This window comes from Variovorax sp. GW821-FHT09B01 (genome assembly GCF_059418345.1).
Genome location: NZ_JBWKPQ010000026.1, coordinates 1 through 111331, shown reverse-complemented (window position 1 = coordinate 111331; position 111331 = coordinate 1). Strand labels below are relative to the sequence as shown.

The 111331-nt window shown below is 63.9% G+C and carries 113 protein-coding genes and 3 pseudogenes; 42 read left to right on the top strand and 74 right to left on the bottom strand.

Annotated elements, in window-relative coordinates:
- Positions 1 to 950 precede the first annotated feature (950 nt).
- From AC07RV_RS39305 to AC07RV_RS39285, 5 genes are all read right to left on the bottom strand, one after another.
- Complete coding sequence (locus tag AC07RV_RS39305) at positions 951 to 2165, bottom strand: bifunctional 3,4-dihydroxy-2-butanone-4-phosphate synthase/GTP cyclohydrolase II (RefSeq protein ID WP_431513483.1); 1215 nt, start codon at positions 2163 to 2165, stop codon at positions 951 to 953.
- A 26-nt stretch (positions 2166 to 2191) separates the two neighbouring features.
- Positions 2192 to 3670, bottom strand: a complete 1479-nt coding sequence (locus tag AC07RV_RS39300; protein WP_431513482.1) for an aldehyde dehydrogenase — start codon at positions 3668 to 3670, stop codon at positions 2192 to 2194.
- Positions 3671 to 3686: 16 nt separating this feature from the next.
- Positions 3687 to 4280 carry an NAD(P)H-dependent oxidoreductase gene (locus AC07RV_RS39295; RefSeq protein ID WP_431513481.1) on the bottom strand — a complete coding sequence of 198 codons (594 nt, stop codon included), beginning with the start codon at positions 4278 to 4280 and terminating at the stop codon, positions 3687 to 3689.
- Between the two features lie 5 nt (positions 4281 to 4285).
- Positions 4286 to 5452: an LLM class flavin-dependent oxidoreductase gene (locus tag AC07RV_RS39290; RefSeq protein ID WP_431513480.1), complete on the bottom strand. Its 1167-nt coding sequence runs from the start codon at positions 5450 to 5452 to the stop codon at positions 4286 to 4288.
- Between the two features lie 202 nt (positions 5453 to 5654).
- Positions 5655 to 6557, bottom strand: coding sequence for a LysR family transcriptional regulator (locus AC07RV_RS39285; protein WP_208509455.1), 903 nt, complete (start codon positions 6555 to 6557; stop codon positions 5655 to 5657).
- Between the two features lie 213 nt (positions 6558 to 6770).
- Between AC07RV_RS39285 and AC07RV_RS39280 the strand changes: the two genes are divergently transcribed.
- The 6 genes from AC07RV_RS39280 to AC07RV_RS39255 all read left to right on the top strand — a co-directional run bounded on the left by AC07RV_RS39280 (position 6771) and on the right by AC07RV_RS39255 (position 11285).
- Complete coding sequence (locus AC07RV_RS39280; protein ID WP_208509456.1) at positions 6771 to 7436, top strand: helix-turn-helix domain-containing protein; 666 nt, start codon at positions 6771 to 6773, stop codon at positions 7434 to 7436.
- A gap of 100 nt (positions 7437 to 7536) precedes the next feature.
- Positions 7537 to 8055, top strand: a complete 519-nt coding sequence (locus AC07RV_RS39275; RefSeq protein WP_431513479.1) for a flavin reductase family protein — start codon at positions 7537 to 7539, stop codon at positions 8053 to 8055.
- 181 nt (positions 8056 to 8236) lie between these two features.
- Positions 8237 to 9052 carry a Bug family tripartite tricarboxylate transporter substrate binding protein gene (locus tag AC07RV_RS39270; protein ID WP_431514667.1) on the top strand — a complete coding sequence of 272 codons (816 nt, stop codon included), beginning with the start codon at positions 8237 to 8239 and terminating at the stop codon, positions 9050 to 9052.
- A 10-nt stretch (positions 9053 to 9062) separates the two neighbouring features.
- Positions 9063 to 9947, top strand: a complete 885-nt coding sequence (locus tag AC07RV_RS39265; RefSeq protein WP_431513478.1) for an alpha/beta hydrolase — start codon at positions 9063 to 9065, stop codon at positions 9945 to 9947.
- Positions 9944 to 10534, top strand: a complete 591-nt coding sequence (locus tag AC07RV_RS39260) for a malonic semialdehyde reductase (protein WP_431513477.1) — start codon at positions 9944 to 9946, stop codon at positions 10532 to 10534. The genes AC07RV_RS39265 and AC07RV_RS39260 overlap by 4 nt, the downstream gene beginning before the upstream one ends.
- 10 nt (positions 10535 to 10544) lie before the next feature.
- On the top strand, positions 10545 to 11285 hold the full coding sequence (locus tag AC07RV_RS39255) for a sulfite exporter TauE/SafE family protein (protein WP_444689959.1): 741 nt from the start codon (positions 10545 to 10547) through the stop codon (positions 11283 to 11285).
- A 333-nt stretch (positions 11286 to 11618) separates the two neighbouring features.
- Here the strand turns inward: AC07RV_RS39255 and AC07RV_RS39250 are convergent, their stop codons facing one another.
- Together AC07RV_RS39250 and AC07RV_RS39245 are read right to left on the bottom strand one after the other, a co-directional pair.
- Positions 11619 to 12398, bottom strand: coding sequence for an SDR family oxidoreductase (locus AC07RV_RS39250; protein WP_431513475.1), 780 nt, complete (start codon positions 12396 to 12398; stop codon positions 11619 to 11621).
- Positions 12395 to 13588 (bottom strand): PrpF domain-containing protein, encoded by a 1194-nt coding sequence (locus tag AC07RV_RS39245; RefSeq protein WP_444689960.1) that lies wholly within the window; start codon positions 13586 to 13588, stop codon positions 12395 to 12397. The genes AC07RV_RS39250 and AC07RV_RS39245 overlap by 4 nt, the downstream gene beginning before the upstream one ends.
- A 189-nt stretch (positions 13589 to 13777) precedes the next feature.
- Between AC07RV_RS39245 and AC07RV_RS39240 the strand changes: the two genes are divergently transcribed.
- The 6 genes from AC07RV_RS39240 to AC07RV_RS39215 all read left to right on the top strand — a co-directional run bounded on the left by AC07RV_RS39240 (position 13778) and on the right by AC07RV_RS39215 (position 19181).
- The gene (locus tag AC07RV_RS39240) at positions 13778 to 14134 is read left to right on the top strand and encodes a Zn-ribbon domain-containing OB-fold protein (protein WP_431513473.1); all 357 of its coding nucleotides are present in this window, start codon (positions 13778 to 13780) and stop codon (positions 14132 to 14134) included.
- 6 nt (positions 14135 to 14140) lie between these two features.
- Positions 14141 to 15277 (top strand): thiolase family protein, encoded by a 1137-nt coding sequence (locus tag AC07RV_RS39235; RefSeq protein ID WP_431513472.1) that lies wholly within the window; start codon positions 14141 to 14143, stop codon positions 15275 to 15277.
- 11 nt (positions 15278 to 15288) lie between these two features.
- A complete protein-coding gene (locus AC07RV_RS39230; protein WP_444689961.1) occupies positions 15289 to 16068 on the top strand; it encodes an SDR family NAD(P)-dependent oxidoreductase in 780 nt (259 codons plus the stop codon).
- Between the two features lie 46 nt (positions 16069 to 16114).
- Positions 16115 to 17305 carry a CaiB/BaiF CoA transferase family protein gene (locus AC07RV_RS39225; RefSeq protein ID WP_431513470.1) on the top strand — a complete coding sequence of 397 codons (1191 nt, stop codon included), beginning with the start codon at positions 16115 to 16117 and terminating at the stop codon, positions 17303 to 17305.
- A gap of 8 nt (positions 17306 to 17313) precedes the next feature.
- Entirely contained in the window at positions 17314 to 18090 is a 777-nt protein-coding gene (locus AC07RV_RS39220) for an enoyl-CoA hydratase/isomerase family protein (protein ID WP_431513469.1), read from the top strand.
- 107 nt (positions 18091 to 18197) lie between these two features.
- Positions 18198 to 19181: a Bug family tripartite tricarboxylate transporter substrate binding protein gene (locus tag AC07RV_RS39215; RefSeq protein ID WP_431513468.1), complete on the top strand. Its 984-nt coding sequence runs from the start codon at positions 18198 to 18200 to the stop codon at positions 19179 to 19181.
- A gap of 26 nt (positions 19182 to 19207) precedes the next feature.
- On the opposite strand, the gene AC07RV_RS39210 is transcribed toward AC07RV_RS39215, so the two are convergent.
- From AC07RV_RS39210 to AC07RV_RS39150, 13 genes are all read right to left on the bottom strand, one after another.
- Positions 19208 to 20080: a LysR substrate-binding domain-containing protein gene (locus tag AC07RV_RS39210; RefSeq protein WP_431513467.1), complete on the bottom strand. Its 873-nt coding sequence runs from the start codon at positions 20078 to 20080 to the stop codon at positions 19208 to 19210.
- Positions 20081 to 20157: 77 nt separating this feature from the next.
- Complete coding sequence (locus AC07RV_RS39205) at positions 20158 to 20880, bottom strand: ABC transporter ATP-binding protein (protein ID WP_284454321.1); 723 nt, start codon at positions 20878 to 20880, stop codon at positions 20158 to 20160.
- Positions 20861 to 21625, bottom strand: coding sequence for an ABC transporter ATP-binding protein (locus tag AC07RV_RS39200; RefSeq protein WP_431513466.1), 765 nt, complete (start codon positions 21623 to 21625; stop codon positions 20861 to 20863). The genes AC07RV_RS39205 and AC07RV_RS39200 overlap by 20 nt, the downstream gene beginning before the upstream one ends.
- Positions 21622 to 22635: a branched-chain amino acid ABC transporter permease gene (locus AC07RV_RS39195; RefSeq protein WP_431513465.1), complete on the bottom strand. Its 1014-nt coding sequence runs from the start codon at positions 22633 to 22635 to the stop codon at positions 21622 to 21624. The genes AC07RV_RS39200 and AC07RV_RS39195 overlap by 4 nt, the downstream gene beginning before the upstream one ends.
- On the bottom strand, positions 22632 to 23501 hold the full coding sequence (locus tag AC07RV_RS39190; RefSeq protein WP_203208046.1) for a branched-chain amino acid ABC transporter permease: 870 nt from the start codon (positions 23499 to 23501) through the stop codon (positions 22632 to 22634). Before AC07RV_RS39190 ends, AC07RV_RS39195 begins: the two co-directional genes overlap by 4 nt.
- Before the next feature lie 15 nt (positions 23502 to 23516).
- Positions 23517 to 24695 carry an ABC transporter substrate-binding protein gene (locus AC07RV_RS39185; RefSeq protein ID WP_431513464.1) on the bottom strand — a complete coding sequence of 393 codons (1179 nt, stop codon included), beginning with the start codon at positions 24693 to 24695 and terminating at the stop codon, positions 23517 to 23519.
- 92 nt (positions 24696 to 24787) lie between these two features.
- Positions 24788 to 25432, bottom strand: coding sequence for an isochorismatase family protein (locus AC07RV_RS39180; protein ID WP_431513463.1), 645 nt, complete (start codon positions 25430 to 25432; stop codon positions 24788 to 24790).
- The gene (locus AC07RV_RS39175; RefSeq protein WP_203208049.1) at positions 25429 to 26472 is read right to left on the bottom strand and encodes a 2,5-dihydroxypyridine 5,6-dioxygenase NicX family protein; all 1044 of its coding nucleotides are present in this window, start codon (positions 26470 to 26472) and stop codon (positions 25429 to 25431) included. Before AC07RV_RS39175 ends, AC07RV_RS39180 begins: the two co-directional genes overlap by 4 nt.
- 23 nt (positions 26473 to 26495) lie before the next feature.
- The gene (locus tag AC07RV_RS39170) at positions 26496 to 27491 is read right to left on the bottom strand and encodes an amidohydrolase family protein (protein ID WP_431513462.1); all 996 of its coding nucleotides are present in this window, start codon (positions 27489 to 27491) and stop codon (positions 26496 to 26498) included.
- Positions 27492 to 27508: 17 nt separating this feature from the next.
- The gene (locus tag AC07RV_RS39165) at positions 27509 to 28024 is read right to left on the bottom strand and encodes an aromatic-ring-hydroxylating dioxygenase subunit beta (RefSeq protein ID WP_431513461.1); all 516 of its coding nucleotides are present in this window, start codon (positions 28022 to 28024) and stop codon (positions 27509 to 27511) included.
- Positions 28021 to 29331, bottom strand: coding sequence for an aromatic ring-hydroxylating oxygenase subunit alpha (locus AC07RV_RS39160; protein ID WP_431513460.1), 1311 nt, complete (start codon positions 29329 to 29331; stop codon positions 28021 to 28023). The genes AC07RV_RS39165 and AC07RV_RS39160 overlap by 4 nt, the downstream gene beginning before the upstream one ends.
- A 26-nt stretch (positions 29332 to 29357) precedes the next feature.
- Positions 29358 to 30611, bottom strand: coding sequence for an NAD(P)/FAD-dependent oxidoreductase (locus tag AC07RV_RS39155; protein WP_431513459.1), 1254 nt, complete (start codon positions 30609 to 30611; stop codon positions 29358 to 29360).
- The gene (locus AC07RV_RS39150) at positions 30608 to 30925 is read right to left on the bottom strand and encodes a non-heme iron oxygenase ferredoxin subunit (protein ID WP_431513458.1); all 318 of its coding nucleotides are present in this window, start codon (positions 30923 to 30925) and stop codon (positions 30608 to 30610) included. The genes AC07RV_RS39155 and AC07RV_RS39150 overlap by 4 nt, the downstream gene beginning before the upstream one ends.
- 499 nt (positions 30926 to 31424) lie before the next feature.
- Here AC07RV_RS39150 and AC07RV_RS39145 point away from each other — a divergent pair, with 499 nt between their 5' ends.
- The 6 genes from AC07RV_RS39145 (at position 31425) to AC07RV_RS39120 (ending at position 39343) form a co-directional block, all read left to right on the top strand.
- Complete coding sequence (locus AC07RV_RS39145) at positions 31425 to 33806, top strand: xanthine dehydrogenase family protein molybdopterin-binding subunit (RefSeq protein ID WP_431513457.1); 2382 nt, start codon at positions 31425 to 31427, stop codon at positions 33804 to 33806.
- The gene (locus tag AC07RV_RS39140) at positions 33803 to 34654 is read left to right on the top strand and encodes an FAD binding domain-containing protein (RefSeq protein WP_431513456.1); all 852 of its coding nucleotides are present in this window, start codon (positions 33803 to 33805) and stop codon (positions 34652 to 34654) included. The genes AC07RV_RS39145 and AC07RV_RS39140 overlap by 4 nt, the downstream gene beginning before the upstream one ends.
- A 5-nt stretch (positions 34655 to 34659) precedes the next feature.
- Positions 34660 to 35898, top strand: a complete 1239-nt coding sequence (locus AC07RV_RS39135) for a xanthine dehydrogenase family Fe-S subunit (RefSeq protein ID WP_444689962.1) — start codon at positions 34660 to 34662, stop codon at positions 35896 to 35898.
- Between the two features lie 117 nt (positions 35899 to 36015).
- Positions 36016 to 36822 carry an alpha/beta fold hydrolase gene (locus AC07RV_RS39130; protein WP_431513455.1) on the top strand — a complete coding sequence of 269 codons (807 nt, stop codon included), beginning with the start codon at positions 36016 to 36018 and terminating at the stop codon, positions 36820 to 36822.
- An 82-nt stretch (positions 36823 to 36904) separates the two neighbouring features.
- Positions 36905 to 37444, top strand: coding sequence for a MarR family winged helix-turn-helix transcriptional regulator (locus tag AC07RV_RS39125; protein WP_203208423.1), 540 nt, complete (start codon positions 36905 to 36907; stop codon positions 37442 to 37444).
- Between the two features lie 108 nt (positions 37445 to 37552).
- Complete coding sequence (locus AC07RV_RS39120) at positions 37553 to 39343, top strand: acyl-CoA dehydrogenase (RefSeq protein WP_431513454.1); 1791 nt, start codon at positions 37553 to 37555, stop codon at positions 39341 to 39343.
- Between the two features lie 153 nt (positions 39344 to 39496).
- On the opposite strand, the gene AC07RV_RS39115 is transcribed toward AC07RV_RS39120, so the two are convergent.
- Entirely contained in the window at positions 39497 to 40159 is a 663-nt protein-coding gene (locus AC07RV_RS39115; RefSeq protein ID WP_431513453.1) for a helix-turn-helix domain-containing protein, read from the bottom strand.
- A gap of 128 nt (positions 40160 to 40287) precedes the next feature.
- Here AC07RV_RS39115 and AC07RV_RS39110 point away from each other — a divergent pair, with 128 nt between their 5' ends.
- Both AC07RV_RS39110 and AC07RV_RS39105 read left to right on the top strand, forming a co-directional pair.
- A complete protein-coding gene (locus AC07RV_RS39110; protein WP_203208059.1) occupies positions 40288 to 41538 on the top strand; it encodes an NAD(P)/FAD-dependent oxidoreductase in 1251 nt (416 codons plus the stop codon).
- Between the two features lie 30 nt (positions 41539 to 41568).
- Positions 41569 to 43035 carry an N-acyl-D-amino-acid deacylase family protein gene (locus AC07RV_RS39105; protein WP_203208060.1) on the top strand — a complete coding sequence of 489 codons (1467 nt, stop codon included), beginning with the start codon at positions 41569 to 41571 and terminating at the stop codon, positions 43033 to 43035.
- Between the two features lie 204 nt (positions 43036 to 43239).
- Here the strand turns inward: AC07RV_RS39105 and AC07RV_RS39100 are convergent, their stop codons facing one another.
- The 6 genes from AC07RV_RS39100 to AC07RV_RS39075 all read right to left on the bottom strand — a co-directional run bounded on the left by AC07RV_RS39100 (position 43240) and on the right by AC07RV_RS39075 (position 49385).
- Positions 43240 to 43935 carry a DJ-1/PfpI family protein gene (locus AC07RV_RS39100; RefSeq protein ID WP_203208061.1) on the bottom strand — a complete coding sequence of 232 codons (696 nt, stop codon included), beginning with the start codon at positions 43933 to 43935 and terminating at the stop codon, positions 43240 to 43242.
- Between the two features lie 115 nt (positions 43936 to 44050).
- Positions 44051 to 45961 (bottom strand): ABC transporter permease, encoded by a 1911-nt coding sequence (locus AC07RV_RS39095; protein ID WP_209547521.1) that lies wholly within the window; start codon positions 45959 to 45961, stop codon positions 44051 to 44053.
- Positions 45954 to 46682: an ABC transporter ATP-binding protein gene (locus AC07RV_RS39090; RefSeq protein ID WP_203208063.1), complete on the bottom strand. Its 729-nt coding sequence runs from the start codon at positions 46680 to 46682 to the stop codon at positions 45954 to 45956. Before AC07RV_RS39090 ends, AC07RV_RS39095 begins: the two co-directional genes overlap by 8 nt.
- 2 nt (positions 46683 to 46684) lie before the next feature.
- Positions 46685 to 47443, bottom strand: a complete 759-nt coding sequence (locus tag AC07RV_RS39085) for an ABC transporter ATP-binding protein (RefSeq protein ID WP_209547520.1) — start codon at positions 47441 to 47443, stop codon at positions 46685 to 46687.
- Positions 47443 to 48657 (bottom strand): ABC transporter substrate-binding protein, encoded by a 1215-nt coding sequence (locus tag AC07RV_RS39080; protein WP_431513452.1) that lies wholly within the window; start codon positions 48655 to 48657, stop codon positions 47443 to 47445. The genes AC07RV_RS39085 and AC07RV_RS39080 overlap by 1 nt, the downstream gene beginning before the upstream one ends.
- 29 nt (positions 48658 to 48686) lie before the next feature.
- Complete coding sequence (locus AC07RV_RS39075) at positions 48687 to 49385, bottom strand: DJ-1/PfpI family protein (RefSeq protein WP_203208066.1); 699 nt, start codon at positions 49383 to 49385, stop codon at positions 48687 to 48689.
- A gap of 87 nt (positions 49386 to 49472) precedes the next feature.
- Here AC07RV_RS39075 and AC07RV_RS39070 point away from each other — a divergent pair, with 87 nt between their 5' ends.
- Positions 49473 to 50528 (top strand): GlxA family transcriptional regulator, encoded by a 1056-nt coding sequence (locus tag AC07RV_RS39070; RefSeq protein WP_203208067.1) that lies wholly within the window; start codon positions 49473 to 49475, stop codon positions 50526 to 50528.
- Between the two features lie 87 nt (positions 50529 to 50615).
- Here AC07RV_RS39070 and AC07RV_RS39065 read toward each other — a convergent pair whose 3' ends face one another.
- The 8 genes and pseudogenes from AC07RV_RS39065 to AC07RV_RS39030 all read right to left on the bottom strand — a co-directional run bounded on the left by AC07RV_RS39065 (position 50616) and on the right by AC07RV_RS39030 (position 59064).
- Positions 50616 to 50993 (bottom strand): type 2 periplasmic-binding domain-containing protein, encoded by a 378-nt coding sequence (locus AC07RV_RS39065; RefSeq protein WP_431513451.1) that lies wholly within the window; start codon positions 50991 to 50993, stop codon positions 50616 to 50618.
- Between the two features lie 451 nt (positions 50994 to 51444).
- Complete coding sequence (locus AC07RV_RS39060) at positions 51445 to 52875, bottom strand: aldehyde dehydrogenase family protein (protein WP_431513450.1); 1431 nt, start codon at positions 52873 to 52875, stop codon at positions 51445 to 51447.
- A 61-nt stretch (positions 52876 to 52936) separates the two neighbouring features.
- Positions 52937 to 54550 carry a GMC family oxidoreductase N-terminal domain-containing protein gene (locus AC07RV_RS39055; RefSeq protein ID WP_444689908.1) on the bottom strand — a complete coding sequence of 538 codons (1614 nt, stop codon included), beginning with the start codon at positions 54548 to 54550 and terminating at the stop codon, positions 52937 to 52939.
- Positions 54547 to 55417: pseudogene (locus AC07RV_RS39050) on the bottom strand (alpha/beta fold hydrolase). Before AC07RV_RS39050 ends, AC07RV_RS39055 begins: the two are co-directional and overlap by 4 nt.
- 102 nt (positions 55418 to 55519) lie before the next feature.
- Entirely contained in the window at positions 55520 to 56485 is a 966-nt protein-coding gene (locus AC07RV_RS39045) for a tripartite tricarboxylate transporter substrate-binding protein (RefSeq protein WP_444689909.1), read from the bottom strand.
- 19 nt (positions 56486 to 56504) lie between these two features.
- Complete coding sequence (locus AC07RV_RS39040; RefSeq protein WP_431513447.1) at positions 56505 to 57275, bottom strand: transporter substrate-binding domain-containing protein; 771 nt, start codon at positions 57273 to 57275, stop codon at positions 56505 to 56507.
- On the bottom strand, positions 57272 to 58036 hold the full coding sequence (locus AC07RV_RS39035; protein WP_431513446.1) for an alpha/beta fold hydrolase: 765 nt from the start codon (positions 58034 to 58036) through the stop codon (positions 57272 to 57274). The genes AC07RV_RS39040 and AC07RV_RS39035 overlap by 4 nt, the downstream gene beginning before the upstream one ends.
- Positions 58033 to 59064 carry a dipeptidase gene (locus AC07RV_RS39030; protein ID WP_431513445.1) on the bottom strand — a complete coding sequence of 344 codons (1032 nt, stop codon included), beginning with the start codon at positions 59062 to 59064 and terminating at the stop codon, positions 58033 to 58035. The genes AC07RV_RS39035 and AC07RV_RS39030 overlap by 4 nt, the downstream gene beginning before the upstream one ends.
- Positions 59065 to 59182: 118 nt before the next feature.
- Between AC07RV_RS39030 and AC07RV_RS39025 the strand changes: the two genes are divergently transcribed.
- A complete protein-coding gene (locus AC07RV_RS39025; RefSeq protein ID WP_431513444.1) occupies positions 59183 to 60124 on the top strand; it encodes a LysR family transcriptional regulator in 942 nt (313 codons plus the stop codon).
- Between the two features lie 243 nt (positions 60125 to 60367).
- Here AC07RV_RS39025 and AC07RV_RS39020 read toward each other — a convergent pair whose 3' ends face one another.
- Entirely contained in the window at positions 60368 to 60838 is a 471-nt protein-coding gene (locus AC07RV_RS39020) for an FCD domain-containing protein (protein ID WP_431514665.1), read from the bottom strand.
- Here AC07RV_RS39020 and AC07RV_RS39015 point away from each other — a divergent pair.
- Entirely contained in the window at positions 60728 to 61030 is a 303-nt protein-coding gene (locus AC07RV_RS39015) for a hypothetical protein (protein WP_431514678.1), read from the top strand. The genes AC07RV_RS39020 and AC07RV_RS39015 overlap by 111 nt on opposite strands.
- Before the next feature lie 225 nt (positions 61031 to 61255).
- Positions 61256 to 61732 carry a hypothetical protein gene (locus AC07RV_RS39010; protein WP_431513443.1) on the top strand — a complete coding sequence of 159 codons (477 nt, stop codon included), beginning with the start codon at positions 61256 to 61258 and terminating at the stop codon, positions 61730 to 61732.
- 276 nt (positions 61733 to 62008) lie between these two features.
- Here the strand turns inward: AC07RV_RS39010 and AC07RV_RS39005 are convergent, their stop codons facing one another.
- Positions 62009 to 63049 (bottom strand): polysaccharide deacetylase family protein, encoded by a 1041-nt coding sequence (locus AC07RV_RS39005; protein WP_444689910.1) that lies wholly within the window; start codon positions 63047 to 63049, stop codon positions 62009 to 62011.
- A gap of 18 nt (positions 63050 to 63067) precedes the next feature.
- Between AC07RV_RS39005 and tnpA the strand changes: the two genes are divergently transcribed.
- The 3 genes from tnpA to tnpC all read left to right on the top strand — a co-directional run bounded on the left by tnpA (position 63068) and on the right by tnpC (position 65374).
- Positions 63068 to 63415 (top strand): IS66-like element accessory protein TnpA, encoded by a 348-nt coding sequence (gene tnpA, locus AC07RV_RS39000; protein WP_125966278.1) that lies wholly within the window; start codon positions 63068 to 63070, stop codon positions 63413 to 63415.
- Positions 63358 to 63741, top strand: a complete 384-nt coding sequence (tnpB, locus tag AC07RV_RS38995) for an IS66 family insertion sequence element accessory protein TnpB (protein ID WP_132756102.1) — start codon at positions 63358 to 63360, stop codon at positions 63739 to 63741. The genes tnpA and tnpB overlap by 58 nt, the downstream gene beginning before the upstream one ends.
- A 64-nt stretch (positions 63742 to 63805) precedes the next feature.
- Positions 63806 to 65374 carry an IS66 family transposase gene (gene tnpC / locus AC07RV_RS38990; RefSeq protein ID WP_373423985.1) on the top strand — a complete coding sequence of 523 codons (1569 nt, stop codon included), beginning with the start codon at positions 63806 to 63808 and terminating at the stop codon, positions 65372 to 65374.
- Positions 65375 to 65511: 137 nt separating this feature from the next.
- Here tnpC and AC07RV_RS38985 read toward each other — a convergent pair whose 3' ends face one another.
- The 4 genes from AC07RV_RS38985 to AC07RV_RS38970 form a co-directional block, all read right to left on the bottom strand.
- Positions 65512 to 65961 (bottom strand): carboxymuconolactone decarboxylase family protein, encoded by a 450-nt coding sequence (locus AC07RV_RS38985; RefSeq protein WP_125966279.1) that lies wholly within the window; start codon positions 65959 to 65961, stop codon positions 65512 to 65514.
- Positions 65962 to 66110: 149 nt separating this feature from the next.
- Entirely contained in the window at positions 66111 to 67046 is a 936-nt protein-coding gene (locus AC07RV_RS38980; RefSeq protein ID WP_307651175.1) for a sigma-70 family RNA polymerase sigma factor, read from the bottom strand.
- A 104-nt stretch (positions 67047 to 67150) separates the two neighbouring features.
- The gene (locus tag AC07RV_RS38975) at positions 67151 to 67336 is read right to left on the bottom strand and encodes a hypothetical protein (RefSeq protein WP_444689911.1); all 186 of its coding nucleotides are present in this window, start codon (positions 67334 to 67336) and stop codon (positions 67151 to 67153) included.
- Between the two features lie 23 nt (positions 67337 to 67359).
- On the bottom strand, positions 67360 to 68133 hold the full coding sequence (locus AC07RV_RS38970; RefSeq protein WP_444689912.1) for an SDR family oxidoreductase: 774 nt from the start codon (positions 68131 to 68133) through the stop codon (positions 67360 to 67362).
- Positions 68134 to 68354: 221 nt separating this feature from the next.
- Here AC07RV_RS38970 and AC07RV_RS38965 point away from each other — a divergent pair, with 221 nt between their 5' ends.
- Positions 68355 to 69236 (top strand): LysR family transcriptional regulator, encoded by an 882-nt coding sequence (locus AC07RV_RS38965; protein ID WP_431513440.1) that lies wholly within the window; start codon positions 68355 to 68357, stop codon positions 69234 to 69236.
- Positions 69237 to 69852: 616 nt separating this feature from the next.
- On the opposite strand, the gene AC07RV_RS38960 is transcribed toward AC07RV_RS38965, so the two are convergent.
- The 5 genes from AC07RV_RS38960 to AC07RV_RS38940 all read right to left on the bottom strand — a co-directional run bounded on the left by AC07RV_RS38960 (position 69853) and on the right by AC07RV_RS38940 (position 72291).
- Positions 69853 to 70293, bottom strand: a complete 441-nt coding sequence (locus AC07RV_RS38960) for a hypothetical protein (protein WP_431513439.1) — start codon at positions 70291 to 70293, stop codon at positions 69853 to 69855.
- 124 nt (positions 70294 to 70417) lie between these two features.
- Positions 70418 to 70936: a hypothetical protein gene (locus tag AC07RV_RS38955; RefSeq protein ID WP_431513438.1), complete on the bottom strand. Its 519-nt coding sequence runs from the start codon at positions 70934 to 70936 to the stop codon at positions 70418 to 70420.
- Positions 70937 to 71066: 130 nt separating this feature from the next.
- Positions 71067 to 71483 carry a hypothetical protein gene (locus AC07RV_RS38950; protein ID WP_444689913.1) on the bottom strand — a complete coding sequence of 139 codons (417 nt, stop codon included), beginning with the start codon at positions 71481 to 71483 and terminating at the stop codon, positions 71067 to 71069.
- A 44-nt stretch (positions 71484 to 71527) separates the two neighbouring features.
- Positions 71528 to 71827: a hypothetical protein gene (locus AC07RV_RS38945; RefSeq protein ID WP_431513436.1), complete on the bottom strand. Its 300-nt coding sequence runs from the start codon at positions 71825 to 71827 to the stop codon at positions 71528 to 71530.
- Between the two features lie 131 nt (positions 71828 to 71958).
- Positions 71959 to 72291, bottom strand: a complete 333-nt coding sequence (locus AC07RV_RS38940) for a hypothetical protein (protein ID WP_281081750.1) — start codon at positions 72289 to 72291, stop codon at positions 71959 to 71961.
- A 618-nt stretch (positions 72292 to 72909) separates the two neighbouring features.
- Between AC07RV_RS38940 and AC07RV_RS38935 the strand changes: the two genes are divergently transcribed.
- On the top strand, positions 72910 to 73188 hold the full coding sequence (locus AC07RV_RS38935) for a hypothetical protein (RefSeq protein WP_431513435.1): 279 nt from the start codon (positions 72910 to 72912) through the stop codon (positions 73186 to 73188).
- Here the strand turns inward: AC07RV_RS38935 and AC07RV_RS38930 are convergent.
- From AC07RV_RS38930 to AC07RV_RS38885, 10 genes are read right to left on the bottom strand one after another with little or no spacing between them, the layout of a single operon-like run.
- On the bottom strand, positions 73148 to 74317 hold the full coding sequence (locus AC07RV_RS38930; RefSeq protein ID WP_431513434.1) for a CapA family protein: 1170 nt from the start codon (positions 74315 to 74317) through the stop codon (positions 73148 to 73150). The genes AC07RV_RS38935 and AC07RV_RS38930 overlap by 41 nt on opposite strands.
- Positions 74314 to 74940, bottom strand: coding sequence for a 3-isopropylmalate dehydratase small subunit (gene leuD / locus AC07RV_RS38925; RefSeq protein WP_431513433.1), 627 nt, complete (start codon positions 74938 to 74940; stop codon positions 74314 to 74316). Before leuD ends, AC07RV_RS38930 begins: the two co-directional genes overlap by 4 nt.
- A complete protein-coding gene (locus AC07RV_RS38920; protein WP_431513432.1) occupies positions 74937 to 76322 on the bottom strand; it encodes a 3-isopropylmalate dehydratase large subunit in 1386 nt (461 codons plus the stop codon). Before AC07RV_RS38920 ends, leuD begins: the two co-directional genes overlap by 4 nt.
- Positions 76323 to 76326: 4 nt before the next feature.
- Positions 76327 to 78012, bottom strand: a complete 1686-nt coding sequence (locus AC07RV_RS38915; protein WP_431513431.1) for a 3-(methylthio)propionyl-CoA ligase — start codon at positions 78010 to 78012, stop codon at positions 76327 to 76329.
- A complete protein-coding gene (locus AC07RV_RS38910; protein ID WP_203208084.1) occupies positions 78009 to 78743 on the bottom strand; it encodes a Sua5/YciO/YrdC/YwlC family protein in 735 nt (244 codons plus the stop codon). The genes AC07RV_RS38915 and AC07RV_RS38910 overlap by 4 nt, the downstream gene beginning before the upstream one ends.
- A gap of 13 nt (positions 78744 to 78756) precedes the next feature.
- Positions 78757 to 79503: a Sua5/YciO/YrdC/YwlC family protein gene (locus AC07RV_RS38905; RefSeq protein ID WP_203208085.1), complete on the bottom strand. Its 747-nt coding sequence runs from the start codon at positions 79501 to 79503 to the stop codon at positions 78757 to 78759.
- A 14-nt stretch (positions 79504 to 79517) separates the two neighbouring features.
- A complete protein-coding gene (locus AC07RV_RS38900) occupies positions 79518 to 80441 on the bottom strand; it encodes a Bug family tripartite tricarboxylate transporter substrate binding protein (protein ID WP_431513430.1) in 924 nt (307 codons plus the stop codon).
- A 49-nt stretch (positions 80442 to 80490) separates the two neighbouring features.
- Positions 80491 to 81360: an isocitrate lyase/phosphoenolpyruvate mutase family protein gene (locus AC07RV_RS38895; protein WP_444689914.1), complete on the bottom strand. Its 870-nt coding sequence runs from the start codon at positions 81358 to 81360 to the stop codon at positions 80491 to 80493.
- Positions 81361 to 81388: 28 nt separating this feature from the next.
- Positions 81389 to 82390, bottom strand: coding sequence for a Bug family tripartite tricarboxylate transporter substrate binding protein (locus tag AC07RV_RS38890; RefSeq protein WP_431513428.1), 1002 nt, complete (start codon positions 82388 to 82390; stop codon positions 81389 to 81391).
- Between the two features lie 22 nt (positions 82391 to 82412).
- On the bottom strand, positions 82413 to 83444 hold the full coding sequence (locus tag AC07RV_RS38885) for an alpha/beta hydrolase (protein WP_431513427.1): 1032 nt from the start codon (positions 83442 to 83444) through the stop codon (positions 82413 to 82415).
- A gap of 137 nt (positions 83445 to 83581) precedes the next feature.
- Between AC07RV_RS38885 and AC07RV_RS38880 the strand changes: the two genes are divergently transcribed.
- Entirely contained in the window at positions 83582 to 84400 is an 819-nt protein-coding gene (locus AC07RV_RS38880; protein ID WP_444689915.1) for a UTRA domain-containing protein, read from the top strand.
- A gap of 445 nt (positions 84401 to 84845) precedes the next feature.
- Here AC07RV_RS38880 and AC07RV_RS38875 read toward each other — a convergent pair whose 3' ends face one another.
- The 10 genes from AC07RV_RS38875 to AC07RV_RS38830 form a co-directional block, all read right to left on the bottom strand.
- Positions 84846 to 85265 carry a hypothetical protein gene (locus AC07RV_RS38875; protein ID WP_431513425.1) on the bottom strand — a complete coding sequence of 140 codons (420 nt, stop codon included), beginning with the start codon at positions 85263 to 85265 and terminating at the stop codon, positions 84846 to 84848.
- Between the two features lie 84 nt (positions 85266 to 85349).
- Positions 85350 to 85727 (bottom strand): hypothetical protein, encoded by a 378-nt coding sequence (locus tag AC07RV_RS38870; RefSeq protein ID WP_431513424.1) that lies wholly within the window; start codon positions 85725 to 85727, stop codon positions 85350 to 85352.
- 153 nt (positions 85728 to 85880) lie between these two features.
- Entirely contained in the window at positions 85881 to 86090 is a 210-nt protein-coding gene (locus AC07RV_RS38865) for a DUF3606 domain-containing protein (RefSeq protein ID WP_395345130.1), read from the bottom strand.
- Positions 86091 to 86190: 100 nt separating this feature from the next.
- Positions 86191 to 86376: a hypothetical protein gene (locus AC07RV_RS38860; RefSeq protein ID WP_431513423.1), complete on the bottom strand. Its 186-nt coding sequence runs from the start codon at positions 86374 to 86376 to the stop codon at positions 86191 to 86193.
- A gap of 34 nt (positions 86377 to 86410) precedes the next feature.
- Complete coding sequence (locus AC07RV_RS38855; RefSeq protein ID WP_492715897.1) at positions 86411 to 87232, bottom strand: SMP-30/gluconolactonase/LRE family protein; 822 nt, start codon at positions 87230 to 87232, stop codon at positions 86411 to 86413.
- Between the two features lie 15 nt (positions 87233 to 87247).
- Positions 87248 to 87625 (bottom strand): superoxide dismutase family protein, encoded by a 378-nt coding sequence (locus AC07RV_RS38850; protein ID WP_431513421.1) that lies wholly within the window; start codon positions 87623 to 87625, stop codon positions 87248 to 87250.
- Between the two features lie 363 nt (positions 87626 to 87988).
- Positions 87989 to 88750: a PQQ-dependent sugar dehydrogenase gene (locus tag AC07RV_RS38845; RefSeq protein WP_431513420.1), complete on the bottom strand. Its 762-nt coding sequence runs from the start codon at positions 88748 to 88750 to the stop codon at positions 87989 to 87991.
- A 323-nt stretch (positions 88751 to 89073) separates the two neighbouring features.
- Positions 89074 to 89949: a hypothetical protein gene (locus AC07RV_RS38840; RefSeq protein WP_444689918.1), complete on the bottom strand. Its 876-nt coding sequence runs from the start codon at positions 89947 to 89949 to the stop codon at positions 89074 to 89076.
- A gap of 158 nt (positions 89950 to 90107) precedes the next feature.
- Positions 90108 to 92720, bottom strand: a complete 2613-nt coding sequence (gene ligD / locus AC07RV_RS38835; protein ID WP_431513418.1) for a DNA ligase D — start codon at positions 92718 to 92720, stop codon at positions 90108 to 90110.
- 50 nt (positions 92721 to 92770) lie between these two features.
- Positions 92771 to 92950, bottom strand: coding sequence for a DUF3606 domain-containing protein (locus AC07RV_RS38830; protein WP_395345112.1), 180 nt, complete (start codon positions 92948 to 92950; stop codon positions 92771 to 92773).
- A 453-nt stretch (positions 92951 to 93403) separates the two neighbouring features.
- On the opposite strand from AC07RV_RS38830, the gene AC07RV_RS38825 reads away from it, so the two are divergent.
- Together AC07RV_RS38825 and AC07RV_RS38820 are read left to right on the top strand one after the other, a co-directional pair.
- On the top strand, positions 93404 to 93949 hold the full coding sequence (locus tag AC07RV_RS38825; protein WP_431513417.1) for an alpha/beta fold hydrolase: 546 nt from the start codon (positions 93404 to 93406) through the stop codon (positions 93947 to 93949).
- A 6-nt stretch (positions 93950 to 93955) separates the two neighbouring features.
- Complete coding sequence (locus AC07RV_RS38820; protein WP_431513416.1) at positions 93956 to 94168, top strand: alpha/beta fold hydrolase; 213 nt, start codon at positions 93956 to 93958, stop codon at positions 94166 to 94168.
- Between the two features lie 466 nt (positions 94169 to 94634).
- Here the strand turns inward: AC07RV_RS38820 and AC07RV_RS38815 are convergent, their stop codons facing one another.
- Positions 94635 to 95159: a DUF4142 domain-containing protein gene (locus AC07RV_RS38815; protein ID WP_431513415.1), complete on the bottom strand. Its 525-nt coding sequence runs from the start codon at positions 95157 to 95159 to the stop codon at positions 94635 to 94637.
- Between the two features lie 19 nt (positions 95160 to 95178).
- On the bottom strand, positions 95179 to 95676 hold the full coding sequence (locus AC07RV_RS38810) for a YciE/YciF ferroxidase family protein (protein ID WP_431514664.1): 498 nt from the start codon (positions 95674 to 95676) through the stop codon (positions 95179 to 95181).
- 450 nt (positions 95677 to 96126) lie between these two features.
- Here AC07RV_RS38810 and AC07RV_RS38805 point away from each other — a divergent pair, with 450 nt between their 5' ends.
- The 5 genes from AC07RV_RS38805 to AC07RV_RS38785 all read left to right on the top strand — a co-directional run bounded on the left by AC07RV_RS38805 (position 96127) and on the right by AC07RV_RS38785 (position 100000).
- Positions 96127 to 96942: a ZIP family metal transporter gene (locus AC07RV_RS38805; protein ID WP_395347455.1), complete on the top strand. Its 816-nt coding sequence runs from the start codon at positions 96127 to 96129 to the stop codon at positions 96940 to 96942.
- A gap of 4 nt (positions 96943 to 96946) precedes the next feature.
- Positions 96947 to 97477: a DUF421 domain-containing protein gene (locus tag AC07RV_RS38800; RefSeq protein WP_395345104.1), complete on the top strand. Its 531-nt coding sequence runs from the start codon at positions 96947 to 96949 to the stop codon at positions 97475 to 97477.
- Positions 97478 to 97547: 70 nt separating this feature from the next.
- Complete coding sequence (locus AC07RV_RS38795; protein WP_395345102.1) at positions 97548 to 98075, top strand: cysteine hydrolase family protein; 528 nt, start codon at positions 97548 to 97550, stop codon at positions 98073 to 98075.
- 157 nt (positions 98076 to 98232) lie between these two features.
- Entirely contained in the window at positions 98233 to 99150 is a 918-nt protein-coding gene (locus AC07RV_RS38790; protein WP_395345100.1) for a manganese catalase family protein, read from the top strand.
- Between the two features lie 544 nt (positions 99151 to 99694).
- Positions 99695 to 100000 carry a hypothetical protein gene (locus tag AC07RV_RS38785; protein ID WP_395345098.1) on the top strand — a complete coding sequence of 102 codons (306 nt, stop codon included), beginning with the start codon at positions 99695 to 99697 and terminating at the stop codon, positions 99998 to 100000.
- Positions 100001 to 100470: 470 nt separating this feature from the next.
- Here the strand turns inward: AC07RV_RS38785 and AC07RV_RS38780 are convergent, their stop codons facing one another.
- Together AC07RV_RS38780 and AC07RV_RS38775 are read right to left on the bottom strand one after the other, a co-directional pair.
- Positions 100471 to 100866 carry an SDR family NAD(P)-dependent oxidoreductase gene (locus tag AC07RV_RS38780; protein ID WP_431514663.1) on the bottom strand — a complete coding sequence of 132 codons (396 nt, stop codon included), beginning with the start codon at positions 100864 to 100866 and terminating at the stop codon, positions 100471 to 100473.
- Between the two features lie 55 nt (positions 100867 to 100921).
- Positions 100922 to 101452 (bottom strand): annotated as a pseudogene (locus tag AC07RV_RS38775) (SDR family oxidoreductase); the annotation flags it as partial.
- Positions 101453 to 101561: 109 nt separating this feature from the next.
- On the opposite strand from AC07RV_RS38775, the gene AC07RV_RS38770 reads away from it, so the two are divergent.
- The 3 genes from AC07RV_RS38770 (at position 101562) to AC07RV_RS38760 (ending at position 104518) form a co-directional block, all read left to right on the top strand.
- On the top strand, positions 101562 to 102881 hold the full coding sequence (locus tag AC07RV_RS38770; protein ID WP_492715887.1) for an Nramp family divalent metal transporter: 1320 nt from the start codon (positions 101562 to 101564) through the stop codon (positions 102879 to 102881).
- Positions 102882 to 103200: 319 nt separating this feature from the next.
- On the top strand, positions 103201 to 103896 hold the full coding sequence (gene gntA, locus AC07RV_RS38765) for a guanitoxin biosynthesis heme-dependent pre-guanitoxin N-hydroxylase GntA (RefSeq protein WP_431513414.1): 696 nt from the start codon (positions 103201 to 103203) through the stop codon (positions 103894 to 103896).
- Positions 103897 to 103906: 10 nt separating this feature from the next.
- Positions 103907 to 104518 (top strand): DUF1989 domain-containing protein, encoded by a 612-nt coding sequence (locus tag AC07RV_RS38760; RefSeq protein ID WP_395345090.1) that lies wholly within the window; start codon positions 103907 to 103909, stop codon positions 104516 to 104518.
- Here the strand turns inward: AC07RV_RS38760 and AC07RV_RS38755 are convergent.
- Positions 104490 to 105797 carry a YbdK family carboxylate-amine ligase gene (locus AC07RV_RS38755; RefSeq protein WP_395345088.1) on the bottom strand — a complete coding sequence of 436 codons (1308 nt, stop codon included), beginning with the start codon at positions 105795 to 105797 and terminating at the stop codon, positions 104490 to 104492. The genes AC07RV_RS38760 and AC07RV_RS38755 overlap by 29 nt on opposite strands.
- Before the next feature lie 263 nt (positions 105798 to 106060).
- Between AC07RV_RS38755 and AC07RV_RS38750 the strand changes: the two genes are divergently transcribed.
- Positions 106061 to 106252 carry a hypothetical protein gene (locus tag AC07RV_RS38750; RefSeq protein WP_492715890.1) on the top strand — a complete coding sequence of 64 codons (192 nt, stop codon included), beginning with the start codon at positions 106061 to 106063 and terminating at the stop codon, positions 106250 to 106252.
- Between the two features lie 529 nt (positions 106253 to 106781).
- On the opposite strand, the gene AC07RV_RS38745 is transcribed toward AC07RV_RS38750, so the two are convergent.
- On the bottom strand, positions 106782 to 107018 hold the full coding sequence (locus AC07RV_RS38745) for a hypothetical protein (RefSeq protein WP_395345084.1): 237 nt from the start codon (positions 107016 to 107018) through the stop codon (positions 106782 to 106784).
- A 163-nt stretch (positions 107019 to 107181) separates the two neighbouring features.
- Here AC07RV_RS38745 and AC07RV_RS38740 point away from each other — a divergent pair, with 163 nt between their 5' ends.
- Positions 107182 to 108249, top strand: coding sequence for an IS30 family transposase (locus AC07RV_RS38740; protein ID WP_492715892.1), 1068 nt, complete (start codon positions 107182 to 107184; stop codon positions 108247 to 108249).
- A 1543-nt stretch (positions 108250 to 109792) separates the two neighbouring features.
- Here the strand turns inward: AC07RV_RS38740 and AC07RV_RS38735 are convergent.
- Positions 109793 to 110928, bottom strand: a protein-coding gene (locus AC07RV_RS38735; protein WP_492715894.1) for an IS3 family transposase whose coding sequence is annotated in 2 segments (ribosomal slippage) — positions 109793 to 110676 and positions 110676 to 110928 — 1137 coding nt in all. Because the reading frame shifts where the segments join, the coding sequence is not laid out codon by codon here.
- Positions 110929 to 110967: 39 nt separating this feature from the next.
- A pseudogene (locus AC07RV_RS38730) lies at positions 110968 to 111255 on the bottom strand (IS3 family transposase); the annotation flags it as partial.
- Positions 111256 to 111331 lie beyond the last annotated feature (76 nt).

Here is a 111331-nt window from a genome sequence, read left to right as displayed (position 1 = left end):
CTGCCTGTTGGTTAGGGGCGAGTCCGTGCAGGGTTGAGGCGAAGGCCGGCGCAGATTGACACGCGCCTCGCTTATCCGAGAAGCGCAATGAGGCGAGTTCCCCCGGATCGGCGAGCAGCCTGTCATCAGTGGACGTGAGCGGTGAGCAGTCAAGCCGCGCAGGCTCTGGGATTGGATGTGATGCTCCGGCGCGGCACGCGGCTTTCAGCGTGCGGCGATCCCTGCGTCGCTACAGACCCACCCCGCCCGCCGATCGAAGTTGTTCGGCAAGCCTGCCATGGCCATCGCCGCCAGCATGGATAGCCAGCGACCGGGTAAGACCGAGGTGCACATCGGCCTCTCAGACAGCCGATATGGCAGAAAAATGTCTTCTGGCGCGCCTTCTTGCTGACAACGAAGAATTCGATCGGCACGACGGATCGGCCAACGTCTGTGGCGCGACATCGAAACTCTCACAATCGGGAGCGACAAATGCAGGCACGATGGCCACGCTATGGCCGGCCTCCTCCATCCCGATGATTGCCCGGCTATTCTGGAATGCCCCGCTACGACTCGGAGAGTGTTTGATGTTGCGCAACTGCGCATTGGCCAGGTTCTGAATCAAGTGGTTCGTGGTCAGTTTCAGCAGGTGCTGGCCGGCCAGCGATGATCAGGTCGTGCGCTGCGGCAATTTCGCCGCGATGTTCCGCGGGCACTTCAGCGCGCCGCCCGCTCGCCACAGGACGCCCGGATAGGGCAGACGCAACCGGGGCGCGGAATCAGGCATTCAAGAGCGCGTGGCCGTGGCGATGAACGAGGCAATCCTCTTTCCGCCGCCGATACGGCCCAAGGCGTACAAGTGGGCGTCACGATCGGATGCTGCTCCCGGAGTTGCTCGAAAGCGAACCATCGCATCCTATCGGCCAGGGGCGGACCGAACGTCGTGGAAGCACCCTGCCTCTCCTTACCCATCAGCGCGCTTCGTCGTGCGTGAGCAGATGCCCGAACAACCGTTGCTTGGTTCGAAGGTACTCGAGGTTCTCGGGCTGGGGCTGCGTGACGATCGCCACCCGCTCCACGATCTCCAGACCGAAGTCGCTGAGACCGTCGTACTTGCGTGGATTGTTGGTCATGAGCCGCATGCTCGTGACGCCGAGGTCCGCGAGGATCTGAGCGCCCGTCGAATAGTCGCGCGCGTCTACCGGCAACCCGAGCTGCGTGTTGGCCTGCGCGGTGTCCGCGCCCACATCCTGCAGCGCATAGGCCCGAATCTTGTGCAGCAGGCCGATGCCGCGTCCCTCATGGCCACGCATGTAGACCACCACACCGCGCCCCTCGGCCGCGATCCGCTCTAGCGCGATGTCAAGTTGCGGCCGGCAGTCGCAGCGCAGCGACCCCAGCACCTCGCCGGTCAGGCACTCCGAGTGCACCCGCACCAGCACGCCTGGCGCACCATCGACATCGCCCATGGTCAGCGCCACATGCTCCTGCTTCGACACCGTGTCGAGGTAGCCGTGCACCGTGAACAGGCCGTACTTGGTCGGAAGGCGCGCGGTCGATTGGCGCTGGACGATGCGTTCCTTGCGGCGCCGGTACGCGATCAGGTCCTTGATCGTGATCAGGCACAGGCCGTGCTCGTTCGCGAATTCCTGCAGCCGCGGCCGGCGCGCCATCGAGCCGTCGTCGTCGACGACCTCGGCGAGCACGCCACCGGGGCGCAATCCCGCGAGGCGCGTCAGGTCGACCGCGGCCTCGGTGTGGCCTGCGCGCCGCAGCACCCCGCCCTCCACTGCGCGCAGGGGAAAGACATGGCCGGGCCGGGTGAACGCGTCCGCCCCGAGCGCCGGGTCGACCAGCGCGCGGATCGTGGCAGCCCGGTCCGCGGCCGAGATGCCCGTGGAGATGCCCTGCCGAAGATCGGTGGACACGGTGAAGGCGGTGCGCATCGAATCGGTGTTCTCGGCCACCATCAGCGGCAGCGAGAGCTCGGCGAGACGCTGCGCCGGCAGCCCGACGCACAGCACCCCGCTGGTGTGGCGCACCACGAAGGCAATGGCTTCGGGCGTCGCGAACTCCGCCGCCATGATGAGGTCGCCCTCGTTCTCGCGGTCCTCGTCGTCCACGACGACCACCATCGCGCCGCGCGCGAGCGCCTCGAGCGCGTCTTCGATCGGATGCGGTTTCATCGCGGTGTTCCTTGCGTTCGAGGCCATCAGCCGAGCACGAACGGATTCGCGATCCGCGGCTTCGGATTGATGTAGACGCTCTTGGCCTCGAGGTACTCGTAGATCGCGCGCTGCCCGTTCTCGCGCCCGATGCCCGAGGACTTGAAGCCGCCGAACGGCGCCATGTAGCTGACGACGCGGTAGGCATTGACCCAGACGGTCCCGGCCTGGATGCGCTTCGGAAGCGTCAGCGCGCGTTCCATGTCGCCGGTCCACACGCCCGCGGCGAGGCCGTACTGCGTGTCGTTCGCCAGCGCCACGGCTTCGTCCTCGGTGTCGAACGGAATCACCACGAGCAGCGGTCCGAACACCTCTTCCTGCGCGATCCGCATGCGGTTGTTCACGCCGGTGAAGATGGTCGGCTCCACGAACAACCCCTTCTCGCAACCGGGCCGCGTGGAGCGGCCTCCGCCCAGCACGCAGCGCGCGCCCTCGCGCCGGGCGATGTCGATGTACTGCAGCACCTTCTCCAGCTGAGGCGGCGTCGAGACCGGGCCCACATGGGTCGACGGGTCCAGCGGATCGCCGAGCCGCGCATCGCCCATGAGTTCGAGGAGCCGCTGGACCAGGCGGTCGTGCACCGAGCGCTGCACCAGCAGCCGGGAGCCCGCCATGCAGGTCTGCCCGGTCGCCGCGAAGACGCCGGAGAGCACGCCCTTCGCGGCCTCCTCGAGATCCGCATCCTCGAACACGACATTGGCCGACTTGCCACCGAGTTCCAGCGACACGCGCTTGAAATCGGCAGCCGCATTTTGGTAGACCCGCCGCCCGCCGGCATCGCTGCCGGTGAACGCGACCCGCGCCACCAGCGGATGCTTGACCAGGGGTTCGCCCACGTCGAGGCCGAAGCCGGTCACCACGTTGAAGACGCCAGCCGGCACGCCGGCCTGCTCGACCAGTTCCGCCAGCAGCAGCGTCGATGCCGAGGAGAACTCCGACGGCTTCACCACGATCGTGTTGCCCGCGGCCAGCGCGGGCGCGATCTTCCAGGTGGCGAGCAGCAGCGGCGAGTTCCATGGCGCGATCGCGGCGACCACGCCCAGCGGCTCGTACGAGACGTAATGGAACATGCCGGGCTTGTCGATCGGCGTGACGGCTCCCTCGATCTTGTCGGCCATGCCGCCGAAGTAGTAGAACCACTGCGGCAGGTACTTCATCTGCCCGAGCATCTCGGCGCGCAGCTTGCCGTTGTCGCGCACCTCGAGATCGGCGAGGCGCTCGGCGTTCTGCGCGATCAGGTCGCCGAGGCGGTGCAGCAGCATGCCGCGCGCGCTGGCCGTCATCGCGGGCCATGGCCCCTCGGTGAAGGCACGGTGCGCCGCGCGCACCGCGATGTCGACATCGCGGCTGTCGCCCTTCGGGATGTCGGCCCAGTTCTCCCCGGTGGCCGGGTTCATGCTGGCGAAGGTCTCGCCACCGACGGCAGCGCACCATTCGCCACCGATGTACATGCGAAAGCGTTCCAAGATTCTTCCTTTCAGTTCAATTCAGGTTCGGCCGCGCGGCGGCCACGGCATGGGCGGCCTGCGCGATCGCGCCGCCGATGGCGGCCTCGAGCGCGGGCCCGGGCCGGTGTTGCTCGTCGATGTCGGCCTTGCCGGCGTAGACGCCCGTCGGCATGACAACGGCGCCGAAGAAGGCGAACAGCGGGCGCAGGGCGTGGTCGATCACGCCCGCATGCCGCTCGCTGTAGCCCGTGGCCGCCACGATCACCGGGCGGCCGGCCAGCGCCTTCATGTCGACGAGGTCGATCAGGTGCTTGAAGAGCCCCGCGTAGCTGCCCTTGTAGACGGGCGTCACGACCACCAGGGCCGTGCTGGCCTCGATGTCGTGCAGCACGCCCTCCAGCCGCGCCGATGCGTGCTCGCGCGCCAGGGTGGCGCCCAGGCCCGCCGGATCGTCGATCACCGCGTGCACCCGACCGCGCACGCCCGTCGCGGCGGCCAGCCGTGCCACCAGGTGCTCCGCGAGCCAGAGCGTGCGCGAGGGCATGGAGACATGGCCGCTGATGCCGACGATGCCGGTGGCTTCGCCGTCGTTCGCTCGCACGTCGGGCATGGTCGTCTGCGTGGGCACGGCGTTCAGGCGGTGACGATCTGCGGCCGATGCGCCTGCTCGCGCAGGCCCGCGCGCTCGAGCAGCGGCATCACCTCGGCGTTCCACTGCTTGATGCCCGCGTTGTAGTCGAGCCAGCTCAGGCACACGCCGTCGACGCCTGCTTCCGCGAGCAGGTCCATGTGCTCGACCATCATCTCGGGCGTTCCGACCAGCGGGAACCCGGCCCATCCGGCCTTGAAGTGATAGCGGAAGCGGTCGGCCTGCTCGGGCGTGAAGATGCCCGTCTGGATGCCGAGTTCCTTGACGATGTTCTCGCACGCGACGTCGTCGCCGTACTGCACCGCATAGCGGTCCACGTAGCGCTGCGCCTCGGCGAGCGTCTCGGCCACCGACACGTAGGAATAGCACCAGACCTTGAGGTCGCGCCCGAACTCCTCGCGGGCAAGCTTCTTGTAGCTCTGCACCTGCTTGCGCACGCCCTCGAGATCGTGCGAACCGAGGATCACGAACGCCGCGTCGCAATGCTGCGCGCAGTAGCGCATGCCGCGCGGCGATCCGCCCGCGTTGATCAGGAAGGGCCGGTTCAGGGGCTTAGGTTCCGCGAAGGCATTCACCAGGTTGAAGTGGCTCGACTGGTGATCGAAGTAGCCGTTCTGGGTCCAGGCCTTCTGCGCGATCTCGATCCATTCGTCGGCGAACTCGTAGCGCTTATCGTGCTCCATCATCGAGCCGCCGAACATGCGCATCTCGGGCCCGAACCAGCCGCAGATGATGTTGAGGCCGAAGCGGCCGCCGCTCACATGGTCGATCGTCGTCGCCTGCTTCGCCGCGAACAGCGGATGCACCGTGGGCACGTGCGAGGTCGTGATGCAGGCGATCTGGCTGGTGGACGCGGCGATGGCCGCGGCCCAGGTGTAGGTCTCCAGGCTGGTGCCGCCGAAATTGCTGTCGCCGCCGAAACCGCGCCAGCGTCCGATCGGGATGGCGGCCTCGAACCCGGCGCGGTCGGCGAGCTGGATCGTCTCCAGGTTCGTCTTCCAGTCGTCGGCGCGATGGACCTCCGGGGCCGTCGAGATCGCGCATCCTCCATGCGCATTGATGGCGAAGACGCCGAGCTTCATCTTGTTGGGCGAAGAGCGCATCGGATTGGCGGCGATGCTCAGGTTCTCGGGCTTGATTGCGGCGTTCATGTTGTCTCCGAAAGGTTGGTTTGAAAGGACCCGCCCGATGCGGCGCATCGTGTCGATGCATCTGCGGTCCAGGACTTCGACGGGAGTCGTTGCCACTCCCCGGCGCGAATGATTGCGATGCGGCCACGGGGCGTAAAGCGCTCGTTCGAGACGACGCCATCACCGTCGGCGATGGCAGGCTCGCAACGATGCGCGCGCGTTCTCATTGCGGCTGCCTGGCGCTCAGGTGGCTCACGAAAAGCTTCGCGGCCACCGAGAGGCTGTCGAACGAACGCACGCAGATGCGCAGCTCGCGGCGCGCCCATGCCTCGTCGAGCGCGAGCACCTTGATCCGCGCCAATGCGCTGTAGCGCAGGCCGATCGCCTTCGGCATGACCGCGATGCCCATGCCGGCCTCGACCATCAGGCTCAGCGCGTCGAAGCTCGTCACTTGCACCCGGCAGCGGAAGGGCTTCTCGCATTCGCTCGCCGCCTTCAGGATCTGCTGGTTGATATAGCTGCCGGTGTGGAGACCGACGTAGTCGTACGCGATCGTGTCGACGATCCGCACCGCATCGCGCGCCGCCAGCGCATGATCGACGGGCACCACGACGACGAGCTCGTCGCAGCGGAACGGCATCGTCACCAGGCCCTCCACGCCGCCGATGCCGTGCGCATAGATCCCCACGTCCGCGGCATTCGATGCCACGCCCTGCTGCACCGCGCTGCTGATGCGCTCCTGCAACTGCACCTGGACGTTGGGATAGTGCGTGCTGAACGAGTGCAGACACTGCGGCAGGAATTCGGTGATCGCCGAGAGGTTGCTCAGCACCCTGACGAGGCCCCGCGCGCCCGAGGCGTAGTCGCGCAGGCGCAGATGGATGTTGTCGAGGTCGTTGAGGACGTTGCGCGCCAGTCCCAGTAGCTCGAGCCCGGCCGCGGTCGGTTCGATGCCACGGTTGGTCCGCTGCACCAGGACCGTGTTGAGGCTGTCCTCGAGATCACTGAGCCGCTTGCTCACCGCAGAAGGCGCGATGTGCTCGCGCTCGGCCGCCTCCGCGATCGTGCCCGTGTCCATCACGGCCACGACGAGGCGCAGGGTTACTGGGTCGATTCTCGCGGCCATTCTTCGTCGTCCGGAACAGTTGCAGGGCTCGTTCAATCCTCTAAAGAAGATTGATTTCCACGATGGTGTACAAGCCTCGCTGCTGTCGCAATCGATGTCAAGCCGGCTCGACGGGCTGCACGGAGGGTGTTTTCCCTAGGGTTGCCCCTGGGCATTTGTGCAACATCGGGGCAGGCCGCTAAACTGGCCATCTTCTAAAGAAGAAATCTGCGAATGAGCAAACTCCAACGGCCCGCCACCCAGGCGGTGCCCCGGAAGCCGGCCGCCAAGTCCGCCGGCCGCACCGCCAAGGCGCCGGCGCCACGAAGCTCCGACGAAGCGATCAGCGTGGAACTCGGGCTGCGCATCAAGGCGCTGCGCGCGGAATCGGCACTGAGCCTCGAGCAGCTGTCGCAGCGCGCCGGCGTGAGCCGCGCGATGCTCTCGAGCATCGAGCGGGGCGAGAAGAGCCCGACGCTGCCGATCATCGTGCGCATCGCCGGCGGCTTCGGCCTCTCGCTGTCAGGCCTGCTGGGCGCGGCGCCCGACCTCGCCAGCGTCTCGGTGATCCGCTCCTCGGAGCGCTTGGCCTATCGCGATCCCGCGACGGGCTTCGAACGCTGGGTGCTCTCGCCCGCCCACCTGGACAACGGGCTCGAGTTCGTGCTGCACCGCCTGCCTCCGGGCCGCACGACCGGCATGCTGCCCGCGTACGCGGTGCCGACCGAGAAGTACGTGGTCGTGACCGAAGGGCAGCTGACGGTCTACGTCGACGGCAAGCCCTACGTGCTCAAGGCCGGCGACTCGATGTACTTCGAGGTCAAGTCGCCGTACCGCTTCGCCAACGACGATGGCCGCGCGGCCTGCGCCTACTACATGGTCATCGTGCGCAAGCGCTGACGCTCCTGGCCCTCGCCTGGCGCGATGGCGCGTTCGCCAAACGCGTCTTTCAGGCGGGCCGGATCGTTCGTACAGTCGCCCCGAACGACAAGGAGACGACATGACGACGGCAACGATGGCAACGGCATCCGATGTGGCGCGGGACTTTCGCCATGCGCTGAGACGGCTGGCGGCGACGGTCACCATCGTCACCACCGCGGATGCGAGCGGGCGCCGCCACGGGATGACCGCCACGGCGGTCAACCCGGTGACGATGGACCCGCCGACGCTGCTGATCTGCGTCAACCACGGCGCGAGCATCCACGCACCGCTGCTGGAGGCGCGGCGCTTCTGCGTCAACGTGCTGACGACCGGCCATGGCGACCTGGTCGCTGCGTTCAGCGGGCACAAGGCCGGCGAGGACCGATTCACGGTCGGTGCCTGGCATCGCAGCGATGCGGGCGGCACGCCGTTCCTGGAGGACGCGCAGAGCAACCTGTTCTGCGACATCGAATCGGTGACCGCCGTGGGCACGCACTCGGTCATCCTCGCGCGCGTGGTCGAAGCGCGCGCGGCCGAGGAGATCGCGCCGCTGATCTACACCGACGGGCGCCTGGGCGCGCTCGCGGCCCACGCTTGACCGGATCTCAACGGCACCCGCCGCAAAACTCGATTGCCGCCGCGTCCCCCTGTGATCAGCATGCGCCCTCCAGCAACAAGGAGACAGCATGGTTTTCGAATGGAGCCGCGACCACGAGCGGCAACCGGCGGCGCTGCGGCCCGCCATCCTGCGCGCGTGCCTCGCGCTGTTGGTGTGGCCGATGGCATGGCACCCCGGCGCGGCATCGGCCGCCGACTATCCCGCGAAGGCGGTCACGGTCGTCGTGCCTGCGCCGCCCGGCGGCATCATCGATGCGTCGGCGCGGTTGATCGGCACGCAACTCGCACGCGCGCTGGCACAGCCCTTCGTCATCGAGAACAAGGGCAGCGGCAACGTCGCCTACGCCCAGGTGGCGCGATCGCCGGCCGATGGCTACCTGCTGCTGGCCTCGTACTCGGGCTATCACATCGGCAACCCCTTGCTCACGCCCCGGCTGCCCTGGTCGCAGAAGGAGCTAGAACCCGTTGCGCTGATCGCGACCGCGGCCAACGTCATCACGGTCCATTCGTCCGTGCCGGCGCGCACGCTGGCCGAACTGATCGCCTACCTGAAGGCCCATCCGGGCGCGCTGAGCTACGCGTCGCAGGGCAACGGATCGGTCTCGCACATCGGCACCGAGATCTTCAAGCAGCAGACGGGCACGCAGATCCTGCACGTTCCCTACCGGGGCTCGGGACCCGCGTTGCAGGACGTGCTCGCGAACCAGGTGCAGATCTTCATCACGACGCCGCCCTCGGTGATCGGCCACATCAAGACCGGCAAGCTGCGCGCGCTGGCCGTGACCGCGAAGCAGCGCCGTCCCGAGCTGCCCGACGTGCCGACCACCGCGGAAGCGGGCCTGAAGGGCTACGAGCTCGAGACCTGGGTCGCGCTGTTCGCGCCCGCCGGACCGACGCGTCCGCCCATTGCGGCGTTGTCCGACAAGGTGCGCGCCGACCTCGCGGCCGTGGTGACGCGCATCGCGGCGGCCGCCTAGCCGTTACTCGATGACCACCCACGCCACGCCGCTGCCGGAAAGCGAGCGGCTGTACAACGCGCGCCTGGCTGTTCCGCACTACCCGCGCATCTTCGAGGGCTGGGCGCGCGCATCGGCCGCGGTGCGCGACAGCGCGCCCTGCCGGCTGGACATGGCCTACGGCCCGCACCCGATAGAACGGCTCGACCTGTTCCTGCCTGCGGGGCGTCCGCGCGGCACGCTGATGTACATCCATGGCGGCTACAGGCGCTCGCTCGGCAAGTCCGATGCATCGCATGTCGCGCCGGCCTTCACCGCGGCCGGCTACGCGGTGGCGGTGGTCGACTACGCGCTGTGCCCCGCGGTGGACGTGGAAACCATCGTCGCGCAGGTGCGGCGCGCAGCGAGGTGGCTGGCAGCGCGCCACGCCGAATGGGAGGCGCCGGCCGGGCGACTCTTCGCCTGCGGGCATTCGGCCGGCGGCCATCTGGCGGCGATGCTGCTGGCCACCGAGCGCTGCGTTGCCGCCGCGGTGTGCGTGAGCGCGCTGTACGACCTGCGCCCTTTGCTGCAGGTGCCGTCGGTGATGGAGGCCACGCGCTTTACGTCGCTCAACGTGCCGGCGCTGAGCCCCCGCCCTGCGCCAACCGCTCACTGCAGCGCCGCTGCTCACCGCGCTTGGCAGCGACGAAAACCCAGGCTTTCATGCGCAGTTCGACGCCATCCGCGCCAGCTGGCGTCATGTGCATGCGGGCCACGTCGCCTGTCCTGGCCTCGACCACTTCACCATCCTCGAGGCGCTGACGCAGCCCGACGGTGCCATCGCCGTGGCCGCGCTGCGCCTGATGCAGTCGTTCGAGCGATGAACGCCATGGCCACTTCCATCCCCACTCCCATTCCGCCTGCTGCCTCATGATTTCCGAAAGCGCTCTCGACTGCCTCTTCCGGCAAGCCCGGTCCCACAACGGCTGGCTGCCGCACGCCGTGAACAAAGACCAGCTGCGCCAGATCTACGAGCTCGTGAAGTGGGGCCCGACCTCGGCCAACTGCTCCCCGATGCGTGTGCTGTTCGTGCAAACCGACGAAGGGCGCGAGCGACTGCGGCCGCTGTTGTCGCCCGGCAATGTCGACAAGACGATGACGGCGCCTGTCACGGCCATCATCGGCTTCGACACGGCATTCCATCGCGAACTGCCCCGCCTGTTTCCGCACAACCGTTCCATGCAGGACAATTTCCGCGGGCCCGGCAAGGAAGCCCATGCGGCGGTCACCGCGTTTCGCAATGCGAGCCTGCAGGCCAGTTACTTCATCCTGGCCGCGCGGGCGATCGGGCTCGACTGTGGGCCGATGTCGGGCTTCGATGCCGAGGCACTCGACCAGGCCTTCTGGGCCGGAACGACGGTGAAGACCAACTTTCTGTGCAACCTGGGCCACGGCGACCCTGCAAAGCTGTTCGAGCGTCACCCGCGCCTGTCGTTCAACGAAGCCTGCGGTTTCGCCTGAAGGCCGCTTCATGCTCTTCGACACGACGCTGCTGATCGTTGCAGCCTTCGTCGCCGGTGCGCTGAACGCGGTGGCTGGTGGCGGCAGCTTCCTGACCTTGCCGGCGCTGGTGTTCACCGGCATACCGGCGGTCAGCGCCAACGCGACGGGCACGCTGGCGCTGCTGCCCGGCTACATCGCGGGCGCATGGGGTTTTCGTGCCGACACCCAGCCTCCGCCCGGGCTCTCGGCACTGCGGCTCGGGCTGCTCTGCCTGTTGGGCGGCAGCACGGGTGCCGTGCTGCTATTGCTGACCCCCGACGCCACCTTCCGCCGCGTGGCGCCATGGCTGCTGCTGCTGGCGACCTTTTTGTTCATGGCAAGTCCGCGCGTTCCGGCGGCGGAAAAGCCACAAGCTGCGCGGCCCGCTCCTGCGATGCTCGGTGTGTTCGCTGTCACGGCCTATGGGGGCTATATCAATGGAGGACTGGGCATCTTGCTGCTGGCCCTGTTCGGTTTGCTTGGCCAGAAGAACCTGCATGCGATGAATGGTCTGAAGAACCAGGTGTCGGCGCTGCTCACGCTGATCGCGGTATCGCTTTATGCCTGGGGCGGCCTCATCGCATGGCGGGAGGCCTTGGTCATGATGGGTGCGGCGATGCTTGGTGGTTATGCAGGGGCGGGGCTGGCACGGCGCTTGCCGGTCGTATGGCTGCGGCGCGGCATCGTGGCCACAGGCCTCACGATGACCGGGCTGTTCTTCATTCGCTAGCGAGACACATGCCGGCGCCAACGTGAACGACACACGCCAAGGCTCGGTTATCAGCCAAATTCTCTCTCAGCAAAGCGTCGGAGCCGGCCTGGAGCAATGTCGCTCGAGCAGGCGAGCTCCACTGGGCTGAGGGAGGATGTTTCGCATGGACCCCGTGCGAGCGATCAAACAGGTGAGCGATCTGATGAAGGGTTCAGCCAGTTCTCCGGCACTCCCGCATCAATGCCATCTAGCTGTCCGAGCAGCAGGTTCGTACCCGGAACTCCATCTACAACATTCCGTCTGCCTACGCAGTTCATAGCGTAGAGCATTGAACGGTTGAATCCACCGTCTTCACCGGTAGGGGCGCGCGTGGGTCACGCCGCCGTCCACCACCAGGGTGGCACCCATCACGTAGTCTCCTGCACGCGAGGCCAGGAATATGGCTGCGCCGGCAATGTCGTCCGGCGTGCCGATGCGCCGGGCAGGAATGTGCCCCGACAGCGCCTCCCCATGGTCACGGGCATTGCGGTTCATCTCGGAGGGAAATGCCCCGGGCGCAATGGCGCTGACTGCGATGTTGTCCTGCGCCAGGCGCATGGCCATGCGCCGCGTCAGGTGAATCAATCCCGCCTTGCTTGCAACGTAGGAGTAGTTCTCCTGCGGGTTGAGCCCGATGCCGTCGGTAGAAGCGATGTGAATGATCTTCCCGACCCGCGCCTTTGCCGCGGCGCGCAGCGGTGCGATGAGCGCCTTCGTCAGGAAGAAAGGCGATTTAAGGTTCAGGTCGACCACCTTGTCCCAGCCGCTCTCTGGAAAAGCATCGAAATCTTCACCCCATGCTGCGCCGGCGTTGTTGACCAGGATGTCCAACGTCGATTCATGACGGGCATAGGCATCGGCCATGGCCTGGCAGCCCCCCACCGTGGACACGTCATGCGGTAGCGAAATGCAGTGGCCCGTGCTCGAGAGCTCTCGCGCGGCCAGGTCGCAGGCTTCGGCCTTTCGCGCACTGATGTAGACGCGTGCGCCATGCGCAAGGAACCCCTCAGCGATCATGCGGCCTATGCCTCGTGAGCCACCGGTAATGAGCGCCGTGCGGCCCTGCAGCGAGAAAAGATTCTGGACGCTCATGGCGATGTCGCTACCGCACCGACACCCGTAGACGTGCTTTTTTCTGCGGAGGCCTCAAGGCGCGATCGCCGCACATAGGCGATTCCGTCGAACAGGCGCCGCGCCGTGCGCGTGAAATGCACTTCGCGCACCGACCATTCGTCCTCGCCCGCATGCTCGACATTTGCGAAGATTTTGAGCACCCCACTCGGATGGCCAATGCGAATGCGCGTCGGTCCGGCATGCGTGCCTCGCGCGTCGGCTGGTATTGTTCCAGCGATCTGCGCCGCAACAGAGAGGCAAACAGAGCCGCCGCCAGGGAACGCCTTGTGCATGGCACCACCGTTGAGCACCATGCGCGCGACGAAGTCGATCTCTGCAGCCTGCACGACGCGGTTTCCGGCAATGGTCCGGTAATCCTGCGCTTCGCTAATCAAGATCTGGTATGGCGTGAGGATCCCCGACGACGGAAGATTGCAACGTTCGACGACCCAGCGCCTCACCTCCTCGGCCATCTCGTAGATCTCGGAACCGAGCTGCCCCGGCAGTTCCGTGCCACTGATTCCCAGGTCCGCCGCGCGAATGAACACGCATGCCGTGCCTACATCGACCACCGACACAGGAATTTCGCGGCCGAGCTTCGATACATGTACCCAATCGCGCGCCTGCCCCGTGGGCAGGAGCTTTCCGGTCGTAGAGCCGCTTGTGTCGGAGTAATCCAGTGCCACCTCTGCGCCTGTTCCCGGCACACCATCCACTTCGCTATCGCCCTCCACACGCGGCTCGCCGTCGGCGCATTGCACGGACATCCGAAGGATCTTTCCGGTGTTCGTGTTGTGCACCCGAACAGTGGTGACGGGTTCTTGCACAGGAACCAGCTGCTCCTGCAGCGCATAGACCCCTGTGGCCGATGAAATGTTGCCGCAGACGATCTCGAAACTGACGGTTGGCTGGTCGATGCCGATCTGCACGAAGGTGTAGTCGATGTCTGCATCGGGGCGCGACGGCGGCCCGATGATGGCGCACTTGCTCGTCAGGATGTCGGCGCCGCCGAGCCCATCGATCTGACGCACATCCGGGCTACCGAACAAAGCCAGCAGGAATCGAAGGCGCGCATCCGCATCGGCGGGCACATCTTGCTGCGAGAGAAAAACAGCCTTGCTCGTGCCACCGCGCATCAAGGTGACCGGTACGTTGATTTGTTCTTTCATCGGCCCAGTATGCAGTTGCATTCGGCCCGCCGTCCTTTCAGTTTGGCTGGCCATTGTTTAGCCGGGCTGATTACTTCAAATGCTTTAGCGCCGCTAAAGAATGCCGAGCAGAAATCCAATGACCACGACGGTTTTCGTCTCGATACTTACTGTCGCTGTGGCCAGTTCCACACGAACAGGAGACACCTTTTGAAGATCATCAAGCGAACGGAATCCCCTTTCCGAGACACCCCCGGCGGCATGGTGCTTGTCGCCACACGCGTGGCGAGCCAGCCACCCCAGTTCCCGCCGATCGAATTCGTTCACGACGACCAGAAGGTCGAAGAGATCGAACTCGGCCCCACAGGCTCCCTCTACAGCTTCACGATCGTCCACCCCGGCAAGGAGAAGCAGCCCTATGGCCTGGCCATGGTCGACTTCGCGCCCGGCGTTCGTGCGTTCGGGCGACTGCTGTTCGGCAACCAGCCACCCGCCATCGCCAGCCGCCTGCGGGTGGTGCCCTTCACGTTGCCGGACGGCACCCCCGACTATGCCTTCCAGGAGTAATGCGAGATGAAGCAACCACTGATCACCGGGGTCGGTATCACGGACTTCGGGCGCTTTCCTGAATTGACCGAAGAGGCCATGGCCCAGGCAGCAATTCTCGATGCCCTGGCCGATGCCGGCACGCAGCTTTCGGAGGTGCAGGCGTTCTATTGCGGTAACGCGCTTGGAGCCATGCTGCCCGGCCAGCGTACATTGCGCGAGCTGCACGTCGACGGCGGCGCTGTCTACAACGTAGACAACGCTTGCTCCAGCGGCGCCACTGCATTGAATCTCGCGCTGCAGGCGCTCAAGGTCGGCCAGTACGACACCGTGGTGGTGTTCGGCATGGACCATCTGAGCAGCCTCGGCGGCGGGCCGCTGCAGCTCAGCCAGAAGGACTGGAACAACCGGCGCGGAATGATCATGCCGGCCCTGTACGCCATGCGCGCCAGGCGATACATGCACGACCACGGCCTCACATTGGAGACACTGGCGGACATCTCCGTCAAGAATCGAAAGCACGGCGTCCTGAATCCCATCGCCACGTTCGCCAAGCTGGCGAGCCGCGAGGAAATCTTGGCGTCCCGCCCTGTGGCCGAGCCGCTCACTCTGCTCCAGTGCTGCCCCGCAGTGGTCGATGGGGCGGCGGCGCTGGTGCTCAGCACCAAGCCTTCCAAGGGCGTCGCAACGCCGGTCCGAGTGCTGGCGTCGGTGGTGCAGTCTGGCTTGTTCGAAACCTCACCGGTCGACATGACTGAGGCCGAGATCACCGCGCGCGCCGCCAGGCTAGCCTATGAACAAGCCGGCATCGGACCGCAGGATCTCAGCCTGCTGGAGGTGCACGACGCGTTCACCATCTCCGAACTGCTCTACTACGAGGCCCTCGGACTTTGCAGCCGAGGCGATGCGGCGAGCCTCCTGCAAAGCGGTGCGACCACGCTTGGCGGACGCGTGCCGGTCAACCCCAGCGGCGGACTGATCGCCAAGGGGCATCCGCCCGGGGCGACAGGTGTCGCACAGGTCGTCGAAGTCTGCGAGCAACTGCAAGGCCGTGCCGGCGCAAGGCAGGTCCACGCAGCACGCATCGGCCTCACGCAGGTGACAGGCGGAGGCATCTGGGGCGTGGACCACGCCGCCTGCTCCATCAACATTCTTTCGCTTTGATCGCAAGTACCATGAACCTTACAAGCACAAGCGCGCCTGCATCGCTGCACGGCCTCGTTGCCGTCGTGACCGGTGGCGCCAAGGGCATCGGCCTCGGCATCGCCCGCGAGCTCGCACAGGCCGGATGCCGCATCGCGCTCTGGGACTTTGATGAGAAGGCGCTGGAGGGAGCAGAACAAGCCCTTTCGGGCGAAGGCTTCAATGTGCGGACCTTCAAGGTCGACGTCAGCTCGGTGGAGCAGGTAGAGGCGGCCGTGGCCCGGCTTCTCGCGTCTCATGGCCGCATCGACATCTTGGTCAACAACGCAGGCATCGGTGGCGACAAGCTCGTCTCCAAGATGGATCTCGCATTCTGGACCCGCGTGATCGAGGTCAACCTTCATTCGCAGTTCATCTGCTCCAAGGCGGTACTGGCGCAAATGGCGGAGAACCGGTTCGGCCGCATCATCAACATCGGCTCGCGCGCATGGCTGGGCAACCGCGGCCAGGCGGCCTACTCCGCCTCCAAGGGAGCGGTGGTAAGCCTGACACGCTCGCTAGCGCTCGAATATGCGCGCAAGGGCATCACCGTGAACGCCATCGCTCCCGGCATCGTGGAGACGCCGCTGTTCGAAACGCTGACCGAGGAAGTCCGACAGAGCCTTCACAAGACCGTACCGATGGAACGCATTGGCCAGCCCGAGGACATCGGCCGCGCCGTCCGGTTCTTCGCGGAACCCGGCTCGAGCTACGTCACCGGCCAGCTCCTGTACGTCTGCGGCGGGCGCAGCCTCGGCAGTCCCTCCGTATAGCGCGTCGACATCACGACATGAGCAATCCGACAAAACGGAAGGTCGCATGCTTGCCAATGCATTGAGCGGTTTGAAAGTGATCGACTTCACGCAGGTGATGGCTGGCCCGACCTGCACGCTGTGCATGGCCGACCTGGGCGCCGACGTCGTAAAGATCGAAGCGCCTGGCGGCGATCTTTCGCGAGCCCTTTCGCCCTGGGTCCATGGCGAGGGAGTTGCCTTCATGGCACTCAATCGCAACAAGCGCAGTGTGGTCCTCGATCTCAAGCACCCAACGCACTTGCAGGCGGCGCAGGCGCTGGTCGCGCAGGCGGATGTGCTGGTGGAGAGCTTTCGCCCGGGCGTCATGGCGCGCTTGGGGCTGGACTATGCTGCGGTGTCGGCGGACAACCCGCGCCTCATCTACTGCTCGGTCTCAGCGTATGGCCAGCACGGCGCCAGCAAGGATCTTCCCGGGGTCGACGGTGTGCTTCAGGCCGTGAGCGGCCTGATGAGCGTCACCGGCGCACGCGATGGGGAGCCGTGCAAGGTGCCGGTGCCGGTGGTCGACTTGGTCACAGGGTCACTGGCGGCCATCGCAGTCCTGGCCGCCCTCGCGGACCGGCAACGCACAGGACACGGGCAGCACGTCGAAGCCAGCATGTTCGCCAGCGCCATCGCGCTTCAGCACGTGAGTTTCGCGTCCTACTTCGCGGACGGCCTTGTGCCCGGACCGCAAGGGCATGCAGCGCCATATTCGACTCCGAATGAGGCCCTGCGCTGCGCTGACGGATGGATCATGGTGGCCGCCTATCACCCCGCACGGTGGCAGGCTTTGTGTTCAGCCATCGGGGCACCGGAACTGGCCTGCGATCCACGGTTCGCCGACAACAAGAGCCGACTCCAGCATCGCGAAACACTGCTGCGCCTGCTCGAAGGGCGCATGCTCGCGCAGCCCCGCGCCTTCTGGCTGGAGAGGTTCGCAGCCGTCGACATCATCTGCGGCCCCATCAACAACTACGCGGAGGTGGCGCAGTCAGCGCCTTTCCTCGAAGCGGCCCTCGCCGAGCAGCTGCAGCACCCGACCGCCGGGCCGATGACGCTGCCTCGCAGCGTCATCAGCGCCGTCGGCGAGCGGCCCCGGGCGAGACGTCCAGCCCCCACCCTGGGCCAGCACACCCGTGAGGTGCTGGCCGAACTCGGCATGCAAGCCGCAACCGTCGATGCGGTGATCCCCCTCAGCCCTTCCCAGAATTGAGCACAGCTATGCCCATCGTGAAGACCGTCCAGAACGGCGTCGCCGTCGTCACCCTGAATCGGCCCGAAGCCATGAACTCCATCGACCCGGAATCGAACGAGCAATTGCTCGAGATCTGGGACGAGGTGTCGAACAACGAGGACATCCGCGTGCTGGTCCTCACGGGTGCGGGCGAGCGCGCCTTCTGCACAGGCGCGGACCTCAAGAAGACCATGCCGCCCGCCGACAGCGCAGCCCGGCAGGTCTTTCGCTGCGGCACCGGGCATTTCAACTTCGGCACGCTGCAGACAGACAAGCCCGTCATCGCCGCCATCAATGGCTACGCCTTGGGCGGCGGGCTGGAGTTGGCCTTGCTGGCGGACATACGCATCTGCTCTGACAACGCCCAGTTCGGCTTGCCGGAAGTGCGGGTCGGCAGCATCCCGGGCGCCGGCGGCACGCAGCGTCTTATCCGCGCAATTGGCCAGTCAGACGCGATGTGGATGCTGCTCACCGGCGAACGCATCGATGCAGCGGAAGCGCTGCGCATCGGGTTGGTCAGCAAGGTGGTGCCCTTGTCTGAATTGCAGCACGCAGCCATGCAACTCGCAGGCGCGATGGCAGCCAATGCCCCGCTCGCGATGACCGCTGCGAAGCGCCTCGCGATGAATGGACGCGAGCTACCGTTGGCAGGCGGGCTGACCCTGGAGCGCCAGGCCTTCGGGCTGCTCAGGGATAGCGAGGACCGGCTGGAAGGGCGTCGCGCCTTTGCCGAGAAGCGCCACCCCGTGTTTCGCGGCCGTTGAAACTCCTTGCCCGGAAGACGAATGCGCCTCTGGGCAAGCCTTCGATTTGCTCGCACGCACGATTCGACACTCGAACAACCGATGTGAGCGTTCTCCTGGAGCAGCTCTTGAAGACACCGCGCACCGCTTGGCTCAACAACCTCGCACTTATCGTTGCCGCGTTCGTCGGCGCATCACCGGCCCTCGGGCAGCAAGCCGACCGTCCACCCGCCAGGATCCTGGTTGGCTTCTCGCCCGGCGGCACGCTCGACGTGGTGACGCGCGCGCTTGCAGATCAATTGCATGGCCCGCTTGGTCGCACCGTGGTGGTGGAAAACAAGCCGGGCGCGGGCGGTAAGATCGCGATCGATGCGATGCGGGCCGCAGCCACCGACGGGAGCGTGGCGATGCTGTGCCCCGACTTCTTCACATCGATCTACCCCTTCGTCTTCAACAAGCTCAACTACAACCCGCAGAGGGACATCCTGCCGGTATCGACGGTGGTCGAGTTCCCAATGGCGCTGGCCGTGCCCTCCTCTTCGCCCGTCAAGACCTTCGGCGAATATGCCCCATGGGTACGTGCGCACCCGGACGAAGCCAACTTCGGCCACGCCGCATCGGGCGGCCCGACGCATTTCCTGGGACTTCAGATCGCCAGGATCATCGAGACACCGCTGCAGGACATCCCTTTCCCTGGCGCGGCGCCCATGATCGTGAACCTGACTGGCGCCAATCTCGCGGCGGGCACGTCCACGGTCGGAGACTTTGCGCAGCACCACGACGCTGGCAAGCTTCGCGTGCTGGCCGTCACCTCCGCAGAGCGCTCGCCGCTGCTGCCAAACGTGCCGACCTTCGGCGAACTCGGCCGCAAGGAACTCACCGCGGTCGGGGTGCTTGCCATATGCTTGGCACCTGGCACGCCCGCCGGGGTGGTCTCCGAGTGGAGCGCCGCCGTGCGTACGGCGGCTGCCACCGGACAGTTCTCGAGCAAGGTTCGCAAGCTCGGCTTCATGAACACGGGAAGCTCGCCCGACGAAGCGCGCGCCCGGTTCGCCGAAATGCGCGGGTTCTGGGAACCGATCGTCAAGGCCTCGGGATTCAAAGCCGACTAGGCGATGGCGCGCTGCTCGCGGCGCGCCTAGCGCACCGAGCGGATCCAGTCCCGAAAGAGCCGAACCGGCGCCGTGGCCGCTTTCAACGGGTCGCAGACCAGGTAGTAGCCGAGCTCTGTCTTCGCGACATGGTCCACCGCAACCACGAGGCGCCCGGTGCGCAGGTCGTCTTGCACGTAGGCCCGCTGCGCCATCGCCACGCCCAGGCCGTCCGCTGCAGCCTGATAGCACAACGCGGCATTCGCCAACGCGATGCCCGGCAGACTTGGAGTGTCGACAAGGCCGGCCGAACCGAGCCACAGCGGCCAGGCTTGAGGGCGCAGCATGGAGTGCAGCAGGTCGGCTCGCAGCAGATCGCTAGGCTCCTGGAACTGTTCCGCCAGGCCGGGTGTACAGACCGGGACGAACTCATCGTCGAAAAGGTGGTCCAGCTCGACATCGGCCCACTCGCCCATCCCGTGGCGAATCGCGCAGTCCGCGCCTTCAAGCCGGACATCTTCCGCCAGTGCAATCGTTGCGATCTCCAGCGCGATGTCGGGGTGAAGCGCATGGAAGCCGTGCAGGCGGGGAACCAGCCAGCGAATGGCGATGCTCGGAGGCACCTTGAGGCGCAGCCGTTGCTCCCGCTGGCTGTCCGCCAGGTCGCCCAATGCTTCGTGCAGTCGATCGAACGCGTCGCAGACGCGGGTGGCGAGTCGCTCGCCCACCGCGGTGAGTTCGATCTCGCGGCCGGCCTTCTGGAAAAGTTGCACGCCCAGCCCCGTTTCAAGCTGCTTGATCTGCTGGCTAACGGCTCCTGGCGTGACGTGGAGCAACTGCGCGGCTCGCGACACGCCTTTGGCCCGATACACCGCATCGAACGCCCGCAGGGGGCTCAGGAGTGCGCGAAGGTTCTGCATGACAGGATGAGACTGCCGGCGCACTCAATGTGCGCCGAGGTGGCAGCTGCCTGCCACCGCACTCGCAGGGATTGGCTTCAGCACTTCTGGATACCGATGGTGCGGTTCAAAAGATCCTCTTCTTCGCGCAGGGCCGCTGCGGAGCCGGAATAAGCGGCAACGCCCCGCTCCAGCACGATGACGTTCGTGGAGAAGTCGAGAACGACGTCGACGTGCTGCTCCACGAGCACGCAGCCAACTCCGAGCCGGTCGCTCATCCGGACGATGGCATCCATCAGTTCCTCGCGCACCATGGGAGCAAGGCCCTCCAGCGGCTCGTCGAGCAGAAGGATGCGCGGCTGGCCGACAAGTGCCCGTGCCACGGACAGCATCTGCTGTTCACCGCCTGACAGTTGCGTGCCACCGTTGCGCCGGCGCTCCTTGAGTCGCGGAAACAGGGCGTAGATCGGTGGCAGAGCCACGCCGGCCGACCGCCCCTGCAGGCCCGACAGCAGGTTCTCCTCCACCGTCAGCGAAGGAAAGATGTCGCGGCTCTGCGGCACGTAGCCGAGCCCAGCCCGTGCGCGCGCATGCGTCGTGGCGCTGCCGATGTCGTTGCCGCCGAAGTGGATCCGGCCCTGCATCAGGTCGGCCAAGCCGATCGCGGTTGCCAGCGTAGTGGTCTTGCCGGCGCCGTTTCGCCCGATGAGGCCCAGACGTTCGCCTTCGCGCACGCTGAAGCTGAGATGCTCGACGACCGGCACACCGCCATAGCCGGTCGTGACATCGTCGAACCGGAGTTCAATGGGTTGCTTGGGCATGGCCGTCTCGTCCGAAATAGATTTGCTTGACTTGTTCGTTGGCGGCGACTTCTTGCGGCGTGCCTTCGACCATCACCGCACCGGCAACGAGCACGATGATGTGCGAGGCGAACCGGAACACCAGGTCCATGTCGTGTTCGATGAGCAGCACCGACAGTTCCTTCGGCAGGCCCTCGATGGCGTCCATGATGCGACCGCCTTCGCCTTGCGGCACACCCGCGCCGGGCTCGTCCAGCAGCAGAACCTGCGGCTTCATTGCGAGCGCCAGAGCGATTTCAGCAAGCCGCTGTTCGCCGAGCGCGAGGTGTCCTACGACCCGGTTAGCGTAGGGATGTAGGCCGAGCATGCCGAGCGTCTCGTGGACCTCGTCGCGAACGCGCGCGGAACGCGCCGACGAGGGCCACCACTGCATCGAGGCGCGCAGCCGCTGCAGCACTGCGACCCGCACGTTCTCCGCCACGGTCAGGTCCTTGAACAGTCGGCTGATCTGGAACGTGCGAACGATGCCGCTGCGCACGCGTGCGTACTGCGGTAGCTGGACGATCGAGCGGCCGTCCAGTTGGATGTCCCCAGACTGCGGGCGCATCGCCCCACTCAGCAGGTTGACCAGCGTCGTCTTGCCTGCCCCATTGGGACCGATCAGCGCCGTGCGCGCACCCTGCGGCAGCGAGAGCGTGACGTTCTGCGTGACGGCCAGGCCCCCGAAGGAATGGCAAAGGTTCTGGGTTTGCAGCCGATGGGTCATCGCGTTCCTCCGCTGCCGCCCAACCGCTTGGCGTACGCTACGGCCCGGTCCAGAAGTCCGATCAGGCCTTCCGGCAGGACAATGAGCACGACAATCAGCATCGACCCGATGACGAACAGCCAGTGATACGGATTCAAGGTCGACGCGATGTGATGGATCGTCATGTACGCGACGGTGCCGAGCACCGCACCCGCCAGGCGGCGCGTGCCGCCGAGGACGATCATGACCACCACACCTGCGGACGTCGTGAAGTCAAGCATGAAGAGATTAGCCACCTTGCTGGTCTGTGCCGTCAGGGCTCCTGCCAGCCCTGCCACGACGCCGCCGACGGTGTAGACGGCCAGCAGGTGCAGATACACGCGCCCGCCCAGCGCCTGGACGCGTCCCGGATCCTGTCGTATGGCTTTGGCCGTCAAGCCAAAAGGTGATTCAACCAGGTTGCGCACGAGGAAAAACATCAACACCAGCGCGCCCAGCGCGTAGAAATAGCCGGTGTGACCCATGAAGTTGAACTCCCAGATACCGAACAGCGGAGCGACCTCGAAGCCGGCAAGTCCGTCGTCGCCACCTGTGAGCCATCTGGCCCAATTGGCGAGCTCGAGCAGCAACTGCGCCACCGCGATGGTGAGCATGACGAGCGTGAGCTTGGTCGAGCGCAGCATGACTGCACCGCTCAGCAGCGCTATCAGTCCTCCGCCCAGCCCGCCGAGCAGCAGCCCGATGATGGGATCGGACGTCAGATACAACGCGGTCCAGCCCGCGACGTAGGCACCTACGCCGTACAACGCGGCCTGGCCCAGGGTCGCGATGCCCGCCTGTCCGAGCACGAGGCTCAGCGACAGCGCAAAGATCGACATCGTCGCCATGTTAGTCAGCAGTCCAAGGTCCTGCGGGAACACCACGAAAGCCAGCAACCCCGCGAGCGTCAGGACGATCTCGGCGCGCAATTGCCTCCACGGGCGCACGCGCGCTGGCGTCGCCATTGCCATGGGCGGAATCACTGCGCTCATGCCTGCCTCCCGAACAGCCCCTGTGGGCGAACCAGCAAGACGATAATCATCGTCAGGAAAAAGGCAGCCGATGCGAGCTGCGGAACCATGTATTTCATCGAGGTCTCCACGATGCCGAGCAGCAACGCTGCGAAGAAAGAGCCAAACAGATTTCCGTTGCCTCCCACGGCGACAACCGCCAGAAGGATCACGAGATATTTGGAGGCGTAAGTCGGCTCCATTGGCAGCATCTCTGCCCCGGCGATGCCGCCCAGAGCCGCGAGCGCGGCACCGATCGCGAAAGTCGCCGCATAGATCCTGGTCGTGTCGATGCCGATGGCCCGGGCAATCGGCGCGTTGTCGACCGCAGCGCGCACCCGGATGCCAAAGGATGACCGGTCCACGCTCAACCACAGGACACCGACGACCGCGAGCCCACAGGCAACGACGATGAGCCGATGGCGGGGAATGGAGCGGAACCCCAGGTCCACCGACCCGCCGAATGCCTCAGGAAGCGCGACGGATGTCACCGACGATCCGAACATCAGGTTGACCGCAGCCGTCGCGACGAACATCAGGCCGATGGTTACCAGCATCTGGTCGAGATCGTCGCGCCGGTAGAAGCGGCGCAGCAGGATGCGCTCGAAAAGCACCGCCACAAGCGCCACGATCGCGATCGCCAGTACGAAACCCAGCCCGATTGGCACACCCAGGCGTTGGGGAATGCTGGCCGCCAGAAACCCGCCGAGCATCGCGAAGGCGCCATGAGCCAGATTCACCACCCGCATCAGACCCATGGTCATCGACAGGCCCACCGTGATCATGAACAGGATCATGGCGTACGTGATCCCGTCGACCAGGATGCTGCTAAGAAGCGCAACAGACATGCTGCAGCCTCCGCACTACTTGGTCGCATTCTGGATGCGGCCGTAGTCGGGCTGCATCTCGAACGTGCGGAACTCGCGATTGACGAAGCGTCCGGCCGCATCCTTTTCCACCACTCGCATGTAGACGTTCTGCACAAACTCGCGGGAGGCCGGATCGATCTTCACCGGGCCACGTGGGCTCTCCCACGAAAATCCCTTGGCGGCGGCCATGGCCTTGGGCCCGTCGCGCTTGCCGTCCGTCGCTTTGACCATGTGATAGATCACATGCAGGCCGTCGAACGCGTTCGCGAGCTGGACGGTCGGAATGGCCTTGGGCGTAACCTCGGCCATGGCATTGACGGCGGCCTTGTTCAGCGGCGAGTTGTGCGTCGCCGAATAGAACATACCGGTCTCGATTCCCAGCAGCTCGGGGCCGATCGCGCGCAGCTGGTCCTCATCCGTCTCGCCCGTGCCCAGGAAGCGCACGCCCGCAGCTCTCAACCCCGCTTCGTTGTAGGCCTTGACCATCGCGTAGGTGGCCGGCCCACCCGGACCGAAGACATAGAGCGCATCAGGCTTGAGCGCTTTCACGCGCTGCATCAGGGGGCCGAAGTCCGTCGTCTTCAGCGGCGCACGGATTGCTTCAAGCATCTTGCCCCCGCCGGCGACGAAAGCGGTGTTAAAGGCTTTCTCGGCGTCGAGGCCCGGACCGAAGTCGCTGACCAGGGATACGACGTTCTTGACGTTCTTCTCGAGCGCGTACTTGGCCACCGGCACGGCCATCTGCGGCAGCGTGTACGAGGTGCGCAAGAGGTAGTCGGACTTTTCGAGAAGCGACGAGGTCGACGCATTGAAGATCACGACGGGCACCTTCGCCTCCTGCGCAAGCGCGGCGACAGCCAGCGTATCGGGCGTGAAATACAAGCCCGCGATGTACTGCGCGCCTTCCTTGATGATGAGCTCCTGCGCCAGTGCCTTGGCCTGCGCGGGATTGATCTCCGGCAGGTCGCGGTAGATCACCTCGATCGTGTGTCCGCCCGCAGTGGTGCCGTTGAGCTTTTGGTAGGCCTTGGTGGCTCCCTCCCAGGTCTGCCCGACCGCTGAGAACGGTCCGGACATGGGGGCGATCACACCCACCTTGATGACATCGGCGCGGCTTTGGAAGGCGAACGTCGCGAGTGAGACCGCCATCGCGGCCATGAGTTTGAGGGTCATGTTCTTCTCCAGGGTGGTGCGGGTCGCTGGCGAGCCATGCGCCCGGGTATTGACAAGAGGTGGGGACGGGAATCGTGGGGCGCGGGCCGGCTTCAGCGCGGCACGCCGTGCGGCTGCGCTGCTTCAGTCGCCTGCAGGGCGTCGTCGCGGGACATCAACGTTGCGTACTTCTGTTGCATGTCGAACAGATTGGCTTCGTGCGCCCGCAGTGACCGGTCGCCCACGCAGTCTGTGACGACGAGAGGACGAAAGCCGTGGCACATGGCATCGACCACGCTGGCACGGACACACCCGCTGGTTGTGCATCCCGCGATCAGCAAAGTCTGCACCCCGCGCTGGGAAAACCAGGAAGCCAGTGAAGTCCCGAAGAACGCCGACGGGTGGATCTTGCGCAGCACGAGTTCACCGTTGCAGGGCTGCAGTTGCGGAACGATCTGGCTTTGCGGCGCGTCCTCCCGCAGGGCGAGGATGGGCGGCACCTTGAGCGCGAAGATGTTGGCGTCGGCTCCATCGTCCTGGTACACGACGCGCGTGTGGGCGATCGGCCATCGACGCGCGCGTGCCACATCCAGCAGGCCCCGCGTGCATTCGATGGCTGGCTCGATGTTGCCGCCGCCGAACGTGAGCGGGTCGGCGAATCCGTTGACGAAGTCGATGATCAGCACGCCATACGGCGCCTTCGGCGTGACGACATGGCCGAAGCCCTGCTGCTTGTAGATGTCCGGAGCGGTGCTCATTGGAAAGCCTCGTCGATGACCTTGCCGTTGCGAACCACGACGACGTCGTCGAGCTCCACCGTGCAGTTGCGCAATGGGATGTCAAGGTGGCAAGGCGTGGTGCGAGTTCCCCCGGCCTCGTTGTTCGGGCCCAGCGAGAACAGGAAATTGCCTTCGAACGCACGCGCGTCCTGCCCGGAAGTTGCCTCGCGGTCCACCAGGGACAGCGTGTGCCAGAAGCAGCGCGGCTGCATCCCCCATCCGATGTGCGCGATGGCGTAGGCCTCGGGGTCCTTGTAGGCCTCCATGAACTCGCGCAGCAAGGCTGCATCGATGTCACCTTCGATGCTGCGCACGAAGCCTTCGCGCAGACGCATCGTGATCTTGTCGGAGACGTAGTTTTTCTGCGGTAGCAAGATGTCACCGCGGTCGATCACGATGGTGCCGTCGCTGCCGCCTTCGTTGGCGAAGGTGAAGAGGAAACCGCTCGGCCAGTGGTCCCAGCGCCCGGGCTCTTCGCAGAAACCGTATTCGGAGATGGTCGGGAAGTCGCCGAGCTTGAAAGTCACGTCCGTGCCGGCCGGCGAGGTCACGTGCATCTTTTTAGCGGCCTTGAGCAGCTTCGACGCGGCGAGCACGCGTTCGCGGTCGGCCTCGGTTGGCACCGCCCGAACCAGCACCTCGGGCGGCTCGACGGCAAGAAGGATCTTCGTTCCCGATTCGAGGATCTCCATCTGCTCTGGCGAGAACAGCAGCAGCATCAAGTCCAGGACGATGTCGCTGTTCTTCATGGCCGCGAGAGCGACGGGGTTGTTGGTGAGCGGCGTTTCCCCCAGGTAGTTCATGAGGTCGCGGCTCGGGGCCTTCTCCGCGTTGATAGGCTGCAGCTCGATCCTGGTCACGACTGCGCCCGCGGCTTGAGCTGCAATGGTGGCGGTTTGAAGCGTTTGCGGATGGGTGTGGGGACCGCACAGGATCGAGACCTTCTGTCCGCGCTCCACCTTGCTGAGCTTCAGAACCTGGTCCCAGGCCTTGACCATTTGATAGTCGCTGACTGGCATTTTTTTTCCTTTGTTTGAAAGTGTCAGATCTGTAGGAGCGCCAGATCCTGCGGGCTGCCCAGCTTGAAGAGCCGGCGGGCATTGCCGTAGCAGACCAGCGCACGAGTTCGCTCATCGAGCGGCGCCCCTTCGATGAAGGTGCAGGCCTCGGCGGTGGACTCGTAGGGATAGTCCACGGAGAAGAGCACGGCTTGCGCACCGAGCTCGCCGATAGCGCCAAGCAGTGCTGGCGCGGAGCACACGCCGGACGTCGTGATCAGGATGTTGCTGCCGATGTACTCGCTGGGCTTACGTGCCAACTTGATGCCCGAGGGATAAGCAGCGAAGCGGCTGTCGATGCGCCAGCGTTGATACGGCAGGGCCTCGCCCATGTGACCCAGCAGCAGATTCAATCGCGGGAAGCGGTCGAACACCCCGCCGAACAGCAGGCGCAAGGCATGCCCCGCCGTTTCCACGCCCCATCCCCAGGCGGCTCCCTGGAGCACCGGCATGCCTTCCAGCAGCGCCGGTGGCTGGCTGAACGCGTTGGGGTGCAGGTAGATGGGCACGCCGAGCGCCTGCGCGCGCTCCCAGAACACATCGAATTCGCTGCCCTCGTAGTAGCGGCCCAGGGTGTGGCCATTGATCAGCGCACCCTTGAAACCGTGCTCTACGACCGTGCGCTCCAGCTCTCGCGCAGCCTCGTTCGGGTCCTGCAATGCCACGTGGGCAAAGGCGCCGAATCGTTTCGGATGGCGCGCTACGCGCTCGGCGAGGAACTCGTTGTTCTCGCGTGCGCGCCGGACGGCGGAAGCAACATCCGTCTCGGCCTGCACGCCGGGCATCGTCTGCGACAGCACGGCGAACTCGATGTTTCCGGCGTCCATCTCGGCCAGGCGCTGGTCGTCGAAGTCGCTCAGCCTGGCGTCGAGCCGGGCCACGAAGTCGGCTGGCAATGCGCGTGTGTACTTGGCGGAGTACGCATCGAAGCCGGGGGCGGAGAAGTGCTCCTCGAGCGCGATCTTGGGAGTTCGATTCATCATTGTCTTCATCGGGTTCAGACCGGGTAGGCCAGGGCTGTGTCAAGAATCTCGGTGTCGTGCACCACTTCGCGGCTGGCGATAAGCAGCCGTTCGCCTTCGCGCACAAAACGGTCGTGATAGATGCCGGCGAGATGCACGGTGGAAGGTCCCTCGACGAGGGTCTGCATCAGGATGAAGGGTGTCTGCGAGCTGATCGTGTCGCTCGTCTCTTGCAGCACCCGTGTGATGCCCAGGACATGCAGCATGTGGCGGGGCGCAAACATCTGCGAGTGCGCCACGGCGAGCGCGCGATCAGTGATCATGTCCAGGCCCTCGCAATAGACGAGGCCAACGGGCATGTTCAGCAGCGCGTTCTGACGCGAGGTGATCCGGTACTTCGCTTCCTTGCTGAAGAACTCGGGCCAGCGCTCGACATCGTTAGCATCGAGGACGGCGCAGTACTCGACATGGAAGGAGTCGATCTCCGCGCGCAGTTCGGCGGCGCGACGGGGCGACATTACAGAGCGGGCGTAGGCGAGTTGCTCCTTCATGCTGCCATCTCCGCGACACGGATGCCCATGACGCCTCGGTAGTACTCGTAGAGCGAGCGGATGCACGACTCCGAGATCAGGTTGCGTGCCGTGCCCTGGTGGCCAGCATCGAGCTTGACGACGTTGTTGTCTGTGGACGAATTGCGGATGCCCTCCTGCACGAACTTCAACGCCTCGTTGTCCTCAAGGCCGAGAAAGCCCGACGGCCCCATCAGGTTGCCTTGGCGGAGGCGGTGCCGCGTCATCTCCGGCGTGTCGTCTTCGTAGCCGAACATCGTCCACTGCATCACCATGCTGTTGGGGCCGTTCGGGATGATCTGGCGCACACCCATCGTGTTCATCTGGCGCTGCACGATCAGGTTCGGCCACATGGTCATCATGTTGGCGGACCAGGGCGAGTCGAACTCGCGCACATAGTCCAAAAACCGCTCGTCGCGCAGCCGAAGGTTGTCGCTGAACGAACGCATCTCCGCCTTGTCGTCGGCGGCGACGGTGGCATAGACCTGGTCGGGCTTGGACGATGCCATGTAGCCGTGACGGCCATGTTCCTTGTCTGCGAAGACGATCGACTTGATACCCGGCACGAGAAGGCCGAACACGACGAGGAACGAGTGCAGCAACGTCGCGTGATAGGGATCCTTGAGGTTCTCGTGATACATCTTCCAGTTGCACGGAAGCTCGTTGCGGCAGTAACCCAGGATCCTGAGCTTCTTGCCCGAAAACGGAACGTCGAATTCATCGACGATCTCCTTGGTCATGTACTCCTCCAGCGGCGGAGTCTTGTCGGAGTAGGTGGCGAACACCACGCCGTTGCGCGTCGCCACGCGCAGCTGGCGAGTACCGTGCTCCGCGTTCTTGAAGTCCGGTGGCATGCCGCCGATCTTGTTGATTCCGCGCTTGAACGGAACGCCTTGCAGATTGCCCTTGAGGTCGTAGGACCACTGGTGGTAGGGGCAGACGAACTCCTTGGCGTTGCCGTGGCTGGAGCGGCAGAATTCGGCGCCGCGGTGAGCGCAGCGGTTCTCAAAGACGGAGATCGTGTTGTCTTCCGCGCGAACGATCACTACGGCCGTGGCGCCTACATAACCGCGCTTGTAATCGCCAGGGTTTGGAATTTCCGCTTCCAGGGCCACGAAGTTCCAGGTGTCCCCACGGAAGATGCGCTCGATCTCCTGGTCATAGATGGCCTGGCTGGTGTACACCCAGTCGGGGATGTTGTTGAGCGCGTCGGCGGGCCAGACGCACTGCTCCAGGGGCGGGTTCTTTCTGGCATTGGTGATGCCGATGACCGCCTGCGATTGATACATGAAAGCTCCTTGACTCTGAGAGGTGGTTAAACGATGGCAGCGGCGCCGGCCTGGATCTGCCTGGCCCAGGCGCGCAGGTTGGTGGCGTCCAGCAGGAAGTCGTCGAACTGCACGGACAGCCCTTTTTCGAAGAGGGGACGAATGGCGCGCAGATCGGCGCCCGCATTCAGGGCGACGCCATGGAGCGGAACGCCGCCCCGATGGCCGATCCATAGCGCCTTGCCGGAGGCCGGATCGCCTCGGCGCAGGTAGTCGAGACCCAGAGCCGGCAATCCAAGCATCTGGATGTTGTGTTTTCCCTGGTCGGTCCAGAACCAGGGCACTGCCGGCACGGGAATGGACAGGCCAAGCATGGCGGCTGCGGCGGTGCGTGCCTGGTCGTTGGCGTTCTGCCAAGATTCCAGTCGCATGGGCGCCCCCTGTCCGGGCCGTTGCTGGCTTGTGCAATCGCCGCATGCGAAGACTCGCTCGTCGCTGGTGCGGCACAGCGCGTCGACCAAGACGCCACCTCCAGCCGCAGTCGCCAGCCCTGCGTCGCGGGCTAGCGAATCGTTGGGCGAGAGGCCGATGGCGACGACGACCTCATCGACTTCCAGCTCGCCCGTATCCGTGGCGAGGCGGATTCGACCATCGGGCAGTGAGTGGATGCCGCCAACGGAGGCTCCGAGCAGCAACCGTGTGCCGGCCTCGCGCATCCCGGATTCGAGCCACATCGACGCCTCCGGAGGCAGGAAGCGATCAAGCAGGGACCTCGCTCGCTCAAACACGGTCACCGATGCGCCCGTGGACATCGCGGCGTGAGCGATTTCGAGGCCGAGGAAACCGCCTCCCAGAATAGCGACCTGCGGTTTGCCATGAAGGGCAACGCGCAGCCTGCGTGCATCGTCGAGGGTGCGCATGTAGTGCACATGCGGATGACCAGCTGGAGCCCATGCCAGCGCGTTCGGCTCCCCGCCCGTAGCAAGAAGGCACATCTCGTATGCGAGCACCTGGCCTGTGGCAAGGCGGACCTGTCGCTTTGAGACATCCAGGTCAACTGCATCGCTGCCGCTCAGCAAGTTGATGTCGCCGAGTGCCCAGACCTCCTGCGATAGAACGTCGAGACGCGGCTCTTCCGCCGCCACCAGAACAGCCTTCGACAACGGCGGACGCTCATACGGCTTGTGGCGTTCCCGCCCCACCATCGTGATGCCGCCGCGAAAGCCCGCCTCGCGCAACGCACGGGCCGCAACTGCCGCCGCCTGGCCCGCGCCGACGATGAGAACACCTGGCGACGTCATTGGGCCTGGGGCGACAACACATAGATGTCGTCGCCTACCCGCTTGACGGGATGGGTGCGCAGATCCACGGTGACCGGCGCACACATCGCCTTGCCTGTGCGAATGTCGAAGCGGCCCTGGTGCAGCGGACATTCGACGCAACCATCCTCCACATAGCCTTCCGAGAGCAGCGCCGTGGCATGCGTGCACATGCCGTCCGTGGCAAAGAACTCGTCATCGATACGAAAAAGCGCGACGCCTTGGCCCGCGACGTTGACGGTCTTCGCTTCGTCGTTACTCAGCTCCTGCGCTGAAGCAACCTTGATCCATTCCATCGTTCGATCCTGTCGATCTTGAGCATCAAAAGTAGTCAGTGTACTGACATAAATGGCGATTTGTCCCAAGTTTTTTGTTCGGGTTTCTACGGAATTCCGACGCCCCAAGATGGACTTGCACAACCTAGGATTTCGCATCGATATGGCGCGTTTTCATAGGAAAGATGCACCATTTATGGAAGATCTCCTCACTGTCTTCCGCGCTTCAACGAAACATCTTTCCACGCGATCCAATGCCGCATACACTTATGACAGTTAACTGACTTAATCGGAACGCCAGCGGGCTGACCAACACTTTGGATCGAGGTGCTACGCGTGCGAGCCGGCGTCTCGGTCCAAGCGCTGAACCGGGTGCGAAGAAGCTTCGATGCCGTCCCTTTACGGGGAACGTGGCTGGGAGGCATGGGCGCGATCGATTTGGCTGGTTCGTATCTCGCGTGTCAGACGCTGCACATCCGGTGCAGCTCGGCACATGGAAATCGGAAGGAGAAGAAAACTGATGGACCACGCAGACATTCCCGCGCGTCTGTTAAAGCGCGAAGGCATCGGTGCCAGAGTGCCGCGCAAGGAAGACGCGCGTCATCTGGTGGGCAAGGGCAACTTCGTCGGCGACTTCGTGCTGCCGGGCCTACAGGAGGTTGCCTTCCTGCGGAGCTCACTGGCCCATGCCGTCGTCACCGGCGTCGAGATTCCCGAGACGCTGGCCGGGAAGGTGTTCCTGCGGGAAATGATGTCCGACGCGGCAGACATAGGCTCGCCGTCTTCGCTGCCCACCTACCAGTACTCGGCATTGCCGCCACTGGCCTCCGGCAAGGTTCGCCATGTCGGCGAGGCCATCGCGATGGCGGTTGCCCCGACGCGCGCCATGGCGGAAGACCTGCTGGAGGAGGTGGAGGTCTCGTATGACGAACTGCCCGTCTACCACAGCGCTGAGTCCGCCCTCGCCGCCACGAAAGAGTTCATGCATCCCGAATGGAAGGACAACGTGTTTCTCACGCTGCGGGCCAATCGCGACTTCGAGGAGCTTGCCGCGAAGGCCGAGGTGAAGGTCAGCCGCACGGTCGAGCTGTCGCGTCAGTGCATCGTCCCGCTGGAGGGCAAGTCGGTGCTCGCCTACTGGGACTTCCAGACTGATCAACTCGTGGTCGTCAGTGCGACCCAGGTTCCGCATCTGCTGCGTGTGGGGATCGCCCAGCACCTCTCGATGAACGAAGAGGCCGTACGCGTCGTGTCACCGGACGTCGGGGGCGCCTTCGGCTACAAGGGTCAGCTCTACCCCGAAGACCTGTGCGTTGCCTGGCTCGCCAAGACGTACCGCACACCGTTTCGCTACCTCGAAGATCGACGCGAGCACCTGATCGTCGGCGCCAACACGCGGCAGCATCACTATCAGCTCACCGCCTATGCGGACCGCACCGGCAAGCTCCTGGCGCTGGACGCAGTCATCACCATCGACGGCGGCGCATATTCCTACTATCCCTTCTTCGTCGGCCTGGAACCAGGGCAGGCGATCGGCAACCTGCCCGGCCCCTACACCTTTCGAGGCTATCGATGCGAGACCCTCTGCGTCGCGACCAACAAGCCCGGGTTCATGGCCTATCGCGGCGTCGCGCGCACGGGTGTCTGCTTTGCCATCGAACTCCTCATGGATGCGGTGGCGCGTGAAGTGGGGCGCGAGCCATGGGAAGTGCGGATGGAGAATCTCGTGCCGGCCGCTGCCATGCCCTATGTCAACGTCGCCAACAAGCACTTCGACAGCGGCGACTTCCCTGCAAGCCTGCGCCGCGCCGTGGAGATGATCGGACTGGACGCGGTACGCGAGCGCCAGGCGCGCGGTGAGCCGGACGGCCGTCTCATCGGCTTCGGCACGGCCACCTATACCGAGCAGTCTGCCCACGGCACGACGGTGTTCGCCAACTGGGGGCTGCCAGTGGTACCCGGCTTCGACCAGGCAGTCGTCAGAATGACCGCTGACGGCGGACTCGAAGTGCGTGTCGGCGTGCACTCGCATGGCCAGGGCATGGAGACCAGCTTCGCGCAGATCGCCAACGACGTGCTCGGCATCCCGGTGGCCAGAATCCGGGTGGTGCATGGAGACACCGCGCTGACCCCGTTCTCCTCGGGCACCTACGCCTCGCGCGCCACGGTCATGTCAGGAGGGGCCATCTCGGTCGCGTGCAAGGAACTCCTGCCCCGCATCCAGTCGATCGCGGGCTACCTCATGGGGGTGGATGCGCCGACCGTCGCATTGATCGAAGGTCGCGCCGTGGCCGGCGACAAGTCGATCCCGCTGTCGGACGTCGGTGGCGCGTGGTACCTCACGCCGCAGGATCTGCCTGCCAACGTTCATCTCGGTGGTCTGGAGGTGTCGCGGGCGTACAAACCCAACGTTGATACCGGCACCTTCACCTATGCGACGCACGCAGTGGTGGTGGCCGTCGACACCGAAACCGGCGAAGTCGAGATCCTCGACTACGTCGTCGTCGAAGACTGCGGAACCATGGTCAATCCGATGATCGTGGAAGGGCAGACCATCGGCGGCATCGCGCAGGGCATCGGCACCGCCATGTACGAGGAGAGCCCGTACGACGACCAAGGCCAGCCGCTTGCTTCCACCTTGGCTGACTACATCCTGCCGGGCGCCACGGAAGTGCCGCGCATCCGGATAGAACACTTCGAGACACCTTCACCGCACACCGAATTCGGTGCCAAGGGCGTGGGCGAAGGCGGCGCGATCGCACCGCCGGCCGTGATCTTCAATGCCGTGAACGATGCCCTGCGGGGCACAGGTGCCGCCGAGGTGCTGATGACGCCGTTGACACCACGCCGCCTGCTCACGGCACTCGAAGGTGCGAGGCGCGAGCAGGAGCACGCACGATGAAGGCGCCGAAATTCGCGTACGCGCGCGTCCTCGAGGTGGATGAGGCAATCGCGACGCTGGCCGCCGGCGCCGGCGCCGCAAAGGCAATGAGCGGAAGCCAGTCGCTCGGACCGATGCTCAACCTGAGGCTGGCGCGGCCCGCACAGGTGGTCGACGTCGCACACATTCCCGGCTTGCGCGCGGTAACCCGCAAAGCCGACTGGGTCGAGATCGGTGCTGCCGTCACCCATGCCGAGATCGAGGACGGCGTGCACGCGCCGCTGGCTGAACATCCCATGCGCCAGGTCGCGCGCGGAATCGCCTATCGCGCGATCCGCACTCGAGGTACCGTCGGCGGCAGTCTGGCGCATGCCGATCCTGCGGCCGACTGGGTCGTGACCCTCGCGGCACTCGGCGCGCGCGTAGCAATCAGATCGCCGCGAGGCGGGCGCACAGCCGAGGCCGACGCGTTCATGCTCGGCGCCTACACGACCGTGCTCGAGCCCGATGAACTCATCGTCTCCGTCGCGGTGCCCTCGCAGACCCCAACCACGCATTGGGGATACCACAAGGTCTGCCGCAAGCCGGGCGAGTTCGCAGAGGCCAGTGCGGCGGTCTATTTCGATGCCTCGCGAAAGCGTGCCCGGATCGTGCTGGGAGCCGTCGATGGCCCTCCCCTGCTGCTGCACACGTTGGCCGCGGAGATCGCGCTCAAGGGCACGGTCGTGGCGGGACGCGAGGCATTGCGCGCGGCCGTGCATGCGGCACTCCCCGAACGCGACGCCATCGACCGGAAACTCTTCACGGCCTGCCTGGAGCGCGCACTCGATCAGTCCGGCATCTTTGCCGGCCCAAAACAAGCGGAGTAAGAGACTTGGACCCCATTTCCATTCAAGTGAACGGCCGCAGCTTCAGCCGGCAGGCCGAGCCGAGAATGCACCTTGGCGACTTCCTGCGTGACGAACTACACCTGACAGGAACGCACCTCGGCTGCGAACACGGCGTCTGCGGCGCCTGCACGGTGCTCGTTGACGGCCAGCCCACGCGCTCGTGCATCACCTTCGCCGTGGCCTGCGAAGGCCGTGAAATCACCACCATCGAAGGCTATGAAGATGACGCGGTCATGCGACGGCTGCGGCAGGCGTTCACGCACCACCACGCACTGCAGTGCGGCTTTTGCACGCCGGGAATGCTTACCACGGCGCGCGACATCGTGCTTCGCCTGCCCGAGGCCGATGAGGCGTGCGTGCGTCTTGAGCTCTCCGGGAACCTGTGCCGTTGCACGGGCTACCAAGGCATTGTGGACGCCATCCTGGACGTCTTGCAGCAGCAGCGGGCCAGCCCCGACGCACAGTTCGAGCAACTGCGGCAACGATTGACCGCCCCGCGATCGGTCGCGATGACGCGTGTCGCCGCGGTGGCGCCAGTCGGATCGGCCTCCCCGTCCACTTCGAACTCCGCTCCATCGAGCAGCAAGTCGGCCGCGTCCGCATCGAGCGCTGCTGCGGATATGGCGGAAGTCGATCCGGTGGCGATGGCCAAGGCCAAGGCGAAGGGCAACGCGATTGACGTCCATTTCGACGTGCCGTATCCGGTCGATCGGGTGTGGGAATTCATGGGCGACTTGCCCGCCGTGGCTTCATGCCTGCCGGGCGCAACCATCGACTCGCATGAGGGCGAAAGAGTCAAGGGCACCATCGCCATCAAGTTCGGCCCGATGTCGGCGGCTTTCGCGGGTGCTGCTCGGCTGGAGCGTGACGACGCAGCCAAGCGTGCCGTCCTCCGGGGCGCGGGCCAGGACAGCTTGAGCAAATCGCGTACCCAGGGCGACATCAGCTATCGGCTCGAGGCGCTGTCGGTCGACAACACCCGGGTGCACGTGGACATGATCTACGCGCTGCAGGGGCCGCTCGCGCAATTTTCCCGCTCTGGCCTTGTGAAGGATTTCGTGCGCCGCATGGTGGCGGACTTTGGAAAACAGATCACCCGCAGACTGGGCGGGCAGGCGGTGTCGACCAACGAGCCGCAGCCCACCGTGTCCATGGCGGCAATGATGTGGAGCGTGCTCTGGAACCGCATCCGCGGCTGGTTGGGAAAACCGCCGCGGCCTTGATACGCGCCACGCCGGGTTTCACAAGCCCGGCGCAACGGACAGGTTTTTTTCATCGATGCAATCTTCAACACCAGCCGGGAGCGAGAGCGACTGTGTATGGAACAGCTCGGAGTCGCAATGAGTTCCCTTCTTCATGGCTATCACGTACGTGCGAACGGGGTGCGGCTGCACCTGCTGCGCTATGGTGGGCAGGGCCCGCGCATGCTCCTGCTGCCGGGCATCACGAGCCCCGCGATCACCTGGGGCTTCGTCGCCGAGCGACTGGCTCGCCACTTCGACGTCCATGTCCTGGACTTTCGGGGACGCGGCTTGTCCTCGAGCGCGCCCGGCATGGACGCGAGTCTCGATGCCATGGTGACCGACGTGCTCGAGCTGTTGGGGGTTCAAGCATGGTCTTCCGTGACGCTGCTGGGCCATTCGATGGGCGCGCGCGTTGCGATTCGGGCGGCTGCGCGCGACGCCCGACGTATCGACAGGCTGCTGCTGGTGGACCCCCCAGTCTCCGGTCCCGGCCGCCGCCCGTATCCCGTGCCACTGCCTTGGTATCTGGAATCGATTCGGATGGCCATCAAGGGCGTCACGGCAGAAGAACTTCGGCCCTATGCGCCGACCTGGACGGACGAACAGCTGCAACTGCGAGCTGAGTGGCTGCATACCTGCAGCGAGGAAGCCATCGTGCAGGCGCATGCCGGTTTTCATAGCGACGACATCCACACCGACCTTGCCAAGTTGCGGACGCCCGGACTTCTCATGACGGCAGGTCGAGGTGGTGTGGTACTTGCGGAAGACTTGGCAGAGCTTGAAGCACTCGCGCCTGGCTTGTCCCATTGCACGGTGCCTGGCGCCGGCCACATGATCCCCTGGGAAGACGAGGCAGACTTTCATCGCCAGCTGGGCGAGTTTCTGAAGGTCGACCTGCTGTAGCGGGCCCGGAGGCAGATTGGCATTCTATTCGCACAGGGAGGAGCCGATACACTCGTCGGCTGACACTATTGGCGATCTCGAGATGATGACGAAGCGTTCTCCGGCCCGAAAGAAGAACACAGGCAGCGTGACGGAGGTGCAAGCGGCCAAGCCCCCTGGCCCCGAGCCTTTCAATCCGCTGCGCGAAGTGATGTGGCGGCGTCCGGGCTTCCTGATTCGTCGCTTGACCCAGATCGGCCAAGCACTCTTCTTCGACCTGTGCAAGTCAGAAAGCATCACGCCGCTGCAGGTCGGCATGTTGACGGCGCTGTCGATGAATCCCTGGCTTGATCAGAAGGCCATCGGCAGGGAGCTTTCCCTGGACCGGACGACGACGGCGGAAGTGCTCAAACGCCTGGGCGACAAGGGACTCGTCGAAACGCGCGTCAACCCCGACGACCGGCGCTCGAGGCTTTCGGTGATCACCAAGGACGGCCTGAAACTGATCAACGACCTACAGGAAAGCATCCACCGATCTCAGGAGCTGTTGATCCAGCCGCTGTCCCCAGAAGATCGCGCTGTCTTCATGAAACTGCTGGTCCAACTCGTGGATGCACACGAAAAGATGGACAAGCAAGGCTAGTCCTTCAGGTTCATACCGAGTGGCCTCCTGCCGCCCGGCCGGTGCCTTCTGTTGGGCCCAGCCGTATTTCCCGACTACTTTGGAATTGCTGCAAGAAGCAAGATCGAGATGAGCTACACCGCCCCCTTCAAGGACATGCTGTTCGACATCGAGCACCTGGCCAACATCGGCGAGATTGCCAGGCTGCCCGGCTTCGAGGACGCCGGCCTCGAGACCGCGCAGGCCGTGCTCGAGGAATGCGCGCGCTTCAACCAGGACGTGATCGCGCCGCTCAACGTCGCGGGCGACCGCAATCCCTCGTCGTTCAAGGACGGCGAGGTCACGACCACGGCCGGCTTCAAGGACGCCTTCGCGCAGTACGTGTCGGGCGGCTGGCAGGGCCTGCAGCATCCGGCCGACTTCGGCGGCCAGGGCCTGCCCAAGACCATCGGCGCGGCCTGCGGCGAGATGCTCAATTCGGCCAACATGAGCTTCGCGCTGTGCCCGCTGCTCAGCGACGGCGCCATCGAGGCGCTGCTGACCGCGGGCTCCGACGAGCTCAAGGCCACCTACCTCGAGAAGCTCGTGAGCGGCCAGTGGACCGGCACGATGAACCTCACCGAGCCGCAGGCCGGCAGCGACCTCGCGCTGGTGCGCAGCCGCGCCGAGCCGCAGCCCGACGGTACCTACAAGGTCTTCGGCACCAAGATCTTCATCACCTACGGTGAGCACGACATGGCCGAGAACATCGTGCACCTCGTGCTCGCGCGCGTGAGCGGCGCGCCCGAGGGCGTGAAGGGCATCAGCCTGTTCGTGGTGCCGAAGTTCCTGCTGAACGCCGACGGTTCGCCGGGCGCGCGCAACGACGTGCACTGCGTGAGCATCGAGCACAAGATGGGCATCAAGGCCTCGCCGACCGCGGTGCTGCAGTACGGCGACCACGGCGGTGCCGTCGGCTATCTCGTGGGCCAGGAGAACCGCGGCCTCGAGTACATGTTCATCATGATGAATTCGGCCCGCTACGCGGTGGGCATGCAGGGCATCGCGATCGCCGAGCGCGCCTACCAGCATGCCGTGGCCTATGCCCGGGAGCGCGTGCAGAGCCGCCCGGTCGACGGCTCGATCAATGCGAGCGCGGCGATCATCCATCACCCCGACGTGAAGCGCATGCTGATGACCATGCGTGCCTACACCGAAGGCTGCCGCGCGATGGCCAGCGTGGCCGCCGCGGCCTACGACGCCGCGCACCACCATCCCGATGCCGACGCGCGCAAGCAGAACCAGGCCTTCTACGAATTCATGGTGCCGCTGGTCAAGGGCTACAGCACCGAGATGAGCCTCGAGGTGACCTCGCTGGGCGTGCAGGTTCATGGCGGCATGGGCTTCATCGAAGAGACCGGCGCGGCGCAGTACTACCGCGACGCGAAGATCCTCACGATCTACGAAGGCACGACCGCGATCCAGGCCAACGACCTCGTGGGCCGCAAGACCGCGCGCGACGGCGGCCAGACCGCCAAGGCCATCGCCGCGCAGATCGAGAAGACCGAGGCCGAGCTCGCGAAGAGCGACAGCGCCGCCGCCAAGGCCGTGCTCAAGCGCCTGAAGGCCGCGCGCGAGGCTTTCGTCGAGGTGGTGGATTTCGTCGCGGGCCAGACCAAGGCCTCGCCCAATGCGGTGTTCGCGGGCAGCGTGCCCTACCTGATGCTCGCGGGCAACCTGGTGGCCGGCTGGCAGCTCGCGCGTTCGCTGATCGTGGCGCAGGACCAGGCCTCGCACAACGTCGACGTCGACTTCATGCAGGCCAAGATCACCACGGCGCGGTTCTATGCCGAGCACATCCTCGCGAAGGCGCCGGGCCTGCGCGACAGCATCGTCGACGGGGCCGAGAGCGTGAACGCGCTGGCGCTCGAGGCCTACTGATGACTTGCAGACAGCTTCGTTCGAGGCAGCGTCTATGAAGACGGCGCTGTATGGGGCTGTATCGAGGCTTGTGGTGGCATGTCACCCACCCCACCATCCGCTTTGCTATGGCACTGCGCCGCCGGCGCCGCTGTTCGCCGGCGCGAGACGGGCTCAGCGCTCAATGGCTGGGTAGTTTTCGGTCATGACCACGATCAACCGAGCCAAGTGACGGCCCGTACTGACATAGGTATGCCCGATTCGACTGTCAAAGTAGAGCGAATCACCTCGGGCGAGTTGGATGCAACGACCGTTTTCGAAATGAACGTCGACCTCTCCGCGCAGTGCATAGACGAATTCTTCGCCATCGTGTCGAGCGAAATCGTCCGGCCCGTCGATGCTGCGGGCATGGATGGTGGCCAAAACTGGTCGCATAGTCTTCCCTAGTGCTGTGGCACCCAGAAACTCGTAGGACACGTTTAGACCTTTGTAGCTCACGCCTTCGCTTGCACGCGTGAGCACCGGTTCGGCCAGCGGGCCCTGCTGTTTGCCGTCCTCCGCGAAGAGCGTGCCCATGTCTATGTTCAGCGCCTGCGCCAACGCCGAGATGTTGTCGTAACCCAAGGCCAGTTGACCGCGTTCAGCGCGCGAGATAGTGGGGATGGAGACGCCAGACAGATCAGACACCTTTTGCAGGGTCCACCCGAACTGCTGGCGCGCCAAGCGCAGACGCTTGCCGAATGTCACGCGGTCCAGCGTGACCGTCGTGGGCGCCGCCGATGGACGCGTTTCGAGATGCGGTTTCAAGTAGTGCTCGAGGGGGCTGGGCAGCGTCAAGTTTAAATCGGATCGCTGGCTATAAAAATTTGCATATATGAAAAAAGAGCCTTAGCATTCGCGCACCGCCCAGCAGCCGCCGGGCGACCCTCTCTGTATCGAAGCACGCTGGGACGTGTTCATATCCAATGCACAAATCGGAGTTCATGGTGCTTGGCGCGGGTATCGTTGGTGTCAGCACCGCCCTTGCCCTGCAGGAACGCGGCCATGCGGTCGTGCTGGTGGATCCCCATGGGCCCGGCACCCGAGCTTCGTACGGCAATGCGGGACTGATCCAGCGAGAGGCGGTAGAGCCCTATGGTTTTCCGCAAGACCTCGCCACGCTGCTGCTCGCGGCGGTTGGCCGCTCCAACGCCATCTACTATCACTTCAAAGCCTTGCCAAGCCTGGTGGCACCACTGCTGCGCTACTGGCGCCATTCGCGACCTGGTCCCTATGCACGCGCAGTGGCGGCTCACAGCAGCCTCATTGCCCACTCCACTGAGGCACATGCACCCCTGATCGCAGCGGCCGGCGCCGACGCGCTGATCGGCAAGCAAGGCTGGCACCAAGCCTTTCGCAGTGTCAACCGCCTTGCCAAGGCGGTTGCCGATGTCCAGCGAATACGCGCGAACTACGGATTGAACTGCCAGGTAATGGACGGCGAAGAATTGGCGGCCGCAGCGCCTGCGCTCAAACAAAGGATGGCCGGCGCCGTCCTCTGGGAGGACGCATGGAGCGTGTCCAACCCCGGTGAATTGGTGCGGCGCTACGCCCGTCTGTTCGAGCGTCGCGGCGGGACCATCCTCCGCGAGGACGCGAATTCGCTGCGCAGCGATGGCGCCGGATGGGCCGTGGGTGCGACGGACGTGGGATCGTCGTTGACCTCTGCTCAGGTGGTCGTGGCCATGGGCGCTTGGTCGGACGCGCTGGTACGGCGCTTGGGGTACCGCTTCCCAATGTTCGTCAAGCGCGGCTATCACCTTCATTACCGGATCAAGACCACTTTAGCGAAGCCAATGCTCGACACCGAGAACGGCATCATGCTGTCGCCCATGTCACAGGGCTTACGCGTGGCCACAGGCGCCGAGTTCGCGCGGCTCGGGGCGTCCCCCACACCAGTGCAGATGCATCGTTCGAACAGCATCGTGCGCGAGCTTTTGGACCTTGGGGAGACGGTGGAGTCGCAACCGTGGATGGGCGCCCGCCCATGTACGCCAGACATGTTGCCTGTCATTGGCAAAGGCCATCTACACCAGGGCCTGTGGTTCAATTTTGGTCATGCGCACCAGGGACTGACGCTAGGGCCCGCCACTGCGCGACTTCTGGCTGAGCAGATAGAAGGCGGCGCGACCTATATCGACCACCAGCCCTTCGTCCCGCAGCGCTTCGCGCGCTGACGGTCGGTTCACCAGTCCTCGAGAGAATCTATGCCGAAATATCCACACTACGACCTTTTGGTGCGCGGAGGCACCGTCATTGACGGATCAAAAGCGCCTCGCTTCGTCAGCGACGTGGGGGTGCGACAGGGCCGTATCGCTGCGGTGGGCGATCTGCGATCACACACGGCCGACGAGGTCCTGGACGCGACGGGCATGATCGTGGCTCCCGGCTTCATCGACTCGCACACGCACGATGACCAAGCGGTGCTGTCCCAGGCGGAGATGATTTTTAAGGTTTCGCAAGGCGTTACCACGGTCGTCACCGGGAATTGCGGACTCAGCGCGGCGCCGCTGAAGACCGACATGCATTTGCCCTCGCCCATCGACATCCTGCAGACTCCGCCGAGCCAGCGTTACAGCACCTTCGCAGCCTATCTGGCAGCATTGCGCGCCACGCCATCGTCCGTGAACGTGGTCCCGTTGGTCGGCCATACCACCTTGCGCGCCGTCGTGATGGATTCGCTGGACCGTGCCGCCACGCCGGACGAGGTGGCCCAGATGCGGCTGCTGCTGGAGGAGGCACTTGCAGCCGGCGCGTTGGGAATTTCAACCGGAACCTGGTATCCACCAGCCCGGCATGCAACCACCGAGGAGGTGCTCGGCGTTTGCGCTCCGCTTGCCAGCCACGGCGCCATGTATGTGACCCACATGCGACATGAGGACCATCGCGTCATGGACGCGCTGGAGGAGACGTTCCACATCGGCCGCACGCTGGGCGTGACAGTCCTTGTCTCGCACCACAAGGTCATGCACAGCGCCAACTTCGGCCTGACGCGCGAAACGCTGCCCTTCATCCTCGAGACCATGAAGAAGCAGCCGGTCTGCCTGGATTGCTATCCCTACACCGCCGGTTCCACCATGATCCTGACTGACCCGGACATGCTGAAGAACCGGGTCACCATCGCTTCTAGCGAGCCGCATCCAGAGTGTGCCGGGCGTGACCTCGACAACATCGCGCAGGAATGGGGTGTGTCCGTCGTCCAGGCTGCAGAACGCCTGCGACCCGGTACAGCGATCTACCACTTCATCGACGAGACCGAAATGCAGAAGATCATGGCTTTTGATGAAACCATGATCGGCTCGGACGGCATCCCCGTCGGCAACAAACCCCATCCTCGGTTGTGGGGTACCTTTCCAAGGGTGCTGGGACGTTACTCGCGCGATCTGTCCCTCTTCCCCCTGGAGACGGCAGTCTGGAAGATGACCGGTCTGACAGCTCGCAACTTCGGGCTCCTCGATCGGGGCGAGATCAAGCAGGGTCACCATGCCGACTTGGTCGTTTTCGACGCCGACACGGTCAAGGACCGCGCGACTTATGAAAACCCGACTCTGGCGGCGGAGGGCATCGCGCACGTCGTCGTCAATGGGTCGCTGACCTGGAGCGCGGGAGCTCACACCGGCGCACGACGCGGCGCAGTGCTGTGCCGAGCATCGGCAACGGTCGAAGGCCCGTAGCCGAATCGCGCGCGGGGTCGCGGACTGCCAGGGCCAGGCGCGTGTGCCTGCGGCAACGCGGGCACTGGATACAGTGCTCAGCGGCCGCGGAAAAACCTCAGGGTTTCGACGTATGCCAGTTTGCTGCCGTTGTCTTCAGATTCGGCCAGTGTCATACCGACCTCTCGCGAGACAAGTTCGTAATTTGCAGACCTGTCGAATCTGCTAGTCGGCTTTGCGCTGCACGGCCTCTACACACGCGGCTTCCCGTCGTGCCAGCATCGCCCCTGCCATCACCTTCACCGCGGCCTGCGTGTCCGCATCCGCTACGCTCGGGTGCCCACTGTTGAAGGGCGGCGCCGGGTCGTATTCCAACATCAGTTGCAGCCTCTTGGCCACATCCTCACCGCGCAGCAGATCCAGCAATACGAAAGCAAAGTCAAGCCCCGAGGTCACGCCGGCGCCGGTGACGCGATTGCGATCAATCACCACGCGTTGCGGCGTGACAAGCACAGGAAACATCCGCAGGAAGTCGAGCGACAGCCAATGGCAGGTGGCCTTGTAGCCATCGAGCAACCCGGCCGCCGCCAGGAGCAACGAGCCAGTGCAGACCGAGGTGACCCATTGCGCGCCAGGTGCCTGCCGGCGCAAGAAGTCCAGAAGTTCGTCGTCGCCCATCAGATCGTTTTGACCTGGCCCCCCAGGCACAACGATCACGTCCAACTGCGGCGCCTCGGAGAACGACATGGTTGGCGTGACGAGCAGGCCGGTGTCGCATTTCACTGGCTGGCGGCTTTTCCAGACCAAGTGGCAGACGCTGTCGGGCGTACGCGCCAGCACCTCAAAGGGTCCGAGCGCATCCAGCGAGGTCATGCCCTCGAACACGAGCACGCCGATCTGTAGGGAAGTTTTGGAGTTCATAGCATGGAGCCTGCACTCAGGCGTTGGTGAGAAGTCGTTGCGGTATGCCCACTGTGCACGTGAAACCCCTACCGCGCTCTACATGGCCAGACATGGTGGCCGTTGTTGTTGGTGTTTATCGGATCGTCGGTTCCGCCGCAGGCGTCAGCACCTGACGTGCAGACGGCTGCGAAGGCCGACGCCACGATCCCGCCAGGCTGCCCACGATACCGCCGCGGAAAGCCAGCACCACCACGCAGAACACCAGGCCCTGCGCAACGGTCACCCAATCCTGTAGCTCAGACATATAGGTCTGCATACTGATGAGCGCAAGCGCGCCAACGATGGGGCCAACGATGGTCCCGAGGCCACCTACGAGAGTCATCAACAGCAATTCGCCCGACATATGCCAGCCCACGTCGGTCAACGTGGCGATCTGTACCGCAATGGCCTTAGTGGCGCCGGCCAAACCGGTGATGGCAGCGGAGAACACAAACACCGAGAGCTTGATGCGGTTGGCGTTGTAGCCCAGCGAGACAGCGCGCGGTTCGCTGTCGCGCACGGCGGCCACGATGCGGCCGTAAGGTGAATGCACCAGTCGCGCGACCATGAGCAAGGCCGCACCGCATACCAGCAGCACGAAGAAATAGACCGACAGATCGCTCTTCAAGTCCCAGACGCCGAAAGCCATGCCGCGCGGGATATCTTGGATGCCATCTTCGCCATGCGTGAAAGGCGCCTGCAAGCAAAAAAAGTAGACCATTTGCGCCAGGGCCAGCGTCGACATCGCGAAGTAAATGCCCTGCAGACGAATGGCAAGCAGCCCCACCACGGCCCCCAGAGCCGTGGCCACCAGTGTGGCCCCTAGGATGGCCAGTTCTGGCGTAACGCCCCAGACCTTGGCCAGGTATCCGGCCACGTAAGCCGCGAAGCCGAAGAACATGGCGTGGCCGAACGACAGCACGCCCATGTAACCCAGCAGCAGGTTGACTGCACTGGCGGCCACCGCGAAGCACAGCACCTTGACCAGAAACACTGGGTACAGCACGAACGGCACCGTGGCCAGCGCCGCCAGCGCCAATGCCAGGAACGCCCAGCGGAACGGGGCTCTCCATTGAGGCATCCGGCGCGGCTTGCTGTCGAGCGCGGTGCTGGCGTGCTGCGCGATAGCGCCCTTGCCGAACAGACCCGCCGGCTTGATGAGCAGCACCGCCGCCATGATGATGAAAACCACGGTGTCCGAAAGCGGTGGGTAGTAGTAGCGCACCAAGCCCTCTGTCAGGCCCAGCAAGTAACCAGTGACAATGGCACCCTTGATCGAGCCCATGCCGCCGATTACTACCACTGCAAAGATAACTACGATGAGGTTGGAGCCCATGGTCGGGCTGACGTTGTAGATAGGCGCGGCAAACACGCCGGCCAGCCCCGCCAAGCCCACGCCGAACCCGTAAACCAGCGTGACCATGCGCGGCACGTTGATGCCGAAGCTGCGCACAAGATCGGGCCGCTCAATGGCGGCGCGCAGGTAAGCCCCGAGCCGGGTCTTCTCGATGAGATACCAGGTGGCCAGACAGATCAACAGCGAAGCAAACAGCGCCCAGAGCCGGTAGTAGGGCAGGTAGCCCAGACCTGTGCGCAAGCCACCCGGCATGGGGTTGGCGTAAGGCAGCCCGGCGGACCCGAAAGCCTTGCGATACAGACCCTCCACGATGAGCGTGATGCCAAAGGTCAGCAGCAGCCCATAGACATGGTCCAGGTGGTAGAGCCGGCGCACGAACAAGCGCTCCAACACGACACCCGAAAGGCCCACGATCAAAGGCGCAAGCAATAGCGCCCACCCGTACGGAATACCTGCCCACTGCAGCAGCATCCAGGCCGTGAACGCGCCCATCATGTACTGCGCGCCATGCGCAAAGTTCACCACGTTGAGCAAGCCGAAGATGATGGCAAGGCCCAGGCTCATCATGGCATAGAAGGAGCCGTTGATCAGGCCCAGCAACAGCTGACCGAACAGCGCGGGAGAAAGCAGTCCCAACGATTCAAGCATGTCCCATCCCCAAATAAGCCTCGACGCGGCCAGTGTCGCGCTGCATGTCTTCACGCGTCAGCATGTCGACCACGCGGCCGGTTTCCATGACGTAGTGCCGGTCGGCCAGTTCTGCGGCGAAGCGCAGGTTCTGCTCCACCAGCAAGATGGTGAAGCCGCGGCGCTTGAGTTCCAGCACGGTGCGCGCTATGAGTTTGACGATTACGGGTGCCAAGCCCTCGCTAGGTTCATCCAAAAGAAGGGTCTTCGCCCCGGTCCGCAGAATGCGGCCTATAGCCAGCATTTGCTGCTCGCCGCCCGAGAGCTTGGTGCCCTGACTGGCGCTGCGCTCGCGAAGGTTGGGGAAAAGCGCGTACACCTCGTCCAGCGAGAGCCCGCCATCGCGCAGCACGGGCGGCAGCAGGAGGTTTTCGCGCACGCTCAGCTGCGAAAAGATGCCGCGCTCCTCGGGGCAGTAAGCCATGCCGAGTTTGGCGATCTGCTCGGGAGGGCAACGCACGATGGGCTGGCCTTCGAAAGTGATGCTGCCTGTCTTCTCGGCGATGAAACCCATCAGGCACTTGAGCGTGGTCGATTTGCCTGCGCCGTTGCGGCCCAACAGCGTCACGACCTCGCCGCGCAGTAAATGGAACTGCACGTCGTCGAGCACTTGGTTGCCCGCGTAGCCTGCGCTGAGCTTGCGCACGTCGAGGAGGGCCTGTGTGTCGTGGATGTCGTGCATATTCAGTGTCCGATGTAGGCCTCGAGCACGCGCGGGTCGGCAGCCACCTCCGCATAGCTTCCCTCTGCCAGCACCTCTCCGCGACATAACACGGTGACGGTATCGGACAGCCGCTCGACCACCTTGAGGTTGTGCTCCACCATCACGATGGTCCGCGCGCCGGCTTGCGCGGCGATGAGGTCAGTGACGCGCGCCACGTCTTCCGTGCCCAGGCCGGCCATCGGTTCGTCCAACAGCGCGAGCTCCGGCTCCAGCGCGAAGGTCGTCGCCAGCTCAAGCGCGCGCTTGCGGCCGTACGGCAGTTCGCCCGCGAGGGTATCGGCCCAATCGCTGAGGCCGAACTGGTGCAGCAGCCCATGGACTTTGTCGTCCAAGGCGCTCAGGCATGAGGTAGAGCGCCAGAACACCTTTTGCAAGCCCGATAGCCGCTGCAGCGGCACGCAGACGTTCTGCGCCACCGTGAGATGCGGAAACACCGCGGAAATCTGGAACGAGCGCACCACGCCGAGGCGCGCCAACATCGCGGGCGGCATTCGCGTGACGTCCGCGCCGCGGTAGACGATGCTGCCCGCATCTGGCTCCAGGAAGCGTGTGAGCAGATTGAACAGCGTACTCTTGCCAGCGCCGTTGGGGCCGATCACGGAATGCACAGTGTTGTGCTTCACGGTAAGGTCCACGTTCTTGACAGCCGTGAAGCCCGAAAAGCTACGCGTGAGGCCGCGCGCAACGAGAACGGTCGATCCACCGATGGCGGACTGCATCACTTCGCCTTGGCGGCCACGACCAGCGGGCAGTCGCTCTGGGCCAGAGGGATGTAGGCCTCGCTCGCAGGAATGACGGCGGAGATCTTGTAGTAGTCCCATGCGGCTTTGGATTCAGTCTTGGACTTCACCGTGACCAGGAGGAAGTCGTGCGCCAATTTGCCATCGTCACGCAATGTGGCGTTTTTCGCGTACATGTCGTTCACCGGCGTCTTGCGCATCTGCGCGGCCACCGCATCGGTCGCATCGGTCTTGATGGCGAGCACGGACTTGAGGTAGTGCGTAGTGGCGGAGTACATGCCAGCTTGCGACTCGGTGGGCATGGCCTTGTGCCGCTCGAAGAATCGGCGCGCGAACGCGCGCGTGTCGTCGTTGCGATCCCAGTACCAAGCGGAGGTGCCGGACAGGCCCTGCATCACATCGATACCGGCCGCGTGAACATCGGTGATCGACAGCAACAGCGAGACGGGGCGCTGCTTGCCGTCCTGCATGCCGAACTCCTTCCATTGCTTCATCGAGTTCACCAACTGCGCGCCGGCATTGGCAAAGGCGACGACCTTCGCACTGGATGCCTGGGCCTGCAGTAGAAAGGAGCTGTAGTCCGAGGTGCCCATGGGATGGAAGACCTCGCCCACGACCTTACCGCCGCTGGCGTTAACGAAATTCTTGGCTTCCTGCACCATGTTCTTGCCGAATGCGAAATCGGCCGCCACGAAGTACCAGCTGTCGTGCCCGGCCTTGGTCAGGGTGCGGGCGGGACCGGAAACCAGCGCGTAGGAGTCGTGCACCCATGAGAAGCCTGTCTTGGCACACTGCTTGCCGGTCAGTTCGGTCGTGCCAACGATGCCGTACAGCGCAATCTTGTTCTTTTCCTTGATGACGGACTGTACGCCCAGCGCCACTGCAGAATTGGCGATGTCGAGCACGGCATCCACCTTGTCCACGTCAAACCAGCGCTTGACGATGGTCAGCCCTACGTCGGGCTTGTTTTGGTGGTCGGCGACCAGCACTTCGACCTTCGTGTCGCCAAGCTGTGCCTTCATGTCCTCCACGGCCATGCGCACCGCAAGCGCGGAACCCGGGCCAGTCAGCGCGGCGTAGGGACCGGACTGGTCGTTGATGACCCCCAAGCGGACGACGCCGTCCGAGATCTGTGCAAAGGATGGCAGCGCTGTGAGCAATGCGGCCGCGAGGGTGCAGGTACGGAGTGTCATGGGGCTTCCTTCGAGATGTGGGTTCGAGATCAGGGAATAGTGGCGAGCCGGCGCGCGGCCTGTGCAATCTGCGGTTCAGCCACGTCCCGCAGCCATGCCGCCGGCACCGCACGCGCCCGTGCGACGCGATCGGCCCCGGCCTTTTCCGGTGAGCCGCTGTCCAGCGGTGGCTGAGGGTCGTACTCGAGGCCCAACTGAATCATTCGCGCTGCTTCTTCCCCGGCCAGTTCGGTGGCCAAGGTAAAAGCGAAATCGATGCCAGAGGTCACCCCGGCGCCTGAAAGGCGGTTACGGTCACGCACCACGCGCGCAGCCACAGGCTCGGCGCCGAACTGCGTCAGGTAATGCCGCCACATCCAGTGGCAGGTTGACCGGTAACCCTGCAGCAGCCCCGCCGCGCCCAGCAGCAGTGAGCCGTTGCAGACAGATGTGACGTAGCGCGCGCTGGCGCCCTGCTGGCGCAGGAAGGCCAGCGTCTCTGCATCATTGATCTGCCCGACAACGCCCATACCACCAGGCACGCACAGCACGTCCAGGGGCGGGCAATCCGCAAAGCTGGTGGTCGGGTTGAGGCTGAAGCCCACGTCTGTCTTCAGGGGTTCGAGCGTCTTCCACGCCAGGTGGACCCGGGCACCCGGCACGCGGCTGAGCACCTGCGCAGGGCCGGTGAGGTCGAGCTGCGTGACATCGGGGAAGACCAGAAATCCAATTTGCAGAGGGTTTGTCATGAATCTGTTGTAGGCGTCGTGTTGATGGCGAATTGTTGGAGCCGTCAGCTTTGGCGTAAATGACAAACGCAGGCTAATATCCGCCAAATGTCTGACCCGCTGAACGTTGCGATCCTGACCTTTCCGGGCTGCCAAGTGCTGGACGTGACGGGTCCGGCGATGGTGTTCGAGGCGGGCAACGACGCGCTGGGCAAGGCCCACTACAAGGTGCACATCCTTTCGGCCGACGGCGGAACCGTGCAGACCAGCAGCGCCGTGGCCATGGTGACCCGGCCGGTCCAGGAGCTGCCCGCCAGTGAGGTCGACACCTTGCTGATCGCCGGCGGCGATGATTCGGGCCTGCAGCAGTTAGTGGCCATCGATGCCGTGCGCAGATGGGCCGTCAAGGCAAGCAGGAGCGCGCGCCGCTACGGTTCCATCTGCACCGGCACTTTCGCGCTGGCACATTTCGGCCTGCTAGAGGGAAAGCGCGTGGCCACCCATTGGTCGGCCTGTGGCAACCTTGCCGAGCGCTGCCCTGGGGTATCCGTTGACACCAACGCGCTGTTCGTCAACGATGGGCGCCTGTGGACCTCCGCTGGCGTTACCACGGGCATCGACATGAGCCTGGAAATGGTGGCCGCAGACCTGGGCAATGCCGTCGCCCACGTGATCGCCAAGCGCTTGGTGCTTTATGCGCGCCGGCCCGGCTACCAATCGCAGTTCAGTCCGGTGCTGACAGCGCAGTCGCATGCCGATGCACCCTTCGCAGCTCTGATCGACTGGATGCGCGAGAACCTCACGCAGCAGCTCGACGTGCCGCGCCTGGCCGAGAGAGTGGCGATGTCCGAGCGGACCTTTTTACGCCGCTTCACCAAAAGTACGGGCGAGACGCCCGCGCATTTCGTCGAGACGCTGCGGCTGGACCAGACACGCAACCTGCTCGCGGCCGGCATGTCACTGAAAGAGATCGCGGCGCGCACAGGCTACCTCACGGGCGCACAGCTGTCCAAAGCCTTCGAGCGGCGCTTCGGCATGACACCGCTGCTGTTCCGCGAACTGCATTGCCGCACGCAAGCGGCGTCGCGGCCGGATGGCAAAAGTACGAACTACGCGCAGGATCCCGCGGCACAAGGAGTGCTGGCAAGCCAGCGTGTTGTTTGAAGGTGTCCACCAGCAGTGCCGTTCTGAGTTGGGTAGGCGGAGGGCCCCTGATGCTTCGTCGAGGGAGGCTGGTGACCAGGAGCTTGCTTAAGAAGGCTGCTCGCTAGCCTGAAAAGCTTGTCCAAAGTCGCAAGATTCGCGGGCTGTTTCAACGAGCATGTGGATGACGGTAGCGTGGCAATCAGCCTTGCGAGCCGCCGCGAACCCTGCATCAGGCACAGGTGGCAAGACCTGCAGACCCTCCAGCATCCGTAGATCGAGCATTGACTGCAGGCAGGCTTGCGGAAGATACGCGACGCCGAGGCCAGAGACCGTACTTCCAACAACGGGTGTCAGGCTGTTGCTCACGATGCGGTTGGTGGAGCTGATGCTTGCATCGCGAAACCACTCTTCGTAGAGCGATCCGGTGGCAGAACGTCCGCCCGGATTAAGGACGCGCTGGACTGAAATGTCATGCACACCCATCAGCGTATCTTCGCTGCGTCAGCGCGATACCCCGATTGAAATCCACCCAAGTTGTCGGGTAGCGTAGGAGGCTTGGGACGACGGACTTGTTGTCGGTAGGAGCGGTTTCTTAAGCGTTTTGCCTCCGGCCTCAAACGCGGCGATTTCGGCGTTCACCTATGCATCCAACAACGCTTTCGGGTGCGAGTTTTGACTGCCCGCTGCCAGCATGGACATTGTGCGCAGCAGGTGGTTGAATGTTTGGGAGCAGTCCTTTGGTCTTCGCCTCCGGCGACCATGATCGTCCCGTCATACAAGTTCGGGAGACACAAGGGGAAGACACGAGAAACAGCAGTGCATCAGGCTAGATCTCCCCCGGCAAGGCCGCAATCTCATTGGCAGGCAACTCGACGTCATGATCAGCGGGCTTTCGCATTGACATCACGCGCTATGTCACTCGCCAGCCTCCTCGTCACACGGTCAACTGACCAAGTACCGCCTTCACCTCCAAAAAGGTCTCTAAGCCGAACACTCCCCATTCACGCCCGTTTCCGGACTGCTTGTATCCGCCGAAGGGCGCCCTGGGGTTCGTCGGCGACCCGTTCAAGAAAATGCGCCCGGCTTTAAGCCGCGTTGCTACCCGCGCGGCAGAGCGTAGATCCGCCGAGAAAACATAGCCCGCCAAACCGTAGGTCGTTCCATTGGCAATGCAGATCGCGTCATCTTCGTCGCGATAGCTCATTATGGAGAGAACCGGTCCGAAAATTTCCTGCTGTGCGATGCGCATGCGAGGCGTGACATCGCTGAAGACAGTAGGCCGCACGAAGTAACCGCGTTCAATACCCTGCGGCCGACCAAGTCCACCGCACACGAGCGTCGCGCCGTCATCGATACCGGCTTGGATCATTGTCTGGACGCGTTCGTACTGAGCTGCGTTCGCTACCGGTCCCAAGCGCGTCTTGGGGTCGAATGGGTCACCCACCGTCACGTTCATGGCCGTTTCACGCGCGATCCCAACCGCGTCGGCCATTCTGCTCTCATGCACGAGCATACGCGTCGGAGCGATACAGCTTTGACCTGAATTGATGAAGGATCGGTGGACGCCATCTGCAACGGCCGCCGCAAGATCCGCATCTGGCAAGATGATGTTGGCCGACTTGCCACCAAGCTCCAGATGCACGGCTTTGACGGTCTCAGCGGCCGCACGCGTAATCGCCACTCCTGCCGGTTTTGAACCCGTGAAAGAGATCAGGTCAATGCGCGGATGCGCGGAAATTGCCGCGCCGACGCCGGGCCCGTCGCCAAGCACCAGATTGAACACGCCCCTCGGCACACCTGCCGCATGCAGAATTTCGGCCAGCAACACGGCTGTGTTCGGAGCGAACTCGCTCGGTTTGAGCACGATGCAGCAGCCAGCGGCAAGGGCTGGCGCGACCTTGGACGTGATGAGCTGGCCAGGCCAGTTCCAGGCCGTGATAAGCCCGCACACGCCGAAGGCTTCGCGACGGATGACGTTACCGTCGAGATGGAACTCAAAGGGGTAGGTCTCAAGCAGTCGACGTGCTTCGATGAAATGGTCCAGCGACATGCTTGTCTGGTAGCCACTGGCAAACCAGGTGGGCGTTCCAAGGTCGCGCGTTACCGCCCGGCCTACATCTTCCTGTCTGGCGCGAAACGCCGTGATGATGCGATCGAACAGGGCCAAGCGCTCTTCGCGCGAAGTGTTCTGAAAGGACTCAAACGCTGCCGTGGCAGCATCGACCGCACGATCCACATCCTGGGCCGACCCGAGAGCTACTCGGCCCTTAAGCTTTTCCGTCGCCGGATCCAAAAGGTCCATCACGCGCGGGACCGCCGGCGCGACCCATTCACCATCAATATAGAACTTGAGGCAGTGTTCCATTGCATTTCTTTCAAACAGGGGATATGTGTTTCTTGGTACGCAGCCGCTCGCGCGGTGCGCTTCAGCCGGACAGGATGTCAGCTGCGGCCTTCTCAGCCATCATGATCACGGGTCCGTTGATAGGCCCACGCGTAATCTCTGGCATGCCCGATGCGTCGATCACGCGCAGTCCGTCGATGCCGCGCACGCGCATTCGTGCGTCCAGCACTGCGCCTTCATCGCCCTCGCTTCCCATGCGACAGGTGCCCACGGGGTGGTGCAAAGTCGAGACGGTCGATCGGAGATAGGCCTCCATTGAGTCGGCTGAGATCACGCTCGGACCTGGTGCGAGTTCTCTCGCGATGTGACGCTGCAGTGCAGGTTGCGATCCCAGTGCGCGAATCATTTCGAGCAAAACCCGGGAGCTCCGCAGATCCGGCGCGGCGCTGAGCAGACGCTGCTCGATCATGGGCGCCTGCGTTGGATCGGCGCTGCGCAGCCGTACGCGGCCGCGGCTTTCGGGCTTCACGAGCATGCCTTTCACAGTGAAGGCATTTACGTAAGGTCGCACGAACGGGTTTAGGTAGGGCTTCGCAGTCAACGGTGCCGTCCCCAGTAGCAGTTGTGCATCGGGGTGCTCCAGTTCGGGGCGGCTGCGCACCAGCCCGATCGCCCCAAGAGGCATGGTGCTTGCGATGCCGTTGCCAAAGAAGTAGGCCTGCAACACGGCGCGGGCGGCGCGGTCGATACGCAGCGCGCGCCGCAACGGGCTCTCATCGCGTCGCTCCCATCGCACCTCGAGCGCCAGATGATCGTGAAGGTTCTGGCCCACACCCGAGAGAGCGGCGTGGACGGGGATGCTATGCCGTGCCAACTCGTCGGCCGGGCCGACGCCGGACAGCATGAGCAGTTGAGGCGAATTGAAAACACCCGCACTGAGGATCACTTCCTTGCGCGCCCGCAGCAATTGACGCTTTCCCCGAACAATGCACTCGACGCCCACCGCACGTCCTCTTTCGATGACGACTCGCATCGCAAGCGCGCGGGTCCTCAGACGCAAATTGGGTCGGCAAAGCGCCGGTCTCAAATAGGCCGCTGCAGTGCTCCAGCGCCGCCCTTGATAGATGGTGGCTTGGATGGCCCCAAATCCCACGGCGTCGCTGCCGTTGTAGTCATCCGTACGACCGAACCCGGCTTCACGCACGGCCTCGAGGAAGGATGGAACGAGCGGATCGGTAGGCTGTAGCTCCGTAAGGTGCAAGGGACCGTGGTTGCCCCGCCCGCCATGTCCGGCCTTCGGCCAGCTTTCGGATTTCTGGAAGTACGGCAGCACGCCATTGAAGTCCCAGCCTTCCAGCCCCCATCGCTCCCGCCACCCGTCGTAGTCCTGCGCGATGCCACGCGCATAGACCATGCCGTTGACCGATGAGCTGCCGCCGATCACTCGGCCTCGCGCACACTCGATGCGTCGTCCGTTCAAAGCCTGTTCGGGCTCGGTCCAGTAGTCCCAATCGAATAGACGGTGTCGAAACACCAGGCCCCATGCGAGCGGGATGGAAATCAGTGGGTTTCTGTCCGATCCTCCGGCTTCGACGACCAGCACCGACGCGTGCCCATCTTCGGCCAGGCGGGCAGCCACCGTGCAGCCGGCCGAGCCGGAGCCGACGACAATGTAGTCGTACTCTTCGAGTTTCATGGGCAGGTGTGCTCGCGCTCGGTCAGGCTGCCGAAGGGGGGTCGGGGCGATGCTTGCACATCACGGCCAACAGCAAAGTCGGCCTTTTCGATGAACCGGAGCAATGCATCGTTGAACAATGCAGGGGTCTCCAGCGGCGGGAAGTGACCCGCGCCTGGGATCACGGTCAGGGCCGAGCCTGAAATGCGCGACGAGATCAGCTGGCCCGCTGCCAGCGGTGCATTCGCGTCTTCGGCCCCCACGATGACGTGGGTCGGCCGGTCGATGACAGTGATCGCGTTCTCCAAATCCAGACCAGCGATGATTTCCCAGATGGAGGCGTAGAACTCAGGGTCCTGCCGCTGCAAGGTCTGGGTTGTGCGGTCCATCACGTCGGGTCGTGCCTGGCGAAAAGCCGTTGGAAACCATCGTTCGTTCGAAAGACGCGCGATGGTGCTCATGCCGTCCTCGCGTGCGACGCGTGCCCGCTCCAGCAGCAATTGGCGAACCGGGCCCGCGAAGGTACACAGGGTCGCGACGAGGGTCAGCCAGCGCAGGAGGTCGGGACGTCGCACCGCGAAGGTCTGGGCGATCATGCCCCCCGAACGAAATCCCGACCAGATGGACCGGACCGACGCCGAGATGGACAACCAGACGCTCGACCACATCGGCGAGGACCTCAAACGACAACGGACGGTCGAGATTGGCGGACAGACCATGACCAGGCAGGTCCATGGCGATAAGGTCGTAGTCGGCACCAAGGGCGGCGAATTGATCACTCCACCACGTCAGATCCAGGGACACGCCGTGGAGCAGCAAAACCGGGGAGCCGCCACCGCCGATGCGTACGTAATTGATGTCGCAGAGATCGTTCTTCAGCAAGGGCATTCAGGGCTTTCGGGTCTTGGCTGCCAACGTTGGTTCTGGCGTGCGGCGGCGCGTATCGGACCACCGCGAAGGATCGACGTCTCTAACGTCGACGTGCCAGCGTCAATCGAGCGAGATGTCGAGTTCCTTGACCAGCGAAGACCAAAGCGCAGTCTCCTTTTCGATGGTCTTGAGCATCGGGGCCGGCCCTGTGTTGACTGGCTCTATGCTGAGGCTGCGAAACCTGTCCTTGACTTCGGGCATTGCCATGACCTTGCCGAGCGCTTCCAGGTATCTTTGCCGGATCGCTGTCGGTGTCTTGGCGGGAAGCCAGATCCCTAAGGCGCCGAGCACGTCGTAGCCAGGCGCCACCTCGGACATCGAAGGTACGTTCGGCCATTCGGGGGAGCGTTGCCGGGGGGTGACGCCCAGCGCCTTGAGCTTGCCAGCCTTGACGACCTCTAGCGCCTGCCCTCCGTACGGCTCGAGCATCAGTTGGACCTGTGCGGACATCACATCTGTCGTGGGCGTGGACTTGTAGGGGATGTGCTCCATCTGCAAGCCTGCCTGTTTGGCGAACAGCTCCATCGAAAGATGCGTGCCGGATCCGATCCCATAGGATGCGTAGCGCACACCCTTGGGATGGGCACGCACGTAGTCGACGAACTCCTTGAGGTTGGCGGCCGGAAAATCGTTGTTCACCACGAGCAAGTAGCCCAGGTAGCCGATGAATGAGACCGGCTGCAGATCAGCATTGCTGTACGGCAGCTTCTTGTACATGAGCGGCGTCATCGTCAACAACGCACTGGGCGCATAGAGCATCGTGTAGCCATCCGCCGGGGCCTTCGCCACGACGGCCGCGCCGATCGTTCCGCCAGCGCCCAGGCGGTTGTCAACGATCACTGCCTGACCCAGCACGTCGCCCAGCTTTGCCGCAAGCACACGAGCAGTGATGTCCGGAGTGACGCCCGGCGGATACGGAACCACCAGCTTGATGGTCTGGGTAGGGAACGTCTGCGCGCTGGCGCTGGCGAGCTGCACGCTGCCCAACAGCGTGCATATCAATGCTCTAAGGATTGGCCGTTTCATGAATGTCTCCATTGATTTATTAGACTTGACCGATCGGCTCACCGTCGCGAGTCTTCGTGGACCCGTCCAATGCACGCAGTCCCTTGGCCCGGTGCCTTCGGACCCATTCCGCCACCATGCCTTTGCTCCTTGCGTCGTCGATGAACCCGGAAAGGAACGCGACCGACTCGAGGCTGGCGGCCGTGCATGCGACGGCTTGCTGTACCGTCATGAACGGGCCATCCAGCACATGGCACCCGGGCCAGGCCAGGAGATCTTCCTGCAGCTTCGGCACCAGACTGGCAAGCACATCAACCTCCGCAGATCTCAACCGCATGAAGGCTTCATCGAAGCTCGCGCAGCCGATAAAGTCGGCGTGAAGCAGGTTGCGCTCCAGCCAGATGCCATAGGCGCTGCCCTGAAAGGCCGCGACGCGATGCCCCGGTTGGTCGACATCCTCCATTCGCTGTATGGGCGAGCCGGGTGCGACCATGTACGCCGCCTCGATCTGTGCATAAGGCGGGCTGAACGCGATGCGGCCGCTGCGTGCCGGGTCTGACGCGATCAAGGCAATAGTCCATTCACCTCGCCCGAATGCGTCCACCACCATTGAAGGCGTTGGGTAGGGAGCGAAGTTCACGCGAACGCCCAACGCATTGGCGATCGCACGTGCGAGATCAGGCGCCACTCCTTGCCACTCCCCCGCGTTGTCCTGGCCTCTATTCAAGAGGCTGTTGCTGAGATTCAGCGCCGCAGTGATCGCTCCGCCAGGAGCCAGCGTCGCCGTGACTGCATCGAGTTCTTGCGTCATGCGTGCGTACCGCTCACATGTGCACGAGCGAAGCCCGCGACCAATTCGACATAGCGCTCTGGCTGGTCCGATTCGACGTGATGCGCTGCATCGTCGACCGTCTCAAGCCGCGCTGATTGCACCGAGCCTTCAATCCACTCCATGCCGGAACGTCGGACCAAACCATCATTGCCGCCATACACCACGAGAACCGGCAACTCGACCGCAGTCATTCTTTGCATCAGTTCCGCATCCTCGGTGACAGCACGCCCAACGCGCGCGGCCAGCGCGCGGTTGCGCGACAACAGCGCTTCCGATTTCGTTTCCTTCACGCATTTCTCCGGATGGGTGTACGTGCGGGCCAGAAGCTCGGCGGGCGTAGCGTTCGGCGCGGGCGCGAGCAGCGGCCCGAAGCCCAGGGGACATTGGAGGACAAGGTGCCGCACCAACTCCGGGTGTTCCACCGCCAGCCAACAAGCCACCCATCCTCCGAAAGAGTGGCCAGCCACCATCGCTGGTGCGCCCACCACCGTATCGATGAACTCCGCCATCCACCGCGCAAGATCCACGACGCCAATCTCGTTCGGTGGAAGTGGGGTGTCATCGAAGCCGGGAAACGTTGGCTGGAACACTTCGAAGCTCGCCTCGAGTGCCCTCACGGCGCGGGTCACCCGCACACCGCTCGACGGGTGAAGAAGGACTAACGGCTCGCCATGCCCCGCCTGGCGGTAGCGCACCGTGGTGTCACTCAACTGCGCAGATTGGAAGTCAACGCCGGTCATGGCAGTACAGCGTCGAACACGCGCTGCAGGTTGCCGCCAAGCAGCTTCGCCGTTGCGACTTCGTCAAAGCGCGCGCGCAAAGCGACGTCGAGGTTGCCGGGAGCTAGCACCTTGGGACCCAGCTGGTCCTCCATGCGATAGATCCGGTAATCGTTGCCCAGCTCGCGCTTGTTCTTTCCGGCGACCGAATCGTAGCCCGGCAGGTAAGGTTGGATGCGGTGCACATCTTTGCTGGAACGGTGCCAGTCGTCCTGTGCACAGACCGCCACGTGATCGATGCCAACGAGTTCCACCATGTACTCGATATGCGCGAGCAGGTTCTCGACGCTGCCGGCGATACGTGCATCGGGGCAAATCACGCCGCCCTTTCTGGCCGCCGCCTCAATCAGTTCGTTCGGCGCTGCGCGCAGCACGGCATTGTTCTTGATGCCCGCCCATTCGACTTTGGGTCCGCGCTTCATGAGCTCCCGCGACATGGAGTGCGAAAAGATGACCGGGTGATCCGACGCCGCAATGGCGTCCGCCGCCGTCCGGTCGCCGGCGTGGGAGAGGTCGATCACCACGCCGCGACGATCGAGGGTCCGCACCGCCAATGCGCCAATTGCACTCAATCCTGAATCGTTCGGCGATGAGAAGCCGCATCCGTAATAGCTGTTGTCGCGGAACGCGAGCGAACAGCAGCGCAGCCCCATGTCGATGAATGCTTCCAGGAAGTTCAGGCTGTCGCTCAAGGGCTTGGGGTTTTGTAAGCCTAGGAACACGCCAACCTCGCCGTTCCCACAGCGCTGTAAGTCCCCGCGGCACGTGACGATGAAAGCCTTGCCGTGCGACTCGACCACCCGCTTCACCGTCTGCAAGTGCTCCATCGACTCGAGCGTGTCGTCCCAAGTGTCGTTGCTGGTGCAACCCACTAGGCCCGCGCCCATGGCAACGGCTTCATCGAGGAAATCGGCAGAAAGGTCCTCGAACCAGGAGGCACCGACCGGATTGACGATCGTCGGCCTTGATTGCTCACGTACAGCTTGCATGTTGTTTCCGTGTCTCTGTCTTAAATGGCAGTGAAGCGTACGGCTAGCCCTAGTTTTCTGGTAGACAATACTTTTCTTGATCGATTAGTTTTTCCTTTCACTCACCTGCCGCTTAAGAATGAAACTGCAGCAGCTTTCTGCTCTCATTGCGCTCGTCGACGCGGGCAGCCTTCGCGGCGCAGCGCGGGAGCTGGGCGTCACTCAACCAGCACTCGGCGCTCGCATCGCCGAACTCGAGCGGGTGGTCGGTGCTTCGCTTGTGCAACGCAACGCGCGCGGCACCACATTGACGAACGTCGGGCACGCCTTGCTGGGTCATGCACGAATCATCTTCAATCAGATGGACAAGGCGCAGGCCGATATCGCTCAAATCACGAACAGTGGCGCACCGACGGTTGCATTGGGTGCCTCTCCCGTGGCCGCACGAGAGCTGATCGCCCCGCTATTCCACGCATTTCAATCGAAGGCCGCCGGTGCCCTTTTGAGGATCAAGGAAGGACAGTTCCACGATCTGGCCACCGAGCTGCGTGAAGGTGGCCTGGAAATGATCCTGGCGCCGATCCCTCCGGGCGCGAAGGACTCCAAGGCGTTCCGTTTCGAGCAGCTTGTGACCTATCCCATGCATGTAGTTGCGCGTGCTGGTCACCCGTTGGCGGATTGCCGCCGGCTGGCCGATCTCTTTGATGCCGCGTGGGTGGTTGGCGCCGCGACGAGCGCGCGCCGCTCCACGATCGAAGAGGTGTACGCGTCGCATGGATTGCCGCGTCCGACGATCGAGCTGCACAGCGACGCGATAACGGTGGTCCAAGCTTGCTTGCTCCAGACCGACCTTCTGGGCTTGCTACCTGCCCCGCTGTTTGCACCCTTGGGCGACGGCGTGGTCGCTCTGCCGATTGAGGACCCTATACGACCTCTTCAGTTCGGCGTGATCACACTGGCTGGCGTCCCGCTTTCACCAGCAGCGAAGCTTTTCACCGGTCTCGTTCGTCAGCGATCGGAGGAAATTGCTGCGAGATTGGCAAAAAAGAGACGCACGGCGACCGTCAGCTCGAACATCTAGTCTGAAGTGACGTACCAATGAGCGGGAGGCGTCGAAAGCTTTCATTTCGACAGCTAGTCATATCCCGGGAATGCACGCCCATGCTCGCCAGAGGTGCGTTGCCTGAAATCAACGTGCCCAGGCTCGCCGCGCGCGGCAGCTTAGAGGCTCATACGTAACAAGAAACAAACACCGGCTTGAAGACCTGTTGCGTAGCAGAAAAGGTCGATTTCGACACTAAGCGTCCGGTACTGGGACCTCTATCTACACACCCCGCTTGCCAGCCACCAGACGCATTCCGGGCATGAGCTCCGCCGCCAGTTCGGGTCTAGCCAGGGCGTAGTCCAGGTTCATTCGCGCGATTTCCACGTGTTCCTCTCCCAAGGCCTGCGCTCGAGAACCCTGTCCTCGCTCGATGGCTTGCACCATCGCATGGTGCGACAGATGGGCGATCCTCATCCATTGATGGCCCTCCTCCATCGAAGATTGCATGGGGAGCATCGCACTAGGAGATGCAAAGGGTTGACGGTCCAGCATCTCCATCACGCGCTGCAACGCGATGTTCGAGCAGCCTCGCATGATGACGGAGTGGAAGCGGTCGTTCATCTGCACGTAGGCGGCGTAGTGATCGAGCTCCATCACTGGCTTGTTGACGGCACGATCTCCTTCTTCGAGACACTCGTGGAGCTCGCGCAGAAGCTGCCGAGGCGCCCCGTCCTCCGCCTCGACAACCACGATGCCGTGGACCTCACGATCGCCATGGGCCTGTTGCCTGAGTACCTGCACCTGCTGACGCCTTCGGAGCCGGACACGGCCGCGTCTGAGGTGCAGCGAGAGCACACCGTGCACCCAGTGGGCCGACTCCACTTCTGCGAGAACGGCGATGCGATCGTCCTGAAGCGGGTGCACACAAACGCAGAATCATGAACAATCGGCGGAGTGGAAGACAAACAACATCCGCCAAGAATGACATCAAGTACTACTCGACGATTCTTCACTCGATTTGCCCTTCTAGCCTCAGTATTGCTTCTAGCTGGTTGCGCAACTTCGCACTCAGACTTGGTGGCTAAGGATGGCCCGCTGGTAAATGAGAGCACCGGCCTAGTAATTGCCTCTTTTGGTTCCGACTCTTCGGTACAAGGGGTGCCGGCCATGGACTTTGAAGCATTGCCAATCAATGGCGGGACACGACAGCAACGCCGATTCACAACCCTTGCCCATATGCAGGACTTCGGCGCTTGGCAGGTCGAAAAGGCAGTAAGGTCCTCCGAAACCGGCCAGCGGGTGCTGGTGGGCTATGCATTAAAGCCAGGCACCTACGAGGTGTCGCAGATCGGCGTTCTGTTTCGGGGAAAGTTTGGTATCTATCACGGTGGTGTGCGTTTGCCTTTCGTCTATCGCTTCGACGTGGTGGCCGGCGAGGTCCTCTACCTCGGAACATTTGAGGCGAGCGTGACCACTCGGCCAAATGCTGCATCAGCTCTAGGGATCGCGGCGCTGAGTGATTCAGTGCCTGTTGCAGCGCGCGTTCGCATCCTCAACGAGATTGAACAGGACAGAAAGATCTTGGTGCGGCTACGCCCCGAACTCGCTTCCACTACAGTGAATGCCGCTTCCCCGCTTAGATGAGCCGGGGGCGAAATTCGTTCTCTGAGGTCGTACTCGGGCTGTATCGCATCGGGACAAGTCAAAAGCAAGTCGCCCCGAAGGCCCCACAGGACGCGTCGAAGCTCGACTCCTGAGCGACTGCTTTCGAGTTTCGCATACGACGGCTTTGGGCCCGTATGCGACACTCGAGCCACCGATCGTAATGCCCGAAGCCGGACACTCGTGACAGTCAGCTGCTGCCGACTGAGGATACCGCTCAAGAACTCCGCAGTGTTGCGTTTGGAATTGGCGCGTGCATCAATCTGGCCCGGGCAGGCCCGAGATGGCGGCCGGGCCGCGCTGCACGATAGGCGTGTTCTCGCGATGCGCCAGCACCCAGCGGGCGATCTCGTCCTTGCGCGCGAACCACACGTCCGGCTTGGAACGCGCGTAGGTGAAGAACCGATCCAGCACTCGGATGCGGTTGGCGTGTCCGTTAATGCGGTCGTGGAATCCCACAAGCATCATGCGCCGCCCATTCGCGCCTTCTTCGTAGAGCTGGTCGAATTCGTCCTTTAACGCCTGCTCGTAAGCGATCGGGTTGTAGCCCTCGAACGGGTAGGCCGAGATGTCGTTCAGGTGGAACGTATACGGCACCGTCACGAAGTCCTTGCCGTTGACCGGAATGATGAACGGCTCATCACGGCTCGGCTCGTCGATGTGATACACGAAGCCGAGTTCCTGCAGCGTCTCGAGGATGTGCACCGAGTTGCGCAAGAAGAACGCGTTCCAGCCTACCGGCTGCTGGCCCGTGACCTTGTGGATGATCTCGGCCGATTCCGCGATGAAGCGCCTCTCGTCGCTGCGCGAAAGGTTGTACGAATTGCTCCAGGTGGGCCCGTGAGCGGCCGCCTCGTGGCCGCGGCGCACGATCTCCTGGGCCAAGTCGGGGGCGTTCTTTATGGCCTCGCCGATCATGAACGACGACACCTTGATGCGGTGCTTGTCGAACAGGTCCAGCGCGCGCGGGATGCCTTCATAGCGGCCATAGGCGAAGAAGGCGTTGGTCGGCAGGTCGGGCACGCCTTTGTCGATCGGAATCGGGATCGGCCCCGCGGCACCCGAGATGGGCTGGCCGCCGCCCTCGAACATCATCGAGACGCTCACCGCCAGGCGAGCACCGTTCGGCCAGAGGCCCTTACCGCCGCGGGAGGCGGCCGGTGTCGCGCCGTCGGGCGCGCGGCCCGTGGGCGTGCCGGCGGACTGCGCGTGCGCATCGCCCAACAGCGCGCCCGTGGCGTATGCGTCCGGCCAAGTCATCTTGAACTGAAGAGAAACGGCGGCAACGATCGCGTCCACGTAACTTAGGTGGACGCGATGACAAGCGAGAAGACACAGTCCCGGCGACACTACAGCGCTGCGGCAAAGGCCCAGGTGGTAGCCGAATGCAATGAACCCGGCGCGTCGGTGGCCAAGGTAGCGATGGCGCACGGCATCAACGCCAACGTCGTGCACCGCTGGCGGCAATTGGCCCGCGAAGGCCAAGTGAGACCCGTCAAGGCTGGCGAGTTCATCGCACTGCCGCTGATGGCGTCACCCGAGGCTGCTGCCTCGTCGGCAGACATCCGCGTCGAACTGCGCCGCGGCCCGATCACGATGATCATCACATGGCCGGCCAGTGCCGCAACGAACTTCGCGATCTGGACACGCGAGTTGCTGCGGTGATCCGTGTGGAGGCGGTGTGGCTGGCCTGCGAGCCGCTGGATATGCGCTCTGGCACCGAGTCGGCGTTGGCCCGCGTGGTCAAGGTCTTCGGCGAGGCCAGGCCCCACCACGCCTACCTGTTTGCCAACCGACGGGCCAACCGCATGAAGCTGCTGGTACACGACGGCATCGGTGTGTGGCTGGCAGCGCGGCGGCTGAACAGCGGCCGCTTTGTCTGGCCCAGGGATGGCAGCACGCTGTCGCTGACCCACTCGCAGCTGAACGCCTTGGTGCTCGGACTGCCCTGGCAGCGTGTTGGCGAGGCCGGCGTGATCAAGGTGGTGTGAGCCCGTCCATTGCGGAATGTGCCGATGGCGGCCGGCTAAGCCTGCTGGCACCATCACCGCCCTGATGGACAGCAGCAGCGCCAACGCCCTTGATGCAATCCCTGATCCGGCGTTCTCGGGCATGAGCTTCGCACAGGTGTGCGCCTTGGCCAGCCGGCTGCAGAGCGAGGTACGGCACGCTCAGGCGCTGAACGCCAAGATGGCCCATGAGATGGCCGTGCTCAAGCGGCTGAAGTTCGCCGCCAGCGCCGAACGCTTCAGTCCCGAGCAGAGGAGCCTGCTGCAAGAGGTCATCGACGAGGACCTGCAAGCCCTGGAACGCGAGGTAGGGAAGCTGCAGTCGCCAGCCAAGGCCGCAGGGGAGAAGCAGACCCCGAAGCGCCAGGCGCTGCCGGCCCACCTGCCGCGCCACGACATCCACCACGAACCCGACGACACCATCTGCACCACACCGGGCTGCGGCTGCCAGATGAAGCGCATCGGCCAGGACGTGGCCGAGAAGCTCGACTATGAGCCTGGACGCTTCAGCGTGCAGCGCCATGTGCGTGGCAAGTGGGCCTGCACCCAATGCCAGACGCTGATCCAGGCACCGGTGCCTGCCTGCGTGATCGACAAGGGCATCGCCACCGCCGGCCTGATGGCGCATGTGGCGGTGGCCAAGTACATCGACCACCAACCGCTGTACCGCCAGGAGGCTAGCCTGGGCCGCGCAGGCTTCGCAGTGCCGCGCTCCACCCAGGCCGAATGGATCGGCGCCATCGGCGTGGAACTGGCGCCGTTGGTGCAGGCCATGCGCGAGGACCTGCTTGGGCGCCACGTGCTGCACGCCGACGAGACCCCGGTGGCGATGCTCAAGCCAGGTCATGGCAAGACGCACAGAGCCTACTTGTGGAGCTACTGCACCACGGTCTGGGACGAGGTCAACGCCGTGGTCTTCGACTTCGCCGAAAGCCGTGCCGGGCACAACGCACGGCGCTTCCTGGGCATCGCCGAAGACGGCAGCGGCGGCTGGCGAGGTACGCTGATCTGCGACGACTACGCGGGCTACAAGCAGGTGATGAGCGCCGGCGTGACCGAGGCCGGCTGCCTGGCGCACGCACGGCGCAAGTTCCATGAGCTGTGGGCCAACCACAGCAGCATGCTTGCCGAGGGCGCGCTCAAGCTGTTCGCCAACCTCTACGACATCGAACGCGAGGCCAAGGACCTCGGGCCGAGCGAGCGATTGCACTTGCGGCAAGCCAAGTCCAGGCCGGCGGCCGACTTGCTGCACGCCTGGTTGATGGCCAACCGTCAGAAAGTGCCAGACGGCAGTGCGACGGCCAAGGCCATCGACTACAGCCTCAAGCGCTGGGCTGCGCTGACGCGCTTCATCGACGACGCCGACCTTACCGCGGACAACAACCGCATCGAGAACCTGATCCGTCCCATCGCGTTGGGCAGGAAGAACTGGCTGTTCGCCGGTAGCCTGCGCGCGGGCCAGCGCGCCGCCGCCATCATGAGCCTGCTGCACACCGCCAGGCTCAATGGCCATGAGCCCTACGCTTACCTCAAGGACGTACTGCAGCGGCTGCCGACCCAGCCAGCATCTGCACTGCGCGATCTCCTGCCGTACCGCTGGACGCCGCTGACCTGAGCTGCGGCATCTCCGGCGTCAAGATGACTTCGCCTGGCGCATACGTCGCAGTAGCCGGCCAGCAAGATCGGGAAGTTGATGCCGCACTACTGAATTGAACCCACGAGCTCAGCCAATAGAGCGGCGCGCCGCAGCCGTTAAGCTTTCGCCCGCGGCTTCATGCGGAAGCTGATGCCCATGCGGTTAATGGCGTTCATCGCGGCGATGGTGAGGGTCAGGTTGACCAAGTCCTTCTCGCCGAACACTGCCAACGCCGCCTCGTAGGCTTCATCGGAAGCGTGTGTTTCGCTGACGCGGGTGACTTCCTCGGACCAGGCGAGGGCCGCACGCTCTTGCTCCGAGAACAGGTACTCCGCTTCGTGCCACACCGGCACGAGGACTACTTTCTCAACCGACATTCCGCCAGTCATCAGGTCACGGGTATGGATGTCGATGCAGTGGGCACAGCCATTGATCTGCGAGACTCGCAGGAACACCAGATGGATAAGCTGGCTGGGCAAGGACGTGCCAGAGGTGACGAAGTGATGCAGGCCACCGATGGCCTTGGCGCCCTCCGGGGATACTTGGAACCAAACTGCGCGGGTCATGAAACGCTTTCTTCAAGTTGAGACTGGATGCGGCTGCAGGAGCAACCTGGTCTCAAGACGTTTGACGTGATCGCGTTGTGACAGTCGCAGGGGAAAGAAATGTCGCCCCAGGCCTCAGGTTCCTGGTGGCAGCGGGTTTGGCCGGGAGCTCAGGAGACGAGTGGCTTATCCTTCAACGTTGCCAACTTCACCGGATTCCGCTGGATGCGAACCCGAGAGACCTGGACATTGGTGAACTCAAATGTCTGTACGGAGTCAAGCGCACCATCGATGTAGCGCAGGAGGGACCATTCGCCATTCAGTATGGCCAGCTCAAGTCGCATAGCGTCACCGTGGCGAAGGTGCATCGCGTAGTAAAGCTGAGCGATGCGTTGAGCGCCAAACAAAGGCCTCGCCAAGCTTGGCCTGACGTCGCCAAAGTCGCCCAGCATCTCCGCTTCCTCTGCGAGCAGCCTCTTAATGCCCTCAAGGTGACCGCTCGAAATTGCTTGAACGAGTCGTCGCAACAGTTCCAGCTGAGCCACTGCTGGCATTGGCGGCGCCTTCATGCCCGCTGATTCGCGTGCGTTCTCCAGCCTTCGCTTGGCTCTATGGACAATCTGCCGGGCGGAGGCTTTGCTTCGGCCAATGGCCTCGGCTACTTGCTCGTACTCAGCGTCAAACACCTCACGCAGCAAAAACGCGGCCCGCGCTTCCGGCGACAGGCAGTCCAGAAGTAGCAAGAAGGCGATGGACACATTGTCGGCGGTCTCACACGCTTGCTCAGGCGTGGTCGGCGCCTGTTCCAGTAGCGGCTCGGGGAACCACGCGCCCGCGTACGTCGCTCTCCGCAGTTTGGCCGCCCGAAGACGGTCAATCGCCATCCGCGTGGTCACGGTCACGAGCCAAGCTTCAGCATTCAAGACTTGGGCCTGGGACGACTTCGTCTCCTCATGCCAGCGCAACCATGCGTCCTGCACCAAGTCCTCCGCCTCCTGTACGGAGGAAAGCATGCGATAGCCAATAGCCATCAACCTGGGACGCACGTTCGAGAACAGTTCGGTAGACGCGGACGACATGGCGAGCAAGTCTAGTACGAAGGTCAAGCTCCTTGGTGGGCGTGGCCATCTCTTCGGCGCGGGCTAGTTTCGGCCATCGGTCTACGACGTAGGGGGTGATGCCATACTTCATCGCTACCCTGCTCCTGTAATCAAGTCCACCTAAGTTGGGTGGACGCGATCCTTTCTGCCGTCAGCCCCGATTTCAAGATGACTTGGCCGGACGGATACCCCGTGGCGATCGCGCCGGCCACGGCGCCGCCGGCCTGGGCCAGGAAGGAGCGGCGGCCCGTTCGCCACCCGTCGGCGCCGCGTAAGGAAAGATCGAATTCAGTCATGTCGTGCCTCTCGTCGGTGAGATTCAGGAAACGCTGGCGACCAAGTTCTCCCCGCCGGCCACCTCGAGCACGGTGCCGGTCACATACGGATTGGTCATGAGGAAGACTGCGGCATGGCCCACGTCCTCAGGCTTTCCCGCGCGCCGCGCGGGGAAGGTCTCTTCCACCTTCTTGCGCAGGCCGTCGCGATGTTCGGCCGGCAGGAAGGCCCACATGTCGGTGTCGATGAAGCCGGGGCGAATCGTGTTCACGCGGGTGGGTGCGAGCTCGATCGCGAGCGAGCCCGACAGCGCCTCCACCGCGGCGAACGCCGATGTGACGGCGGTGAAGCCGACCTTCGGCCGCACGGCCATGCCGCCGGTCAGGAATGTGATCGTGCCGCCGGCATTCAGGTGCGGCGAGCCATGGCGGGCGCAGGCCCAGCTGCCCAGGTACTTGCCCTCCATGTAGCTGCGCGCGCCGCTCATTTCCGCGTCCATGAACGCGCCCCAGGTGCCGAGATCGGGCGCGGCGGTGACGACCAGGTGGTCGAACACGCCGATGGCGTCGAACGCCGCTCGCACGCTCGACTCGTCGCGGATATCCAGGCTCACCTGCTGGAAGCCGGCGAGATCCGGACGCTCCTGCGGCGACGAGAGGCGGCGGCTGGCGACGACTGCCGTCGCGCCCGCTGCCCGCGCGGCCTGCGCCACGCCGAAGCCGATGCCGGACTTGCCGCCGACGACGACGACCGTCTTACCTGCCAGGGAGGTGGATGCGGCGGGTGCCGCGGCTTGCGGGTGGGTTGTTGAAGTCATGTTGGATTCCTTGGTTCGCTGATCACGGGGTAAGCCGGCGCTGCGGCGTCGGCCTTTACGGTTGCAATGCCATCCAGAGGCATTGCAGTCATGCTAATTAGCTTCCAAGTCGGTGATAATCTGGCTCGTCGTGATTACACTTAGTCCGGTTCGGAATAAATCCGTCGCGCAGCGTCGGTCACGGCTGCCACCTCCCGGCCGCACGCAACAGAGCACACCCCATGGATCGATTCCAGGAGCTGACCGCCTTCGCGGCGGTTGTCGAGGCCGGCGGTTTCTCGGCCGCCGCCCGCCGCATCGGCGAATCCCAGTCGGCGGTCAGCAAGTCCGTCGGCGCGCTGGAGCGGCGGCTGGGCGCGCAGCTGCTCAACCGCACCACGCGCAGCGTGACCCCGACGGAGGCCGGGAGGCGGTACCACGAGCGCATCAAGCCGCTGCTGGACGAGATGTCGCAGGTGGACGGCGAGCTCATGAGCAGCATGGGGGAGCTTTCGGGACTGGTGCGGATCGCGGCGTCGACCACCTTCGGCCGCCTCCACGTGCTGCCCATCGTGCCGCGACTGCTGGCGCTGCATCCGAAGCTCCGCTTGGAGCTCAAGCTCACGGATGGCGTGCAGGACCTGCTGACCGAGGGCATCGACCTAGCCATCCGCATCAGCCCGCTGCGCAGCCCTGACGCCGTGGTCAAGCGCGTGGCCACCACGTCGCTGGTCTGTGTGGGGTCGCGCCACTACTTCGAGCGGCACGGGGTGCCGAGGACGCCCGAGGACCTCGTGCACCACAACTGCATCGTCTATAACGGCATCGACCAGTGGACGTTCAGCCGGCCCGAGGGGCCGTTCAGCGTGCGCGTAGGCGGAAACCTCGCCTCCAACACCGTCGACACGATCCTGTCGGCGGTGCAGGCCGGCGTGGGCATCGGGATGTTCTACCGGGCTTCGTTGACCGACGAGCTGCGCGCGGCGGGCGTCGTGACAGTGCTAGATCAGTTCATCGGCGAAACCCGAGATGTCAGCCTCATCTGGCCCAACCGAAAGTTCATTCCGGCACGCGTGCGCCAGGTGACCGACTACTTCGCGGCCGGCCTAGCGGAACGCGTCTGAAAAGCGCTCGACAGTCGACTTCCGGTCGTAAGCGCTACAGCCCAATGACTGGGTCAACCCACGGCGCGGCCGGAAGCTTGGCGACTCGATCGCTGTTCGACGTCAGTCACGCAGCGCGCGCGGGGTGGCCTCTAACGCGTCGAGCGCGATCGCCCGGCTCACCGCGTCCGTATGCCCGGGGGCCAGAGGATGTTCAACGTGGCCGGTGGCCGACAGCGGCGCAATCGATTGTCTCGAACGTCACGCCGTGGCTGGCCGGCGCCGCTTGGAACGCGTGCCACCGCACGGCGTCCCGTAGGCGCAGCACGAGATGGACGGCGCCGTCGCCGCCCTGCAAGATCAGGGCATCTTGGAAGTGCGCCAGACGCCGGCGGATCTCGGACGCTAGCGCCCGGCCGTGGTCGCGTGCGCGGCGATCAAGCACTCACACATGTGGCCTCCGAGCTCTAGAACCATTGATTTTGGATCGAGGCGCCAAATTTCACTGCCCTGAAGCGGCCGTTGCCGGGAGTCTGCTCCTGGCCGAATGCCGTCAACGTATCTGAGGCTCCATCGGTACAAAGCCGAAGTTCAATACCCCGCAAAGTCGTCGTCGGTCAGATGATCCGAGAGGCGTTCATAAGCTACCCCATAGATACAGCGACTTCTGTTCAGCAATCGCCTGTTTAGCGAGTCTTTGAAGATCCAGCACCACAGGTCGCAGTTCCGCCACATCCACTTGAAGCTCCTCGGTGTCGGCCCATCGGGGGAGTGCAGCATCAAGCGCCGAGTGTTCGACGTGAGCAAGAAGTTGGACTAGCCGATCTGGGAACCGGAAGAGCCAGGAGTCCCCTTCATCGCCGCCCTCGTCACTTTCCAACGCGTGCAGGTCAGCATCCCATTCCTTCCCTTCTAGGATTGCCCACAAAGTGCCTACTTCAAGGTCGGTGAAGCCTTTGTACTCAGCCGGGCGCAATTGCAATGCAATGGCCTTGCCCTGGTCATCTTCGCTCATCCGGTCCGCGTAGCGCGCGGCTTCTCCTTCATTCGCGACGAAGAAGTCGGAAAGTAATCCCATTGCATTCCTCCTATGTTTCTATGCTGCCACTGAGCTGCGTAACGCGGATTTAGATGACTAGACCGCTTCCGAGGGTGTCTGGCTCCGACGCCAAGTGACCGGTCCTGGCCGTATGCCGCCTCGTTCAGCGAATTTCGATGCGGCCATCTGCACAACGTACTACCTCAGCACGCCATTCGGGCTTGTCTATTCCATCGTTGCTCTGGATACCAAAGGTCTCGACTTCGCCAGTTTCCGAAAGTGGGTCGCAGGTCCACCAAGCCGACTCATAGGGCGTGTCGCCACGTTCGTGCTCGTATTCGATCGCGACCGGTTCGGAAACTGCGACGGCAATTTGTCGAAGCCATGTAAGGAAATCCAGATTCCACTTTCCGAGGTAGCCCTCCTTTTCGTCATCGCGGAGGTCGGCTTCGTGCAATACAGGACGAGCGTTCTCCGTACGCCAAAGTAGTTCATCAGAATCCGGTGGTTTATGTGTATGCCCGTAGACGTCTTCGAGCAACAAGGCGGACTTCGCGTCGATGAGCAGAAGTTGCTCACTCACCTTCGCAACGCTCAAGGCGTCGCGAAGCGATGCGCAAAGCAAGAGATACTGCGCGGTCTTTCCGCCGGCGGGAACCGAGAGCAGAACGTCAATTGGCATGAAGTAGATGCATGGGAGGAACGACCGCCTTGGAGCAAATTTGAGGGCCCGAATGACTGGTCTTGGCCGACTGTAGCCGGTCGCGCGGCCGCCGCAGTGGGGCCCGAAGCGGCGATTGGGCCGAGACCTGTCAGGCTGTCGCATCACGCCAGAGCAGTTGAAGATCTTCAGGCATACCTGAATACGGCGTTGTCATATCCAGATCGTTAAGAGCCGACGGCGGCTCGCCAGCCACGATGCTGCTATGCATTCGCAACAAATGCAGGAGGTTTTCCGCCGCCCACGCGTTATTCGGCATCGCGTCGCCACCGTATTTCGCTCGGATGATCACGCCAGCACGAGCGGCGGCAGTCCAAAACGTCTGTCGATGTTCGTCCGACAGCCCGCGTATGTCGAACTCACAGAAGGGTGCAGTTCGGTCGGAGAGGTCCTCCAACCATGTGCGTAGCCTCTTGTGCTGTTCGGGAATTTCGCGAGCGATTAGGACCAGCATGCCGCAGTAGCCTAGATTGGAACGGTTCAGTGCCCGCCCATCTTCGAGATACATCAAGGATGACAAATTGCCCCTCCAAACTTCTGCTCTTGGCCGATTCAAGACTTGAAGATCATCGCTTCAAAGTCGTGAAGTCTTTGGGCCGCCCGAACTATCTCTCCGTTTCGATACAGGCCGAGCGCCTCGTCGAGCACGCTCTCCAAATCGTTGATGCGCGGCAAGTCGGGAGCGTCAGCCATGACCAACTTGACTCCGTGGCGCAGTTCAGCAAACGCCCGATCCAGCGTCATTTGCTGATCGGCCGTAAGGTAGTCCCTGACCGGAAAATTGTCCGGTGCGCAAAGCACGACATAGCCGATGAAGTTGTAGAGACCGTTGATGTCTCGAATCCAAGCCATCGATTTCCTTCAAGCCGTGAGTGTGAATGTCCGGTTCTGGCCGGATTCAGACTCACGCCGACAGGCCCCGACAGGCCCCGGCAGGCCCCGGCAGGCCCCGGCAGGCCCAAATCCGATCCGCGAAAATTGATTCAGAAGTCAAGGCGATCCTCGGCCCTCCTTGAGGGCGCAAAGCGCTCCTTGTGCGTTCGCATAAGCGTCGCACAGGGTAGCACTACCGCCAGATAGGCTCTCTCCTTTTCAACCTGCGGACTCAGCAACGATGCAACATCGTAGAGGGAGCAGAAGTCGACCCCATCGCAGGAGAAGTGGTGGCAGATCATCTCGCGCAAGGCGAACTCACGCAGCGATCGAGGCTGGCGGTGCGAATCGATCACCGTGCCTTCGGCAAGTGCCGGCAGTTGCAAGCCGTGTGATTGGTAGTAGTAGTCGATGATGTGCGTCACCGCCCTGAGCTTGGCCACGACGACAGCCTTCGCCTGTTCAAACTGTGGGGTACCTAGCTCTAGGTACTCGTTCCAAGGGGAATAGCACGGCATGTGGGTGATTGGTGTGGTGAAGAACTTCTGAAGGCATTCGCCGAATTCCTTCGATGTCCTCTTGTGGCCGAAAGTGGCTTGTGGCTGTATTTTGCCGCTCTAGCGGCGAAGCAGGCGAGAGAGGCCACGGCCGCGTCGGCGGGGATCCTTGCGTTTAGTTCGACGATCGATCGCAAGCTGCGCATTCTGCGTGGCCGCGTTCTCGAATGTTCCATGGCGTTCCGCACAGGCAGCCGGACATGACCCTTTAAGGAGCGCAGCTGTTTCGATAAGTCGTCTTATCGCAACAGCAGCTTGGACGCGCTCGATCTTTCAATCTGGAGACGAGCCGCGAAGTCGGCGGCTGAAAATGGTTTCCACTGGAAATCCTTCAGCAAATCAACAATTTAGAACAGCTTTTCGCCCATCAGCTTGAGCTCACGTGAAGTCGGGAACACATTCCTGAACTTTCCGGGACAGTTCTGCGCATAGACGGCGGGGGCTGCTCGACACCGCCATGATCGATGCCGGCACGCGACTCAGATCGTACTGAAGGCCGATGCCGTGCGCATCCGCACTCAGGCCGCCGCGGATGGCGTGGGCCACAGCGTACTGCCGTGTTCGGCGCCGTCGAAAATGATTGACGCCGGAACGATCGACGTGCGCAAGGTGCAGGACCTGACGGTCACCTGGTCACTGCTGCACGTGCGCAACGTCGCACCGCCCCCCAGCGTCGTCGCGCCCGTCGACATCACTGCCGGCGCCGCAAGATGCGCACCGGATGACGGCCGCTGGCCCTGCGTCACCGTCCTGCATGGCCGGGGCCGGGTCGAATCGAAATGAGGTCACCGTTCTGCCGGATGTCGCTGTCCAGATCCGCCAGCCAGTGAATCCGCTTCACATAGGCCAGGAAGCGGGCAAACGCAGCTTCATCTGACGCGGGAATCGGCACCGGCTGGCCCTTCGTGTTGATCATGCACGGCGTCAGTTCGACGACCGGGTCGTGACCCGCCCGAAGCCCGACATGGGCCACCACCGTCATCCGCGACTCCTCATGGAAGGGCACGGTCGGGTAACCCTCGCGCGAGAAAATGCCGTACTCGCCGTAAATCTCGATGGTCTCGCGCACCGCGGCGGGCGACGCGATCTTCTCGATGTCTACGAGGTCGAATGCGAAGTTGCCGAGCCCGTGCAGGATGGGCTTGCCCTTGTGGAAGTCCACGCCCTTGAGAATGTGCTGGTGGTGCCCCAACACGACGTCCGCCCCATGGTCGATGGCGAGCCGCGCCAGAATCCCTTCGTACTCCGCCAAGCTGGCGGGAAAGCAGTGCACGCCCCAGTGAAAACTTGCCACAACGAAGTCCGCGTCCATCTTCGCGGCCTCGAAGCTGCGGGCTACACGCGCAGCGGCCGCTTCGGTCGGCCGTGACCGCACATGCGGCGGGCTGCCGGGTTGCCGGTGCAGGTCGTGGTACTCCGTCGCGATCTCCAGCATGGCAACGCCGTCGCCATCGGCCGTGGCCGCGGCGTTCCACGAACCGATCATTGATGCGGCGACGAACGCCACCCGCTTGCCGTCGGATGTCACATGGACCGGGGCAAAGGCTTTGTCCAGGTTGCGTCCATAACCGACGGGCTGGATGCCCTCGCGGCGCAGCCTTTCGACGCTGGACTGCATGCCCGCGCGGCCCCAGTCGTTGATGTGGTTGTTAGCTACCGACATGACGTCGAACCCGGTCTGCGCCAGCGCGTTGATGTTGTCGGGCGACGCGATGATCGCGGCCATCATGTGCGCGTCAGGTGTCTCGTTGACCGCGTAGGTGCCTTCCGAATTGCCGAAGGTGATGTCTCCTGCCTTCAGGAGCTCGCCGACGTGGACGAACGACTCCGCCGGGTTGTCGCGGTTCAGGAAGACATCGCCGACGGCAACGAGGCAAACCAGCCCCGGGGTCTGCTGCGGGCCGTCCGTCATGCGTCCGCCCGTTGCGCCCAAGGGCGGGCCATCCGGTCACCCTGCTCGAAGCGGCGGATGTCATCTTCGGCCTGTAGTGTGAGCGCCACCTCGTCCGTCCCGTCGATCAGCCGCTGCCTGTGCGCCGGGTCGATCTCGAAGGGAAACCACAGGCCCGTGCTGAGGGCAATCCGCTGCGCCTGCAGGTCGATGGCGGCGTCAACCGGCTCCTGAGAGCCTGCGATGGCCTCGTGGACACTGTCCAGGTCGGCTTGGGAAAGCATGATGGGCAGGATGCCGTTCTTCAAACAGTTGCTGTAGAAGATGTCGCCATATGAACTTGCGACCATGACGCGCACACCGAGGCCGGCCAGCGCATAGACCGCACCTTCGCGCGAGCTGCCGCAGCCGAAGTTGCGGCCGGCCACGATCACGCTGGCGCCGCGCCCTTTGGTGGTGTTCAGCGGGAAATCCCCGCGCTGATTGCCTTGTTCGTCGTAGCGCAGCGCATTGAAGGCGCAGCGCCCGAGCTCGCTGCGCGGCACGCTGAGCAACTGCTGCATCGGGATGATCACGTCGGTGTCGATGTTGTCCAGCGGCAGGCTGGCCGCGCGGCCGAAATGGCGAAGGAATGGGACGGTCATGGCAGTGCATCCATCAGGGGTCGGGGATCGGCGATCTTCCCGGCCAGCGCCGAGGCGGCGGCCGTCGCCGGGCTGGCCAAGTGGGTCCGCGCGCCGGGGCCCTGTCGGCCCACGAAGTTGCGGTTGGAGGTGGACACGCAGCGCTCGCCCGCAGGCACGGTGTCGCCGTTGGTGCCCACGCACATGGAACAGCCGGGCTTGCGCCACTGGAACCCGGCCTCGCGAAAGATCGCGTCGAGCCCCTCCGCCTCGGCCTGCCGCTGCACCGCCTGCGATCCCGGCACCACCCAGGCCCTCACACCGCTGGCCACCTTGCCCTTGCGGGCAATGCCGGCGGCGATGCGCAGGTCCTCGATGCGGCTGTTCGTGCATGAGCCGATGAAGACGTGCTGGATCGGCGTGGCCTCCAGCTTCTGGCCCGGCTTGACGTCCATGTAAGCGCGCGACGCCTCCAGTTCGCTGCCGCCGGGGACGGCTGCGTCGATCGCCATCCCATGCTGGACGCTGGTTCCCCACGTGATCTGCGGCAGCAGGCCGGACACGTCGAACTCGACTTCCTTGTTGTAGACCGCGCCCTCGTCGGGCCGCAGCGCGCGCCATGCCTCGACGGCGGCGTCCCACATGTCGCCCACTGGCGCCGACCTCGCCCCCGCGAGGTAGCTGAAGGTGGTCTCGTCGGGCACGACGTAGCCGATGCGGGCGCCAAGTTCAACCGCCATGTTGCAAAGCGTCGCGCGCTCCTCGATGGACATGCGGTCCACAGCCTCGCCCTCGAAGGCCAGCGCATGCTCGCGGCCGAAGTCTGCCTGTAGGCTGGCGATCAGAGCCAGCGCGATGTCCTTTGCAAATACGCCCGCGCCGGTTCGCCCGATCAGGCGGACCCTGGCCTGGTGCGGCTTTTTCACCCAGATCGCCTGCGTGGCCAGCACGTGCGCCACCTCGGTGGAGCCGATGCCCAACGCCAGCGCGCCGACCGCGCCGTGGGTCGTCGTGTGGCTGTCACCGCAGACCACCAGCAGCCCGGGCAAGGTCAGGCCGTCTTCCAGCGCGGTGACATGGACGATGCCCTGCCGTCCCGACTCGCGGCCGAGATGCTGGATCGAGGCCTGCGCGGACAGCTGCTTCAGCGGTTCCACGAACCGGCGGTTGGCCGGCAGCGTTGCCGCCTCGCCGTTGGGCTCGGTCTCAATCATGTGATCGGGAATGGCCACGCTCAGGTCGGGTCGCCGGATGGGGCGGCGCGCCGCCTGCAGGTCCTCCAGGCCGAGCGTGCCGCTCAGGTCTGTCAGATAGTGGCGGTCCACGAAGAGCAGGTCCAGGCCATCGGCCGAGGACTTGATTCTGTGCGCGTTCCAAATCTTGTCCAGTGTGGTGGATGGCATGTGGCTATCCATTGGTTGTGGTGGCCGCCGTCACATCCGGCAACCGGTAGTCCCTGAGCTGCTCGCGCAGCCTCGTCTTGAGCATCTTCCCGGTCGCGCCGAGCGGGATCGACTCGACGAACACCACGTCGTCGGGCACCTGCCACTTCGCCACCGTCTTGCCGCGGTAGAAGTCCAGCAGTTCCTCCTTTGCGAGCTGCGCGCCGGGGCGCACCACGACCGCGATGATCGGCCGCTCGTCCCACTTGGGGTGGGACACGCCGATGCAGGCGGCCATGGCCACGGCAGGGTGCGCCACGGCGATGTTCTCGATGTCGATGGAGCTGATCCATTCGCCGCCGGACTTGATCACGTCCTTGCTGCGATCGGTGATCTGAAGGTAGCCGTCGGCGTCGATGGCGGCCACGTCACCCGTGGGAAACCAGCCGGCGCCGTCCGCGTCCCTGACCAGCGGGTTACCGCCCTCACCCTTGAAGTATTCGCGCACGATCCACGGGCCGCGCACCAGCAGGTCGCCGCAGGCCTTGCCGTCCCAGGGCAAGTCCTCGCCCTGTTCGCCGACGATCTTCATCTGCACGCCGAACAGCGCACGCCCCTGCTTTTGCAGGACCGCCAGTTGTTGCTCGGCCGGCCACGCGAGGTGCTTCTTCTTCAGCGTGCACACCGTGCCCAGCGGGCTCATCTCGGTCATCCCCCAGCCGTGCAACACCTCGACGCCGTAGCGCTCCCTGAAGGCGCGCAGCATGCTCGGCGGGCAGGCCGCGCCGCCGATCACGGTGCGGTTCAGCGCGGTGAAGCGCAGTCCGCCGGCCTCCATGTGGGCCAGCAGCATCTGCCACACGGTCGGCACGCCGGCGGCAAAGGTAACGCCTTCGCCCTCGATCAGGTCATGGACGGACTTGCCGTCCAGCGCCGGGCCCGGAAACACGAGCTTGCAGCCGGTCAGCGCGCCCGCATAGGGAATGCCCCAGGCGTTGACATGGAACATCGGAACGACCGGCAGGACCGAGTCGCACGACGAGATGCCCATGGCGTCAGGCAGCGCCGCGGCGTACGCGTGCAGCACGGTGGAGCGGTGGCTGTACAGCGCCGCCTTCGGGTTGCCGGTGGTGCCGCTGGTGTAACACATGCTCGACGCCGTGTTCTCGTCGAACACGGGCCAGTCATAGCGGTCGCTGCATGCGTCGATCCAGGCTTCATAGCTGAGGAGGCCGGGTATGCCGCTGTCCTGGGGCAGCCTGTCCGCATCGCACAGAGCGATCCACTGCCGCACCGAGGGGCAACGCGCATGCACCGCCTGTACCAGCGGCAGGAAGCTCAGATCGAAGCACAGCACGTCGTCTTCGGCATGGTTGATGATCCAGGCCACCTGGTCGGGATGCAGCCTTGGGTTGAGCGTGTGCAGCACCCGGCCCGCGCCGCTGACGCCGTAATACAGCTCCAGGTGGCGGTAGCCGTTCCAGGCGATGGTGCCGACGCGGCCGGAGGGCGCGACACCGGCCGCGTCCAGCGCGTTGGCGACCTGCCGCGAGCGGCGGGCGATTTCGGCCCAGCTGGTCCTGTGGATGTCGCCCTCCACCCGTCGCGAGACGATCTCGCCGTCTCCGTGATGCCGCTCGGCAAACACGATCAGGCTTGATATCAGCAGGGGCTGTTCCTGCATCAGCCCAAGAAGCGCCGGCCCGCTCATTCCACGCCTTTCAGGCCAAACTCGTTCAGGTGCCCCGAGGGCAGCTGCTCGAAGCCAGGATCAGGTGGCAGCTCGAGGCCGAACCAGCGCCTGAGCACGCCGGAGATCAGCTCGTAGCAGGCGCCGATGCGCACGACCTGCAGGGTGTCGAAGTTGATCAGCGTCCCGGCGCGCCGGTAGGTGTGGTAGCGGCGCAGGCCGTAGTCGATCGTGATGTCGGCAATGGCCTTGATCTCCGGCGGAATTTCGTCGACCGAAAAGCGCGGCCCGGTGCCGGTCAGGTTGGCGGACGAGCCGAACAACGGCACCACCTCCTCGCGGCTCAGGCGCGACAGTTCCTTGTGGAACGGGCCCGCATTCAGCAGGATGCCGATGGTGCCGACGGCCGAGCTGGCGCGCATGCCTTCGTCGCCGAGCTTCTGCAGCAGCGGATGGCCGGCGCGGAAGCTGCCGATCACGCCCACGGGCAGGTCGTGGTCGGCCACCAGCGCCTCGACCATCTGCTGCGCGCGCGGGCTCAGCCGCTGCAGCTCACGCTGGGTCTCGAGGTCCGCGCCCATGGCATTGCGCTTGTGGCTGCCGCGCTGCTTGGTGTCGTAGATCCTCTGCAGCGGGTCCATCGACGAGCCGCAGCAGGCATAGCCGGTGTCGTTCGGCACAATGGCGATGCCGCCGGCCTTGATGATGTCCATGGTGCGCCGGGCGTCTCCGGCGATATCGATGCTGTTCATGTCGCCTGCCCTTTCAGCTGTAGCTGACTTCCTTGAATGCGAACTCCTGCAGGTGGCCCGACGCATTGACCTCGCGCCCCGGGTCCTTTGCCAGGGTGACGTTGAAATGCCGCTGCAGCACGTCGCAGATCAGCTCGTAGCAGGAGCCGATGCGCAGGCACTCGACCTCGCCGGTCGCAAAGCTGAGCGTGGTGGCCGAGCGCTGGTAGTGGTGGTACTTGCGCAGGCCGTAGTCGATGATGACGTCGGCAATCGCGCGCAACTCGGGCTGGATGTCTTCCACCCGGAACTTCGGGCCGGTGCCGGTCAGATTGGCCGACGAGCCGAACACGGGCAGCTCGGCTTCGCGGCAGAGCCGGCAGACTTCCTCGAACAGCGGCCCGGCATTGAGCAGCAGGCCCACCGTGCCGTGGCCGGTGCTGGCCTCGATGAGGCGCGGATCGACCTTGGCCATGAGCGGATGGTCCTTGCGGTAAGGCGCGGCCACGCCGACGGTCAGGTTGTAGTCCTGCGTCAGCATCTCGACCATGTCCTGCGAGCGCTGGTCGAGCACGTGCAGTTCGCGCTGCGTTGCCATGGAAGCCAGCATCGCGTTGCGCTTATGCCCGCCGCGCTTCTTAGCAAGGAAGATGCGGTGCACGGCGTCATACGTTCCGCCCATCAGCGCATAGCCCGCGTCGTTGGGGATGATGGCGATGCCGCCACTCCTGAGGGTGTCGAAGATGCGACGGGCATCGCCCTTGATGTCAAGTCTGGTCATGGTGATTCCTTGGGTTATTCGAGGGGGTGGCGTTTGACGAGCGCGCCGAGGCGGTCGCCCTCGGCCTTGACTTGGGCGGCGAATTCGTCGGACGTGCTGACCAGCGGCTCGGCGCCCGCGGCAACGATGGCGGTGCGCACGTCCGGCGCCTTTACCGCCTCGCGAAGGGCCGCCACCAGGCCCTGCGCCGCGTCGGGCGGCAGGCCCCGCGGCGCGAACAGGCCGAACCAGTTGACGGACCGGTACTGGGCAAAGCCCGCCTCAGCCGTGGTGGCGACGTCGGGCAAAGCACTCGCGCGCCTGTCCCCTGTCGTGGCGATGAAGCGCAAGGCACCCGTCTTGTGGTGGGGCAGCGCCGCGGTAATGCCGGTGAACGCCATGTCGACGTTGTTGGCGATCATGTCGGTCACGATGGCGGCCGTGCCCCGGTAGTTGACGATGACCGTGCTGTCCAGCTTCTCTTCCGAGACGAACTGGCGCGACATGATGCGCGACTGGTTGTCGGTCGTGGCGACCGAGCAGCGCTGGCCGGGTCGGCGGCAGTACTCGACGAATTCAGCGAGCGATTTCGCCGGCAGCTTGCCGCTGATCACCACCGCATTGGAAGCCTGCGCCACCGCCGTGATGGGCTGCAGCTGGCTGACAGGGTCGACGCCCTTCAGGCCCGGCGTGTACCGGGTCAGCACGATGGCCGGCACCTGCATCAGCAGCGTGGTGCCATCGGGCTTCGCGTCGATGACCTTGCGGGTGCCGATGAGGCCGTCCGCGCCCGGCAAGTTCTCGATGACCACCGGCTGGCCCCAGATCACCGAAAGCTGTTTGGAGACGGCACGCGCCACGCTGTCGGTGCCGCCTCCCGGCGTGTAGGGCACGACCAGGGTGACGGGGCGAGTTGGCTTCCAGGGCGTGGGCGTCGCCGCCACTGCGGCCAGGGACATGCACAGGAGCGCCAGTGCTGCCGAAGTCCGGAGGGTTCTGCGTGTCATCTCAGCGCCCCATCGTTTCGCCGGCGTTGAAGCGGGTGCGCAGCGCGTCCCACTCGTCGGCACCGAACCGCCGGAACGTCTCGGCGACGCCGCGGGTGATGGTGGGCGGCATCTGGGTCGCCTTGAGCTGGGCGAGCGCGGCGTCGGCCGCTTCCATGGCCGCGACGAGCACCAGCCCCGGCAGGATGGCCAGCTTGTAGCCCATGGCCCCGGCCTCGCGCAGGTCGATGTTGGGCGTGCGGCCGCCCGGCACCACATTCAGCAGACAGGGCCCCTGCACCCGCCTGGGCACCTCGGCCATTTCCTCCAGCGACTGCGTGGCTTCGACGAAGGCGATGTCGGCGCCGGCCTGCAGCGCGGCATTGGCCCGCCAGATCGCCTCGTCCAGATCCATCATGGCGCGTGCGTCGGTGCGGGCAATGATCACGAAGTCGGGCGTGCGCCGCGCCTCGACCGCGGCGCGAATCTTGGAGACGAATTCCTCGCGCGAAATGACCTGCTTGCCGTCCAGGTGGCCGCAGCGCTTGGGGCTGACCTGGTCCTCGATGTGGATCGCCGCCACGCCGCGCGACTCGTACTCGCGCACCGTGCGGGTCACGTTCAGCTCGTTGCCGTAGCCGGTGTCGGCATCGGCGATCAGCGGGATGTTGATCGAGCGAGCCATCACGGCCGCGTTCTCCACCATCTCGCTCATCGTGAGCAGGCCGAAATCAGGGTAACCGCGGGCCGCAGACGTGCCGGCGCCGGTCATGTAGACGGCGCCGAAGCCGGCCTGTTCGATCTGCCGCGCGCCGATGCCGTCGTAGGCGCCGGGGGCGATGACGAGGCCGGGCGCGGCAAGCTGCTGGCGCAATGTTGGGTTGGTCTTCAAAGGTTTTCTCCGTTTGGCGGTACGCCGGTTATTCGCTCAGGTGCAGGCCATTGGCCACGATCAGCGCCTTCCACTTCTGCAGCTCGTTTTTGAAGACCAACTTCGTCGCGGCGGGCGGCTGGTACGCCACGTTGAAGCCGCCGGTCTCCAGCAGCGTGATGGTTGCGGGGTCCTGCGTGACCTGCTGCAGGGCGGCGGTCAGCTGCGCCTCGATGGCAGCCGGCAGGCCGGGCGGCGCGACAATGGCCGAGCGGTAGATCGAGTTGATCTGCGGGTAGCCCGCTTCCGCCATGGTGGGCACGTTGGGCATCAGCGCGATCCGCTTGGGCGACGTGATCGCCAGCGCGCGGACACTGCCGGCCTTGACGTGGCTCAGCACGCCCGTGGTCGCGGGGAAAGCGAAGGCCACGCGGCCCGACATGAGGTCGGGCAGCAGCGCGCCGGTGCCCTTGTACGGAACGTCGGTCAGGTCCGCGGCGATGAGGCTCTTGAACTGCTCGCCGAGCAGGTGGGGCAGGCTGCCCACGCCGCTGGTGGCATAGCTCACCGTGCCCGGATGGGCCTTGATGTGGCTGACCAGTTCGGCGACCGTGTTGATTGGAAGGCTGGGCGGCGTGCACAGCACCAGCGGCAGGCCGCCCGGGCTTCCGATGAAAGTGAATGCCTGCGGGTCGTAGTTGATCTTGCGGGTGGCCGGCCCGATGGACAACGCACCGTCGTCGGTCAGGTGGAGGGTGTACCCGTCGGCAGGCGACTTCGCCACCAAGTCGGCCGCGAGCATGCCGCTGGCGCCGGGCCTGTAGTCCATGATCACCGGCTGCTTGAGCAGTTTCTGCATGCCCTCGGCCAGCAGCCGCGCCGTGGTGTCGCCGGCGCCGCCGGGGCCGTAGCCGATCAACAGCTTGATGGGCCTGCTGGGCCAGGCGGCCGGTTGTGCGAAGGCCGGCAGGGCCAGCGCTGACAGCGCCGCCTGGGCCAGGAAGTCACGGCGGCCCGCCGATGCGGGGCGTTGGGTCAGGTTCTTCGACATGTCATGCTCCTTGTGCGGTCGGTTACTTCATCAGGCGGTTGGCGCTCATCCACGCCTGGATGCGGGCGGCGACCTGGTCGGAGTTGCGGTCCATCATCACCATGTGCGAGTTGCCCTTGATGCCGTTGGCCGGCAGGTCCAGCAGGTCGGCCACGCCGCCCTGGGCCAGCAATGCGGCGCGGTAGCGATCGGGCGCGGCGCGCAGCCTGGCCCAGCCCTCGTTGCCGGCCAGGTTGTCTCCCCACACGAACAGGTGCGGTACACCCTTGACGGTGGTGAGGTTCACGGCGGCCGGGTCGGGCGCGCCACCCGGCTCCACCGCGACGATGCCCTTGACCTTGCCCGGCGCGTTCAGCGAAGCCTGCATGGCAAAGGCCGAGCCCTGGCTGTGCACAACGATCACGCATGGGCAGACCTTGGCCACCAGCGCGTCGTAGGCGGCTTGGGTCGCGGCGTTGTTGGTGGCCCAGCGCGGCACGGCCTGCTTGGCAAACTGGTCGAAGGCCTCCACCGGGAACTGCCCACCTGGGTACGCCACCCGCTGCGCCGGATCCTTGCTGTAGCCGGCGCCGATGCGGAAGCCTTCCCAGGCTTCCTGCTTGGGCCGGAAAAACGGTTCGCTGGTGTAGATCTCGGGGTAGCGTGACCAGGATGCGCGCCCGCGCTCGACCGCGTCGGACACGTAGACGTCGTGCCCCGCCTGGAGGAAGTACTGCTGCCAGCCGGGTGCGCCGTCCGGCTTGGTCTCCCAGGTCACGCCCGTGAGGCCGCCGCCATGCCACATCAGCAGCGGATAGCGGGCGCGCGGCGCGGCCAGCCTCACGTACTGCACGTAGAGCTGGCCGGTTTCGAACTCGCCGTTGGGGTTGACCTTCATCACCGGCGCGCTGGGCGTCAGGCGGAGCTCGCGCTCGGCGAGGCCCGACAGCGCGACCTGCGTCCCGCCGGCATGGAAGCTGCCGACTTCGCTGACCTGAAAGCCGCCCGTCGTGGCGCAGCCGCCAACGAGGGCCGCCGCTGCCAGCAGCATGACGCTTGTGAACGACCTTTCCATCTACTGCTCCTTGTCTCCGACGACGGGCGGTGAATTCGCCCGCCCGAATCTGTTGTTGTCATATTGTTATTACAACATAAACTTGAGTCAAGGGGCGAAGCACATGCCTTATGCTGTTTCTTTCAACAGCACCGGCCATGACCCCTTCCCCACTCGAGCACAACGCCACGCCCGCCCCGTTCTCCAAGGGGACTTCGCTGCACAGGCAACTCTTCCTCGTACTGAGGGAGGAAATTTCGCGGGGCGTTTTCAGTGACACCGGCGCCCTGCCCAAGGAAGAGGCACTGTGCGAACGCTTCGGCGTGTCGCGCATCACTGTGCGGCGTGCGCTCGCCGACCTGGCCGCGCTCGGGCTGGTGGAGCGCCGCCATGGGCGCGGCACTTTCGTGCGTCAGGACCGCGTGCCGGTGGCACGCCCCAACCCCAGCCTGGGGCTGATCGACAGCCTGCGCCAGACGGCCAGCGGTACCGACGTCCAGGTTCTGCTGGTGGAACGCGCTGAGGCGCCGGCCGATGTCGCCGCCATGCTGCAGCTGGCCGCGGGCGAGAAGGCCGTGCATGCCCTGCGGTTGCGCAGCGTCAGCGGCATGCCCGTCATGCTGAGCGACGCCTGGGTGCCCGCGCAACTGGGCAAACAGGTCACGATGGCGTCACTGCGCAAACATGCGCTCTACGAGATCCTGCTGGCGCAAGGTGTGAAGTTCGGCCGGGTGATCCAAGAAATCTCGGCCGACATCAGCGACCCCACGCGAAGCAGGCTGCTGCAGACCGAAGTGGGCGTGCCGCTGCTAAAGGTAGTGCGCGTGATCCACGACCCTAAGGGCCGGCCGATTCAGTTCATCACCGTCAGCATGACGCCCGAGCGCAGCCGGATCCTCATGGACTTTGCTGGCGATGCCGTCAACACGCTAAGCGCCGGGTACTTCATGCACGACATCCGGCTTCCACGCCAGTAGGCCGCAAGCTCGAGCGCCTCTCGAGCAAACGCACCGCCGCCGGCGGCGAGGGTTCGTCGCCGCTGCCCCAGGCGCGCATGCGAAGTAAGCGCAAGGATGTCGAGAGTACAAAGCACGATGACTCGGCGCCCTTCGGACTGCATGAGCACCTGGAGCAGCAACCCAATCCCGATCCAGGAAATTCGCAGGCGCCAAGCGGAAAGCCACGATGAGTTTCCCTGCCTTCGCGCGGCAGCGACTGCGCAGGGCGCACTGCCACCTTTCCCCCCATCACGATGACTGGGCAAGCAGCGGTCAATCGCCTGCGCGTGACCGCCTGAGCTGCTGAGATCCGTCCGCGCAACGGTTCGAGCGAGCTTTCTCGATCCTCAAGCGATAGCACGAACGCGGCCGAGCTGTTGCACACGCTGCGCATCCTTTCGACGACGCCGAACGATTCGCCCGTTCACCCCTGAAGCCGATCGAGCGACTGCACGTAGATCGCCGCCTCCGCGGGACTCATCGCATCCTCGAGCTGGGCGAGTTCGAGTTTTTCGCAATCGTGCGAGACCCATTCGAAAAGATGCGACGCCGGCATTCGGTCCATGCTCGACGCATCGCTCCACGAACTCAGCCTCGCATCAGCGCTCTCCAGGAGCATTTGCAGATCGAGCGCTCTTGAAACACGCAATGCCGCCATGTCGGCGGCGGCCAGGCCCTCGCGGCATCGAGCCCAGCGCCGCTCGCACTCCTTCACTCGCCGACAGATTCCCGCGAGTTCGCTGCTCGATGGCGACGCGCGACCGCAGCGCTCGCGCAGGCGCTGGAATTCGCAAAGGGTGTGCGCATAGCTTAGCTGCTGCAAGAGCAGCAAGGCATGGGTCAAGCGGCGCTCCGTGGGCACAACGATCAAGCCGGGCCTGCACGATGCGGCCGCACCGCATGCAGTTGCGTGGCCCGCCCGGTCCCCTTACCGATTGCGCTCGCGTTCCTTCGATTCCGAGGACGGCACCGGCCGCGCCGACGATCCCTGGGCGCTGCGCCCATTGTCCGAAAGAGCGGTGTCCTGAGGATTGGTGCGCGTCAACCCGCCGTTCGGACCGCCGCCGGGTGGACGGTTCTGGCCGGTGCGCGCCTCGGCGGGACCGTGCTCGCTGCTCAATGGCTCGGTGCCGCGTCCCGTGTCGACGCGCGGGCCCGAGGCGCCCTGGGCCTTGGGCGTGGAATTTCCCGCGGCAGGAGCGACCGATCCCTTGGGATTTCCGGTGGACGATTGCTGTGCTCCTGCGAAAGGAGTCACAAGAACCAGCGAGAGTGAAAGAAGCGCAAGCGGCTTTCGAATGTACATGGCGGGCCTCCAGAAAGAGATCGATTCTTGAAGCTTGCGATGGCATGGACGTAGGACAAGCGCGTTCCTGCTCGCGAATAAGAAAGCCAAGAAAGCCGAGGGGACCTCGATGCACGGCAATATATTCAGTCTCGCATCGCCAGCTTCACGAGTTCAGCCCTTGCCGGCCTCGTCCGTCCGCTCGGCATTGGTGGTGCCGCGCGATCCCTTGAGATGGAGTTCGATGTCCGAGGCGTTCGAGCCGACGGCGCGGATGGCTTCCTCGACCTGCCCGTGCGTGGCGTCGAGCTTGCGGGCCAGTTGATCGATGTCCGAGGCGCTCTTCGGGTTGGTGGTCTGGGATTGCGGATTCGTTGATGGCATGGTGTCTCCTGTGGGTAAAGATGGATGAAAAGTCCTGCCGAGCAGCCTTCTAGGCCTGTCCCTGACCGTCGCCCGTGCGGTCATGAACCCACCGCATGGCTTACTGCTGGCCGTGCCGTAGCGCTTCTTCGGGGGTCGCGTAGGGATCGGCGTCCTGGGGCAGCCGCGTTGCCTGGTCGGGCTGCGCCATCCAGTCCACCGCGACCTGGTATTGCCCGCGCGGGTCCGGCTCGAGCACCAGCCGGAACGCGTGGCCGCTGTAGACAAAAGCATGTTCGTTGGTCATTCGGATCTCCAGGAAGTCGGGACTTGCAGCCGTGCTACCGCGGCATCGCGACGGTCACCACGTCGAAGGGAAGCACGGCCGGCGGGCTTTTCTGGCGATCGAGCTGCCCGTTGACCACCATCAGGCCGGACGGGACCACGGCCGCCGTGGTCGGATAGCGCAGGCGCGTGTCGGTGATGCGTTGCGTGACGCGACCCGCACTCCAGTCGGGCGCAAGTTCCACGCGCACGAGCTCATGGTGCGCATTGCGGACCACGTAGAGATCGTTGCCACCGGCGAGCACGAGCCCATCGCCGTCCGTGAGTTCGCCGCCGTCCACGCGCAGCTGCGAGACCGCGCGCGAGCGGGTATCGATGCGCCAGAGCTGGCCGGTCGCGAGCTGGATCGACAGCAGGTAGCGACCATCGGGCGACGCGACGATGCCGTTGATGTTGATCTTGTTCGGCAGGTAGCGCAGCGGCGTGGACGACAGATCGAGCCACGGCTCCAGCGTCGCGCGCGCACCGGCGCCGGTGCGCACCCGGTAGATCACCGGGCGGAACGAGTCGGTGATGTAGGCCGAGCCATCGCGTGCGATGACGAGGTCGTTGAGGAAGCTCGGCATGTCCTGCGGTGCCTTGGCCACGGCCAGCGTGCTCCCGTCGGTCACGTTGACCGCGGCCAGCGTGCCGCCGGGTCCGCCCGCGATCCACAGGCGTCCGCTGCCATCGAACTTCATGCCGAATGCGCCCTGCCGCCCCACGGCACCACCGGCCTGCACCAGCTCGGCCTTCGCGCCGCTTTGCCTGATGCGGAACAGGTCGCCATTGGTACTCGATCCAACGAAGGCGTCGCCGGTGCGCGGATCGATCGCGATGCCTTCCGGGAAGACCTACGCGCCTTCGAGGGTGGCACGCGCGTGAACGGCGGTCGGCGCCGTGGCCTCGATCACGCCGCACAGCACCCGCGCGCCGGAGTTGCCCGCGGGGTCGCTGGTGTAGTCGTCGGGATCCGCATGGACGACGACACTGCGGCCGATCACCGACGTCGGCGCTCGGTCCAGCGAGAGGTTCGTGTTGAGGTAGCGCAGCACCGCGCGACCGCCGGCGTCCGCTTGGAGGGCCGGCAGCTCGCCGGCATGCGCATGGGCCTTGTCGTCGCCCGGTCGCCCATGGTTGCGCGAGTTGCCGGGATCGAAGTGGCCGCCGGCGGCGCCGAAATCGACGACCCAGGCCGGTCGCTGCGTCGGGCCCGGGTGCGCACTCGCCATGCGCGTGCACATGGAAGCCGTGCACGCCGTGCGCGAGCCCTTCGACGCTGGCGTTGAGGACCACCGCGGTGCCTCCGCCAGCCGGCGCAAGCGCACGATGCCGGCCTGTTTGCCCGATGGCGTGAGAAGCCGCGCCGATGCCAGCGGCGCCGCATCGGGCTGTGATGCGCCGGCACCGCCCTGCAGCGAACCCGGTGTGCTGGCGCCGGGCATCGCGGCATGGCATGGTCGTGCGAAGGGTTGGGAGGACCGCCGCACGCGCCGTGCAGGGCCACAGCGCACACGGCGATCGGGCAGAGAAGGTGTCGGGTGTTCATGGTCGGCTCCTCAGCGGGCGTAGCTCGCGCGATAGATCACGCCGTTCTAGTCCTCGGCGATCAGCAGGGAACCGTCGGCCGCCACGGCCAGGCCGGAGAGCCGTCCGAACTGTGCCGGCCGGGCCGCCTTCGCCTGTTCGGCGGCCGGTCCGGCGCCCGGTTGGCGCAGGTGGGCCGGCGCGGCGGGCATCAGCCATCCGGTAACGAAGTCCTCGATCGACTGCGGCTTGCCCGCCGCGTCGAAGCACACCCGCACCACCTTGTAGCCGCTGGGCTGTCCCCGGTTCCACGATCCGCGCATCGCGACGAAGGCGCTGTGGCGGTACTCTGCGGGAAACTGGCTGCCGCCGTAGAAGACCATCCCGACGGGCGCGGAGTGCGCCGTGGTCATGAGCGCCGGCGCCTCGGTGGTCGGGCAGAAGTCGGCGCGCGTCGATCCTTCCGGGTCGTTCTGCTGCTTCATGTCGACCTGCCTGTCACCCCAGCAGAACGGCCACCCGTAGTGCCGGTTCGGCCGGATCGCGTTGAGTTCCTCGGGCGGCACGTCGTCGCCACGGTCGTCCGAGCCGTGGTCGAAGCCGTAGAGCGTGCCATCGACCGGACTGAAGGCGAAGCCCAGCGTGTTGCGAAGCCCGCGCGCGTATACGCTGCGCGCGCTGCCGTCGGGCCGCACGCGCAGCACGGTCGCGGCCTCGGGATTGGTCTCCACGCAGTTGTTGCACTGCGAGCCCACGGTCACGTACAGGAAGCCGTCGGGACCGGAAGCCAGCGTGCGGTAGGGATGCTGCGATCCGTCGGGGCAGGTCATCGAGAAGAACCCGCGGCAGGGCCAGCGAGCCGTCAGGCTGCACATCGGCGACCAGCACCTTCTTGTCGCTGGCCATGAACAGCTTGCCGTCCTTGAGCAGCAGCCCATGCACGTTCTTGATGTTCTGCGCCACGATCTGCTGCGCGTCGATCTTTCCGTCGCGATCGGTGTCGCGCAGCAGCAGCACATCGGCCTGCCTGGGGCGGCTCGCATAGACGTCGCCGTTGGGCGCCACCTGCAGCCAGCGCACATGCTGCATGTCCTTGGCGTACACATTGACCTTGAAGCCAGGAGGCAGCTTCAGCTGCAAGAGCAGCAATTCATCAAACTTGACCGGCGAAGGTTCGAGCATCACGGTGGACACCGTGTTGGGGCCGTCGCCCGGTGGCAGCTGCGCCGATGCGTCCGCAGCATGAAGGTGCCCAGTGCGAGGACTGTGCGAAAGAGAGAAGCTGCGTGCATGAGGAGGCCCCGTGAGTGATCGCCTCGGCAAGCGAGGAGGCGGGTGGGGCCGGCGACGCGCGAGGTTCGCCTGAGCGGACGTAGGACGCTCGGCCAATGCTGGCTCGGGAGGGGCGATGAGGGGGAACGGCTCGACCTTGACCGATCAACTGCGTGAGCAGCGCCGGCTTAGTCCGGTATGAACTTGGAAAGCACTCGGGCCGCGGCGTGAAGTCGCTCAACTTGGTTGACGGGGAGCTCCTCGCTAATGACATCGAAATGGCACACAGTACCAGTTGCCTCGCCTTGAGCGTTGAAGTCGGCACGCCGAAGTAGGCGAGCATCACCCCCTGGTAAGGATGTCCATTCAGTCGCAAGTCCGAATCCGAATTTGCGGTCAGGAAACTCGCGTCTCGCAGGACATATTGACAGAAGCTCGAAGCGACGGGAACCTGCGCAAGAAAATCGGGACGCGGCTCGCCGAGCTTGTCAGCAAGCTCGACATTGACCATCGCATCGTTGACCGCTCGATACACAGCCGTATAGCGGTGAGACACACCGCTGTTGAGCAAAGCGAGCGCCGCGCTTAGTCCCTCTATCGTGCACCGCTCATCAAAGTCGCGTGCGAATTCCTCGTAGGCGTGAGCATGCTTCTGCTGTAGCAGCAGCGCATAGAGCCTCTCGATCTCGTGCTCCCAAGCAGTTCCGGCCGCGATGAGCAGTTGGTCCGCCGCGAGCAAATCCTGCGGATCGAACACCTCGCTCTGGGGTCGGGTACGGGCGCACCGCAAAACCCGCCTGCCGTAAGGCCTGCTCCATCTCGAAATGCGACATCTCCGCCATGCGGCAAGCTTAGCTGAAAGGTGAGGCCATTCTGCGAACGGAGCACCCGCAGAAAGCACCGTGAAAGTACACGTCAGCGAAAGCCCAAGGCCTTCATGGCGGGACTGAGCGCTTGTCTAGCCTTCCAGTAGCCGGCCCAGGGGTCAGTCCGTTGAAACGACAGATGCTCGCGCGCGGTGCGGACGTCCCATTGCGCACCGCTTTTCAGGCCTTCCAGGTCCTCCCAGGCAATCGGCATAGAGACGCCCAGCCCCGGACGCGCGCGCACAGAAAAAGCCGAAGCCGTCGTTGCGCCATGCCCGTTGCGGAGGTAGTCGACGAACAGCTTCCCGACACGGTTGGAGGGTCCGCTTTTTGCGACGAATCGCGATGGGATCGTCTTGGCCAGGTGCTGAACTGCCGCCTGCGAGAAGCTCTTCACCACTTCGTACTCGTAGCGAGGCGCTAGGGGCACCACAACGTGCAATCCTTTGCCCCCGGATGTCTTCAACCATGCCTGAAGGCCGAGCTCGCCTAGCAGCGCGCGCACGAGGATCGCGGCCTCTTGCACGTGCTGCCAAGCCGTTCCTTCGCCGGGATCCAGATCGAGGATCATGCGATCAGGCTTGTTGATCGTTCGGGCGACCGAGTTCCAGGTATGAAACTCGATGACATTCATCTGAGCGGCACCGAGCAACGCTTTCTCGTTTGAGATCTCCAGCAAGGCAGCGTGCCCGGGCCACAACGACTCGGGCAGTTCCGTGATGCCAGGGACTCCGATCTTTTCTCCATGCTTTTGAAAAAAGAGCTGTCCCTTTACACCGGCAGGGCCTCGCACCAAAGAACAGGGCCGGCCCTTGAGGTGCGGCAGGATGAACTCGGCCACTGACTCATAGTAACGGACCAGGTCCAGCTTGGTGACGCCTGTGGATTCGTCGATGATCCGTTCCGCGTGGCTGACCGTGACGCCGCCGGCAGAGGCCCCTGGCGCCTTACCGCTGGCTTTTGCTGGCGCCGCATCTACCGCCTTGGCCGTCTCGCGCGTGATCGAGGTGGCCGATTTGTCAGAGCGCATGCCGACGAAAGAAGCATGCCGCACCTGCCCATCGGGCGTCCACTCGGCAAAGCTGACCTCCGCGATTTGCGTCGGCCGGACCCATCGCTCGGAACCTGCCTTGCGCTTGGACCAGCGTCCAGGAGCTGCTCGTGCGACATCGAAAGGCGGTGCCTCAACCTGAAGACGAGCCAGGCGCCGACGAATGTCGGCCGACTCTTCCACGCTCCAACCGGTTCCGACACTTCCCGCGGATACGAGCTGGCCGCTCTCGTCGTGCACGCCCAGCAGCAGGCTGCCCACTTGGGCAGCGTTGTCCGAGCGATCGACAAAACCGCACACTACAAACTCCTGCCGCAGCTTGCACTTGAGCTTGAGCCAGGTTTCCGTACGACGGGAGACATAGGGTGCATCCGCTCTTTTAGCGATCACTCCCTCGAGCTGCATGCTGCATGCGGACCTGAGGATCGCATGCGGCTCGGCCGGAAAGTCCTGGCTGAACCGCACGTGCTCGGAAGCCTTGTGTGCGAGGAATGCTTCCAGCAGATCTCGGCGTTTTTTGAGCGGCAGCTCCCTCAGGTCCTCGCCTTCGAAGAACGGCGTATCAAACACGAAGAAAACGATTCGATCTTCCCCACGACGCCGGTCGAAGGCGTTCTGCAAAGCGTTGAAGTCCGGCGCACCGTTCTCGCCGAGCACCACAATCTCTCCATCGAGAAATGAGCCGCGCAGACCGAGCCCGCTCAGCTCGGACACCAGTTGCGGCATCTTGGCGGCCCAGTCGTGACCACCGCGAGTGATCAGCTGCACTTTGCCCTTGTCCAGCCGCGCCATCAGCCGGTAGCCATCGAACTTGATCTCGTAGATCCATTCCCCGGCACTCGGCACGCCGCTGGCGAGTGTGGCAAGTTGGGGGCCGATTTTTTCCGGCAGCAGTGCCTTCCGGCTGCTCTTCAGGCGCGAACCTGTCTTCTGCACCTGCGCCTTGCCAGCGCTGAGAGGCGCTTTCGCCGTCGCCCCTTGTTTGGCACGGCCAGGCTTCGTTAGCGCGGCTTTTTCCACTGCGATCTTTGTTGTCTCGGGTGCTGCTGGCTTGCGTAGCGGCTTGGCAAACACGCTGTCGGGCAGCGCGCTGACGACGTCGAACTCCGCGTGCGACCGCGCGAATTCGTCCTTCTTCTTAAACAGGATCCACGGTTCCTGGCGCTCGCCGCCTTTGGCGATGTTCACCAGCTCCCAGAGGCCCCTGAGCTTGTGGCCATCAAGCCGAAAAACGAGCTTGCCCGCCTTGAGGCCTTTGCGGGGATCCCCGATCGGCTCCCAGGTCCCGTTGTCCCAGACGATGACGGTTCCAGCGCCATATTGCTTTGGAGGAATGGTGCCCTCGAACGATGCGTAGGACAGAGGGTGGTCTTCCACATGGACGGCGAGGCGCTTTTCTTTGGGGTCGAAGCTTGGGCCCTTGGGGACCGCCCACGACACAAGCACGCCATCCAACTCGAGCCTAAAGTCGTAATGAAGGCGGCTGGCGGCATGCTTCTGAATGACGAAGCCGAGCGCGCCCGCCGAGGGCGTCCCGCCTTCGGCGGGCTCCGCGGTGATCTTGAAGTCGCGCTTCTGCCGATAGGACGCGAGCTTCTTGGTTGCGGCCATGAGCCGGCTCCAACAAAATCAGGTTATCCGGCCCTGCTCTTGGCGACTACCTACTTACGTTCAGCAAGGTACCCGCGCACCTCCTGCGCGGAATTGCCAACAGCCTTGACCGCATCGCGCAGCTGCATCTCGCTGCAGCCAAGGCTTTCGGTCCAGGACCTCACCTCGTGCTTTTCTTCCAGCGAGATCAGCTTGCGGTCCAACGCAGTCTTCTTGGTGTCGTCGGTCATGAAAGGCTCCTTCTGATTCAAGAAGCCGGTTGTCGCCGTGGCGCGAGCGCGCTCGCGTAAGCAAATTGAACGATCTGCTGAAGGACAAACTTTGGTTGTCGCCTCGCTGAGATCGACGGGAAGCGCGTGCGTACCCTTGCCGCAAGCCCACGCATGAACGCTTCCACATCCTACGCTGGCGTGGTGAAAAACGGCCAAATTGGAATCTGCATCCCGCCACCGGCATAGCTTCTCGAATCCGCTCGGCGCATGTCATCCATGGCGGCCCTCCTAAGATCGGCCCATGAGCCTGCATTCGGAAATGGAAGTTGGCATTCGACGCTCGGGCCCTTTAGGCATGCAGGCGCTTCCTTTTATGCTCTAGATTGGAACCAGGCATGGAACACTCCCAGATATCGGTAAACGGCATCACGCTGCATGTCGTCACCGCCGGCCCCCAAACCGCCCCCTCTCGTGATCCTGCTGCATGGATTCCCAGAAACTTGGCAGGCTTGGCAGCGATACGTAGAACCTTTCCTCGCGATTGGTTGGCGGGTGGCAATTCCGGATCAAAGAGGCTATGGGCAGTCCGACAAGCCCAGCGGTGTCAGTTCCTATGCACTGGATGTCTTGGCTGACGACATATGCGCGCTTGCAGACGCATTGGATGCGCAGGAGTTTGCGCTCGTGGGCCATGACTGGGGAGGGATCGTTGCATGGCACGTTGCCGCGCGAGACCCCCAACGGGTACAGCGCCTAGCGATTCTGAACGCACCGCACCCGGCGAGTCTTCTCGGCTACGCCCTGTCGCATCCATTTCAACTCGCTCGCAGCGCATACGTCGGCTTCTTCCACCTCCCCTTTTTACCCGAAACAATGCTCGGCGCGAATCGGTGCGCGCTCTTGCGTGCTTCACTGACTCGCACAAGCAAGCCCGATGCGTTCGACCCTGAGTTGCTGGAGGCGTACTGCGAGGCTTGGAGCCAGCCGCACGCGGTTGCGAGTATGCTGAATTGGTAGCGCGCCATGGCCATCGGGCGCCCTATTTCAACCCCAATTGAAGCTCCCACCTTGATCCTCTGGGGAGACCAGGATACGGCGCTGGAGCCTGGCCTGGGTGATGAAGCGCTGAAGTATTGCGCGAAAGGCATTCTTTCGCGCCTGGAGGACGGCACCCACTGGCTTCACCACGAACAGCCTGTGCGCGTCAGCGCGCAGCTCTGCGATTTTTTGAGCTAGCGACCAGCCCGATTACTGGGCGTCAGTACTCCCTTAGGCGCATTCAGCGCTTCTGGACCAGCCGTGCACTAGGACTGCGCGCGTGAGTCCACAGGACGCTCGTCCACCCAACGCATGGCCTGCTGTCGTCCATGCCGCAGTGCCTGAGCTGCTGTTGCATGAAGATCAATGCCTTGCGGGAGGCGCAAGGGATGGCGCAGGAGAAACCACCTCCACACTCGCCCGGTACTGGCCACGTCGTTCGGTCGAAGCTCAATCCGAAATGCGTGGCCCCGGTAAACAAATGCATGCTCGCTGGACATCGAATCCCTACGAAAGAGAGCTCGTTCGAATGAGGGCTCCCCACCCGAGGTTTATCCGGCCCCCCTCCTCGGAAAATGACCAGCGAACGCGCGGAGGGCCGAGATCGCTCTGGTCAGCGCTCCCTCCGGCGTCGAACATCACCACCGTTCGACAGCGACGACTATCATTTCACTGAACCTGCAAGCCGCTGCGAATGTGCCAAGTGGCCCTGGACCACAGGCAGCATCTTTGTTGCGAGCGCCTTTACTTCAGGGTCCTTTGCCTCGGCCTGGGTTTTCTTGAGCAGCTTCTCGGTCGCTTCGTGGTCATCGACGCCAGCCTGTTTCACGTACTGACGGTCGAAAGCATCGCCCTGAAGCGCCTTGAACTTCAGCATCGCTGCTCTGTGTTTCGCGTCAGGTCCGTCGGGCAGTTCTACACCCTTGTTCTTGGCCAGGGACCCCACGTCGCTCAGGCCTTTGGTGTGGTCTTCGACCATCATCTGGGCGAACTTCTTGATGTCCGCACTGTTCGTTTTCTCGACGGCGACCTTCCCGGTCTCTACCTCCGCGATGCTCGCTTGCGCGATGTCCTTGAGCATGGATGCGTCAGCGGCCTCGAGCTTAGCCTGAGCCAACACCGCAGAGCTCAGACCGTAGGTGACGGCGAAGACGGCTGCGACCGTGGCGGTACGAAATAGGGTTTTCATCTTGATCCTTTGAAACGGGTCAGCTCGTCGCTTCAGCTTGTTCGATGGCGCTGGCCTCCGCCATGGCGCCGAGGCGCTTGTCGGTCGCTTGCTCCTCGGCTAGCGTGGCTTGCAGCAGCGGCACCGCCGGGGCATAGCCCAGCTTCATCGCCATGAGGATCAACGAGGTGTAGCTCGCGATCTCGTAGTGCTCGGCCTTTTGGGCCGATCCGATCAACGCTGCATCCAGCACCGGTCCTTCTTGAACTTGATCGACCATGGACAGGGTCTCCTCCACCAGGCCGGCCATGCCCTCGCACTTGATGCGCTTGAGTTTCAGGCCAAGGGCCTCGGCGATTTCTTCAATCCGCTCGACTTGCGCGCGCGTTTCCTCGAGGTGATCCTCGAAGGCCTGAGCCAGCTGAGGGTCCGTGGCCGCACGGGCGAGCCTGGGAAGCGAGCGGGTCATCTGCTTCTCTGCGCTATAGGTATCCGAAAGATCGTGGATGAATAGTTCGGAAGGGGTCTTGATTGGCATATTGATCCTTTGGTATGCAAGGCTGCTATCCGTAGGAGCACGAAACAGCAGCAAGCAGTGAGGGGCCGACGCAGAGCTCGGCGTGTAGTCGCAGAGGCTACGACGCTGTGCGTTAGCGAGCAGCGCGGCGATTGCCAGCATTCGCTATTCATAGGTAGCGTTCGACCTACACGGTCTCGACACGGTTTACGTGAATTTCATGTTTGACCGGTGTCCCCGTCTTTCCTTTTCCTGGGAGGTGATCGATCCGGATGCCTGCGCTGGAAGCAGCCGCATGAATTGGGGTCTTCGGCGGGTGCCGAAGATTGGAGTCCGGCTTCGGCCGGGCTCATTTTTTTTCTTGTTCGCGATGCCGGGCCTCTTCACTTGAATCCTCTATCCATCTCACACCGTGGCTCGAAGGGCAAGCGCCTGAGGCGCTGGAGTGGCATCGGCATCGTCGGGTTCGGCATGCTCGTGATGGGCTACGAAGCCGTGGTGGCGATGGACGATGCACCTGCCATCCGCTTGGCGCTTGCCGGGGGAGGGATCGCGGCGCTCGCGACGGCCTTGGGCACCATCCCAGTCCTGCTTTCGCAGCAGTTTTCGCAGCGCGTCTACGACACCATGCTCGGCTTCGGTGCCGGAGTGATGCTCGCCGCAAGCTCGTTCTCGCTGATCATCCCCGCGCTGCAAGCCGCCAAGGGACAAGGAGCTTCGCATTGGGGGGCTGGCGCCATGGTGGGAGCGGGCATCCTGCTGGGCGCCCTTGCGGTGTTGACGCTCGATCGCACCATTCCCCATGAACACTTCGTCAAGGGGGCCGAGGGCCCAGGGTCTCGAACGATGAAGCGGATCTGGCTCTTCGTGTTCGCCATCATCCTGCACAACCTCCCGGAGGGCCTTGCGATCGGCGTGGCCTTCGCAGGAACCGACCCCGTGGGAGCCAGTGCGCTGACGACCGGCATTTCGATCCAGGATGCGCCGGAGGGCCTGGTCGTGGCGCTCGCCCTTCGCAGCGTGGGCTACAGCCGATGGCAGGCGGCGGGCGTGGGGGTGCTCTCCGGGCTGGTCGAGCCGGTCGCAGCGGTGGCCGGCGCCGCGCTGACCAGCATTTCGCCCTCGCTGCTGCCCTGGGGCCTTGCCCTCGCCGCGGGAGCGATGCTGTTCGTGATCAGTCACGAGATCATTCCGGAATCGCACAGGCAGGGCCACGAGACCTTCGCCACAGGCGGGCTCATGCTCGGCTTCGTCGTGATGATGGTTCTTGACACGGCACTAGGGTAAAGAAATGGACGAGCTTCTTTCGCTTTTCGGTCGAGACTTTCCTGTCTGGCACATGGTGGTGCGGGGAACCGTGGTCTACTGGTTCCTGCTTCTGGTGTTTCGCTTTGTCCTGCGTCGCGACATCGGGTCCATGGGCGTGGCGGATCTGCTCTTCGTGGTGTTGGTTGCCGACGCATCCAGCAATGCGATGCAAGGCGAATACAAGTCCATCAATGACGGCTTGGTGCTGCTGGGGACGCTGATCGCCTGGAACTTCGTCCTCGACTGGCTCAGCTACAGATTCGAACCAATCTCCCGCTTGCTCGAGCCTTTGCCTGCGGTGCTGGTGCGACATGGGCAGCTGAATCAGCGCGCGCTGCGCCGGGAGATGATTTCGACGGACGAGCTGATGGGCAAGCTGCGGCAGCAGGGGGTGGAGTCGCTGCGGCAGGTCCGCATCGCGCGCCTCGAAGCAGACGGCCAGTTGAGCGTCTTCAGAAGGGATGGAGGCGATGTCAAGCCTCCCTCGGGGCATGATGGCCCGCCCGGACAATAAACGCGCCGAAGGGGCTCATTCAAAGGTGCCGGGAAGGCTGGCGACGGAGAGAGCCAGCGGGGGCCTCGCCATGCTCGTGATCGACATGATCAGTTGCTGGGATTTCGAAGATGGAGAAAAGCTGGTGCGCTATGCCGCGCAAATCGCTCCTCACATCGCTCGCCTCAAAGCGAGGGCGGTCCACGCCGGCGTGCCGGTCATCTACGCGAATGACAACGCTGGTCGCTGGCGGTCCGACCTCCGCACGCTGATCGACGATGCGTATCGCGGCGGCGGCCGAGGCGCCAAGATTACAGAACTCCTCATGCCGAGCAAAGAGGACTACTTTGTCCTCAAGCCCAAGCAGTCCGCCTTCTTTGGCACACCTCTTGAGCTGTTGCTTCAACATCTCAAAGCTTCCCAGCTGATCCTCACCGGCGTGGCGAGCGACCAGTGCATTCTGGTGACTGCCTCCGAAGCGGTGATGCGCGACCTCGAAGTGGTCGTGCCGAAGGACTGCGTGGCTTCTCAGACGGCGCAGCGCAATCGCCTCGTTCTGCGGCAGTTGGAACAGATCCACAACATTCCTACTACCGCATCCCCGCGCCTGCGGTTTTAGCGACGGCGGGCGTTGGTTGGAGAACCCAGGGGCCTGCGGGGTGGATTCCTACGCATGCCGTCCGCATCCGCCGTGCATCGACTCGTGGATGAAGCCCAGGATTAATTTTCCAGTTCAGTTGAGCTGGACCCATCCACCCCCACCATGGAGCTTCATCATGTTCTCTCACAACAAACGTCTTCAGTACACCTTGCGCGTCAGTGAAACAAATCCAGGCTTGGCCAACTTGATGCTAGAGCAGTTCGGCGGCGCCCAGGGTGAGCTCGCCGCCGCTTGCCGCTACTTCACACAGGCCATCGCAGAGGAGGACTCGGGCCGCAAGGACATGCTCTTCGACATCGCCACCGAAGAGCTCAGTCACCTCGAAGTGATCGGTACGATGGTTGCCATGCTCAACCGCGGCGCGAAAGGAAGGCTGGCCGAAGGCGTCGACTCGGAAGCAGAGGCCTATCGAACCATCACGGGCGCTGGCAACGACAGCCACCTCACGCAGGTGTTGTATGGCGGTGGACCTGCGCTGGTCAACTCAGCGGGCGTTCCCTGGACCGCGGCTTACGTCGACAGCATCGGCGAACCCACGGCCGACCTGCGCTCGAACATCGCGGCCGAAGCACGGGCCAAGATCGTTTATGAGCGACTGATCAACCTGACCGACGATCCGGGGGTGAAAGAAGCCTTGGGCTTCCTGATGACACGCGAGATCGCGCACCAGAAGTCGTTCGAGAAGGCGCTCTATGCGATCACGCCGAACTTCCCACCCGGCAAGCTTCCCGGCATGCCGGAGTTCACGAAGGTGTACTTCAACATGTCGAAGGGAAGCGATGTGCGCGGGCCGTGGAATCAGGGAGAGCAATGGGATTTCGTCGAGGACCCACTGCCGCAGTGCCCCGTCGACGGAGGCAGTGGTGACGCTTCGGTCAATCTGACTGCGGAAGAAGAAGCTGCCGTGGACGCGCTGGCGGTGCGCACTGCTTCCGATCCGACCAGCGATCCGCAGACCGGCGCTGAACTCGGTATGGGGGAAGACGCGGTGCTGGATGAACTGTCCGCTCAGCTAGAAAAGGCCAAGCCGTGATTGGGCGGCCTGGATCGCCGCGCCCCCCGCTCGCGGTCCAGGCACCCTCGCCGACTGAGAGCAATGGCTACGAGATTTCAGTGCGCTCCTCGCATGGCAGAGTGCTGGTCCAGTTGACCGGTTGTGCGTGTGAGTACCTGAAGCTGGGCAGCGAAACGTTGCTCGAAGCTGTTGCGCGTTCGGGCCCGCTCGTCACGCAGATAGTTGAGGGCATGAGCGTCGACCTGGAGATACCCCGTGTCACCTTATACGCAGGCCACATTGCGGCGCATCGTCGAGAGCGCCACTAGCTCGGGGCGGTCGAACCGCACCGCTGAGCAGGCGGCCCTACTCTATGTCATTTTCGCCCCCGTGGTGCTACGTTGACGCCCGGGGGCCCGAGGTCTTCTTGCGCCACCCGGTTATCACAGAAGCTTCACCGAATCGGCGGTTGCCATGTGGGCGCCCAGCGGTCCCACCTTGCGCCAGTCGCTGCGGCTCCCGAGGATGGCGTCCAACCAAATCTATCTGGCCCCCGAAACCTGGACGAACTCGAGGAATCGAAATGGCCGAGTACAGAGAGAAACAGAAGCTTGCTGCTGTCATGGCCTACAGAAAGGGCGCTGGCGAATTGCGCGCTACCGCCAGCACGCTTACAAGGCCAGTGGGAAAGCTGGGTCTGCTGGCGCGGGAGCGCGCCAACTCCGATGTCGACTCCAAGCTCGAGGTCCTGCACCGGATGCAGGATGAGGGCCTGTCGGGCTGGCTGGCTGCGGCCCTCTTCAACATCCGGCCCCTCAGCCTGACAGCGGAGTGGAATCGGGCGTATGCCGCTCACGGCGCGCCCGCCTTGCAGCCTGGATGGAAATAGGAACAGACGAGGATAAGCAAGCCGCCGAGGAGGCGCGATGACCGTGAGGCGGCGGCAAGTGACTAACGCAGTCGCGGCGAGCTGCTACGCGATCTTCAGCAGCTGCAGGCGGAGAATGCTTACCTGAAAAAGTGCAGGCCTTGGGTCGAACCAAGTCGCGCTCTGCGCCCGTGAAAGGACGTTGATCGTGATCGATTAAACATCCTTCTTGCCGATTTGCTGCGCGGCAGAGCTGGCGCGCAGCAGCTTCTGCTACGAGCTGAAGGCGCTCGGCGCAGCTGACAAGCACAGCGAGCTGAGTGAAGATCCGCGAGATCTTCAAGGTCACAAGGGTCGGCATGGCTGTCGACGGTTCACTGCCGAACTGCGCCAGTAGGGCGCGAAGAAGTGGCTGTTCGCGGGCAGCGAGTTGGCCGGCCAGCGCGCAGCAGTGGTGATGAGTCTCGTGCAGTCGGGCAAGCTCATCGGGATCATTCGATGCTTCTCATAAACTCCATAGTGCCCCGCTCAGCGGTCGCCGCTTCCGGGTTCGGCATCTTGCGGTGCTGCTCAGCCAGTACTTGCGCCGGCATGACCCTGGCCATCGCGACCTGCAACTTGTTCTTACAGCCCGCCGCCACGTCCGCCTCTCCATTCAGCATCGCCTCGAAGCCGACGCGCGGCACTTCTGCTGGGTCGGCTATCTTGCCGTCCTGTCCCACTTTCGTATCGAGCATGTCCGCACGCTCGAAGAACCGGGTGTCCGTCGGTCCGGGCATGAGGCAACTCACGGTTACGCCGAAATCCTTCAACTCGTTGCGCAAGGCGAGCGAGAACGAATCGAGGAAAGCCTTTGTGCCGGTGTAGACCGCCTGGTAGGAGCCCAGGCATGAAGCCCGCGATGGACCCCGTAACTAGGATACGCCCCGACTCCCGTGCGCGCATCGGGCCGGCCAACCGGTGAATCAGGTAGATGGTGCCGGTAACGTTGGTGTCGAGGACAAGCTTTGCCTGCGAGAAGGCTTCGTCGACAAACGCATGACCAAGGCCACGGCCCGCGATGGCGAGCAAGCAATCCACAGGACGATTACCGACGGCGGCCACTAATCGATCAACGCCATCGAGCGTAGAAAAATCTACCTGCGAAGCAATCACTGAGACACACGCATGGCGCAATGCGATCGCGGCCGCCTCGATTTCCGGCTCGTCGAGCGCGATCAAGAGATCGAGGCCGGCGGCGCACAACAGCGTGCAAGTTCCAGGCCGATACCGGAAGACGCTCCGGTGACCACGGCGAAGCACCCGCGGGGAAGTTGGTAAGAAGTACTGGACATGAAGTGCCTCGCGCAAATGATGGCTGATGACGTGTGGTGGAATCTGTAGCCTCCAGCGTTTTCCGGCATGCCATGCGCATATGTAGGCGAGAGGCGAACCAATGTATAGTTCTGTTCGAAAAATGCGTCTGATCGGCATGGGGGCGTGGTCTTGCCTTCAAAGTGCATCCAGGTTGCAGCAGCGTCCTACAGATGGAACTGTGATCGCGCACTACTTTCGGGTTCCCGTGGTCACCGACGAGGCGAGCATGCCGAGGCCGAGCGAGCAGGACGAGAACAACGCCAGTGCTGGCGCAGGCGCCGAGCCTCCCGCGAAGCGCGGCTTCCTGAACCGCCTCGGCCCCGGCCTCATCACCGGCGCCGCCGACGACGACCCCAGCGGCATCGCCACCTACACCCAGGCCGGCGCGCAGTTCGGCTACGGCATGGGCTGGACCCTGCTGCTGACCTATCCGCTGATGGTGGGCATCCAGCTCGCGAGCGCGCGCATCGGCCGCACCACGGGCCGCGGGCTGACCTCGGCCTTCGCCACCCTGTGGCCGCGCCCGGTCGTGCTGCTCGCGGTCGTGCTGCTGCTGGTCGCCAATGTCGTGAACCTCGCGGCCGACATCGGCGCCATGGCCGAGGTCGCGCGGCTGGGCCTGGGCGGACCCGAGGCGCTCTACGCGCTGGGCTTCGGCCTGCTGTCGCTGGCGCTGCAGGCCTGGCTGCCGTACCACCGCTACGTGCGCGTGCTCAAGTGGCTCACGCTCTCGCTGCTGGCCTACGTGGGCGTGGCGCTGGTGGCGCATGTCGACTGGAAGGCCGCGCTCGCGGGCGCGCTGCTGCCGCGCCTGCACTGGGATGCCGAGAGCATCCAGATGGTGGTGGCGATCCTCGGCACCACGATCAGCCCCTACCTGTTCTTCTGGCAGGCGGCGCAGGAGGTGGAGGAGATCGAACGCGTTCCGCAGGACCATGCGCTCAGGACGCATCCCGCGCAGGCGCGCACGCAACTGCGCCGGCTGCGCTTCGACACCTGGGTCGGCATGGGCTTCTCCAACGCGATCGCCTTCTCGATGATCGTGGCCTCGGCCGCCACCCTGCATGCCCACGGCCAGACCGACGTGGGCTCGACCGCGCAGGCGGCCGAGGCCCTGCGCCCGGTGGCCGGCAGCGCGGCCTTCGCGCTGTTCGCGCTGGGGATCATCGGCACGGGCCTGCTGGCGCTGCCGGTGCTCGGCGGTTCCGCCGCCTATGCCTGCGCCGAGTTCCTGCGCGTGCGCCGCGGGCTCGAGCAGCCGGTGGGCGCGGCGCCGGCCTTCTACGGCATCCTCGCGGCCGCCATGGCCTGCGGCGTCGGCATCAGCCTGTGCGGCGTCGATCCAATGAAAGCGCTGGTGTGGGCGGCGGTGCTCAATTCGCTGATGTCGGTGCCGATCATGGTCGGCGTCATGTGGGCCGCCGGCAGCCGCCGCCTCATGGGCGAGCTGGTGCTGCCGCTGCACTGGCGGGTGCTGGGCTGGGCCGCGACCGCGGTCATGGCGCTGGCGACCCTGGCCTTTCTCTGGACCCGCCTGCGTTCCTGACACGAGCGGCTAGAAGGCCAACGGCAGTGGGAGTGCTAGTCAGCACGATGGCGTTGGGCCTCTGGCTCGTGATGCGATCTTCCTCGTCATTGGCGCTGCTTGCACACGTGGGGTTCTCGCAGCTGTAGGTTCTCACAGAGACCCTTCTGATTGCAACAGCCGTGGCGGCGAGAGCCGCAGAAAGCGCGACCGCGGCAGAAGCTCGTCGGAGCTGTCCTGCCTCTCGCTCCGCGCGGCCTACACGCAAGATTTTTTTTCGCACACACGAATGGCGGATTTGCCTTCGACGAGGGCCGGGACGCTTGCCGACCGTTGATGCATGACAGATCAACTCCTCTCCCCCGCCGAAACGGAGCCTTCGTCCAACAGATCTCGCATCGAGGGAATGCGCGCGTTTATCTCGTCCGAGGGATTTCCATGCGTAGGCGCGAAATCCGCGCTCAACAAGAAACGCATACAGTTCATCGAGCTGCGGACGCTTGGAGATCCATCTCAGACTCCAGAGCTTTTCGACGCCCTTATAGCCTACTCTGCGGCCTTTCCTGACCCTGGCGTCGTGCCGGTGAGCTTTGTGGCCCTGTTCGACGGATCTCCCACCAACGAGATCGAGTTCGAAAAAGCCCTATGGACCCAACTTCAATCGTTGCATGACCTCGATCGAGAACGCGGCTATCAGTGGAACTGTGAAGTCAGCCACGATTCAGAGCGCTGCGACTTCTCATTTAGCGTGGGAGGTCGCGCCTTCTTCGTCGTGGGCATGCATCCACAGGCTTCACGCCATGCGCGCCGGTCGGCCGTGCCTTGCTTGGTCTTCAACTTCCACGATCAGTTCGAAGCAATGAAAGCGTCTGGGAAGTACCAGTCGATGCAGGAGGCTATCCGGCAGCGCGACATTGACCTGCAGGGATCAATCAATCCTGTGCTCGCCCGCTTTGGTGAAGCTTCTGAAGCGCGCCAGTACTCCGGACGGGCCGTGGAATCTAACTGGAAGTGTCCGTTTCATCATCACTCTTGAAAGGAATCGAATGATTGAGGAGAAAACGCTGACCCACGCGGCCGGCTGCTGCCGTATCCCGCCGCAGTCGGGCGTCGCCTTCACTTTGCGAAGCGGCCAGATCCTGCGCATCAACGATCCATTCGGCGAACAAGTTGCCGACCTGTACGCCTTCGCACAGGACGACCACAGTTGTAGCCTGTCCTCCGGGCGGTCCATCGACTATGCTTCAAAGATCTACCTGACCAAGGGCGATCTACTCTACGCAAACAACAGCCGTCCAATGTTTCGCATTGTCGATGACACGGTCGGTCGACACGACTTCCTGTTAACCCCGTGCAGCCAGGAGATGTTCGAAATTCTCTATCAGCACCACGGGCATCACCCCAGCTGCTTTGAGAATCTGTACCGAGCTTTTGAACCGTACGGAATTCGTCCGGACCAGATTGGAACAACGTTCAATGTTTTCATGAATGTCGGCGTCACCGAGACCGGCGAGGTTCAAGTCAAGCCACCCACGTCTCGCGCCGGCGACTTTATTGAACTACGCGCTGAGATGGACCTCATCTGCGGATTGACAGCGTGTTCGGCCGAAAATTCGAACAATGGCTCTTTCAAGCCCATTGACTACGAGATACGCTAAGAGGCTCGCGGGGTTTGGCAGGCAAGAGAGGCATCGAGGCGCGCACAGTATCGTCCGGATTTTGAGATGTTTCCATCATCCCCGCTGCAAGGAGCGCCATTTCTTTGACGCTGCGGCAGCGGCCTCTCAAGCTGCGCAGCACGGTTGCGTCGTTCTGGATGGTGCTCACCACCTTGCGCAGGGTTGCGAGTCGTTCTTCATCTCTCGGCGCCGACGCGTGGCGCGCCAAAGTCGACAGCAGGTTCCCGAGGTGGTCTCTCAGAAGCAATTGTTTCCGTGTCATCGGATCGACGTAGATTGCTTTCAGGCCGAACTTCGCGGCTTGATACTTGTTGTACTCGTACACGAGGTAGTCTTCGTCCCGGGGGATAAACGGTTGTGACTCCAGCAGCCACGTTCCGAGAAGTTGCGCGAAGCTGGCGAGTTCGGCGGCTCGCTCGATAGACAACGGGCTATCGAGGACGCGAATCTCGACCGTTCCATACTCAGGCTTCGGTCGGATGTCCCAATGCAAGTCCTTGATTGACTTGATGACCCCGCACGCAAGCCATTTGGACAGACATTCGGTGAGTTCATGCCAGGAGTTCGTAAATGGCGCACGGGGTCCTGTGGGAAACGGGTTCGGGCAGTACGTCCGGGTGGAGTCGAATCCGGTGTCTCTCCCTTCCATGAAGGGACTGGACGCAGAGAGTGCAATAAAGTGCGGCACGTATCTGGCGAGCTGGTGCATCAATAGCGGGACGCGCTCAACGTCAGCGCACCCAAGATGAATATGCTGCCCGAATACAGTTGTCTGCTTGAGTACCTCCCCATACAGCGAAGTCAAGGCGCGATAGCGTGGGCTGTCGAAGATCTGCTGTTCCCACCAGTGCTTGGAAGGATGCAGCCCGCCGCCGGATATGCGGGCGCCGTGTTCGGCGGCCGCGCACGAGACCCTGCTGCGTAGGGTTTCGAGGTCAGCAGCCGCCTCGCAGGCATTCGCACAGACACCGGTGGAGATCTCGATCATGCCGGCGCTCACCTCTGGAACGATTGCCCCTCGTGCCAAAGGCCCGAGAAGACGCGCAGCCTCAAGGATCTGCGGACTCCGCTGAGCGAGATCGCCCGAATCTGCATCGATGAGCTGCAGTTCAAGTTCGACGCCCAGGCTCATATCAGCGGACGGTGCAAAGTCGAACGAAGGATGCGGGGAATTTGGCATGACGGCCTCGCGCTTGTGATGGAAGGGAAGGTCAAGCCACCTCGCCACAGAGCACGTCAGGCTTGCGGTGAGTTTCACGTAGGACAGGCCAGAGTGCCTGTGTGTGTTGACACCGTCTGGTGCGCCTTGCGCGCATAGCTGTCCAACGGAGCAGCGATTTGACGCTGTGGACCCTCATCGACGGCGCTCTGATACCGAAGCTCTCCGGTATCGCGACAACAGCCCCCGGTGCGGACTGGCACAGCGATGCGTGAAGGTTGGATTACGCATCCTCCCTCCGCACGCAGACGCCGACGACGCTTTTCGAGCCCTAGCCTGTTCCCCCTCACCACAGCCACGAGATGATCATCAGCACACCAGACTTTCTCGCCCAGTTTTTTCGCGACGGCTGGGAAGTGCGTTGCGCTGTGACTCGCGCCGCTCCTAACGGCAACCTTTCCGGACGAGCAGAGATTCTTCGGCAGCCTCGAGAACGCCCGCATTTCGAATATCGGTTTCGTCGTGAAGCGCAAGCGGAAACCCAGCGTCCTTGATACGACGCAAAATCCATTGGCATGCCGGCCCCTCCGAAGGGCAGGAAATCTATTAATGCTCGGTGAGCCTCACCAGAGTCACTTTACGTAGGCAACTGCCGAGCGGCAGCGCCCGATCGCACTCATCTTTCGGCCGGCGTTGCTGTCGCGCAGGGGTGAGCAGCACCCGTCCTGAGTTTTCGTCCGACGTTTGGATCAGACACGTCGCAACGCATGGCACCGCGAGAGGAAATTTACTCACGACCCATGCCTCTCGATACTCCACCACTGTGGCACTTCACGCTCACCCGCTTTCCGGGAGCGCTTGGGGCGGGCGCGCAGAAGTGTGGTGTGGGCGTCGATTGGTCAGCGTGTTTGCTTCGTTCATGTATGAAAGCGAGGCGGAAGTGCGCACGCGGTTGGAGGCAGAGGTCCTCGCCTACATCGCCGAGCGCGGCGGAAGCGCATCGCTGCGATTCGAGCCCTGTGGACGTTAGCAAGTCCACGTAGCGCTCGGACGTCGTGCCTACGGCCCCATCGCACCCTCCCGCTACTCAACCAAGTCCTTCAGGAAAACTGCGGCGATCATCGCGGCCGCTCGTCTGTCCTCCACCATATCGGCGATGCACATCAGCGGCTCGTCCTCATAAGACAGGTCGCGCAGCTCGAGCAAATACTGCCGCGCCAGATCCTTGTCTGTTCTGGACCGCTCACCTGGAGTAAGCAACCAATCCTCCACCTCACTGCGATACGCCGCCCGGAAGACCGCCCGCACGGGCCGCTTCACGCGGCCGGTATCTCCGGCTTGGATGGCAAGTTCAAACCTGCAGGATAAGTTTCCCAGGAGCTCGGGTCTGCTGGAGGGTTCATTGGCTGACGGGAGAGGGAAGTTATCCACGGCGGTCTCAAATATCAAGTGCAACACTCTTCAGCCCTCAGGAGAGTGATGTATGTCGAGCGGTTACAAGCAGTTGAGAGCAGAAGAGCGAGGGGTGATCATGGCTATGAGCCTGCAAGGCAGTAGTGCCAGATCGATTGGGCGGATGCTGAACCGAGCACCAAGCACTATCACCCGAGAGTTGCGACGCAACGGCCACCATGCAGAGGGTGAAGTGGTGTGGGGACGTCCGCGTCTTGCGCCTGGTTACGACGCGGTGTCTGCTGGCAAGCGTGCGCTGCGGATGAGGCGGCGTGCCCGCCGAGTGCGCAAGCTTCGCCCGCACACGGCGTTGTGGTCACGCACGATGGAACTGCTGGGAAGGCGCTGGTCGCCCCAACAGATCGCCACTATCCTCAAGCGCGAACAGCCCGCACGCGCCGATATGCAAGCCTCGCACGAAACGATCTACACCGCCATTTACGCTCGCCCCAAGGGGGAGCTGCGCAAAGAGTTGACGTCATTGCTGCGCCAAGCCCGTGGTGCGCGCCGGCCTCACGGCCGCAATGCGGAGCAACGCGGCAAGTTGGCGGACATGCTCAGCATCCACGTACGTCCGCCCGAAGTGAACGACCGACTGGTACCAGGACATTGGGAAGGCGACCCGATCAAAGGGGCACGCAATCAGTCGTGCGTGGGCACCTTGGTGTGTCGCAGAACCTGTTTCGTGATGATCGTGAAGGTCGATGGTGCGACGGCGCTGGATGTCTTCAGAGGCTTCGAGGCCGCATTTGGCCCGCTGGACGAAGCGCTTCGCAAGAGCCTGACGTATGACCAAGGCAAGGAGATGGCGCTGCACAAGCGGCTGGCCGAGAGCACGGGGTTGACGATCTACTTCGCTGATCCTCACAGTCCCTGGCAACGAGGGCGAAACGAGAACATCAATGGGCTGATCAGGCAGTACCTGCCTAAAGGCACCGATCTGAGCGTCTACAGCCAACGCCAGCTCGATGCGATCGCCTGGGAGCTCAACACCCGCCCGCGCAACACGCTCGATTGGAAGACGCCTGCGGAGGCCTTCTTCCAGGACTGCCTCGACCACAATGCGCAGTTTCCGGAGGGTGTTGCACTTGGAGTTTGAGACCGCCCACGCTTTGGCTCACCAGCGTCCGAGGGGCGAAGTTCACTCAAAGCCTGCCGCCCTGTATCGGTGATCCGAAACCCCACTACCGGGCGCGTGCTCATGCGCTCATTCGCCGGGAGGTGGGCTTTGATCATCGCCGCTGCCTGGAGCACGACCGCGCTCCGCACGTCTCTCTCATCCCGACGAGCGGCAGCGCGGCGCGCTCAATTCGACTACCCAAATCCGTCGGCATGCTGTTCCACCAAGTTGCACACACAAGCTGCGATGTGACTTGGAAGTCTCGAAACAGACTGTAGGACTAGGTACTAACAATGTGGAGACGAAGATCATGTTTCTCCACCAGCCTCGGTCGACTACTGCCCCGTGAGGGCAGCGGAGCGGGCAGCGTTCATCCGCACCTTCGCAGACGTCGGACCACCCGGTCAACTTCGCCCGACCAGCTCGCTAGGGCCTGTAAGAGCGGCTCTTCGTCAACTTGCGGTCCAACCTGTTAGCTCGATCACAACTTCCCACGGAAAACGGTGACCTTTGTCACGGTTGCCTCGGAATAATGAGTGCAACTTTCGAACTAGTGGTAGACATGTCCGTTTTTCAATCGTGCAGCTGTACTCCCAACCACCTCTACCGTGTCGAACGTCGTCCCTGGATGCGTCTGCTCCCTTGGCGGCGACTGTACCAATGCGCAAACTGCAAAAAGCTGCAGCTCCGATCCGAGGATGAGGTCACTCGTGCCCAGGTTGAGTTCGCGTCACGGTCGCTCCAGAATAACTCCTCTCGTCAAGCGAAACCCGGGTGAGAGGTGGTGGCGACCCCACATGGGCGAGTCATGGGCTCGCAGGCGGAGGAGGCCGGCCACGTAGTGGCGGCTCCTCCATGCGCTCGACTGCCGATCGACAGACACTGGCGGGCAAGCGACGCCCGCCAGCGCGCCCTTGGCGCTTAGGTTCTGGCGACCAGTGCGATCCCTGACAAGCTTTTGAACACCAGCGTGTCTAACCGCGCGCGCCGCGGCTTGTTGACGACCGCTGGCCTAGTGCATCCAGGTGGCACGGCCGGCTTACTGGGTAGCCGCGGGGGCCAACGATGCTTCGTGAAAATCCGCGGCATGCGTTTCTGCCACAGGGGTGGCCAAGCTTCCGGGTAGTCGAACCTAGCCAGTTCTTCCCGCCCCTTTTGCGTGACCGCCAGTACCTGGGCAGCCAGACCGTCACCCGAAAGCGTGAGCAGATTGGAGGGCGAAGGGATCAGCGCCACGACGAGTCCGGCCGCCCTGAGGATCCGTACTTGATCGATGTCTACGGTTCGATAGGACGGGACCGGCAGACGGGAACTCGCGCTCTGCCGCAGCAAGTTCATGGTCATAGAAGCCTCCTTTTCGGCTGTCCAGAACTTTGACGGTGATCAATCCAGGAGCGGCTGCGGAAACTTTCAAGACCCACCTGCACAGCGCGTCTCAATCGAGCGCTGACCTAAAAAAGAGCCCGGCGCGCGGCCGCGCTGAGGTTTCGACTGCTCCCGATCCGGTAGACAAACCCCTGCCTCAAGCCGAGGCGCGTTCGAACGCCCCGGGGCTGATGCCGCCCAGATGGCTGTGGCGGCGGGTTCGGTTGTAGAACGCCTCGATGTAATCGAAGACATCGGCGCGCGCTTGATCCCGGGTCTTGTAGATGCGCTTCTGGATGCGCTCCTTTTTCAGGCTGCTGAAGAAGGACTCGGCGACGGCATTGTCCCAGCAGTTGCCCCGTCGGCTAATGCTCGGCTCGAGGTTGTGGGCTGCGCAGAAGCGCTTGAAGTCGTCGCTTCCATATTGGCTGCCCCGGTCGCTATGCACCAGGACCCGTTGCTGCGGTTTGCGGCGCCACACAGCCATCAGCAATGCGTCCAGTGCCAGCTCCCTGCCCAGCGTCGGCTTCATGGACCATCCCACGACCTTTCGGGCGTAGAGGTCCAGCACCACCGCCAGATACAGCCAGCCTTGCCAGGTCCGGATGTAGGTGATGTCGGTGACCCACACCTTGTTGGGCACATCGACCGTGAACTCGCGCTGCAGATGGTTGGGCGCGATGATGGACGGGCGACCGGCAATGGCACGGGGCTTTTTGTAGCCTCGTATGGCTTTGATTTTGTGGCTCTGCATGAGCCGCTCCACACGATGCAGGCCACAGCTCTCGCCGGCTTCGCGGAGGTCGCCAAAGACGCGACGAGCACCATAGACACCATGGCTGGCGGCGTATGAGTGGCGGATGAGTTCCAGCAGCCGCGTATCGTCCTTGGCCCGGTCAGACACGGGGCATTGCAACCACGCATAAAAACCAGCCCGTGCCACCTGCAGAACCCGGCACATCATGGCCAGCGGGTATTCATGACGGTGCTCGTTCATGAAGCGGTACTTCACTCGGGCTCCCTGGCAAAGTACCGCGCGGCTTTTTTTAACAGGTCACGCTCCTCTTCGACTCGACGCATTTGCGCGCGTAGCCGAAGGATCTCGCTCTTGGCTTCCAGCAGTTCCTTGGACTGTTGTTCGGATTTATCCGGCGCAACCGCCTTGACCCACTTGTACAGGCTATGGGCCGACACACCCAAGCGCGCTGCGACATCTGGCACTGAGTACCCGCGCTCGATGACCTGCTTGACCGCCTCTTCCTTGAATTCCGGCGTAAACCTCTGGGTGCTCATGGCACTCCCTCCTATGCTCAAAGGATAGGCGGGGTTTGTCTACCGGACCAGGGGCAGTCCATTTTGAGCTTTCTCGAACTGTATAGGGCTGACATAGCCGAGCGTCGAGTGACGGCGCGTCGGGTTGTAGAACCGCTCGATGTAGTCGAACACATCGGCGCGGGCCTGTTCCCTGGACCGGTACTCCTTTCTGGCTGTGCGCTCGGTCTTCAATGAACTGAAGAAGCTCTCCATGGCCGAGTTGTCCTAGCCCTCACCCGCTCGGCTCATGCTGCAAGTGATACCTTGTTCCTTGAGCAGCTCATGGAAGTGCTCGCTGGTGCATTGGGTGGATTCAACCGGTCGTCGCAACACGGATTACGCGGCGGATTTTAGGTAGTCGTTAAGCGCCTCCGCGGGAGTC

Bases quoted from the DNA above. Each gene is read 5' to 3' on its own strand.
- AC07RV_RS39250 (WP_431513475.1), bottom strand. From the start codon at position 12,398: ATGAGCGTCCAGAATCTTTTCTCGCTGCAGGGCCGCACGGCGCTCATT.
- AC07RV_RS39185 (WP_431513464.1), bottom strand. From the start codon at position 24,695: ATGACCCTCAAACTCATGGCCGCGATGGCGGTCTCACTCGCGACGTTC.
- AC07RV_RS38790 (WP_395345100.1), top strand. From the start codon at position 98,233: ATGTTCTCTCACAACAAACGTCTTCAGTACACCTTGCGCGTCAGTGAA.
- AC07RV_RS39125 (WP_203208423.1), top strand. From the start codon at position 36,905: ATGATGACGAAGCGTTCTCCGGCCCGAAAGAAGAACACAGGCAGCGTG.
- AC07RV_RS38865 (WP_395345130.1), bottom strand. From the start codon at position 86,090: ATGCCATCAACGAATCCGCAATCCCAGACCACCAACCCGAAGAGCGCC.
- AC07RV_RS38750 (WP_492715890.1), top strand. From the start codon at position 106,061: ATGATCATCAGCACACCAGACTTTCTCGCCCAGTTTTTTCGCGACGGC.
- tnpC (WP_373423985.1), top strand. From the start codon at position 63,806: ATGGACAGCAGCAGCGCCAACGCCCTTGATGCAATCCCTGATCCGGCG.
- AC07RV_RS39195 (WP_431513465.1), bottom strand. From the start codon at position 22,635: ATGAGCGCAGTGATTCCGCCCATGGCAATGGCGACGCCAGCGCGCGTG.
- AC07RV_RS39220 (WP_431513469.1), top strand. From the start codon at position 17,314: ATGCCCATCGTGAAGACCGTCCAGAACGGCGTCGCCGTCGTCACCCTG.
- AC07RV_RS39170 (WP_431513462.1), bottom strand. From the start codon at position 27,491: ATGAATCGAACTCCCAAGATCGCGCTCGAGGAGCACTTCTCCGCCCCC.
- AC07RV_RS38805 (WP_395347455.1), top strand. From the start codon at position 96,127: ATGCTCGTGATGGGCTACGAAGCCGTGGTGGCGATGGACGATGCACCT.
- tnpA (WP_125966278.1), top strand. From the start codon at position 63,068: ATGACAAGCGAGAAGACACAGTCCCGGCGACACTACAGCGCTGCGGCA.
- AC07RV_RS38815 (WP_431513415.1), bottom strand. From the start codon at position 95,159: ATGAAAACCCTATTTCGTACCGCCACGGTCGCAGCCGTCTTCGCCGTC.
- AC07RV_RS38740 (WP_492715892.1), top strand. From the start codon at position 107,182: ATGTCGAGCGGTTACAAGCAGTTGAGAGCAGAAGAGCGAGGGGTGATC.
- AC07RV_RS38860 (WP_431513423.1), bottom strand. From the start codon at position 86,376: ATGACCAACGAACATGCTTTTGTCTACAGCGGCCACGCGTTCCGGCTG.
- AC07RV_RS38880 (WP_444689915.1), top strand. From the start codon at position 83,582: ATGACCCCTTCCCCACTCGAGCACAACGCCACGCCCGCCCCGTTCTCC.
- AC07RV_RS39120 (WP_431513454.1), top strand. From the start codon at position 37,553: ATGAGCTACACCGCCCCCTTCAAGGACATGCTGTTCGACATCGAGCAC.
- AC07RV_RS39285 (WP_208509455.1), bottom strand. From the start codon at position 6,557: ATGGCCGCGAGAATCGACCCAGTAACCCTGCGCCTCGTCGTGGCCGTG.
- AC07RV_RS39030 (WP_431513445.1), bottom strand. From the start codon at position 59,064: ATGCAAGCTGTACGTGAGCAATCAAGGCCGACGATCGTCAATCCGGTC.
- AC07RV_RS38945 (WP_431513436.1), bottom strand. From the start codon at position 71,827: ATGGCTTGGATTCGAGACATCAACGGTCTCTACAACTTCATCGGCTAT.
- AC07RV_RS38975 (WP_444689911.1), bottom strand. From the start codon at position 67,336: ATGACTGAATTCGATCTTTCCTTACGCGGCGCCGACGGGTGGCGAACG.
- leuD (WP_431513433.1), bottom strand. From the start codon at position 74,940: ATGACCGTCCCATTCCTTCGCCATTTCGGCCGCGCGGCCAGCCTGCCG.
- AC07RV_RS38930 (WP_431513434.1), bottom strand. From the start codon at position 74,317: ATGACGGACGGCCCGCAGCAGACCCCGGGGCTGGTTTGCCTCGTTGCC.
- AC07RV_RS38885 (WP_431513427.1), bottom strand. From the start codon at position 83,444: ATGGAAAGGTCGTTCACAAGCGTCATGCTGCTGGCAGCGGCGGCCCTC.
- AC07RV_RS38845 (WP_431513420.1), bottom strand. From the start codon at position 88,750: ATGACCTGCCCCGACGGATCGCAGCATCCCTACCGCACGCTGGCTTCC.
- AC07RV_RS39090 (WP_203208063.1), bottom strand. From the start codon at position 46,682: ATGCACGACATCCACGACACACAGGCCCTCCTCGACGTGCGCAAGCTC.
- gntA (WP_431513414.1), top strand. From the start codon at position 103,201: ATGACAGATCAACTCCTCTCCCCCGCCGAAACGGAGCCTTCGTCCAAC.
- AC07RV_RS38870 (WP_431513424.1), bottom strand. From the start codon at position 85,727: ATGTACATTCGAAAGCCGCTTGCGCTTCTTTCACTCTCGCTGGTTCTT.
- AC07RV_RS39265 (WP_431513478.1), top strand. From the start codon at position 9,063: ATGACCACCCACGCCACGCCGCTGCCGGAAAGCGAGCGGCTGTACAAC.
- AC07RV_RS39070 (WP_203208067.1), top strand. From the start codon at position 49,473: ATGTCTGACCCGCTGAACGTTGCGATCCTGACCTTTCCGGGCTGCCAA.
- AC07RV_RS39140 (WP_431513456.1), top strand. From the start codon at position 33,803: ATGAAGGCGCCGAAATTCGCGTACGCGCGCGTCCTCGAGGTGGATGAG.
- AC07RV_RS39055 (WP_444689908.1), bottom strand. From the start codon at position 54,550: ATGAAACTCGAAGAGTACGACTACATTGTCGTCGGCTCCGGCTCGGCC.
- AC07RV_RS38960 (WP_431513439.1), bottom strand. From the start codon at position 70,293: ATGGGATTACTTTCCGACTTCTTCGTCGCGAATGAAGGAGAAGCCGCG.
- AC07RV_RS38760 (WP_395345090.1), top strand. From the start codon at position 103,907: ATGATTGAGGAGAAAACGCTGACCCACGCGGCCGGCTGCTGCCGTATC.
- AC07RV_RS39200 (WP_431513466.1), bottom strand. From the start codon at position 21,625: ATGACCCATCGGCTGCAAACCCAGAACCTTTGCCATTCCTTCGGGGGC.
- AC07RV_RS39060 (WP_431513450.1), bottom strand. From the start codon at position 52,875: ATGGAACACTGCCTCAAGTTCTATATTGATGGTGAATGGGTCGCGCCG.
- AC07RV_RS39255 (WP_444689959.1), top strand. From the start codon at position 10,545: ATGCTCTTCGACACGACGCTGCTGATCGTTGCAGCCTTCGTCGCCGGT.
- AC07RV_RS38920 (WP_431513432.1), bottom strand. From the start codon at position 76,322: ATGCCATCCACCACACTGGACAAGATTTGGAACGCGCACAGAATCAAG.
- ligD (WP_431513418.1), bottom strand. From the start codon at position 92,720: ATGGCCGCAACCAAGAAGCTCGCGTCCTATCGGCAGAAGCGCGACTTC.
- AC07RV_RS39160 (WP_431513460.1), bottom strand. From the start codon at position 29,331: ATGTATCAATCGCAGGCGGTCATCGGCATCACCAATGCCAGAAAGAAC.
- AC07RV_RS39150 (WP_431513458.1), bottom strand. From the start codon at position 30,925: ATGGAATGGATCAAGGTTGCTTCAGCGCAGGAGCTGAGTAACGACGAA.
- AC07RV_RS38820 (WP_431513416.1), top strand. From the start codon at position 93,956: ATGGCCATCGGGCGCCCTATTTCAACCCCAATTGAAGCTCCCACCTTG.
- AC07RV_RS38810 (WP_431514664.1), bottom strand. From the start codon at position 95,676: ATGCCAATCAAGACCCCTTCCGAACTATTCATCCACGATCTTTCGGAT.
- AC07RV_RS39080 (WP_431513452.1), bottom strand. From the start codon at position 48,657: ATGACACTCCGTACCTGCACCCTCGCGGCCGCATTGCTCACAGCGCTG.
- AC07RV_RS39155 (WP_431513459.1), bottom strand. From the start codon at position 30,611: ATGACGTCGCCAGGTGTTCTCATCGTCGGCGCGGGCCAGGCGGCGGCA.
- AC07RV_RS39225 (WP_431513470.1), top strand. From the start codon at position 16,115: ATGCTTGCCAATGCATTGAGCGGTTTGAAAGTGATCGACTTCACGCAG.
- AC07RV_RS39290 (WP_431513480.1), bottom strand. From the start codon at position 5,452: ATGAACGCCGCAATCAAGCCCGAGAACCTGAGCATCGCCGCCAATCCG.
- AC07RV_RS38795 (WP_395345102.1), top strand. From the start codon at position 97,548: ATGCTCGTGATCGACATGATCAGTTGCTGGGATTTCGAAGATGGAGAA.
- AC07RV_RS39075 (WP_203208066.1), bottom strand. From the start codon at position 49,385: ATGACAAACCCTCTGCAAATTGGATTTCTGGTCTTCCCCGATGTCACG.
- AC07RV_RS39010 (WP_431513443.1), top strand. From the start codon at position 61,256: ATGGACTTTGAAGCATTGCCAATCAATGGCGGGACACGACAGCAACGC.
- AC07RV_RS39165 (WP_431513461.1), bottom strand. From the start codon at position 28,024: ATGAAGGAGCAACTCGCCTACGCCCGCTCTGTAATGTCGCCCCGTCGC.
- AC07RV_RS39275 (WP_431513479.1), top strand. From the start codon at position 7,537: ATGACGACGGCAACGATGGCAACGGCATCCGATGTGGCGCGGGACTTT.
- tnpB (WP_132756102.1), top strand. From the start codon at position 63,358: ATGGCCGGCCAGTGCCGCAACGAACTTCGCGATCTGGACACGCGAGTT.
- AC07RV_RS38970 (WP_444689912.1), bottom strand. From the start codon at position 68,133: ATGACTTCAACAACCCACCCGCAAGCCGCGGCACCCGCCGCATCCACC.
- AC07RV_RS39210 (WP_431513467.1), bottom strand. From the start codon at position 20,080: ATGCAGAACCTTCGCGCACTCCTGAGCCCCCTGCGGGCGTTCGATGCG.
- AC07RV_RS38785 (WP_395345098.1), top strand. From the start codon at position 99,695: ATGGCCGAGTACAGAGAGAAACAGAAGCTTGCTGCTGTCATGGCCTAC.
- AC07RV_RS38830 (WP_395345112.1), bottom strand. From the start codon at position 92,950: ATGACCGACGACACCAAGAAGACTGCGTTGGACCGCAAGCTGATCTCG.
- AC07RV_RS39065 (WP_431513451.1), bottom strand. From the start codon at position 50,993: ATGGGTGTGCATGACATTTCAGTCCAGCGCGTCCTTAATCCGGGCGGA.
- AC07RV_RS38985 (WP_125966279.1), bottom strand. From the start codon at position 65,961: ATGACCCGCGCAGTTTGGTTCCAAGTATCCCCGGAGGGCGCCAAGGCC.
- AC07RV_RS38950 (WP_444689913.1), bottom strand. From the start codon at position 71,483: ATGTATCTCGAAGATGGGCGGGCACTGAACCGTTCCAATCTAGGCTAC.
- AC07RV_RS39045 (WP_444689909.1), bottom strand. From the start codon at position 56,485: ATGAAACGGCCAATCCTTAGAGCATTGATATGCACGCTGTTGGGCAGC.
- AC07RV_RS39260 (WP_431513477.1), top strand. From the start codon at position 9,944: ATGATTTCCGAAAGCGCTCTCGACTGCCTCTTCCGGCAAGCCCGGTCC.
- AC07RV_RS38900 (WP_431513430.1), bottom strand. From the start codon at position 80,441: ATGTCCCTGGCCGCAGTGGCGGCGACGCCCACGCCCTGGAAGCCAACT.
- AC07RV_RS38905 (WP_203208085.1), bottom strand. From the start codon at position 79,503: ATGACCAGACTTGACATCAAGGGCGATGCCCGTCGCATCTTCGACACC.
- AC07RV_RS39175 (WP_203208049.1), bottom strand. From the start codon at position 26,472: ATGCCAGTCAGCGACTATCAAATGGTCAAGGCCTGGGACCAGGTTCTG.
- AC07RV_RS39110 (WP_203208059.1), top strand. From the start codon at position 40,288: ATGCACAAATCGGAGTTCATGGTGCTTGGCGCGGGTATCGTTGGTGTC.
- AC07RV_RS38915 (WP_431513431.1), bottom strand. From the start codon at position 78,012: ATGAGCGGGCCGGCGCTTCTTGGGCTGATGCAGGAACAGCCCCTGCTG.
- AC07RV_RS38800 (WP_395345104.1), top strand. From the start codon at position 96,947: ATGGACGAGCTTCTTTCGCTTTTCGGTCGAGACTTTCCTGTCTGGCAC.
- AC07RV_RS38890 (WP_431513428.1), bottom strand. From the start codon at position 82,390: ATGTCGAAGAACCTGACCCAACGCCCCGCATCGGCGGGCCGCCGTGAC.
- AC07RV_RS39205 (WP_284454321.1), bottom strand. From the start codon at position 20,880: ATGCCCAAGCAACCCATTGAACTCCGGTTCGACGATGTCACGACCGGC.
- AC07RV_RS39085 (WP_209547520.1), bottom strand. From the start codon at position 47,443: ATGCAGTCCGCCATCGGTGGATCGACCGTTCTCGTTGCGCGCGGCCTC.
- AC07RV_RS39230 (WP_444689961.1), top strand. From the start codon at position 15,289: ATGAACCTTACAAGCACAAGCGCGCCTGCATCGCTGCACGGCCTCGTT.
- AC07RV_RS39035 (WP_431513446.1), bottom strand. From the start codon at position 58,036: ATGACCGGCGTTGACTTCCAATCTGCGCAGTTGAGTGACACCACGGTG.
- AC07RV_RS39270 (WP_431514667.1), top strand. From the start codon at position 8,237: ATGGCATGGCACCCCGGCGCGGCATCGGCCGCCGACTATCCCGCGAAG.
- AC07RV_RS39280 (WP_208509456.1), top strand. From the start codon at position 6,771: ATGAGCAAACTCCAACGGCCCGCCACCCAGGCGGTGCCCCGGAAGCCG.
- AC07RV_RS39130 (WP_431513455.1), top strand. From the start codon at position 36,016: ATGAGTTCCCTTCTTCATGGCTATCACGTACGTGCGAACGGGGTGCGG.
- AC07RV_RS39245 (WP_444689960.1), bottom strand. From the start codon at position 13,588: ATGAAAGAACAAATCAACGTACCGGTCACCTTGATGCGCGGTGGCACG.
- AC07RV_RS39145 (WP_431513457.1), top strand. From the start codon at position 31,425: ATGGACCACGCAGACATTCCCGCGCGTCTGTTAAAGCGCGAAGGCATC.
- AC07RV_RS39040 (WP_431513447.1), bottom strand. From the start codon at position 57,275: ATGACGCAAGAACTCGATGCAGTCACGGCGACGCTGGCTCCTGGCGGA.
- AC07RV_RS39095 (WP_209547521.1), bottom strand. From the start codon at position 45,961: ATGCTTGAATCGTTGGGACTGCTTTCTCCCGCGCTGTTCGGTCAGCTG.
- AC07RV_RS39105 (WP_203208060.1), top strand. From the start codon at position 41,569: ATGCCGAAATATCCACACTACGACCTTTTGGTGCGCGGAGGCACCGTC.
- AC07RV_RS39305 (WP_431513483.1), bottom strand. From the start codon at position 2,165: ATGAAACCGCATCCGATCGAAGACGCGCTCGAGGCGCTCGCGCGCGGC.
- AC07RV_RS39180 (WP_431513463.1), bottom strand. From the start codon at position 25,432: ATGAGCACCGCTCCGGACATCTACAAGCAGCAGGGCTTCGGCCATGTC.
- AC07RV_RS38770 (WP_492715887.1), top strand. From the start codon at position 101,562: ATGCCGAGGCCGAGCGAGCAGGACGAGAACAACGCCAGTGCTGGCGCA.
- AC07RV_RS39100 (WP_203208061.1), bottom strand. From the start codon at position 43,935: ATGAACTCCAAAACTTCCCTACAGATCGGCGTGCTCGTGTTCGAGGGC.
- AC07RV_RS39025 (WP_431513444.1), top strand. From the start codon at position 59,183: ATGAAACTGCAGCAGCTTTCTGCTCTCATTGCGCTCGTCGACGCGGGC.
- AC07RV_RS38955 (WP_431513438.1), bottom strand. From the start codon at position 70,936: ATGCCAATTGACGTTCTGCTCTCGGTTCCCGCCGGCGGAAAGACCGCG.
- AC07RV_RS39190 (WP_203208046.1), bottom strand. From the start codon at position 23,501: ATGTCTGTTGCGCTTCTTAGCAGCATCCTGGTCGACGGGATCACGTAC.
- AC07RV_RS38965 (WP_431513440.1), top strand. From the start codon at position 68,355: ATGGATCGATTCCAGGAGCTGACCGCCTTCGCGGCGGTTGTCGAGGCC.
- AC07RV_RS38850 (WP_431513421.1), bottom strand. From the start codon at position 87,625: ATGGCGAGTGCGCACCCGGGCCCGACGCAGCGACCGGCCTGGGTCGTC.
- AC07RV_RS38910 (WP_203208084.1), bottom strand. From the start codon at position 78,743: ATGAACAGCATCGATATCGCCGGAGACGCCCGGCGCACCATGGACATC.
- AC07RV_RS39235 (WP_431513472.1), top strand. From the start codon at position 14,141: ATGAAGCAACCACTGATCACCGGGGTCGGTATCACGGACTTCGGGCGC.